This window comes from Albidovulum litorale (assembly GCF_025751495.1).
GTDB lineage: Bacteria > Pseudomonadota > Alphaproteobacteria > Rhodobacterales > Rhodobacteraceae > Albidovulum > Albidovulum litorale.
Genome location: NZ_JAOWKZ010000004.1, coordinates 338964 through 449170, shown reverse-complemented (window position 1 = coordinate 449170; position 110207 = coordinate 338964). Strand labels below are relative to the sequence as shown.

The 110207-nt window shown below is 64.0% G+C and carries 119 protein-coding genes and 1 tRNA gene (1 of these 120 only partly in view); 47 read left to right on the top strand and 73 right to left on the bottom strand.

Annotated elements, in window-relative coordinates; all coding sequences use genetic code 11:
- The first annotated feature begins 1 nt into the window (after nucleotide 1).
- Both greA and OEZ71_RS17480 read left to right on the top strand, forming a co-directional pair.
- The gene (greA, locus tag OEZ71_RS17485) at nucleotides 2-472 is read left to right on the top strand and encodes a transcription elongation factor GreA (protein ID WP_263741337.1); all 471 of its coding nucleotides are present in this window, start codon (nucleotides 2-4) and stop codon (nucleotides 470-472) included.
- 22 nt (nucleotides 473-494) lie between these two features.
- Nucleotides 495-1517, top strand: a complete 1023-nt coding sequence (locus OEZ71_RS17480) for a hypothetical protein (RefSeq protein WP_263741336.1) — start codon at nucleotides 495-497, stop codon at nucleotides 1515-1517.
- Between the two features lie 15 nt (nucleotides 1518-1532).
- On the opposite strand, the gene OEZ71_RS17475 is transcribed toward OEZ71_RS17480, so the two are convergent.
- From OEZ71_RS17475 to OEZ71_RS17465, 3 genes are all read right to left on the bottom strand, one after another.
- Nucleotides 1533-2144: a hypothetical protein gene (locus OEZ71_RS17475; RefSeq protein ID WP_263741442.1), complete on the bottom strand. Its 612-nt coding sequence runs from the start codon at nucleotides 2142-2144 to the stop codon at nucleotides 1533-1535.
- Between the two features lie 22 nt (nucleotides 2145-2166).
- A complete protein-coding gene (locus OEZ71_RS17470; protein WP_263741335.1) occupies nucleotides 2167-2301 on the bottom strand; it encodes an aa3-type cytochrome c oxidase subunit IV in 135 nt (44 codons plus the stop codon).
- 240 nt (nucleotides 2302-2541) lie between these two features.
- A complete protein-coding gene (locus tag OEZ71_RS17465; protein ID WP_263741334.1) occupies nucleotides 2542-3093 on the bottom strand; it encodes a Crp/Fnr family transcriptional regulator in 552 nt (183 codons plus the stop codon).
- Between the two features lie 99 nt (nucleotides 3094-3192).
- Here OEZ71_RS17465 and OEZ71_RS17460 point away from each other — a divergent pair, with 99 nt between their 5' ends.
- Nucleotides 3193-3741, top strand: coding sequence for a hypothetical protein (locus OEZ71_RS17460; RefSeq protein ID WP_263741333.1), 549 nt, complete (start codon nucleotides 3193-3195; stop codon nucleotides 3739-3741).
- 315 nt (nucleotides 3742-4056) lie between these two features.
- Here OEZ71_RS17460 and OEZ71_RS17455 read toward each other — a convergent pair whose 3' ends face one another.
- The 4 genes from OEZ71_RS17455 to OEZ71_RS17440 form a co-directional block, all read right to left on the bottom strand.
- Nucleotides 4057-4806, bottom strand: a complete 750-nt coding sequence (locus OEZ71_RS17455; protein WP_263741332.1) for an SDR family NAD(P)-dependent oxidoreductase — start codon at nucleotides 4804-4806, stop codon at nucleotides 4057-4059.
- Between the two features lie 115 nt (nucleotides 4807-4921).
- Nucleotides 4922-5374: a DUF6173 family protein gene (locus OEZ71_RS17450; RefSeq protein WP_263741441.1), complete on the bottom strand. Its 453-nt coding sequence runs from the start codon at nucleotides 5372-5374 to the stop codon at nucleotides 4922-4924.
- A 5-nt stretch (nucleotides 5375-5379) separates the two neighbouring features.
- Nucleotides 5380-6429: an MBL fold metallo-hydrolase gene (locus OEZ71_RS17445; RefSeq protein ID WP_263741331.1), complete on the bottom strand. Its 1050-nt coding sequence runs from the start codon at nucleotides 6427-6429 to the stop codon at nucleotides 5380-5382.
- Nucleotides 6429-8111, bottom strand: a complete 1683-nt coding sequence (locus OEZ71_RS17440; protein WP_263741330.1) for an acyl-CoA dehydrogenase — start codon at nucleotides 8109-8111, stop codon at nucleotides 6429-6431. Before OEZ71_RS17440 ends, OEZ71_RS17445 begins: the two co-directional genes overlap by 1 nt.
- Nucleotides 8112-8242: 131 nt before the next feature.
- Here OEZ71_RS17440 and OEZ71_RS17435 point away from each other — a divergent pair, with 131 nt between their 5' ends.
- From OEZ71_RS17435 to OEZ71_RS17425, 3 genes are all read left to right on the top strand, one after another.
- The gene (locus tag OEZ71_RS17435; protein ID WP_263741329.1) at nucleotides 8243-9187 is read left to right on the top strand and encodes an L-threonylcarbamoyladenylate synthase; all 945 of its coding nucleotides are present in this window, start codon (nucleotides 8243-8245) and stop codon (nucleotides 9185-9187) included.
- Between the two features lie 70 nt (nucleotides 9188-9257).
- Entirely contained in the window at nucleotides 9258-10535 is a 1278-nt protein-coding gene (locus tag OEZ71_RS17430; RefSeq protein ID WP_263741328.1) for an NAD(P)/FAD-dependent oxidoreductase, read from the top strand.
- Nucleotides 10536-10687: 152 nt separating this feature from the next.
- A complete protein-coding gene (locus OEZ71_RS17425) occupies nucleotides 10688-11110 on the top strand; it encodes an ester cyclase (protein WP_263741327.1) in 423 nt (140 codons plus the stop codon).
- Between the two features lie 37 nt (nucleotides 11111-11147).
- Here the strand turns inward: OEZ71_RS17425 and OEZ71_RS17420 are convergent, their stop codons facing one another.
- Nucleotides 11148-11702 (bottom strand): YqgE/AlgH family protein, encoded by a 555-nt coding sequence (locus OEZ71_RS17420; RefSeq protein ID WP_263741325.1) that lies wholly within the window; start codon nucleotides 11700-11702, stop codon nucleotides 11148-11150.
- A 126-nt stretch (nucleotides 11703-11828) separates the two neighbouring features.
- Between OEZ71_RS17420 and OEZ71_RS17415 the strand changes: the two genes are divergently transcribed.
- On the top strand, nucleotides 11829-12647 hold the full coding sequence (locus tag OEZ71_RS17415; RefSeq protein ID WP_263741324.1) for a protein-disulfide reductase DsbD domain-containing protein: 819 nt from the start codon (nucleotides 11829-11831) through the stop codon (nucleotides 12645-12647).
- Here OEZ71_RS17415 and OEZ71_RS17410 read toward each other — a convergent pair.
- The 5 genes from OEZ71_RS17410 to OEZ71_RS17390 all read right to left on the bottom strand — a co-directional run bounded on the left by OEZ71_RS17410 (nucleotide 12629) and on the right by OEZ71_RS17390 (nucleotide 19457).
- Complete coding sequence (locus OEZ71_RS17410) at nucleotides 12629-15982, bottom strand: efflux RND transporter permease subunit (protein WP_263741323.1); 3354 nt, start codon at nucleotides 15980-15982, stop codon at nucleotides 12629-12631. The two genes, OEZ71_RS17415 and OEZ71_RS17410, sit on opposite strands and share 19 nt — an antisense overlap.
- A gap of 3 nt (nucleotides 15983-15985) precedes the next feature.
- Nucleotides 15986-17452 (bottom strand): efflux RND transporter periplasmic adaptor subunit, encoded by a 1467-nt coding sequence (locus OEZ71_RS17405; protein ID WP_263741322.1) that lies wholly within the window; start codon nucleotides 17450-17452, stop codon nucleotides 15986-15988.
- Nucleotides 17453-17536: 84 nt separating this feature from the next.
- A complete protein-coding gene (gene moaB, locus OEZ71_RS17400) occupies nucleotides 17537-18079 on the bottom strand; it encodes a molybdenum cofactor biosynthesis protein B (RefSeq protein ID WP_263741321.1) in 543 nt (180 codons plus the stop codon).
- Nucleotides 18076-18699 carry a LysE family translocator gene (locus tag OEZ71_RS17395; protein ID WP_263741320.1) on the bottom strand — a complete coding sequence of 208 codons (624 nt, stop codon included), beginning with the start codon at nucleotides 18697-18699 and terminating at the stop codon, nucleotides 18076-18078. Before OEZ71_RS17395 ends, moaB begins: the two co-directional genes overlap by 4 nt.
- Nucleotides 18696-19457, bottom strand: coding sequence for a uracil-DNA glycosylase (locus OEZ71_RS17390; RefSeq protein ID WP_263741319.1), 762 nt, complete (start codon nucleotides 19455-19457; stop codon nucleotides 18696-18698). Before OEZ71_RS17390 ends, OEZ71_RS17395 begins: the two co-directional genes overlap by 4 nt.
- A 127-nt stretch (nucleotides 19458-19584) precedes the next feature.
- Here OEZ71_RS17390 and OEZ71_RS17385 point away from each other — a divergent pair, with 127 nt between their 5' ends.
- From OEZ71_RS17385 to OEZ71_RS17365, 5 genes are read left to right on the top strand one after another with little or no spacing between them, the layout of a single operon-like run.
- The gene (locus tag OEZ71_RS17385; RefSeq protein ID WP_263741318.1) at nucleotides 19585-20547 is read left to right on the top strand and encodes an aspartate carbamoyltransferase catalytic subunit; all 963 of its coding nucleotides are present in this window, start codon (nucleotides 19585-19587) and stop codon (nucleotides 20545-20547) included.
- Nucleotides 20544-21833 carry a dihydroorotase gene (gene pyrC, locus OEZ71_RS17380; RefSeq protein WP_263741317.1) on the top strand — a complete coding sequence of 430 codons (1290 nt, stop codon included), beginning with the start codon at nucleotides 20544-20546 and terminating at the stop codon, nucleotides 21831-21833. Before OEZ71_RS17385 ends, pyrC begins: the two co-directional genes overlap by 4 nt.
- A gap of 4 nt (nucleotides 21834-21837) precedes the next feature.
- On the top strand, nucleotides 21838-22446 hold the full coding sequence (gene plsY / locus OEZ71_RS17375; protein ID WP_263741316.1) for a glycerol-3-phosphate 1-O-acyltransferase PlsY: 609 nt from the start codon (nucleotides 21838-21840) through the stop codon (nucleotides 22444-22446).
- Entirely contained in the window at nucleotides 22443-22700 is a 258-nt protein-coding gene (locus OEZ71_RS17370) for a hypothetical protein (protein WP_263741315.1), read from the top strand. Before plsY ends, OEZ71_RS17370 begins: the two co-directional genes overlap by 4 nt.
- 59 nt (nucleotides 22701-22759) lie before the next feature.
- Complete coding sequence (locus OEZ71_RS17365) at nucleotides 22760-23188, top strand: DUF805 domain-containing protein (RefSeq protein ID WP_263741314.1); 429 nt, start codon at nucleotides 22760-22762, stop codon at nucleotides 23186-23188.
- Here OEZ71_RS17365 and OEZ71_RS17360 read toward each other — a convergent pair.
- The 4 genes from OEZ71_RS17360 to OEZ71_RS17345 all read right to left on the bottom strand — a co-directional run bounded on the left by OEZ71_RS17360 (nucleotide 23182) and on the right by OEZ71_RS17345 (nucleotide 26602).
- Nucleotides 23182-24552: a glutamate--cysteine ligase gene (locus OEZ71_RS17360; RefSeq protein WP_263741313.1), complete on the bottom strand. Its 1371-nt coding sequence runs from the start codon at nucleotides 24550-24552 to the stop codon at nucleotides 23182-23184. The genes OEZ71_RS17365 and OEZ71_RS17360 overlap by 7 nt on opposite strands.
- A 114-nt stretch (nucleotides 24553-24666) precedes the next feature.
- Nucleotides 24667-25182, bottom strand: coding sequence for a hypothetical protein (locus OEZ71_RS17355; RefSeq protein ID WP_263741312.1), 516 nt, complete (start codon nucleotides 25180-25182; stop codon nucleotides 24667-24669).
- Entirely contained in the window at nucleotides 25179-25886 is a 708-nt protein-coding gene (locus OEZ71_RS17350; RefSeq protein ID WP_263741311.1) for a hypothetical protein, read from the bottom strand. The genes OEZ71_RS17355 and OEZ71_RS17350 overlap by 4 nt, the downstream gene beginning before the upstream one ends.
- Entirely contained in the window at nucleotides 25883-26602 is a 720-nt protein-coding gene (locus tag OEZ71_RS17345) for a 16S rRNA (uracil(1498)-N(3))-methyltransferase (RefSeq protein ID WP_263741310.1), read from the bottom strand. The genes OEZ71_RS17350 and OEZ71_RS17345 overlap by 4 nt, the downstream gene beginning before the upstream one ends.
- 18 nt (nucleotides 26603-26620) lie before the next feature.
- Here OEZ71_RS17345 and ubiA point away from each other — a divergent pair, with 18 nt between their 5' ends.
- The 3 genes from ubiA (at nucleotide 26621) to OEZ71_RS17330 (ending at nucleotide 29991) form a co-directional block, all read left to right on the top strand.
- Complete coding sequence (ubiA, locus tag OEZ71_RS17340) at nucleotides 26621-27586, top strand: 4-hydroxybenzoate octaprenyltransferase (RefSeq protein ID WP_263741309.1); 966 nt, start codon at nucleotides 26621-26623, stop codon at nucleotides 27584-27586.
- Nucleotides 27587-27649: 63 nt separating this feature from the next.
- Nucleotides 27650-29617 carry an OmpA family protein gene (locus OEZ71_RS17335; RefSeq protein ID WP_263741308.1) on the top strand — a complete coding sequence of 656 codons (1968 nt, stop codon included), beginning with the start codon at nucleotides 27650-27652 and terminating at the stop codon, nucleotides 29615-29617.
- A gap of 47 nt (nucleotides 29618-29664) precedes the next feature.
- Entirely contained in the window at nucleotides 29665-29991 is a 327-nt protein-coding gene (locus OEZ71_RS17330; protein WP_263741307.1) for a hypothetical protein, read from the top strand.
- A 69-nt stretch (nucleotides 29992-30060) separates the two neighbouring features.
- On the opposite strand, the gene OEZ71_RS17325 is transcribed toward OEZ71_RS17330, so the two are convergent.
- The 5 genes from OEZ71_RS17325 to OEZ71_RS17305 all read right to left on the bottom strand — a co-directional run bounded on the left by OEZ71_RS17325 (nucleotide 30061) and on the right by OEZ71_RS17305 (nucleotide 35696).
- Nucleotides 30061-30681, bottom strand: coding sequence for a cyclic nucleotide-binding domain-containing protein (locus OEZ71_RS17325; RefSeq protein WP_263741306.1), 621 nt, complete (start codon nucleotides 30679-30681; stop codon nucleotides 30061-30063).
- A 475-nt stretch (nucleotides 30682-31156) separates the two neighbouring features.
- Nucleotides 31157-32353, bottom strand: coding sequence for a phenylacetate--CoA ligase family protein (locus OEZ71_RS17320; protein ID WP_263741305.1), 1197 nt, complete (start codon nucleotides 32351-32353; stop codon nucleotides 31157-31159).
- A 14-nt stretch (nucleotides 32354-32367) separates the two neighbouring features.
- Nucleotides 32368-33186, bottom strand: coding sequence for an ABC transporter ATP-binding protein (locus OEZ71_RS17315; protein ID WP_263741304.1), 819 nt, complete (start codon nucleotides 33184-33186; stop codon nucleotides 32368-32370).
- A 74-nt stretch (nucleotides 33187-33260) separates the two neighbouring features.
- A complete protein-coding gene (locus OEZ71_RS17310; protein ID WP_263741303.1) occupies nucleotides 33261-34547 on the bottom strand; it encodes an ABC transporter substrate-binding protein in 1287 nt (428 codons plus the stop codon).
- Between the two features lie 72 nt (nucleotides 34548-34619).
- Nucleotides 34620-35696: a branched-chain amino acid ABC transporter permease gene (locus OEZ71_RS17305; protein WP_263741302.1), complete on the bottom strand. Its 1077-nt coding sequence runs from the start codon at nucleotides 35694-35696 to the stop codon at nucleotides 34620-34622.
- 99 nt (nucleotides 35697-35795) lie between these two features.
- On the opposite strand from OEZ71_RS17305, the gene OEZ71_RS17300 reads away from it, so the two are divergent.
- Nucleotides 35796-36176, top strand: a complete 381-nt coding sequence (locus OEZ71_RS17300; protein WP_263741301.1) for a hypothetical protein — start codon at nucleotides 35796-35798, stop codon at nucleotides 36174-36176.
- Nucleotides 36177-36198: 22 nt separating this feature from the next.
- Here the strand turns inward: OEZ71_RS17300 and OEZ71_RS17295 are convergent, their stop codons facing one another.
- From OEZ71_RS17295 to OEZ71_RS17275, 5 genes are all read right to left on the bottom strand, one after another.
- On the bottom strand, nucleotides 36199-36573 hold the full coding sequence (locus OEZ71_RS17295; protein ID WP_263741300.1) for a VOC family protein: 375 nt from the start codon (nucleotides 36571-36573) through the stop codon (nucleotides 36199-36201).
- Nucleotides 36570-36815 carry a hypothetical protein gene (locus OEZ71_RS17290; RefSeq protein WP_263741299.1) on the bottom strand — a complete coding sequence of 82 codons (246 nt, stop codon included), beginning with the start codon at nucleotides 36813-36815 and terminating at the stop codon, nucleotides 36570-36572. Before OEZ71_RS17290 ends, OEZ71_RS17295 begins: the two co-directional genes overlap by 4 nt.
- A gap of 3 nt (nucleotides 36816-36818) precedes the next feature.
- Complete coding sequence (locus OEZ71_RS17285; RefSeq protein ID WP_263741298.1) at nucleotides 36819-37805, bottom strand: branched-chain amino acid ABC transporter permease; 987 nt, start codon at nucleotides 37803-37805, stop codon at nucleotides 36819-36821.
- A 68-nt stretch (nucleotides 37806-37873) separates the two neighbouring features.
- The gene (locus tag OEZ71_RS17280; protein WP_263741297.1) at nucleotides 37874-38695 is read right to left on the bottom strand and encodes an ABC transporter ATP-binding protein; all 822 of its coding nucleotides are present in this window, start codon (nucleotides 38693-38695) and stop codon (nucleotides 37874-37876) included.
- The gene (locus tag OEZ71_RS17275; protein WP_263741296.1) at nucleotides 38692-40668 is read right to left on the bottom strand and encodes an AMP-binding protein; all 1977 of its coding nucleotides are present in this window, start codon (nucleotides 40666-40668) and stop codon (nucleotides 38692-38694) included. Before OEZ71_RS17275 ends, OEZ71_RS17280 begins: the two co-directional genes overlap by 4 nt.
- 201 nt (nucleotides 40669-40869) lie before the next feature.
- Here OEZ71_RS17275 and OEZ71_RS17270 point away from each other — a divergent pair, with 201 nt between their 5' ends.
- Genes OEZ71_RS17270 through OEZ71_RS17255 form a run of 4 tightly spaced genes read left to right on the top strand, consistent with a single transcriptional unit; the run spans nucleotide 40870 to nucleotide 45313 of the window.
- On the top strand, nucleotides 40870-42798 hold the full coding sequence (locus tag OEZ71_RS17270; RefSeq protein ID WP_263741295.1) for a hybrid sensor histidine kinase/response regulator: 1929 nt from the start codon (nucleotides 40870-40872) through the stop codon (nucleotides 42796-42798).
- Nucleotides 42795-43505, top strand: a complete 711-nt coding sequence (locus OEZ71_RS17265) for a response regulator transcription factor (protein ID WP_263741294.1) — start codon at nucleotides 42795-42797, stop codon at nucleotides 43503-43505. Before OEZ71_RS17270 ends, OEZ71_RS17265 begins: the two co-directional genes overlap by 4 nt.
- Nucleotides 43506-43517: 12 nt before the next feature.
- Entirely contained in the window at nucleotides 43518-44171 is a 654-nt protein-coding gene (locus tag OEZ71_RS17260; protein ID WP_263741293.1) for a histidine phosphatase family protein, read from the top strand.
- Between the two features lie 11 nt (nucleotides 44172-44182).
- Entirely contained in the window at nucleotides 44183-45313 is a 1131-nt protein-coding gene (locus OEZ71_RS17255) for a saccharopine dehydrogenase family protein (protein WP_263741292.1), read from the top strand.
- An 18-nt stretch (nucleotides 45314-45331) separates the two neighbouring features.
- On the opposite strand, the gene rnc is transcribed toward OEZ71_RS17255, so the two are convergent.
- Nucleotides 45332-46015: a ribonuclease III gene (rnc, locus tag OEZ71_RS17250; RefSeq protein WP_263741291.1), complete on the bottom strand. Its 684-nt coding sequence runs from the start codon at nucleotides 46013-46015 to the stop codon at nucleotides 45332-45334.
- Nucleotides 46012-46791 (bottom strand): signal peptidase I, encoded by a 780-nt coding sequence (lepB, locus tag OEZ71_RS17245; RefSeq protein ID WP_263741290.1) that lies wholly within the window; start codon nucleotides 46789-46791, stop codon nucleotides 46012-46014. Before lepB ends, rnc begins: the two co-directional genes overlap by 4 nt.
- A gap of 219 nt (nucleotides 46792-47010) precedes the next feature.
- On the opposite strand from lepB, the gene OEZ71_RS17240 reads away from it, so the two are divergent.
- Nucleotides 47011-47499, top strand: a complete 489-nt coding sequence (locus tag OEZ71_RS17240) for a GFA family protein (protein WP_263741289.1) — start codon at nucleotides 47011-47013, stop codon at nucleotides 47497-47499.
- 48 nt (nucleotides 47500-47547) lie between these two features.
- On the opposite strand, the gene acpS is transcribed toward OEZ71_RS17240, so the two are convergent.
- From acpS to folK, 7 genes are all read right to left on the bottom strand, one after another.
- Complete coding sequence (acpS, locus tag OEZ71_RS17235; protein ID WP_263741288.1) at nucleotides 47548-47958, bottom strand: holo-ACP synthase; 411 nt, start codon at nucleotides 47956-47958, stop codon at nucleotides 47548-47550.
- Nucleotides 47955-48935: an NADPH:quinone reductase gene (locus tag OEZ71_RS17230; RefSeq protein WP_263741287.1), complete on the bottom strand. Its 981-nt coding sequence runs from the start codon at nucleotides 48933-48935 to the stop codon at nucleotides 47955-47957. Before OEZ71_RS17230 ends, acpS begins: the two co-directional genes overlap by 4 nt.
- Complete coding sequence (locus tag OEZ71_RS17225) at nucleotides 48932-49678, bottom strand: pyridoxine 5'-phosphate synthase (protein ID WP_263741286.1); 747 nt, start codon at nucleotides 49676-49678, stop codon at nucleotides 48932-48934. Before OEZ71_RS17225 ends, OEZ71_RS17230 begins: the two co-directional genes overlap by 4 nt.
- 92 nt (nucleotides 49679-49770) lie before the next feature.
- Nucleotides 49771-50394 (bottom strand): DUF2062 domain-containing protein, encoded by a 624-nt coding sequence (locus OEZ71_RS17220; protein ID WP_263741285.1) that lies wholly within the window; start codon nucleotides 50392-50394, stop codon nucleotides 49771-49773.
- 53 nt (nucleotides 50395-50447) lie between these two features.
- Complete coding sequence (locus OEZ71_RS17215) at nucleotides 50448-52571, bottom strand: RelA/SpoT family protein (protein ID WP_263741284.1); 2124 nt, start codon at nucleotides 52569-52571, stop codon at nucleotides 50448-50450.
- 30 nt (nucleotides 52572-52601) lie between these two features.
- The gene (gene rpoZ, locus OEZ71_RS17210; RefSeq protein WP_263741283.1) at nucleotides 52602-52955 is read right to left on the bottom strand and encodes a DNA-directed RNA polymerase subunit omega; all 354 of its coding nucleotides are present in this window, start codon (nucleotides 52953-52955) and stop codon (nucleotides 52602-52604) included.
- 81 nt (nucleotides 52956-53036) lie between these two features.
- Complete coding sequence (gene folK, locus OEZ71_RS17205; RefSeq protein ID WP_263741282.1) at nucleotides 53037-53597, bottom strand: 2-amino-4-hydroxy-6-hydroxymethyldihydropteridine diphosphokinase; 561 nt, start codon at nucleotides 53595-53597, stop codon at nucleotides 53037-53039.
- 135 nt (nucleotides 53598-53732) lie between these two features.
- Between folK and OEZ71_RS17200 the strand changes: the two genes are divergently transcribed.
- The 6 genes from OEZ71_RS17200 (at nucleotide 53733) to OEZ71_RS17175 (ending at nucleotide 57536) form a co-directional block, all read left to right on the top strand.
- Complete coding sequence (locus OEZ71_RS17200) at nucleotides 53733-54308, top strand: LabA-like NYN domain-containing protein (protein ID WP_263741281.1); 576 nt, start codon at nucleotides 53733-53735, stop codon at nucleotides 54306-54308.
- A 36-nt stretch (nucleotides 54309-54344) separates the two neighbouring features.
- Complete coding sequence (locus tag OEZ71_RS17195) at nucleotides 54345-54785, top strand: YqaA family protein (protein ID WP_263741280.1); 441 nt, start codon at nucleotides 54345-54347, stop codon at nucleotides 54783-54785.
- A 131-nt stretch (nucleotides 54786-54916) separates the two neighbouring features.
- Nucleotides 54917-55867, top strand: coding sequence for a 4-hydroxy-3-methylbut-2-enyl diphosphate reductase (gene ispH, locus OEZ71_RS17190; RefSeq protein ID WP_263741440.1), 951 nt, complete (start codon nucleotides 54917-54919; stop codon nucleotides 55865-55867).
- Entirely contained in the window at nucleotides 55864-56457 is a 594-nt protein-coding gene (locus tag OEZ71_RS17185; protein WP_263741279.1) for a class I SAM-dependent DNA methyltransferase, read from the top strand. The genes ispH and OEZ71_RS17185 overlap by 4 nt, the downstream gene beginning before the upstream one ends.
- Complete coding sequence (gene rnhA / locus OEZ71_RS17180; RefSeq protein ID WP_263741278.1) at nucleotides 56450-56929, top strand: ribonuclease HI; 480 nt, start codon at nucleotides 56450-56452, stop codon at nucleotides 56927-56929. Before OEZ71_RS17185 ends, rnhA begins: the two co-directional genes overlap by 8 nt.
- Nucleotides 56916-57536, top strand: a complete 621-nt coding sequence (locus tag OEZ71_RS17175) for a trimeric intracellular cation channel family protein (RefSeq protein ID WP_263741277.1) — start codon at nucleotides 56916-56918, stop codon at nucleotides 57534-57536. The genes rnhA and OEZ71_RS17175 overlap by 14 nt, the downstream gene beginning before the upstream one ends.
- On the opposite strand, the gene OEZ71_RS17170 is transcribed toward OEZ71_RS17175, so the two are convergent.
- The 5 genes from OEZ71_RS17170 to def (OEZ71_RS17150) form a co-directional block, all read right to left on the bottom strand.
- A complete protein-coding gene (locus tag OEZ71_RS17170; RefSeq protein WP_263741276.1) occupies nucleotides 57533-57775 on the bottom strand; it encodes a GlsB/YeaQ/YmgE family stress response membrane protein in 243 nt (80 codons plus the stop codon). The genes OEZ71_RS17175 and OEZ71_RS17170 overlap by 4 nt on opposite strands.
- A gap of 69 nt (nucleotides 57776-57844) precedes the next feature.
- Nucleotides 57845-58291, bottom strand: a complete 447-nt coding sequence (locus OEZ71_RS17165; RefSeq protein ID WP_263741275.1) for a YybH family protein — start codon at nucleotides 58289-58291, stop codon at nucleotides 57845-57847.
- A 96-nt stretch (nucleotides 58292-58387) separates the two neighbouring features.
- Nucleotides 58388-59284 carry a methionyl-tRNA formyltransferase gene (fmt, locus tag OEZ71_RS17160; protein ID WP_263741274.1) on the bottom strand — a complete coding sequence of 299 codons (897 nt, stop codon included), beginning with the start codon at nucleotides 59282-59284 and terminating at the stop codon, nucleotides 58388-58390.
- A 66-nt stretch (nucleotides 59285-59350) separates the two neighbouring features.
- Nucleotides 59351-59854: a peptide deformylase gene (gene def, locus OEZ71_RS17155; protein ID WP_263741273.1), complete on the bottom strand. Its 504-nt coding sequence runs from the start codon at nucleotides 59852-59854 to the stop codon at nucleotides 59351-59353.
- Entirely contained in the window at nucleotides 59851-60372 is a 522-nt protein-coding gene (def, locus tag OEZ71_RS17150) for a peptide deformylase (RefSeq protein WP_263741272.1), read from the bottom strand. The genes def (OEZ71_RS17155) and def (OEZ71_RS17150) overlap by 4 nt, the downstream gene beginning before the upstream one ends.
- A 98-nt stretch (nucleotides 60373-60470) precedes the next feature.
- Here def (OEZ71_RS17150) and OEZ71_RS17145 point away from each other — a divergent pair, with 98 nt between their 5' ends.
- Together OEZ71_RS17145 and OEZ71_RS17140 are read left to right on the top strand one after the other, a co-directional pair.
- Complete coding sequence (locus OEZ71_RS17145; RefSeq protein ID WP_263741271.1) at nucleotides 60471-61643, top strand: MalY/PatB family protein; 1173 nt, start codon at nucleotides 60471-60473, stop codon at nucleotides 61641-61643.
- A complete protein-coding gene (locus OEZ71_RS17140) occupies nucleotides 61640-62185 on the top strand; it encodes a L,D-transpeptidase family protein (RefSeq protein ID WP_263741270.1) in 546 nt (181 codons plus the stop codon). Before OEZ71_RS17145 ends, OEZ71_RS17140 begins: the two co-directional genes overlap by 4 nt.
- Before the next feature lie 57 nt (nucleotides 62186-62242).
- Here OEZ71_RS17140 and OEZ71_RS17135 read toward each other — a convergent pair whose 3' ends face one another.
- Nucleotides 62243-62593 carry a hypothetical protein gene (locus OEZ71_RS17135; protein WP_263741269.1) on the bottom strand — a complete coding sequence of 117 codons (351 nt, stop codon included), beginning with the start codon at nucleotides 62591-62593 and terminating at the stop codon, nucleotides 62243-62245.
- 223 nt (nucleotides 62594-62816) lie between these two features.
- Here OEZ71_RS17135 and OEZ71_RS17130 point away from each other — a divergent pair, with 223 nt between their 5' ends.
- Nucleotides 62817-63791 carry a glutathione S-transferase family protein gene (locus OEZ71_RS17130; protein WP_263741268.1) on the top strand — a complete coding sequence of 325 codons (975 nt, stop codon included), beginning with the start codon at nucleotides 62817-62819 and terminating at the stop codon, nucleotides 63789-63791.
- Nucleotides 63792-63794: 3 nt separating this feature from the next.
- Here OEZ71_RS17130 and OEZ71_RS17125 read toward each other — a convergent pair whose 3' ends face one another.
- Nucleotides 63795-64157, bottom strand: a complete 363-nt coding sequence (locus OEZ71_RS17125) for a response regulator (RefSeq protein WP_263741267.1) — start codon at nucleotides 64155-64157, stop codon at nucleotides 63795-63797.
- A 173-nt stretch (nucleotides 64158-64330) separates the two neighbouring features.
- On the opposite strand from OEZ71_RS17125, the gene OEZ71_RS17120 reads away from it, so the two are divergent.
- The 3 genes from OEZ71_RS17120 to OEZ71_RS17110 are packed head-to-tail and all read left to right on the top strand — an operon-like array spanning nucleotide 64331 to nucleotide 67302.
- The gene (locus OEZ71_RS17120; protein ID WP_263741266.1) at nucleotides 64331-65494 is read left to right on the top strand and encodes a lytic murein transglycosylase; all 1164 of its coding nucleotides are present in this window, start codon (nucleotides 64331-64333) and stop codon (nucleotides 65492-65494) included.
- A 27-nt stretch (nucleotides 65495-65521) separates the two neighbouring features.
- Nucleotides 65522-66280: a 5-oxoprolinase subunit B family protein gene (locus OEZ71_RS17115; protein WP_263741265.1), complete on the top strand. Its 759-nt coding sequence runs from the start codon at nucleotides 65522-65524 to the stop codon at nucleotides 66278-66280.
- On the top strand, nucleotides 66277-67302 hold the full coding sequence (locus OEZ71_RS17110; protein WP_263741439.1) for a 5-oxoprolinase subunit C family protein: 1026 nt from the start codon (nucleotides 66277-66279) through the stop codon (nucleotides 67300-67302). Before OEZ71_RS17115 ends, OEZ71_RS17110 begins: the two co-directional genes overlap by 4 nt.
- Nucleotides 67303-67403: 101 nt before the next feature.
- Here OEZ71_RS17110 and OEZ71_RS17105 read toward each other — a convergent pair whose 3' ends face one another.
- The 7 genes from OEZ71_RS17105 to paaA all read right to left on the bottom strand — a co-directional run bounded on the left by OEZ71_RS17105 (nucleotide 67404) and on the right by paaA (nucleotide 73063).
- Nucleotides 67404-68477, bottom strand: a complete 1074-nt coding sequence (locus OEZ71_RS17105; protein ID WP_263741264.1) for a Hint domain-containing protein — start codon at nucleotides 68475-68477, stop codon at nucleotides 67404-67406.
- A gap of 315 nt (nucleotides 68478-68792) precedes the next feature.
- On the bottom strand, nucleotides 68793-69464 hold the full coding sequence (locus OEZ71_RS17100) for a class I SAM-dependent DNA methyltransferase (protein WP_263741263.1): 672 nt from the start codon (nucleotides 69462-69464) through the stop codon (nucleotides 68793-68795).
- A complete protein-coding gene (locus OEZ71_RS17095) occupies nucleotides 69454-70503 on the bottom strand; it encodes a 2Fe-2S iron-sulfur cluster-binding protein (RefSeq protein WP_263741262.1) in 1050 nt (349 codons plus the stop codon). Before OEZ71_RS17095 ends, OEZ71_RS17100 begins: the two co-directional genes overlap by 11 nt.
- Nucleotides 70504-70512: 9 nt before the next feature.
- Nucleotides 70513-70986 (bottom strand): 1,2-phenylacetyl-CoA epoxidase subunit PaaD, encoded by a 474-nt coding sequence (gene paaD, locus OEZ71_RS17090; RefSeq protein WP_263741261.1) that lies wholly within the window; start codon nucleotides 70984-70986, stop codon nucleotides 70513-70515.
- The gene (gene paaC / locus OEZ71_RS17085; protein ID WP_263741260.1) at nucleotides 70983-71723 is read right to left on the bottom strand and encodes a 1,2-phenylacetyl-CoA epoxidase subunit PaaC; all 741 of its coding nucleotides are present in this window, start codon (nucleotides 71721-71723) and stop codon (nucleotides 70983-70985) included. The genes paaD and paaC overlap by 4 nt, the downstream gene beginning before the upstream one ends.
- A complete protein-coding gene (gene paaB, locus OEZ71_RS17080; RefSeq protein ID WP_263741438.1) occupies nucleotides 71723-72007 on the bottom strand; it encodes a 1,2-phenylacetyl-CoA epoxidase subunit PaaB in 285 nt (94 codons plus the stop codon). Before paaB ends, paaC begins: the two co-directional genes overlap by 1 nt.
- Before the next feature lie 60 nt (nucleotides 72008-72067).
- The gene (gene paaA, locus OEZ71_RS17075; RefSeq protein ID WP_263741259.1) at nucleotides 72068-73063 is read right to left on the bottom strand and encodes a 1,2-phenylacetyl-CoA epoxidase subunit PaaA; all 996 of its coding nucleotides are present in this window, start codon (nucleotides 73061-73063) and stop codon (nucleotides 72068-72070) included.
- Nucleotides 73064-73177: 114 nt separating this feature from the next.
- On the opposite strand from paaA, the gene OEZ71_RS17070 reads away from it, so the two are divergent.
- Nucleotides 73178-74035: an SDR family oxidoreductase gene (locus tag OEZ71_RS17070; protein WP_263741258.1), complete on the top strand. Its 858-nt coding sequence runs from the start codon at nucleotides 73178-73180 to the stop codon at nucleotides 74033-74035.
- A gap of 82 nt (nucleotides 74036-74117) precedes the next feature.
- Here the strand turns inward: OEZ71_RS17070 and OEZ71_RS17065 are convergent, their stop codons facing one another.
- Entirely contained in the window at nucleotides 74118-74987 is an 870-nt protein-coding gene (locus tag OEZ71_RS17065; RefSeq protein WP_263741257.1) for a branched-chain amino acid aminotransferase, read from the bottom strand.
- Between the two features lie 166 nt (nucleotides 74988-75153).
- On the opposite strand from OEZ71_RS17065, the gene OEZ71_RS17060 reads away from it, so the two are divergent.
- The 5 genes from OEZ71_RS17060 to OEZ71_RS17040 all read left to right on the top strand — a co-directional run bounded on the left by OEZ71_RS17060 (nucleotide 75154) and on the right by OEZ71_RS17040 (nucleotide 78467).
- Entirely contained in the window at nucleotides 75154-75663 is a 510-nt protein-coding gene (locus tag OEZ71_RS17060) for a MarR family winged helix-turn-helix transcriptional regulator (RefSeq protein WP_263741256.1), read from the top strand.
- On the top strand, nucleotides 75660-76376 hold the full coding sequence (locus tag OEZ71_RS17055) for a response regulator (protein ID WP_263741255.1): 717 nt from the start codon (nucleotides 75660-75662) through the stop codon (nucleotides 76374-76376). The genes OEZ71_RS17060 and OEZ71_RS17055 overlap by 4 nt, the downstream gene beginning before the upstream one ends.
- 61 nt (nucleotides 76377-76437) lie before the next feature.
- Entirely contained in the window at nucleotides 76438-77370 is a 933-nt protein-coding gene (locus tag OEZ71_RS17050; protein ID WP_263741254.1) for a histone deacetylase family protein, read from the top strand.
- Nucleotides 77367-77603: an exodeoxyribonuclease VII small subunit gene (locus OEZ71_RS17045; protein WP_263741253.1), complete on the top strand. Its 237-nt coding sequence runs from the start codon at nucleotides 77367-77369 to the stop codon at nucleotides 77601-77603. The genes OEZ71_RS17050 and OEZ71_RS17045 overlap by 4 nt, the downstream gene beginning before the upstream one ends.
- 3 nt (nucleotides 77604-77606) lie before the next feature.
- On the top strand, nucleotides 77607-78467 hold the full coding sequence (locus tag OEZ71_RS17040; protein WP_263741252.1) for a polyprenyl synthetase family protein: 861 nt from the start codon (nucleotides 77607-77609) through the stop codon (nucleotides 78465-78467).
- A gap of 119 nt (nucleotides 78468-78586) precedes the next feature.
- Here the strand turns inward: OEZ71_RS17040 and OEZ71_RS17035 are convergent, their stop codons facing one another.
- Complete coding sequence (locus OEZ71_RS17035) at nucleotides 78587-79276, bottom strand: hypothetical protein (RefSeq protein ID WP_263741251.1); 690 nt, start codon at nucleotides 79274-79276, stop codon at nucleotides 78587-78589.
- Between the two features lie 407 nt (nucleotides 79277-79683).
- Here OEZ71_RS17035 and dxs point away from each other — a divergent pair, with 407 nt between their 5' ends.
- Nucleotides 79684-81600, top strand: a complete 1917-nt coding sequence (dxs, locus tag OEZ71_RS17030) for a 1-deoxy-D-xylulose-5-phosphate synthase (protein ID WP_263741250.1) — start codon at nucleotides 79684-79686, stop codon at nucleotides 81598-81600.
- 6 nt (nucleotides 81601-81606) lie between these two features.
- Here dxs and OEZ71_RS17025 read toward each other — a convergent pair whose 3' ends face one another.
- Nucleotides 81607-82410 carry an ion transporter gene (locus OEZ71_RS17025; RefSeq protein WP_263741249.1) on the bottom strand — a complete coding sequence of 268 codons (804 nt, stop codon included), beginning with the start codon at nucleotides 82408-82410 and terminating at the stop codon, nucleotides 81607-81609.
- Nucleotides 82411-82441: 31 nt separating this feature from the next.
- Between OEZ71_RS17025 and OEZ71_RS17020 the strand changes: the two genes are divergently transcribed.
- A complete protein-coding gene (locus OEZ71_RS17020) occupies nucleotides 82442-83161 on the top strand; it encodes an ankyrin repeat domain-containing protein (protein ID WP_263741248.1) in 720 nt (239 codons plus the stop codon).
- A 3-nt stretch (nucleotides 83162-83164) separates the two neighbouring features.
- On the opposite strand, the gene OEZ71_RS17015 is transcribed toward OEZ71_RS17020, so the two are convergent.
- The 12 genes from OEZ71_RS17015 to OEZ71_RS16960 form a co-directional block, all read right to left on the bottom strand.
- On the bottom strand, nucleotides 83165-83359 hold the full coding sequence (locus tag OEZ71_RS17015) for a hypothetical protein (RefSeq protein WP_263741247.1): 195 nt from the start codon (nucleotides 83357-83359) through the stop codon (nucleotides 83165-83167).
- A 98-nt stretch (nucleotides 83360-83457) separates the two neighbouring features.
- Nucleotides 83458-84510 (bottom strand): tRNA epoxyqueuosine(34) reductase QueG, encoded by a 1053-nt coding sequence (queG, locus tag OEZ71_RS17010; protein ID WP_263741246.1) that lies wholly within the window; start codon nucleotides 84508-84510, stop codon nucleotides 83458-83460.
- A 72-nt stretch (nucleotides 84511-84582) separates the two neighbouring features.
- Nucleotides 84583-85248 (bottom strand): FtsZ-binding protein FzlA, encoded by a 666-nt coding sequence (fzlA, locus tag OEZ71_RS17005; RefSeq protein ID WP_263741245.1) that lies wholly within the window; start codon nucleotides 85246-85248, stop codon nucleotides 84583-84585.
- Between the two features lie 53 nt (nucleotides 85249-85301).
- Nucleotides 85302-86036: a monofunctional biosynthetic peptidoglycan transglycosylase gene (gene mtgA, locus OEZ71_RS17000; RefSeq protein WP_263741244.1), complete on the bottom strand. Its 735-nt coding sequence runs from the start codon at nucleotides 86034-86036 to the stop codon at nucleotides 85302-85304.
- A 40-nt stretch (nucleotides 86037-86076) separates the two neighbouring features.
- The gene (locus OEZ71_RS16995) at nucleotides 86077-86994 is read right to left on the bottom strand and encodes a Hint domain-containing protein (protein WP_263741243.1); all 918 of its coding nucleotides are present in this window, start codon (nucleotides 86992-86994) and stop codon (nucleotides 86077-86079) included.
- Between the two features lie 226 nt (nucleotides 86995-87220).
- Nucleotides 87221-88165: a Hint domain-containing protein gene (locus OEZ71_RS16990; protein WP_263741242.1), complete on the bottom strand. Its 945-nt coding sequence runs from the start codon at nucleotides 88163-88165 to the stop codon at nucleotides 87221-87223.
- 206 nt (nucleotides 88166-88371) lie between these two features.
- Entirely contained in the window at nucleotides 88372-92910 is a 4539-nt protein-coding gene (gltB, locus tag OEZ71_RS16985; protein WP_263741241.1) for a glutamate synthase large subunit, read from the bottom strand.
- Nucleotides 92907-93341, bottom strand: a complete 435-nt coding sequence (locus tag OEZ71_RS16980; protein WP_263741240.1) for a GFA family protein — start codon at nucleotides 93339-93341, stop codon at nucleotides 92907-92909. Before OEZ71_RS16980 ends, gltB begins: the two co-directional genes overlap by 4 nt.
- Nucleotides 93338-94054: a type 2 periplasmic-binding domain-containing protein gene (locus OEZ71_RS16975; protein ID WP_263741239.1), complete on the bottom strand. Its 717-nt coding sequence runs from the start codon at nucleotides 94052-94054 to the stop codon at nucleotides 93338-93340. Before OEZ71_RS16975 ends, OEZ71_RS16980 begins: the two co-directional genes overlap by 4 nt.
- 124 nt (nucleotides 94055-94178) lie before the next feature.
- Complete coding sequence (locus OEZ71_RS16970) at nucleotides 94179-95615, bottom strand: NAD(P)-dependent oxidoreductase (RefSeq protein WP_263741238.1); 1437 nt, start codon at nucleotides 95613-95615, stop codon at nucleotides 94179-94181.
- A gap of 162 nt (nucleotides 95616-95777) precedes the next feature.
- The gene (locus OEZ71_RS16965; RefSeq protein ID WP_263741237.1) at nucleotides 95778-96581 is read right to left on the bottom strand and encodes an undecaprenyl-diphosphate phosphatase; all 804 of its coding nucleotides are present in this window, start codon (nucleotides 96579-96581) and stop codon (nucleotides 95778-95780) included.
- A 51-nt stretch (nucleotides 96582-96632) separates the two neighbouring features.
- Nucleotides 96633-97619, bottom strand: coding sequence for a complex I NDUFA9 subunit family protein (locus OEZ71_RS16960; RefSeq protein WP_263741236.1), 987 nt, complete (start codon nucleotides 97617-97619; stop codon nucleotides 96633-96635).
- A gap of 147 nt (nucleotides 97620-97766) precedes the next feature.
- Here OEZ71_RS16960 and OEZ71_RS16955 point away from each other — a divergent pair.
- The 3 genes from OEZ71_RS16955 to OEZ71_RS16945 all read left to right on the top strand — a co-directional run bounded on the left by OEZ71_RS16955 (nucleotide 97767) and on the right by OEZ71_RS16945 (nucleotide 99963).
- Nucleotides 97767-97851 (top strand) — tRNA-Leu (locus OEZ71_RS16955).
- A 58-nt stretch (nucleotides 97852-97909) separates the two neighbouring features.
- Nucleotides 97910-98083: a DUF6538 domain-containing protein gene (locus tag OEZ71_RS20275; protein ID WP_412175646.1), complete on the top strand. Its 174-nt coding sequence runs from the start codon at nucleotides 97910-97912 to the stop codon at nucleotides 98081-98083.
- Nucleotides 98084-98613: 530 nt separating this feature from the next.
- The gene (locus OEZ71_RS16945; protein WP_263741235.1) at nucleotides 98614-99963 is read left to right on the top strand and encodes an arylsulfotransferase family protein; all 1350 of its coding nucleotides are present in this window, start codon (nucleotides 98614-98616) and stop codon (nucleotides 99961-99963) included.
- Between the two features lie 63 nt (nucleotides 99964-100026).
- Here OEZ71_RS16945 and OEZ71_RS16940 read toward each other — a convergent pair whose 3' ends face one another.
- The 7 genes from OEZ71_RS16940 to OEZ71_RS16910 all read right to left on the bottom strand — a co-directional run bounded on the left by OEZ71_RS16940 (nucleotide 100027) and on the right by OEZ71_RS16910 (nucleotide 108553).
- Nucleotides 100027-101337, bottom strand: coding sequence for a M16 family metallopeptidase (locus OEZ71_RS16940; protein ID WP_263741234.1), 1311 nt, complete (start codon nucleotides 101335-101337; stop codon nucleotides 100027-100029).
- On the bottom strand, nucleotides 101334-102674 hold the full coding sequence (locus tag OEZ71_RS16935; protein WP_263741233.1) for a M16 family metallopeptidase: 1341 nt from the start codon (nucleotides 102672-102674) through the stop codon (nucleotides 101334-101336). The genes OEZ71_RS16940 and OEZ71_RS16935 overlap by 4 nt, the downstream gene beginning before the upstream one ends.
- Nucleotides 102675-102749: 75 nt before the next feature.
- On the bottom strand, nucleotides 102750-103298 hold the full coding sequence (locus tag OEZ71_RS16930; protein ID WP_263741232.1) for a DUF3035 domain-containing protein: 549 nt from the start codon (nucleotides 103296-103298) through the stop codon (nucleotides 102750-102752).
- A 52-nt stretch (nucleotides 103299-103350) separates the two neighbouring features.
- On the bottom strand, nucleotides 103351-103821 hold the full coding sequence (gene lspA / locus OEZ71_RS16925) for a signal peptidase II (RefSeq protein WP_263741231.1): 471 nt from the start codon (nucleotides 103819-103821) through the stop codon (nucleotides 103351-103353).
- A gap of 8 nt (nucleotides 103822-103829) precedes the next feature.
- On the bottom strand, nucleotides 103830-105431 hold the full coding sequence (purH, locus tag OEZ71_RS16920) for a bifunctional phosphoribosylaminoimidazolecarboxamide formyltransferase/IMP cyclohydrolase (RefSeq protein WP_263741230.1): 1602 nt from the start codon (nucleotides 105429-105431) through the stop codon (nucleotides 103830-103832).
- 12 nt (nucleotides 105432-105443) lie between these two features.
- Entirely contained in the window at nucleotides 105444-107135 is a 1692-nt protein-coding gene (locus tag OEZ71_RS16915; protein WP_263741437.1) for a heparinase II/III family protein, read from the bottom strand.
- Between the two features lie 134 nt (nucleotides 107136-107269).
- Nucleotides 107270-108553 carry an RsmB/NOP family class I SAM-dependent RNA methyltransferase gene (locus tag OEZ71_RS16910; RefSeq protein ID WP_263741229.1) on the bottom strand — a complete coding sequence of 428 codons (1284 nt, stop codon included), beginning with the start codon at nucleotides 108551-108553 and terminating at the stop codon, nucleotides 107270-107272.
- A gap of 68 nt (nucleotides 108554-108621) precedes the next feature.
- Between OEZ71_RS16910 and OEZ71_RS16905 the strand changes: the two genes are divergently transcribed.
- The gene (locus OEZ71_RS16905; RefSeq protein WP_263741228.1) at nucleotides 108622-108801 is read left to right on the top strand and encodes a DUF1674 domain-containing protein; all 180 of its coding nucleotides are present in this window, start codon (nucleotides 108622-108624) and stop codon (nucleotides 108799-108801) included.
- 40 nt (nucleotides 108802-108841) lie between these two features.
- On the opposite strand, the gene dapB is transcribed toward OEZ71_RS16905, so the two are convergent.
- The gene (dapB, locus tag OEZ71_RS16900; RefSeq protein WP_263741227.1) at nucleotides 108842-109660 is read right to left on the bottom strand and encodes a 4-hydroxy-tetrahydrodipicolinate reductase; all 819 of its coding nucleotides are present in this window, start codon (nucleotides 109658-109660) and stop codon (nucleotides 108842-108844) included.
- Between the two features lie 98 nt (nucleotides 109661-109758).
- On the opposite strand from dapB, the gene rbfA reads away from it, so the two are divergent.
- The gene (rbfA, locus tag OEZ71_RS16895; RefSeq protein ID WP_263741226.1) at nucleotides 109759-110187 is read left to right on the top strand and encodes a 30S ribosome-binding factor RbfA; all 429 of its coding nucleotides are present in this window, start codon (nucleotides 109759-109761) and stop codon (nucleotides 110185-110187) included.
- Nucleotides 110168-110207 carry the 5' end (the start) of a phosphodiester glycosidase family protein gene (locus OEZ71_RS16890; RefSeq protein ID WP_412175645.1) on the top strand. 701 nt of this gene lie beyond the right edge of the window, so only the first 40 of its 741 coding nucleotides appear in the window; its start codon is at nucleotides 110168-110170; its stop codon lies beyond the right edge, outside the window. Before rbfA ends, OEZ71_RS16890 begins: the two co-directional genes overlap by 20 nt.

The window sequence follows — 110207 nt, the reverse complement described above, 5'->3', positions numbered from 1 at the left end:
AATGGAAAAGATACCGATGACCCGCGCGGGGCACACCGCGCTCGATCAGGAACTGAAGACCCTCAAAACGGTGGAACGCCCCGCCGTGATCAAGGCCATTGCTGAGGCGCGCGAACACGGCGATCTGTCGGAAAACGCCGAATACCACGCCGCCCGCGAAAAACAGAGTTTTGTCGAAGGCCGCATCAAGGAGATCGAGGCGATGCTGTCGCGGGCCGATGTGATCGACACCGCCAAGCTTTCCGGTGCGATCAAGTTCGGCGCGACCGTGACGCTTGTCGACGAGGATAGCGACGAAGAAAAGACCTATCAGATCGTCGGTGAGGCCGAGGCCGATATCGAACGCGGCCTTCTCAACATCAAGTCGCCGCTCGCCCGCGCGCTTATCGGCAAGGATGAGGGCGACAGCGTCGAGGTGCGAACCCCCGGCGGCGACAAGAGCTATGAAGTCCTGACCATCCGATACGTCTGAACCCGGCGCGGAGGACAGCAGCATGACGGAAGAAAAACAGCCCGTTACGGGCGGCGGCGCAATGGGCGTTGGCCTGTTCGTGCGCCCTGATGCCGAAGACGGGATAACGTCAGGCGACATCATCGCAGCACTTCTCAGCTTTCTGTGGCTCGTCATGGCGGGCGGGTTCTGGTTCTTCGTCGGGCGCGGCACCGGCGCCGGTGGGCCACTCGGCTCGATCATGGTTATGGTTGCCATCGCCCTGCCGGTCGCACTGATCTGGGTCGCGGCAATCACGCTCAGGACCGCGCGCCAGATGCGTTCGGAATCGCGACGGCTGCAGGCCGCAATCGACGCCATGCGTCACGCCTATATCAACCAGGCGCAGGCCAGCGTCGCGCGGCCCTCGATGGAAAAGCGGCTTGACGAGATTGCCATGGCGACCCGTCAGACCGAAACTGCGGTTGCGACCTTCACCTCAAGCCGCGATGGCGGGCAAAAACCGGCCAAGCTCGTTCCCGCTGTCGCGCAAACCGCCCCTGAGGAGGAACAGCCGACGCTCGCTTTCGGCCCCGAGGCCGGGTTGACCGCCTCGCCGGTCCCATCCGCCGATTTCATCAAGGCATTGAACTTTCCCGACAGCCCGACCGACAAGGACGGCTTTCGCGCCCTCCGCGCCGCGCTGGAAGACCATGCCATGGCCAAACTGATCCGCGCGGCACAGGACACGCTGACACTGCTCAGCCAGGACGGGATCTACATGGACGACCTGAAGCCTGACCGCGCCCGCCCCGAACTGTGGCGCCGTTTCGCGCAAGGCGAACGCGGCCGCCCCATCGCGGCGCTGGGTGGTGTGCGCGACCGGTCGAGCCTCGCCCTGACCGCCGGGCGGATGCGTCAGGACACGATCTTCCGCGACGCGGCGCATCACTTCCTGCGCCAGTTCGACAAAACCTTCGCCGGGTTCGAGAAAACCGCCACCGATCAGGAGATTGCAGCGCTTGCCGAAACCCGCACCGCGCGCGCCTTCATGCTGCTCGGCCGGGTCGCTGGCATTTTCGACTGAAACGGGGGCGTCCGGTCAGGTTTCGGGCAACTGGCCCTTCTGAACCAGAAGCACACCGGAATTGTTGTCCGGGTCACCGTCTTCATGCAGCTTCTCGGTCACGCCCGGAATTTCGGAAAACGCCCGGCGGATCCGGTTGGGGAAGAACGTGCGCGGCACGCCTTCGAAACCCGGCAGGCCACGCACGATATCGCTGACCGAATTGCCGCAGAACGCCTTGTTGACCGCACCATAGCTCTCGGCACGCCGCAGCGCCGCCTCGGCCACTTCCGGGCTGACATAGATCTTCTGCTCGATCACGTCATAGGTCTCGCGGGCATGGTAGTCGATGTAGAACTTCCGCATCTTCTCGGTCATGCCGTAATGCAGATCGTTCCGTTCCGGTGCCCAGGGATGGTGCCAGGTGCCAGCCGGGTCAAAGATCACCCGCTGGCTGGCATTGATCAGAAGGCCGGAATGCGCGCCCTCGCCGCCCTTCTTGCGAACGACGGTATAGAGCGTGATTGAGGTCGGCTCTTCCCAGACGAAACGGGCCCGCTGCACCGCCTCATCCGGCGCCCAGACAGGCTCGGCGCCGCAGGCTGCAAGCGTCAGCGGCAGGATGAGACAGAGTGCGAGCTTACGCAGAGACACGAGCCGGCCCGGCTGATCAGGCGTTTGCAAGCGCGAGGAAGATCAGGACGCCAATGGAAATGGCCGCGCCCCAGGTCGCGAAACGGACGAACCCCTCGAAGGTCTTTTCCTGAACCTTGATGTCCATGCTGCCATGCTTGTGTTCGGCCATCTTTGCGCTCCTGATCTGGCGTTTGGGTCCGAATAACCGATTCAGCGCCGCCTGTCACGACCCTGCGGCGCCTTCGGTCCGGGTTGAGGTATTTCACCACCGGCTCCTGCGGCGGGGCTGAGAAGATCGTCATCGTGCCGCCAAATCCATCAGACATCCAGGGCTCTGCAGCCAATCACCTCAGTTCGCTTTGAGCCCTCTTTGGCCGATGCTGCAAGACGCACGAATGGCCGATTCCTGTCAGTGTTTGTCGCCGGTGCGTAAACGGCTCATTGTGACAGGTGTGATCCCTAAAAAGGATGCAATCAACATATGGGGAAAGATGTCTTCATAGCCGGGGAATGCTTGGCGAAACCAAGTGAGCCGCTCAGCCCCCTTAAGAGCGGCGAGGCACCACTCTCGATCTACCTTCCGACTTAGCGCGTCCCGTAGAACACCATTGGCCCAATTTCGGACGGGTTCAGATGAAATCATCCGATTTGAAAGCAGATCGCTGTCGATCCTTGCAAGCAGGGCATCAGTCGTTGCCGCAATGGACACAAGCGACACACCGTTACGCGTTCGAGCGATATTTGGCGTGATAACGCAGGGACCCACATAAAACCCGACACTAACTTCTTTGCCGTCTTGGTCACAAATACTGCTCACCAAGCACCCTTCCAAAAGAACAAATTCATCTGTTTCGGGTTGTTCCTGCCGAGTAAGGTACCCCCCCTTGTTCAAACGCTTTCGTTTCCAATCAGATGCAAAATCGTCCGCGCAAGCCATATCTGACAGGTCGGGTGACTGCATCAGAAACGTCCGTAAATCCATCTTGGCGTGCCTTATCAAATGATAATGCGGGTGACTTCGCTTGAGTGCATGTGTGGCACAGAACAAGGAGTTTACAAAATGACGAACAAAATTCTGTCAAAGCATATTGGAGTAATTGCAGTTGGTTCAGGACTGATTGGTGCATCAATCTATTTGCTGATGATCAACGTCACGCTCGCCCATATCGAAGCGGTCTCAGGGCACGTCCCCTTCGACACGCGTCCATTCGGCTATGGCTCCACTGAGGCGGCGACGCTTCTTGAAGCGTTAGGAGTGGAAGGGCGGGCGTATTATCTCAGTCACCAGATCGCCGTGGATACACTTTATCCAGCCATGCTCATGTTGACTTTGATCGCCACGATCTGCTGGTTTGGGCAACGCATGACAAACAGAAAACTTGTCCGATTTGGCATTGCCCTTTCGGTGGGTAGCGCTCTGTTCGACTATGTCGAAAACCTCGGCATCGCGGCAATGATTTGGAGTTGGCCAGAGATTTCCGTTCCACTGGTTTATGCCACTAGCTCAGCAACAATTTTTAAGTCCGCTTTAACAACCCTCGCTGTGCTGCTGACGCTTCTGGTGGGGTTTAACTGGACACGTCTCTCTGAAGCGGACGTTCGTCCATAGGTGGACAACTGCCGCTCCGTCCCGCAAAGCGGACCAACACGCTCCCCGGTCTTCCACAACTCGTTCACTTCGGCCGCACCGGTCACTTCTTCTTCAGATCGGCGGCCAAACGGAAGACGATCCGGCGCGGCTCCTCCACCTCTGGTGCCATGGTCAGGTCGCGGCATCACCGACAACTAGGTCACATGCTGTATCGGCCGCCCATAGGCCCCTTGAACCGGTCTCATTGTCCGCGCCTCTGCCATGATTTCGCCCTTCAAAACGGTGCGATTTGAAGTCCACTTGTCAGTCGGCCATCGCGACGCGATCAAACGTTTAGCGCATGACCCTGCCGCCATCGAACGGGATCGTGTGCCCAGTAACGAAACCAGCGGTTTCTGACGCCAGCATCATCACAAACTCTGACGTCTCCTTGTAGGTCGTCAGTCGCTTTAATGGCACGCTGTCCTCGGCCTTGGCGATTTCGTCGGGCGAGAACAACTTACGCACCAATTCGCTGTCCACGAAACCCAGCGCGACTGCGTTGACATTGACATGCGGGCCAAGCTCCAGCGCCATCACTTGTGTAAGCATGTTCAGGCCTGCTTTGGAGGCCGCGTAGTTGGCATTTCCCGCCCGGGCAACGACAGCCGTTGTAGCCGAGATATTTACGATGCTGCCCTTTCCAGCGGAAACCATGTGCCGTCCAACCGCTTGGGACACCAGAAACGGACCTTTCAGGTTTATATCGACCACTCGATCCCAATCGTCTTCCGACATGTCGAGAAACGCGGCGTCGCGGCTCAAGCCGGCATTGTTAATAAGAATATCAATGCCGCCAAACTGTTCGATCACGCGTTCGACCATGCCCTCGACTTCCTCGGATTTTGAGATATCCGCCCGGCAGGTCATCGCGTCGCCTCCCCCAACTGCGATACGGGCGGCGGTTTCCTCGGCGTTATCCTTAGACGAGAAATAGTTGATAGCAACTTTCGCACCCTCTTGTGCGAAATCCAGAGCCAACTGCTGGCCAAGACCACCGGCTGCGCCTGTAATCAGAACGGATGCATTCGAGAAACGCGCCATTGAAAACCTCCCGTTGGTTGCTCCGAACGCCAACTGTGGCCGCTACAGATAAAAGTTCAGGTCTTCGTTGCTTGGTGACGGAATGGGGATCGGGCAATCACTCAGCCCGTACCGGTCACTTCTTCTCCAGATCGGCGGCCAGACGGAAGCCGATCCGGCGCGGCTCCTCGACCTCGGGCGCTTTGGGCAGGGCGCGCAGCATCACCGACAACTGGGTCACATGCTGGATCAGCTGGTTGCGTGACCCGTCCTCGTCGCTGCCATAGAAGGTCACGATATCAGGGTCGAAATAGCCGATCCCCTCGATCCTCAGCACCCCGGCATCGCCGCCGGTAAAGCCCATCGCCACCTCGTGTTCGTCGTCAAGCTGGCTTTCGAAGTTCTGGATATAAAGGATCAGCCGCTCATAGGCCCATTGCGCCGGGCTTTTCGACTCGATCGGCTCGGCGGCGACGCCTTCGGGCAGCGGCTCCATCTCTGCGGTGCGGGGGGCATTCGGCCCGGTATGAACCACCCGCGCGCAGGGCAGGGCCGACGCCTCATGCACCTCGGCCGAGGTCTGGATCATGTCGGTTACGTCTTCATTCGCCACAGCCAGGCTCCATCTTCGCGTTTCTCGCGCACCAGACGGCCCGCAATCAGAAGATGGTTCAAATGCGCAACGGCTTCAACCAGCGCGAGGCCATACTCGCCCTCGCCTATCGGTCTTTTGAAGAGCGGCGGGAAGCATTGGGCCGCCGTCCGGGGCTCGGCCAGATGCTCCTCCAGACGCGCGAGCGCGCCGGTATGGTTCTCGATCATCTGCCGCAGGCGCAAGGGCAGACCGGTAAAGGGCAGCTTGTGGCCGGGCAGAACCAGCTGCCCCGCCCGTGCATGGGGCCGGAAGGCCTTGCAGCTCGCCATCCAGTCGGCGACCGGATCGGCCATCGGTTCCGTCGCATAGACGCCGAGATTGGCCGAGATCGAGGGCAGAAGCTGATCGCCGCCAAGAATGAGGTCGCCGCCCTCTTCCCAAAGCGTCGCATGTTCGGGCGCATGGCCGTGCCCCACGCGCACCATCCAGTCGCGCCCGCCAAGACGCAGGCTTTGGCCGTGTCGGATGCGGGTATAGCCCAAGGGCAGCGGTGCCACGGTATCGGCAAAGTTAAAGGGCCGCTCAGCGGCGCGTTTGGCATAAAGCGCCGCATCCATTCCCGCCGCCCGCCAAAACGCCAGCGTTTCCTCCGCCGGGCGTTCCTGTTCGTCCAGCGTCAGCATCCGCGCGAATAGCCACGAGGTGCGCGTGGTCAGCAGCTCCGCTCCCTGCGCCTGAAACCAGCCCGCAAGGCCGATATGGTCGGGGTGGTAATGGGTCACGACCACGCGGGTGACGGGTTTTCCCTTCAGCGGCCCAGCCAAGGCCGCCTCCATCGCCGCGCGGGTACGGCGCGTGTTCAGCCCGGTATCAACCAGCGTCCAGCCGTCGCCCTCGTCCAGCGCATAGACATTCACATGGTCCAGCGCCATCGGCAGCGGCAGGCGCAGCCACAGGACCCCCTCGGCCACCTCCACCGACGCGCCGGGTTCGGGCGGCGTGGGATAGGGATAGCGTATTCCCTCGTCAGCAGTGGCCGGTCCGTCCATCAGAGGCCCAGGGCCTCGGGCGAAAGGGCAAAGACCGTGTCCGCCCCGTCCCGCGCCTCGGCCAGATCGGCGGCATGTTGCGGCAGAGTGCGGCGGATATAGAAGGCCGCAAGCGCCTGCCGACCCTCGTCGGCCGTGGCGGCCCGCAGGTGGAAATGCGCACCGAGCACGCGGGCGAAAGCGCGCAGATAGGCGGTCGCCCCGGCCTGCCGATCCGTCGGGGCTTGTCCGACCATCCATTCGGTCGCCTCGCGCAGGGTCTCGGCCGCCGCCCAGACCTCTTCGGCCAATTCAGGCAGCGCAGCCCGCGCCGCCTCGGCTCCGGCCTCGATCTCTTCCAGGATCCGGTAGGCCGCCTCACCGCCATCCGACAGCTTGCGGCCGACAAGGTCCATCGCCTGAATACCGTTCGTGCCCTCATAGATCGCCGTCACCCGCACATCGCGGTAGAACTGCGCGACGCCGGTCTCCTCGATAAAGCCCATGCCGCCATGGACCTGCATCGCGGTTTCGCTGACACGCATACCGGTCTCGGTGCCGAAAGCCTTGGCGATCGGCGTCAGGAAGGCCGCCCGCGCCACCCAATCGGCGTCTTCGGTGGCCGACCCCATATCGATCGCCTGCGCGCAGGAAAGCGCGATGGCGCGGGCGGCGAACACATCGGCCCGCATCCCCGCCAGCATCCGGCGCACATCGGCATGGCCGATGATCGCGCCGAATTGCTGGCGCTCGGCGGCATATTCGGTGGCGGCCTGGCAGGCAGCCTCGGCCACGCCGATCCCCTGCATGGCGACGCCTAGGCGCGCATTGTTCATCATCGTGAACATCGCGGCCATGCCGCGCCCCTCTTCGCCGACCATCCAGCCCGTCGCGCCCTTATAGGCCATCACGCAAGTGGGCGAGCCATGCAGACCCATCTTGTGCTCAAGGCTGACCACCTTGACCGCATTCGCCTCCCCGGGATTGCCATCCGCATCGGGAATGAACTTAGGCACCATGAACAGGCTGATCCCCTTCGTCCCCGCCGCCGCGCCCGGCAGGCGGGCCAGAACCAGATGACAAATATTGCTGGTCAGATCACTGTCACCCCAGGAGATAAAGATCTTCTGCCCGGTGATCGCATAGGTGCCGTCGCCCTTCGGCTCCGCCTTCGTCCTCAGCGCACCGACATCGCTCCCGGCCTGCGCTTCGGTCAGGTTCATCGTGCCCGCCCATTCACCGGAGATCAGTTTCGGCAGGTAAAGCGCCTTCAGCTCGTCCGCGGCATGATGGTCCAGAGCCTCAATCTGGCCCTGCGTCATCAGGGGCGACAGCTGCAAGGACAAGCAAGCCCCCGACATCATGTCATGGATCGCCATGTTCAGGCATTGCGGCAGGCCCATACCGCCATGCTCCGCAGGGGCGCAGACCGACACCCAGCCGCCCTCGCGAATCGCGTCGAACGCCTCGGGATAGCCGGGCGAGGTGCGGACCACCCCGTCTACCAATCGCGCCGGTGTCAGGTCGCCATTCCGCTGGACCGGCGCCAGAACCGTATCGCAGAGCTTGGCCGCTTGGGTCAGGATCGCCTCAGCCAAATCAGGCGTCGCCTCGGAAAAGCGCGCCGTCCCGGAAACGGGCGCCAGCGGGACGACATGATCGAGGATAAACTGGATATCGCCCGAAGGTGCGCGATAGGGCATGAAGGTCTCCTTCGTGCGCACCTTGGCAAGCAGCACCCCGGCGCGTATGTCAATTTCGTCAGATGCATAATTGCCGCTGCGTCAGATACCGCAACCCAAACGCTGCGTCACGCAGGAAGACCGGAGACAGAGTGACCGAAACCCTCGCCCCGACCGATGCCGGCCTCGCCCGCGCCGCGGCCCTTCTGGCCGAGGGAGAGCTTGTCGCCTTTCCGACCGAAACGGTCTACGGGCTCGGCGGCGATGCACGGTCCGATATGGCGGTCGCGCGGATCTTCGAGGCCAAGGGAAGGCCCCGTTTCAATCCGCTGATCGTGCATCTGCCCGATCTTGAGGCCGCGCGCAGCGTGGGTGTTTTCGATGATCTCGCCGAACGCGTCGCCTCCGCCTTCTGGCCGGGGCCGCTGACGCTGGTCGTGCCGCTCCGCCCCTCTGCCCGGCTTTCTCCTCTTGTCACCGCAGACCTTCCCTCGGTCGCAATCCGGGTGCCGGAACATCCCGTCGCGCAGCGGCTGCTCAGAGCCTTCGGCGGCCCCGTCGCCGCGCCCTCGGCGAACCCGTCGGGCAAGATCAGCCCGACCCGCGCCGATCACGTCCTGTCCGGACTTGACGGCAAGATCGCCGCCGTGGTCGATGGCGGCGCCTGCGCGGTGGGCCTCGAATCGACGATTCTCGGGCTGGTGGGCGAACCCGCAATCCTGCGTCCCGGCGGCATTCCGGCCGAGGCTCTGGAGGCCTGCCTCGGACGCCCCTTGCCCAGCGGCGGCGACAGCGCCAAGCCCACGGCTCCGGGCCAACTCCTCTCGCACTACGCCCCCGCCGCGCCCGTGCGGCTGAACGCCGACAAGCCCGAGCCGGGCGAGTTCTGGCTGGGTTTCGGGCCAGAGGCGGCCGGGGCCGATCTCAACCTCTCGGAAACCGGCGATCTGGTCGAGGCGGCAGCCAATCTCTTTCACTTCCTGCGCCAGGCCGATGCAAGTGCGACGGGCCCCATCGCCGTGTCGCCAATTTTGGAAAAGGGGCTCGGCCGCGCGATCAATGACCGCCTCAGACGCGCCGCCGCCCCGCGCGGCTGACAGCCCTTGCGCGGCCCTCGATCTTCGGACAGGGATAGGGCCACCGCAACCAGCGCAATCGGAACATTCCATGCCGACATCCGGCTCCTCCAATCTCTGGCGCACCACCTCGGCCGAGGCGTTTGACGCCCCGCCGCTATCATCCGATATCACCGTCGATCTCGTCATCGTCGGCGGCGGGTTCACCGGCGCATCGGCGGCACTTGAAGCTGCACGAAGCGGAGCCAGCGTCGCGCTTCTGGAGGCCGGAACCTTCGGCCATGGCGGGTCTGGCCGCAATGTCGGCCTGGTCAATGCCGGGCTCTGGCTGCCGCCGAAAGACGTACTCGGCATCCTCGGCGAAACCGACGGAAAACGCCTGATCAAGGCGCTGTCGAACGGCCCGGACATCGTCTTCGGCCTGATCGAGCGCGAGGGGATCGACTGCGAACCGGTCCGGCAGGGCACCATGCACCTGGCCCATTCCGCCGCCGGACTGACGAACCTCAGGGCGCGATTCGAACAGGGTGCGCTGGCCGGGCGCAGCTACGAACTTATCGACGCAGCGGAAACCGCAAACCGCACCGGAACGGACAGGTTCGCGGGCGCGCTTCTCGACCCCGGCGCGGGCACGATCCAGCCTCTGGCCTATTGCCGGGGACTGGCGCGCGCCGCGCAATCGGTCGGCGCGCATCTGCATGAAAACAGCCCGGTCACGGCGATTGCGCATGACGGCAAGGACTGGCGCATCACGTCGGGGGCGCACAGGGTGCGGGCAAGGGCGCTCCTGATCGCGACGAACGCCTATCAGGCCCATTTCGGCGCACCCTTCGCGCAGAAATTCATTCCCGTCCACTACAGCCAGTTCGCAACCGCGCCGATGCCCGACAGCTTGCGCGCAAAGGTGCTGCCGAATGGCGAAGGCTGCTGGGACACCGCGCTGATCATGTCCTCCTTCCGCACCGACCGCGCCGGGCGGCTCATTGTCGGCGGGATCGGCGATGCCGAGGGCATGGGCGCACTTATCCATGCCGGATGGGCAAGGCGCAAACTGCGCCAGATCTATCCCGACCTCGCCAAATTGCCGTTCGAACACCACTGGAGCGGCCGCATCGCCATGACCTCGGACCATGTGCCGAAAATCGTGGCACCCGGCCCTTCGGCGCTGGCCGTCTTCGGCTATTCCGGGCGCGGCATCTGCCCCGGCACGGTGTTCGGCAAGGCAGCCGCCCGGGCCCTGCTGGACGGCGATGACAGCGTTCTGCCGTTGCCGGTCCTGTCTGGCCATGACGAAAATCTCACCGGCGCAAAAGCCGCATGGTACGAGTTTGGTGCGACAGCGACCCACGCGCTGTTCCCACGCCCCTGATCTGAACGGCCATTTCGTCCTGAATCGACATCTACGGCCCAGCCTGCCGGGCCGACAAACCCCGGCCATGCGGCGAGGTCCGCTTCGGCGCGCATAGCGAAGGGGCGCGCCTTTTGCTAGCATGCAACGGTAGGAACGGGGGGAGCACAGCAATGCCGACACCGGAAGCACTTGTGCACAGGTTTTATCGCGAGGTCTGGGATCACGCCGACGAAGCCGTCGCACGCGAGATCTTGTCTCCGCAGTTACGGTTCCGTGGCTCCCTCGGCCCCGAGAAAGTGGGGCCGGACGGTTTCATCGACTACCTTCGGGCCGTCCACGGGGCGTTCTCCGGTTTTGAAAGCACTATCGAAAACTTGCTTGTGTCAGGCCAGAACGTCGCTGCGCGAATGACGTTTCGCGGAACGCACATTGCGGATGTGTTCGGGGTGCGCCCAACCAAGGCATTGATTGTATGGTCCGCCGCCGCCTTTTTTGAAACCGACGGAGATCAGATCACCGCAATCTGGGTCCTCGGCGATGTCGATCACGTCAAAAGCCAGTTGGGCAAAGCGGCTATCGAGGTTTTTGGCTGAGCATTGTCGGCTCCGTCGTCGCGCGCACCTGCGGCGATCACGCCCGTCCCGCCGTCGACGACAGGCTGATCGGATCGACCCCGAGTGTTTTCAGCGCGTCGCTCCACTTGCTGTCGTTCCGGTCGGAAAAGACCAGATCGGGCGCGGCGTCGCAGGTCAGCCAGCCATTGCGCAGGATCTCGTCTTCCAACTGCCCCGGCCCCCAACCCGCATAGCCAAGCGCGAGGATGGATGACGCGGGCCCATCGCCCGCAGCAATCGCCTGAAGGATGTCCAGCGTCGCGGTCATGCCGAAGCGCTCGTCGACCTTCAACGTGGCCCCCTCGCCGCCGTAATCGGCCGAATGCAGGACAAAGCCGCGGGAATGTTCCACCGGCCCGCCAAAATGCACGCGAATCTCCTGTGACCGGTCGGTCCGCGCGATGCCAAGTTGATCCTGCAATTCGTCGAACGAAAGGTCACTTGCGGGCTTGTTGACGATCAGCCCCATCGCGCCATCATCGGAATGGGCGCAGAGAAAGACCACTGAGTGCTCAAAGCGCGGATCGCCCATGCCCGGCATCGCGATCAAAAGTTTACCCGAGAGGTTCATGCCCGTTCCTCCTTCCCCCAAGATCGCGCCTTGGCCGCGCGGATACAAGGGCACAGAGTGGTAAAACTCTTCGTGAGTTGCGCTCTTGTGACTTCCATTCGGCGGCGACCCGCTTAGGTTCGTGCCATGAACATCAAATCGATCATAGGCGCCGCGTTTGCAGGTGGCATGGCCCTGTTGGCGGCTGGCCCCGCGATTTCGCAGGCAATGCCCGACAATCTCCTGAATGCCGAGTTGCGCAAGGGCTGGCGCATGTCCGATGGTGACCAGATGGCCGCCCTGCGGCTGACGCTGGCCCCGGGATGGAAGACCTATTGGCGCGCGCCGGGCGAAGGTGGCATCCCGCCCAGCTTCAACTGGACCGGCTCACGCAACGTGGCGGGCGTCAGCTTCCACTGGCCGAAACCTCAGGTCTACGATGTGAACGGGGTGCGCGTGATCGGCTATCGCGACGAATTGGTGCTGCCGATCGAATTCACCCCCGTTGACCCGACGCAGCCGGTATCGGTTTCAGCGGCGATCGACCTCGGGGTCTGCGATGAGATCTGCGTGCCGATGTCGATCACGGTGTCGGCCGAACTTGACAGCACCGCAAAGCCTGACCCGATGATCGAGGCAGCCTTGACCGCGCGTCCCGAAGACGCCGCCAAGGCCGGGCTGTCCGCCGCGCGCTGTTCCGCCGAACCGATCCGCGACGGATTGCGGATGACCGCGAACATGACGATCCCGCAAGTCGGCCCCGACGAATTCGCGGTTGTCGAACTTGCGGATACCAGCGTCTGGATCTCACCCGCCGACACGCGGCGCAGCGGCGGGGACCTGACGGCGACCGCCGATATGGTCCCGCCAAACGCCCAGCCCTTCGCGCTCGACCGGTCCTCGATCCGCATCACGATCTTCGGTGGATCCGGACGGGTCGTCGATCTTCAGGGCTGCACAGGCTGACCGCGCCGCCGGAGGATCACCGCCCCGGCGATCCCGCAGAGCAACGTGACCAGCGCGGCGCCCAGAACGAATTGCCCCAAAGCCGGGGCGAGCGGCCCGCCTGCGATCAGGGCGGGCAACAGTATCACCCCGAAGACAAGCGCAAGCATCACGGCATCGGCCAGCACCAGCATCCTCAGTGGCCTGCCGCGCACCGCACGGCGCAAGGATACGGTCAGCCGCCCGATATCGCGCTGCGCCGCAAGCAGGGCCGGGACGACCAGAAGCACCAGCACCATGCCGAACCCAAGCCCATAGCAGAGCGTCACCACGGTCGGACGCAGGAACTGCGCCTGCCGCGAGGTCTCGTATAAAAGCGGCGCCAACCCCAGAACCGTCGTCGCAGTGGTCAGCATCACCGGTCGCAGACGATCGGCCACCGCATCAATGATCGCCGGTTCGCGTGCGCGGGTTTCGGCATAATCGTCCACCGTAGTAATCAGCACGATCGCGTCGTTGATGATGATGCCCGACATGCCGATCAGCCCGACGACCGAGAACATCGACATCGGGATATCCCAGACCGCATGGCCATGGATCGCGCCGATCAGCCCGAAGGGGATGACCGACATGACCACCATCGGCCGGGTCCAGCTTGAGAATATCCACGCAAGGACCGCATAGATGCCGACCAGCGCGGCCGCGAGCCCGACCAGAGCATCGCTGAGGAACGTGTCCTCCTGTTCGGCAAGCCCCGCCAGATGGTAGCCGACGCCGAATTCCTCGGCGATGCGCGGCAGGATGTCGCCGTCCAGCGCCGCGACGATGGCGGCGGCCCGGTCTGGGTCGTCCTCGGCGATATCGCCCGTGACAGAAATCACCCGCTGCCCGTTCTCGCGCCCGATCGTCGAAAAACCGCCCTGGCGCTGCACGGTGACGATATCCGACAGCGCGACATAACTTCCCGCCGCAGTAGGCAGCAGCATCCGCTCCAGGAAATCGGCGGTCAGCTCGTCCTTCGGCAGTTCCACCATGATCTTCGTGGTGCGCATCCCGGTCGGGAAAGTGGCGGCCTCGATCCCCGTCAGCCGGTCGCGCAATTCCTGCCCCAGGGCCTCGATGGTGAAGCCCAGCGCCTGCCCCTGCGGCGTCAGTTCAAGGATCAGCTCGTCCTTGTCATAGGGCATCGTGTCGTCCAGTCCCGACACTTCGGGGAAGGGCGCCATCGCCCGCTTCAGCGCCTCGGCAGCGGCCTTCAGCGTCGCGGCCTCAGCACCGAAAAACTGCACATCCAGCGCCTCGCCCGCCGGGCCGTGCCGCCAGCCCCGGAACGAAAGCTCCTCAAGGAAGGGATGCGACGGCGCTGCCTCCTGCAGATCGGCGACGAAATCGAAAGCGGACCAGGGCCGGAGGTCGGGATCGACCAGTTCGATGGCGATGGAGCCCAAAAGATCGCGGTCCTTCGCCTCGGCGCTGGCCAGCGCCGGCCAGCCATTCGCGCCGATCTCCGAGATGACATATGACAGCGGTTCCACACCATATTCGGCGCGGTATTTCGCGGCCACTTCCTCGGTCGCCGCCTGAAGCTGGTGCATCACCTCGACGGTGTCGGCGCGCCGTGCGCCCGCCAGCATCGTGAAATTGCCGGTGACCGTCGCGCGTTCGGGCGAGTTGAAGAACCGCCACTGGACCTCGCCCTTCAGGAACAAGCCACTCTGATAGGCAAGAAGCGCCAGCGCGGCGGCCAACACCGGATAACGGGCCACGATCACCCAATGCGTCAGCGGCCGGACCAGCCGGTCGCGCACCCAGCCGAGCCCCCGGTTCATCACCCGGCTCGGCGCATCATACCAGCGCCCACGCCCGGCCTTGGAAAGCGCATGGCCCATATGGTTCGGCAGAATCAGGAAGCATTCCAGAAGCGAGGCCAGCAGGACGACGCTGACTGTAAGGGGAATGTCCTGAATGAGGTCGCCAAACCGCCCGGTGATCGTCATGAGACCTAGAAAGGCGATGATCGTGGTCACGGTCGAGGAAAAGACCGGCGCCGCCATGCGCCGGACCGCGTTCTCGGCGGCGATCACCGGCGGCTCGCCCAGTTGCCTGTACCGGAAATCGGCGTGTTCGCCCACCACGATGGCGTCATCGACAACGATCCCCAAGGTCAGGATTAGCGCGAAAAGAGAGATCATGTTGATCGTCAGCCCGGCGAAATGCATCAACGCGATGGCGCCCAGCATCGCCACCGGAATACCGGTGGCCACCCAAAAGGCCGTGCGTGCATTGAGAAAGAGAAACAGAAGCGTCACGACCAGACCAAGCCCCATCAGCCCGTTGTCCAGAAGGATATTCAGCCGCGCCAGGATGTCTTCGGACCGCGTGCGGATCAGGTCGATGGTCACGCCTTCGGGCAGGGTCGGGCGCATCTCGTCGGCCACAATCTCCACCTGTCGCTGAATCGCGATGGCATCGCCATCGGCCGACCGGTCGACGCGCAGCCTCATCGCCGGGTTCTGTCCGACGTAATAGGCATGTGCCTCCTGCCCGCCCACCGCGCGGAGGCGGGCCACCTCGCCCAAAGTCAGCGAGGACCCGTCGGCATTGGTCCTCAGAACGATCCCGGCCAGCGCGTCGGGATCACGCTTTTCGCGTCCCGTCCGCAACCGCGCCGATCCGTCACCCACCTCGCCTGCCGGGTCTGTCGCCGCCTCTGCGCTGATCCGCGCGGCGATCTCCGCCAACGTGACGCGGTGCCGCATGAGATCGATCATCGACACTTCAACGGTGATTTCCGGCTCGGCGATCCCGTCGATCCGCGCCCGGGTCACACCTGCGCGAAAAAGCCGGGCCAGCAGTTCGTCGGCAAGCCCCGCCAGTTGCGCGGGCGCCACGGGACCGGTGATAACCAGATCGGTGACACGGTCACCCCAGATCACCCGGCGGACTTCAGGGCGTTCCGAATCCGCAGGCAGGTTCTGGACCGCATCGACAGTGGCCTGCACCTCGTCCAGCGCCTGGCCCATATCCCAGTCCGGCTCGAATTCCAGCGTAAAGGCCGCCCTGCCGTCCCGGGAATTCGTGCGAGTGGCCTCCACCCCGTCGATCCCGATCAGGCTCGGCTCCATCAGTTCGACGATAGCGCGGTCGATATCCTCCGCCCCCGCGCCTTCCCATTGCACGACGACCGAGATTTCCGGGGTTACGACATCTGGAAAATACTGCGCCCGCATCTGGGGAATGGCGGAAAGCCCCGCAACGATGAACAGCGCAAGGACAAGATTGGCCGCCGTCGCATGCCGCGTGAAATAGGAGAGTATCCCTCCGGCGGCCGACATCCGGTCGCGTCTGACCGCCATCGGTCAGCCCCCCATCCGCGCTTCGATCCGCGCGACCATCTCGGCCGGGACCCGATCGTCCCTCAGCCGAGCGATGACGCTGGCCTTGGCGTCATCGCCCATCGCACCGCTTTCCTCGACAAAGGCGATCAGCGCCGCGCGGCGTTCCGGCGTCAGGTCCACAAGATCTTCCTCGCCCGAGCCGCCCCTGATCGCCGCCTGATCGCCACGTATTGGTCGGACGCGGATGCCAGCGCCAAGAAGCGTCGTGCGTTCGACCACAATCTCTCGCCCCGCCAGCGCGCCCACCCGGACAATGACATCATCGCCCTGACGGCGCAGGACCGCCACTGGCACAGCCTCCAGCCGCTCATCGGGGCCAAGTGCCAGAAGCGTACCATCGGCCCCCACCGCCTGCGCCGGCAGAAGCGCCACGCCATCAAGCGCAGGCTCGATGATCGTGAGCGTCACGAAATCCCCCGGCCGGAACCCGCGCGCCTGACCGAGGTTCGCAAAGATCAGCCGCCCGCTCAGCCCCTCGCCCACGGCTGCATCGACCCGCGCCAGATTGCCCTCGGCCACGAGCTCGTCGCCGAACACATCGAGCGCCGCCGTGACCGGCTGCGGCAAGAGCGCGCCATCGCCGTCAATCAGCCGCGCAAACTGCGCGTTCGACAGCCGGAAACTCACCTCCAGCGCTTCCGGGTCGATCAGATCGCCCAGCTTCTCGTTCATGGCGACAAGCCCGCCTGCCACGGCCGCGACGCCCGACAGGACGCCGGAAAACCCGGCCCTCAGCTCGGTCTCGGCCAGCCGGCGCTCGGCATCGGCAAGGTTGAGCGTCACGCGTTCGCGCGCCGTCGCCGCCCGGTTCACACGCGCCTCGGCCTCGGCCAGCGCTTGACGGCGCGAGAGCGTCGCCTGAACCGCATTTGACATCGCGAGTTCTGCGGCTTCCAGATCGGCAGCGACACCCAGCCCGCGCCCGGCAATCCCACGCTGCCGTTCCAGTGCCTGCGCGCGCAGCGCCTCCTGCGCCTCGGCCGCCGCCAGATCGTCTCGCGCGAGTTCAAGCGCACGGGCGGCATCGCGCGCCTCGGCCTCGGCCTCGCGCATGTCGGTCCGCGCCAGATCGAGCGCGGACTGCGCATCGGCCGGATCGATCCGGATCAGAAGCTGGCCCGCCTCAACCGCAGTTCCGTCGGCGAATTCAGGCGCAAGCTCGACGATCCGCCCCGCGGCGGCCGCCCGCAGTTCCAGCTGACGGCGGCTGCGAACCTCGCCAAAGGCCGTCATCTCGGGTGCGATCCGCACCGGCTGCAGCGTCATCACGCGGGCAGTGAACACACGTTCCTCAGCCGGACGGGATGCCCCGCCCTCCGCATTGCGGATATCGATCGCAGATTTCAGCGTGACCCAGGCCACCGCCAGAAGCGCGATCGTCACCGCCAATAGAAACAGCCCCAGAAGGCTGCGTGTCAGAAATCGCATGCGTTACCGTTGCATTGACCCGCCGCAAATCCTAGCCCTGCAAGGCAAAACCTCCAAGCGCAAAGGATAAAACGCACCAAGGCGTTACTTCCGGCGCAGATGCTCGTCGAGGCGCGGCATGATCTCCACGAAGTTGCAGGGCCGGTGGCGGTAGTCGAGCTGCCATTTCAGGATCTCGTCCCAGGCATCCGTGCAGGCGCCGGGACTGCCGGGCAGCGCGAACAGGTAAGTGCCCATCGCCACGCCCCCCGTCGCGCGGGACTGTACCGCGCTGGTGCCGATCTTCTGCATGGAGACGATGGTGAAAACCGTGGCGAAGGCCTCGATCTCCTTTTCATAAACATCGCGATGCGCCTCGACCGTGACATCGCGCCCCGTCAGCCCCGTTCCCCCCGTCGAAATCACCACGTCGATGCCGGGATCGGCGCACCACGCGCGCAGCTTCGCCGCGATCTCGGCCCGCTCGTCCCGCACGATATCGCGGGCGGCCAGTACATGGCCTACATCCGTGATCCGCGCGACCAGCGTGTCGCCCGACCGGTCCTCCGCCATCGACCTTGTGTCCGACACGGTCAGGACGGCGATGCGCACCGGGATGAAGTCCTTCGTTTCGTCGATACGGCTCATGCGCGATTGTCCCATGCAAGTTTCGCGGCCAGAAGGCCAAAGACCGTGGCCGAGGCCCAGCGCAAAGCCCGCTCGACCCCGGCATTGCGGGCCAGAACCCGGCCCATGCCCCCCGCACCCAATCCGACCGCCCCGTTGATGATCAGCCCGCCAAACCCGATCACCGTGCCGAAGATCAGGAACTGCGCAAGCACCGCACCCCGCGCAGGGTCCACGAATTGCGGAATGAAGGCGAGGATGAAGAGGATGACCTTCGGGTTTGAGACATTGACCAGAAAGCCGTCCCGGAAGGCGCGCGAGGGGCGCACCGAAGGGGTTTCCGCCCGCATCACGGGTGTCCTCAGGGTCCGCCATGCAAGGTAGAGCAGATAGGCCACGCCAATCCAGCGGATCGCATGAAAAAGCCCCGGCATGGAGGCCACAAGCGCCCCCAGCCCGATCCCCGCCAGCGTGACATTGAGCATCGAGCCCGCCGTGATCCCCGCACTCGCCGCCACCGCCGCACGAGGCCCCCCGCGCAGGCCTTGAGCAAAGCAGAACATCATGTCCGCCCCCGGCGTCAGGTTCAGCGCCAGAGCGGCCGGGATGAAGGCGGCAAGCGTCAGGGGATCGACGATCATGCCGTACCCTTCAGCCGCGCCTTGATCTCCAGAAGATCGGCCCAGGCCTCCCGCTTCGCCGCCGGATTGCGCAAGAGGTAAGCCGGATGGGTCATCGGCATGGCGGGCCGCCCGAAAGCCTCCGACCAATGGCCTCTCAGCCGCAGGATGCCGCGTTTTCCAAGCGCGGCGGCACAGGGCGTATTGCCCATCAGGACGATGATATCGGGGTTCACGAATTCCACATGCCGCGTCACGAAAGGCAGCATCATCGCGATTTCATCCGGCTCCGGGTCGCGGTTCTGCGGCGGACGCCAGGGCATGACATTGGTGATGTAAAGCGCCTCACCGGCATGATGGGCCGTCCGCGCCAGACCGATCGCCGCGAACATCCGGTCCAGAAGCTGCCCGGCCCGGCCGACAAAAGGCCGCCCCTCAAGGTCCTCATCCCGCCCCGGCGCTTCGCCAAGGATCATCACGCGCGCTTCCGGGTTGCCATCGGCAAAGACGAAATTCCGTGCACCCTTTCTGATCTCGCAATGCTCATAAGCCGACTGGATCGCAGCGAGGCTTTCGAGACCGCTTGCCGAGGCCGCCGCCTGCCGGGCGACTTCGACCGGGTCGACCTCTGCCACTTCCGCCACAGGTGCGGGCGCAGCGGAGGGTTTCGGCACCTCGGCCACCGCCTCATAGCGGTTCACGGGCAGATCGCCGATAGGCTCGTCCGCCCCCAGCTCCATCTGCCATTCCAACGCCGCCCGCGCGGCGTGGTAATCCATATCTCTGGCCACCGACTCCATGGCGGCCAAGCTAGGCCCCCATGGGTTCCGTCGCAAGCGCCCGCATTCCCCGTTGCCCCATCCGCGTCCTTTTGCCATAAGCAGCCGAAACGGGACCGGAGAGACCATGACATTCCGCGCGCGTCACCTTCTGGGGATCGAACACCTGGCCCCGGAGGAGATTCGCACCGTCCTCGACCTTGCCGAGAAATATGTCGAACTGAACCAGCGCACGGTGAAACATTCCGACGCGCTGGAAGGCATGACCCAGATCAACATGTTCTTTGAGGCCTCGACACGGACGCAGGCCAGCTTCGAACTGGCGGGAAAACGCCTCGGCGCCGATGTGATGAACATGGCGATGCAGCATTCGTCGGTGAAGAAGGGCGAGACGCTGATCGACACCGCGCTGACGCTGAACGCGATGCATCCCGATCTGCTGGTCGTCCGCCACCCGGCCTCGGGCGCGGTCGACCTCTTGGCCCAGAAGGTCAATTGCGCCGTCCTCAACGCGGGCGACGGGCGACACGAACACCCGACTCAGGCGCTTCTCGACGCGCTGACCATCCGCCGCGCCAAGGGCCGCATCCAGCGGCTGACCGTGGCAATCTGCGGCGACATCGCCCATAGCCGCGTGGCGCGGTCGAACCTGATCCTTCTCGGCAAGATGGAAAACCGCATCCGCCTCATTGGCCCGCCGACACTGATGCCCTCGGGCGTCGCCGACCTCGGCTGCGAGGTCTATCAGGACATGCGCGAGGGGCTGAAGGACGCCGACGTGGTGATGATGCTGCGCCTTCAGAAGGAACGCATGGACGGCGGCTTCATCCCGTCCGAACGGGAATATTACCACCGCTACGGGCTTGATGCCGAAAAGCTGGCTCATGCCAAAGAGGACGCCATTGTCATGCATCCCGGGCCGATGAACCGGGGGGTGGAGATCGACGGCGAACTTGCCGACGACATCAATCGCTCGGTCATTCAGGATCAGGTCGAAATGGGCGTCGCCGTCCGCATGGCCTGCATGGACCTGCTGGCCCGGAACCTGAGGGCCGAACGTGGGCGGCAGGCGGTTGGGGTGATGGTATGAGCACTCTCCTCACCAATGCCCGCCTGATCGACCCCGAGGCCGGAACCGAGACGCTCGGCGCGGTGCTGATCGAAGACGGCGTCATCGCGCGCATCTTCGACAGGCCCGACGGTTTGCCCGACAAAAGTCCGACACTTCGCCGACGCGATGCCGACGGCAAATGCCTCGCCCCCGGGATCGTCGATCTGGGCGTCAAGATCGGTGAACCGGGCGAGCGGCATAAGGAAAGCTTCCGCTCCGCTGGCCTCGCCGCCGCCGCAGGTGGCGTGACCACGATCATCGCCCGGCCCGACACCCATCCCGCCATCGACACCCCCGAAACACTCGAATTCGTCACCCGCCGCGCGGCCGAGGCCTGCCCCGTCCGCATCCGCCACATGGCTGCGCTCACGAAGGGCCGTGAGGGGCGGGAGATGACCGAAATCGGCTTCCTGCTCGACGCGGGTGCCATCGCGTTTACCGATTGCGATCATGTGGTTACGAATACCAAGGTCCTCAGCCGCGCCCTGACCTATGCGAAGTCCCTGAACGCGCTTGTCATGGGCCACCCGCAGGAACCGGGCCTCTCCGCCGGGGCCGCGACGACATCCGGCAAGTTCGCCTCGCTCCGCGGTCTGCCCGGCGTGTCGCCCATGGCCGAACGCATCGGGTTCGACCGCGACATGGGGATGGTCGAGATGACCGGGGTGAAATACCACTTCGACCAGATCACCACCGCCCGCGCCCTGCCCCCCCTGGAACGCGCCAAAAACAACGGCTTCGACGTGACCGCAGGCACCTCGATCCACCACCTGACCTTGAACGAATTCGACGTCGGCGACTACCGCACCTTCTTCAAGGTGAAACCCCCCTTGCGGTCGGAAGACGACCGGCTGGCGGTGGTGGAGGCCGTCGCCTCGGGCCTGATCGACATCATCTCCTCCATGCACACCCCGCAGGATGAGGAAAGCAAACGCCTGCCCTTCGAGGACGCGGCAAGCGGAGCGGTCGCGCTGGAAACCTTCCTGCCCGCCGCGATGCGGCTTTACCACGCGGACCAGCTGTCCCTGCCGCAGCTGTTCCGTGCCATGGCGCTCAACCCCGCCAGGCGGCTCGGCCTGCCGCAGGGGCGGCTGGCCGAGGGCGCGCCTGCCGATCTCGTGCTCTTCGACCCCGACGCGCCCTTCGTGCTCGACCGTTTCACCCTCAACTCCAAGTCCAAGAACACGCCATTTGACGGACAGCGGATGGAGGGTAAGGTGCTGGCGACCTGGGTCGCGGGCGTTCAGGTCTTCGGGGCGGAGTAGCGAAATGCCGGAACTGACAAGCGGGGCGATCGCCCTGATCGTGACGGGTGCTCTCGCCTATCTGCTGGGCTCGGTGCCCTTCGGTGTTCTGGTCACACGGCTGATGGGGCTCGGCGATCTGAGGAAGATCGGTTCGGGCAATATCGGTGCTACCAACGTCTTGCGCACCGGCAACAAGGCGGCCGCCTTCGCGACGCTCGTCCTCGACGGCGGCAAGGGGGCGGTGGCGGTGCTGATCGCGCGATCCATGGCAGGCGAGGATGCCGCGCAACTCGCGGGCCTCGCGGCGTTTGTCGGCCATATCTTTCCGGTCTGGCTGAAATTCAACGGCGGCAAAGGGGTCGCGACTTTTCTCGGTACGCTTCTGGCCCTTGCCTTCCCGGTCGGCCTTGCCGCCTGCGCGACATGGCTGGTCACCGCGCTCATCTTCCGGTACTCCTCGCTCTCCGCACTCGTCGCCGCCCTCCTGTCGATGCCCTGGGCATGGGCGTTTGGCCATGGCGATCTGGTCACCCTGATCTTCATTCTCGCCACATTGGTTTTCGTGCGTCACAAGCCGAATATCGAACGCCTGAAAGCCGGGACAGAACCGAAAATCGGCGCGAAAAAGTGAGCGACCCGTTCCGCGGGGCGCTGGAACGAATTCCGGAAGGCTACAGCGAAGGCCGATATGCCGGGCGGCGCTACCGCATCGAAAAGACCCTGCTGGCGGGCGGGCGCAGCGTGAAGCTGGTCGCATGGGAACTTGGCGGGCCGGACTATATCAGCCTTAACCTTTACCAGCTCGCCTCAGGCGACCTGTTGAAGCCCTGCGAGATGGAAGAGGCGAAGGTTCGCACCTTCGTCACCGGCCTTACACTGGACTAACATCTTTACAACCGCCGCTCCGGAGAGGAGTCTGTGGCAAGACGAACCGGAGACTTGCCATGCAGATCATGACCGCCGTCCGCACCTGCTTTTCGAAATACGCGACCTTCTCGGGCCGTGCCCGGCGTGCCGAATACTGGTGGTTCGTCGCCTTCAACATCATGGTCAATATTGGCCTCGGCATAATCGACGGGATTGCCTTCGGCCTTCAGCACGGGATGATGGGCGGCGCGCCCGGCAGCCCGCTCTCGTCGCTCTACTCGCTCGCGGTCTTCCTGCCGTCGCTCGCCGCAGGCGTCCGGCGGCTGCACGATACCGGAAAATCCGGATGGTGGGTGCTGATCTGGCTGATCCCGATCATCGGCTGGATCCTCCTGATCTGGTGGCTGGCCACGCCAGGCGACGAGGGACCGAACGAGTACGGCCCCGACCCCCTTGCCGGGGAAGGCTACGGCCCGTCGTCAATCCCCCGTGTGCCGCGTCAGTAGCTGTATTCGGCATAGATACGGGACAAATCGCCGCCCCATTCGCCGTGATACTTCTCCAGAAGCTCGTCGGCCGGCACCTTGCCGCTTTCGATGCTTTCCTGCAGCGCGTTGAGGAAATGCGTCTCATCGGGGATCAAGCCGTTTGCCCCCGGCCGCGCCCGCGACTTGAGGCCCTGTTCCGCGATGGCCACGACCTCACGGGCAAGGTCATGCATTTTAACCCCGCCCGCCTCGGCCTGAAGCCCATCAACGGATGCGGCCACCCGCAGGGCCTCGCGCGTCTCATGGTTCCAACCCTTGGCCAGATCCCAGGCGGCGTCGAGCGCGGACTGATCGTACATCAAACCGACCCACAGCGCAGGTAGCGCGCAGAGCCTGCGCCACGGGCCACCATCGGCACCGCGCATCTCGATGAATTTCTTCAGCCGCGCCTCGGGGAAGATCGTCGTCAGGTGATCGGCCCAGTCCGACAGCGTTGGCTTTGCACCCGGAAGTGCGGGCAGTTCGCCTTTCAGGAAGTCACGGAAGGACTGGCCCAAAGCGTTGATATACTTGCCGTCGCGATAGACGAAGTACATCGGCACATCGAGCGCGTAATCGACATAGCGCTGGAATCCCATGCCTTCTTCGAAAACGAAGGGCAGCATCCCGGTGCGGGCCGGGTCGAGGTCGCGCCAGATGCGGCTGCGCCAGCTTTTGTGGCCGTTGGGCTTGCCCTCGAAGAAAGGTGAATTGGCGAAAAGCGCGGTCGCGACGGGCTGCAGCGCCAGCGCCACCCGCAACTTCTGAACCATGTCGGCCTCGGAGCCGAAATCGAGGTTCACCTGCACGGTGCAGGTCCGGTACATCATCTGCGTGCCATGGGTGCCGACGCGACCCATATAGTCCGTCATCAGCCGGTAGCGCCCTTTCGGCATCATCGGCATCTGGTCATGTGTCCATTCCGGCGCGGCGCCAAGACCGATAAACCGCGCACCAATGTCGTCGGCAACGCTCTGGACATCGCGCAGATGCGCGTTCACCTCGTCGCAGGTCTGGTGGATCGTCTCCAAGGGCGCGCCCGAAAGTTCGAACTGCCCGCCCGGTTCAAGGCTGATATTCGCGCCGTCCTTCACCAGCCCGATGATCTTGCCCTGTTCCTCGATCGGGTCCCACCCGAAGCGGTCGCGGATACCTTCCAGCATCGCCCTGATGGAACGCGGCCCGTCATAGGGCAAGGGTTTCAGCGTGTCCTTGCAATAGCCGAACTTCTCATGCTCGGTGCCGATGCGCCAATCGTCCATCGGCTTGCAGCCGGCCTCAAGATATTCAGCAAGCTGTTCGAAGCGTTCGACCGGGCCTCCGCCGGATTGTGGAATGGACATGGGGGCCTCGATCTTGTGGCTGACAGGGACGCAATTACGTGAAGCGCCGCACTGCCCAAGTCAACCCCGCCCAGCGCGGATTGTCTGTGCGAAAACATGACATGTTGTGATCGTCTAGCGACGCGGCAGTGATGGGTCGGCGCGTTTCCACAGCGGAAGCGTGCCGACACTGCGGTCGAGCGCGGCAGTCAGCACGGCCATGTCGATGCCCGGAAGCGTCGCGAAAGCATCGTAAAGCCGCTCGGCCCCGGCGGCATCGACCGGGACCATCAGAACCTCCCCGCCATGGGTGCGCATCCGCCAGTGCCGGGTTCCGCCGACCTCGGCCAGCCGCAACTCGGCGATATCGGCCAGCGCGATGAATCCGCCGAAATTCGGGCCGAAATAGCCAACCTGCCCCTCATCGACCTCGACTACACCCGGCGCAGCGACACCGCGCAGGAATCGCAACCGCCGCCAGGCGATCACACCCCAACCGAGCGCGAGCGCCAAGAGGATCAGGCCGATCCCCTGCATCAGCCAGCCACCGAGCGAGGCTAACCAGAGCCCGGCAAGCCCCAGAGTCATCGCCGCGATCACCTCGCGCCAGCGCCGCAGACCCCGGACGATTTCGGGCCGGATGAGGCTCATCGCCGCTCTCCCTTAAGGGGATGCCAAGTCTCTACCGACCCCTCCGCCAGCGTCTCCCGCCAGTCATAGGGCGCGCGGATCGGTTCGAACGCCATGTCGGTGAAATCGCGGATCAGCTCCAGCTCCGCGCCTCGCCGCCGGTAAAGCCGGCCGCCGAGCGTGTCGTAGAGCGACAGGGCCGGATCGGGCGGCAGTTCGCGCAGGAAGGCGCGTTCGGCCTTGGCCTTGCCGATCTTCGCCGGACACCCGTCTACGGTGCGAAGCCCGGTCGGGCAGTCCTTGTCCGCTGTGCGCTGGTAGAGCCGCACGAGCCCCTCGTCGCGCCCGATCACGTCGGTACCCCCGACGGCGACATAATGCACATTGTCAAGAAACCGCCCGCCGCCGCCCCAGGTGCTTCCCTCCGGAAAAAGCGCCAGCGCGGTGAAGTAAGGCGGACGCGACAGCGCCGAATAGGCGCCCTCGCTCTGACCCGACCAGTCGCCGTTCAGCGCGAAATAGAGGAAATGCCGCCCGTCCGGCGACAGGTCGCAGCGTTCAGGATAGACCTTGTGCTTCAGCCACTGGCCGTCCTCGAACCTGTCGGTGTCGCGATGCCAGAGGATCAGCCGGAACTGCTTCGACGGCCCCTGCCGCAGGATCACCGCGCGGTCGTTGTCGCGCGCGAAATAGAGATGCAGGCGCACGACCGGTTCCTGTGTCACCGCCAGTCCCCCAGATGGGCCTGCCAGAGCGTGAGGGCTGCCAGCGCCGCCGTCTCGGCGCGCAGGATACGAGGGCCGAGGGCGACGGGGTGGACGAAGTCGAGCGTGCGAAGGCGGTCGCGCTCGGCGTCTGAGAAGCCGCCTTCGGGGCCGATGAGGATTGCGGCGGGACCCCTGGGAAAGCTCGCGAGTGTCGTGGCTGCGCCCGCCTCAGATTCGTCGGCCCAGAGAATGGCGCGGGCCGGGTTCCAGCCAGAGAGGAGGCGGGCAAGCGGCGTGGCCTCCTCCACCCTCGGCAGGCTCAGCGCACCGCATTGTTCGGCGGCCTCGCGCACATGCGCCTCGGCCTTGTCGCGGCGGAAGCGTTCGGAATTGGTGTACTCGGTCAGGACCGGCATCAGGCGCGACACACCCAGTTCCACCGCCTTCTCAACGATGAAATCGGTCCGCGCCTTCTTCACCGGTGCGAACAGCAGCCAAAGATCGGGCGGCGCGGCTTGGGGCCGGGTTTCTTCAAGACAGGCCAGAGCCCCCTTGCGCTTGCCCGCCTCCGTCACCTCGGCCAGCCATTCGCCGTTCCGCCCGTTGAAGACCAGAATCTGCGTCCCCACGCCCTCGCGCATCACTCCGAAAAGGTAATGCGCCTGCGCCTCGGTCAGTTGAACCGATTGCCCCGCCCCGATGGGCTGGTCTACACAGAGCCTGATCTTCGCCATTGCCATGAGGCCGACCTTATGAGTGCGCCCGACGAAACGCCAGAGCCCGCCGGAACCGTCGCCGATGCGGTGCGCGGCAACTGGGTCGATCGCTGGGCGCCCGAGCCCACGCGCCCCTATCTGCGGCTTTCGCGTGCCGACCGGCCGATCGGGACATGGCTACTGTTGATCCCCTGCCTCTGGGGCGTGGCGCTGGCCGCCGCGATGGACGGCTGGCGGCAATGGGATATCTGGATCATCCTCGGCTGCGCTTTGGGCGCCTGGCTGATGCGCGGGGCGGGCTGCACATGGAACGACATCACCGACCGCGATTTCGACGCGGCCGTGGCGCGCACCCGGTCGCGGCCAATCCCCTCCGGGCAGGTCTCGGTGAAACAGGCGCTGATATGGATGGTCGCCCAGATGGGCGCCGCCGCGCTGATCCTGTTCTCCTACAACTGGCTGACAGTGCTTCTGGGCATCTCTTCGCTCGGCCTCGTCGCGATCTACCCCTATGCCAAGCGCTTTACCTGGTGGCCGCAGGTCTTTCTTGGCCTCGCTTTCAACTGGGGCGCCATCCTCGCCTTCGCCGCCCATTCCGGCACCGTCGCCCTTCCTGCCGTGCTGCTCTACGCCGCTGGCATCGCGTGGACCCTCTTCTACGACACGATCTACGCCCATCAGGACAAGGAAGATGACGTGCTGATCGGCGTCAAATCCACCGCCCGCCTCTTCGGCGCGGCAACGGGCAAATGGCTCGGCCTCTTCCTGATCCTGACCGTCACGCTGATGAGCGCGGCGATTCTCACCGCGCTCCTTCCCACGGCTGGCCCCGTCAAACTCGGCCTTGCCCTGATCGCCCCATGGGCCATGGGCTGGCACCTTCTGTGGCAGATGCGGCAGCTCGACATCGACGATCCGGAGGGCTGCCTTAAGCTCTTCCGCCGAAACCGCGATACCGGCCTCATCGCTGCGCTGTTTCTTGCCATCGGCGGCCTCGTCTAGATTGATCCCCGCGCCGCGCGGGCTTAAGGAAGGGCGTCCTCGTACCGGGAACTTCCGCCGCCCATGCGCTTGCAACTGCCCAAGACCTTCTCCCTGCCTTCGCAGCTGCCCGTGCGCGCAATCGGCCCCGCAGCCTTTGCGCTGGCCGGGCTGCTCAGCATCGCCGCCGCATCCTGGACGGCAGGCATTGTCGAACGCCGCTCGGCTGAAGGCGTGGAACAGGCACTGGCGACCGCCGGGCACAACTGGACCGAAGTCGCAACCGACGGGCTTCAGGTCACCCTCTCGGGCATCGCGCCAACGGAAGCCGCGCGGTTCCGCGCACTTTCCGTCGCGGGCACGATCGTCGATGCCGACCGTCTCGTCGATGCGATGGAAGTGGCCGCCGCCGACGCCCTCAAGGCACCCGACTTCACCATCGAGATCCTGCGGAACGGTGATGGCATCTCGCTCATCGGTCTGGTGCCGCAGGGGCCGGGACATGAAGAGATTGTCGAGAGCCTCACCGAACTGGTCGGCGAAGGCGCTGTCACCGACATGCTCGAATCGGCCGACCACCCGATCCCGTCGGGATGGCAGGCCGCCGTCAGCTTCGGGATCGACGCGCTAGAGGACCTGCCCCGGTCGAAGATTTCGATTTCAGCGACCGAGGTCGCGGTCACAGCGATCAGCGACAGCGCCGCCGAAAAGGCACGGCTTGAAAGCGACCTCAGGCGCAAGGCGCCGCGCGGGCTGCGGCTCGCCCTCGATATCTCGGCCCCCCGGCCGGTGATCACGCCCTTCACGCTCCGCTTCCTGATCGACGGGGACGGCGCCCGCTTCGACGCCTGTTCCGCCGACAGCGACCGGGCCCGCGAACGTATCCTCGCCGCCGCAACGGATGCCGGGGCCACGGGCAAAATCGCCTGCACGATCGGGCTTGGCGTGCCGACACCGGCCTGGGCCGAGGCGGTGACGATGGGGCTTGCCGCGATGAAAGAGATCGGCGCCGGTTCGATCACCTATTCCGATGCCGACATCTCGCTCATCGCCGCCGAAACCGTCGATCCGGCGGTATTCGACAAGGTGGTGGGCGAACTGGAATCGAACCTGCCCGAGGTTTTCTCGCTTCACGCCGTTCTGACGCCAAAGGCGGAGACACCGGAAGGGACCGAAGGTCCGAAAGAATTCGTCGCAAAACTCGATGCCGAGGGTCGGCTGGAAATGCGCGGCCGGCTCGGCGACGATCTTTCACGCGAGGCGGTGGAAAGCTTCGCGCGGGCAAGGTTCGGCACCGCCTCGGTCCATGCCGCAACCCGGCTCGATCCAGAAATGCCCGTCGGCTGGCCGCTACGTGTTCTTACCGCGATCGAAGCCCTTGGCGAGCTGGAAAGCGGCGAGGTCACGGTGCAGCCCGGTATCATCCGTCTGAGCGGGGTTACCGGATCGACCACGGCCAGCGACGCCATCGCAAGGATTTTGTCCGACAAGCTCGGCGAGACCCAGCAATACGACCTCGACATCCGCTATGACGAGAAACTCGACCCCCTGTTGGGCCTTCCGACGGCAGAGGAATGCGTTGCCGACATCAACGGGTTCCTGGCCGCGCACAAGATCAATTTCGAACCGGGTTCCGCCCAGATCACGCGCGACGCGGCGGATACGCTCGACAAGATCGCCGAACGGATGAAGGACTGCGCCGATTTCGAGATGGAGATCGGCGGCCATACCGACAGCCAGGGCCGCGAAGAAATGAACCTCGACCTCAGCCAGAAACGGGCCGAGGCGGTGATCGCCGCGCTGATGTCGCGCCGGGTCCTGACCGGCAACCTGACGGCAGTCGGCTATGGTGAAACCCTGCCGATCGCCGACAACGACACCGAAGCGGGACGCGAGGCGAACCGACGGATCGAGGTACGCCTGCTTGGGTCGGAGGCGACGGGCGACCTCGCAACCGTCGAAGACGGCACCGCGGATGCAGAACCATCCGAAATCGCCGTACAGACCCCCGGGCCGGATACCGTGCGGCCAAAGCCGCGCCCGTCGGAATAGGTGTGGCTGGATATGACCGGACATAACTCAGAGGGAAATGGGCAGGTATGAACAGAACCGAATTCATCTTCGCCACCGCGATCATCCTCTTTGTCGCCTTCGCGCTCGGCTGGTTCGCCTGCTGGCTTTTGCACCGTCTGACCCGCGTGACGCAGGCCGAGATGGGCGATCTGGAAAAGATGGCGCGTGAGCTTCACGACGCCGAAGAAACCCGCGACAAGGCCATCGACTTTCTGGAGACGCGCGAGGCGGAGCTGTCGAACCAGCTGCACCAGAGCCAGGCCGAACTGCGCGCGGCAATGGACGGGTTGCGCGACGCCCGCCACGAGGCCGAGGAACTGCGCGCCTATATTGAACGGATGAATGCGGGTTGACGGGCGGGTGATGACCGGCTCGGCCACTGCTTTGCAAACCGCCCGCAGCTTAACCGACCGATCAGAATCTCAATTGACCAGACCACCCGCTTTTTGCAGCTGATGATTTGCCGCAATCAGCTTTGACAGCATGTTGGTGTGAAAACACGCCTGCACAGATTGACTGATCTCTTCGTTTGAAGCCACCAGTCTTCGCAATTCGTCATCGGCAATTGCCCAATAATGGGTCCGGCGCTTGGTGATCGCCGTTCCTGTTGCCGGCTCCCCCGACAGCACGGTCAGTTCGCCGATGAAATCACCATTTCCACATCGGCCGACGACGTTGCTGTTCACAATAATCTCCACCTCGCCATCGGCGATGTACACAAGGCGCCTGGCCGGCTCGCCGGCCCTTGTTAATTCGGCTCCTTCGTCCGCTTCCACCCAAGAACCTTGATTAAGTATCTTTCGCTTCAGAGAATTACTCAAACCCGGAAACGCCTTGTGAACAAAGGCGGATTCAATGCTGTTAAACTTCTCGAGCCTGTTCTGGGCATAAGTCACAGACAACTGGACGATATTCACCAACACCAAGAGACTTTCCCAAAACACACCAACCGGGTCTTTCAGCCACACGAGGTCGTAAGCAATGGCGACAAATGCTGACGCGATAACCAGCACGCGAAGGATCCACATGACCCGCATCAGCATGGATGTCACAAGCAAGAGGTACGACAGATGGCCAACCAGACCACCGGCGGAAAAGGCTGACTCTAACGTAAGCTCCAATTAAGACACCTTCATCCGTAGAACGACTGGCAGGATGCGTGCACTGCCCCCTGTCGCGGAAAACAAGAACGCGAAGGAAACGGAGGGTCAGAGCATAAAGTCACCACTCCAACAGACAGTAGCAGACGTCGGTGGTTCGCCAAGATCAAAGATTAACCGGCCAGTGGCGATCAGCTGATGGTTGTGTGCTCTGTCCGGCCCCAGCTCCGAAGAAGTTGGAACACAGGGCTGACACGACCAATGCCTCGCTTAAAGGCTCTCAAACGACGTCTCACTCGATCGACTGAGACGAACGGCATGCCGCGCCCGCGCGATTGCTGAACCAAAGATGCCGACATCGGGCTCAAGGCCGATCACTAAAGCTTTGGCGAAGACGGGTGAGCGCCTTACCGGGCGGTCACTCATAGACCCGCTGGTCGTCGATGACCTTGCCGTCATTGGGCAGGCTGCCCGGCGGCACGACCTCCACCCGCCCCTTCATCTTCAGGACCGAAGCGACAGAGCCTTCATAGCGCGCAGGCTCCCCGCCCGGCGCTTCGATGCGCACGGTCATCACGTCCATCTCGCCTTCTCGGGTGGCGATCACCCTTGCGCGGGCAACCTCGGCATGGCGGGCGACAAGGTCGGCGACCTGTTCGGGGCGTACGAACATGCCCTTGATCTTGGTCGTCTGGTCGGCGCGGCCCATCCAGCCCTTGATGCGCATGTTCGTGCGCCCGCAGGGGGACGGACCCGACATGACCGCCGAAAGGTCCCCGGTCGCGAAGCGGATCAGCGGGTAGTCGGGGTTCAGTGTCGTCACCACGACCTCACCCACCTCGCCTTCGGGAACCGGGTCGCCGGTGCCGGGGCGGACGATTTCGACGATGACGCCTTCATCGACGATCATCCCCTCCATCGCAGGGCTTTCATAGGCGATATTGCCAAGATCGGCGGTGGCGTAACATTGCAGGCAGGCAATTCCCCGGTCGGCATATTCTGCACGAAGCGACGGGAAGAGCGCCCCGCCCCCGACGGCGGCCTTGGTGATCTTCAGCGCCTCACCCATCTCTTCGGCCCGGTCGAGGATGACCTTCAGGTAGTCCGGCGTTCCGGCATAGGCCGTTGTGCCGATATCCGCAGCGGCACGGACCTGAAGGTCGGTCTGGCCGGTCCCGGCCGGCAGGACTTTCGCGCCAACGGCACGGGCGCCATTTTCAAAGATCATGCCGGCAGGCGTCAGATGATAGCCGAAGCAGTTCTGGACAATATCCTGCGACCCGATCCCGCAGGCATGCAGGAAGCGCCCCATCCGCCACCAGTCATGGCTGACGCCGCCCGGCTCATAGATCGGCCCGGGCGACTGGAAGATATGGGCGATGTTCGACGTCAGGATGCCGCCGAAGGGCGGGTTGTCCTTCTGCCATGCGACGAGGTCGGACTTGCGAAGCACCGGCAGCCCGGCGAGATCGGTGAGATCGGCCAACGCCTTACCGTCGATCCGGCAGGCGCCCGCCGCCGCCGCCACGCGCGCAAGCTGCCCGTTCAGCGCCTGAAGCTGCGCACCGGTGCGCTCATCGGCAGAGCGGGTTTCAAGGGCGTCGAAAAAATTCATCGTCTGATCCCTCATCACGCCAGCCACCGCTTGCGGCGGCGATAGGAGCGGACATCGCGGAACGACTTGCGGCCTTCGTCGGACATGCCGAGGTAGAATTCCTTCACGTCCGGGTTTTCCCGCAGTTCCTTCGCGGGGCCATCCATCACCACGCGGCCGCTTTCAAGGATGTAGCCGTAATGGGCGTAGCGAAGCGCCACGTTGGTGTTCTGCTCGGCCAGAAGGAAGGTCACGCCCTCCTTCTCGTTCACCGCCTTCACGATCTCGAAGATCTGCTCGACAAGCTGTGGCGCAAGACCCATCGAGGGCTCATCGAGAAGGATCGTCTCGGGCTTCGACATCAACGCGCGACCGATGGCGCACATCTGCTGCTCGCCGCCCGAGGTATAGCCTGCCTGTGACCGGCGGCGTTCCTTGAGGCGCGGAAAATAGGTGTAGACCATGTCGAGATCGACCGCGACCTGCCCCTTGTCGGTGCGCGTATAGGCACCGGTCAGAAGGTTCTCCTCCACCGTGAGGTGTTCGAAACAGTGCCGCCCCTCCATCACCTGGATGACGCCCTTCTTCACCAGCGCCGAGGGGTCGAGGCTTTGAACCTTCTCGCCGCGATAGAGGATGGAGCCCTTGGTCACTTCGCCGCGTTCGGAATGGAGAAGGTTGGAAATGGCCTTCAAAGTCGTGGTCTTGCCCGCGCCATTGCCACCCAGAAGCGCGGTGATGCCGCCCTTCGGGACATTGAGGCTCACGCCCTTCAGGACGAGGATCACGTGATTGTAGATCACCTCGATATTGTTGACCTCAAGCAGCGTCTCGGTCTTACCGGCGTCGAGCATCGGGTATCCCCCGGGCTAGAATTGATCCAAACGACCCCGGCCCTGAACGGGCCGGGGAAGACATGCATTGGCGCTTAGTTGCAGCGCTCGGCGATGTTGTTTTCCGCAGCGAAGGCGGCGGAGTCTTCCATCACCAGAGGCGTCAGCACCTCATCATCCGGCGCGATGAAACCGGTGATCAGGTTCCATTTCTTGGCCGTGGCATCCCATTGCTGGATCATCGCGGCACCCGGGCCGCCATGGTCCTCGCAAGAAACCGCGAAGGGCTGGCCGAAATTCGGCAGGCCAAGCTCGGCCATCCGTGCCTCGGTAACCTCCAGCGCCTCGAAGCCGTCACGCATCTGGGCGGCATTGATCGCCGAGGTGCCCGCCAGTTCCTGCGCCTTGCGCGCGGCCTCGGCAATCATCGCGGCAGCATACATGCCGCGCGAATAGAGCACCGAGCCCACCTGATCGCCCGCGCCTGACGACTTGCCGGCGTCGTAGACATACTGCTTCAGGTCGGCATAGACCGGATAGTCCATTCCCGTGCCGTGCATGGCGAGCGACTTATAGCCATTGGCGCCGTCACCGGCGGGCAACACGTCGTTTTCCGACCCCGACCACCAGACGCCGATGAAGTTCTCCATCGGGAAGCGGATATTGGCGGCCTCCTGGATCGCCACGGCGTTCATCACGCCCCAGCCCCACATCAGCACGTAATCCGGCTTGTCGCGGCGGATCTGCAACCATTGCGACTTCTGCTCTTGGCCGGGGCTGTCGACCGGGACCTCGATGAACTCATAGCCGTGCTTGGCCGCCAGTGCCGTCAGCGTCGGAATCGGCTCTTTTCCATAGGCGGAGTTGTGGTAGACCAGCGCGATCTTCTTGCCCGAAAGATCGCCGCCGTTCTCGTCCAGAAGGTACTTGATAACCACAGACGCGCCGTCCCAGTAGTTGGCCGGGAAGTTGAAGACGTTGGAGAAGATCTTGCCGTTCGCAGCAGAGGTGCGGCCATAGCCCGGCGTGTAAAGCGGGATGCCGTCAGCCGTGACCTTCGGGATCAGCTGATAGGTAATGCCGGTCGACAAGGGGTTGTAGACGAGCGAGCCGTTGCCCTTGGTCGCTTCGTAGCACTCGACGCCTTTTTCGGTGTTATAGGCGGTTTCGCATTCCGTCACGACGACCTTCTCGCCGCCGATTCCGCCGTCACGCTCATTCAGGAGTGTGAAATAGTCATTGAACCCGTCGGCATAGGGGATGCCGCCGGCAGCGAACGGCCCCGTCCGGTAGCTCAGGTTCGGAATCTGCAGCTCTGCCGAGGCCGGGGCCGCCGTGGCCGCGATCGCCAGCGCCACGAGGGTTGCGAAGGTCTTTTTCATCTGGGTCTCCTCCCAAGGTTTAAGCGTTGCAATAGTGCCGGTTCGCGCCGGTCTTATCGTTGGGCGGCCCCCCTAGTGCGGGAAGGGCCAAAGCCGGAGTTTCTCTTTTGCCAGCCGCCAGAGCTGGTTCAGGCCATGCGGCTCCACGATCAGGAAGCCCATGATCAGGCCGCCGACGATGATCAGCTCGACATGCGCGGCAAGGTCGGTGGCCCAGCCCAGCTGGCCGACGAGTATGTTCTTCAGAAGGACGGGCATGAGCACCATGAAGGCGGCGCCCGCAAAGGACCCGAAGATCGAGCCGAGGCCGCCGATGATGATCATGAAGAGGATCAGGAACGACTTCTGGATGCCGAACGCCTCTCCCACTTCCGCCGCGCCGAGATAGACCGAGAAGAACAAGGCCCCCGCGACGCCGATATAGAAGGACGAGATGGCAAAGGCCGAAAGCTTCGTCGTCAGCGGGTTCACCCCGATGATCTCCGCCGCGATATCCATGTCGCGGATCGCCATCCACTTGCGGCCCACGGTCCCCCGCGTCAGGTTCCGCGCCAGCCAGGCGAGCGCGAAGAGGATGACAAGGCAGAAGAGGTACTTGGCCGAGGCGGTTGTCGCCGCGCCGGTCACCGCATGTCCAAGCACGGTGCGTTCGGGCGCCGAGATCTGGCCCGAAGCCGAGTAGTTGTAGAACCACGGCACCTTGTTGAAGAGCCAGACAAGGAAGAACTGCGCGGCAAGCGTGGCGACGGCAAGGTAAAAACCCTTGATCCGCAAGGACGGCAGACCGAAGAGAACGCCCACCCCCGCCGTGATGCCGCCGGCGAGCAGCACATGGATCAGGATCGAGACCTCGGGGAAGGCCGTCATCAGCTTGTAGCAGGCATAGGCGCCCACGGCCATGAACCCCCCGGTCCCGAGCGAGACCTGCCCGCAATAGCCCGTCAGGATATTCAGCCCGATCGCCGCAATGGCATAGATCAGGAACGGCACAAAGACCGCATTGGCCCAGTAATCATTGATAAGGAACGGAATGACCCCGAAAGCCACCGCAAGGACAGCGTAATAGCGCCAGCGGTCGAACTTGATCGGAAAGGTCTGGCTGTCGTCCACATAGGACGTCTTGAAGTCGCCTGCCTCGCGGTAGAACATCAGCTTCTTCCTTTCAGGGCTACCGGGACCGTCGCGCAGCCCGCGTCAAACTCTCGCCGAATTCTTGGCTTAGGCAGTTCGCGGACTTCGGAGGACGCCATGACCAACCAAGATCCCGAACGCCGCCGCTGGTGGTTCCGTGAATTCCTCACCAGTTTGCTGGGTGAGCTTCTCGTCATCCTGCTTCCGTTCCTGATCGCCGGTGCCATCGTCGTGTTTTTCGTGGCCCAGCAATTCGGCATCTCATATCGCGATGCGCTGGGGCTCTCCGCCTGCCTGCTTCTGCTTGTCTTCGGGGTCGCCGGAGGGCTGTCCGAGGATTGCGGCTTCATCGGGCCGGGGCTTGGCATCTTCCTTACCGTGGCGGCCTTGGCCATCGCCGGCATGGTGCTGTTTCTCTCGGTCTCGATCGTCTTCGCACTGCCGATCATCCTGATCGCCCTGCCCATTATGTGGGTGATGTCCTTCTTCAACGGCTGATAGCCGCAGGCGTTCACAACCATCATCCGAACTCCTTGGCATCGCCCGGGAAGTCGTCGCCCTGCGGGCGCACCAGACAGAAGCGGTGCCCGGTCGGCGCCTCCATCACGATCCATGTCCTGATCCGCGCAACCTCTTTCGCGCCCAGCGCCTTCAGCCGTTCGCATTCCGCATCCACGTCATCGGTCTCGAAATCCAGATGCACGCGCGGCTCGTGATCAACCGCCTGCAACAGCACGCGTGGATAGCCCTTGTGCCCGTCGAACGCCGCGTACTTGCCGCGCTCGTCGATCTCGCCCTTCATGCCGAGCATGCCGGACCAGAATCCGACTGCCTCGGTCAGGTCATCAGTCTTGCAGTCGATGCAAAGAACGCCGATGCGGGATTTGTGGCTCATGCCGCCCCCCCGTTCTCGCGGTGATGCTCGCGCGGGACCTGATTGGCGCGCTTGGCATAGCCCGTGGCCTCGGAATGACGCACCAGCCAAAGCCAGGCGACGATACCCACGGCCGCGCCGATGGCGGCAAGGATCATTGCCACGACGGTACTCCCGCCCTCTCCGCTCGATAGCGCAAGGTAGCCGAAGGCCCAGAAACCAGCCCAGGCAATGACGTTCAGGATGGCGATCAGTTTGGCCATGTCTCAAACCCTCTCGATGATCTTTTCACCGAAGAGACCTTGCGGCCTGAAGACGAGGAAGAGCAGCGCCAGCACATAGGCGAACCAGTTTTCCGTGGCCCCGCCGATCAGCGGACCGATCCAGAATTCGAACAGCTTCTCGCCCATGCCGATAATCAGCCCGCCGACGATGGCACCGGGGATCGAGGTGAAGCCGCCGAGCATGAGAACCGGCAGCGCTTTCAGCGCGATCAGCGACAGCGAGAACTGCACGCCAGACTTGGCCCCCCACATAATGCCCGCGACCAGCGCCACGATCCCGGCGATGGACCAGACCATGACCCAGATGAAGCGGAGCGAGATCCCGACCGACAAAGCCGCCTGATGGTCATCCGCCACCGCCCGCAGCGCGCGGCCATATTTGGTGTATTGGGAAAAGAGCGTCAGCGAGAGGACCAGCAAAGCCGCCACCACCGTCGCCACGATATCAAGATTGTCGATGAAGAACCCGTAGCCGAAGGCGTTGAAGGTCACGTTGTCGATGGTCTCGTTAATTCCCTGCGGCAGGCCGACATCGAGTTTCTTGATGTCGGACCCCCACATCAGGTCGCCCATGCCTTCAAGGAAATAGGCCAGGCCGATCGTGGCCATGAACAGGATGATCGGTTCCTGATTGACGAGGTGTTTCAGCACATAGCGCTCGATGATCACGGCCAGCCCGATCATCACGAGGCCGGTGAGCAGGATCGCCACGATGGCGGGCAGATGCCAGCCGAAATGGTGAATGTTGGTGCCGAAGATCGCGTTGATGAGATGCGAGAACGGCACCTGACCGGTCTGGAACCCCACCAGCGTCAGGGCCGCGAAAAGTGCGAGCACACCCTGCGCATAGTTGAAGATGCCCGAGGCCTTGAAGATGAGGACGAAGCCCAGCGCGACGAGCGAATACATCACCCCCGCCATGAGGCCGTTCAGCGCCGCCTCGGTCGCGTAGAGAAGCTGGTCAGACATGGCGGGCCTCCGGATTGGTGTCGGCACGGGTGCCATACGTTTTGCAGACGCTTTGCAGACGCTTTGCCTCAGTCATGGCTGACCCCCAGATAAGCGTCGATGACGGCCTGATTGGAGCGCACCTCATCAGGCGTGCCGTCGCCGATCTTCTTGCCGTAATCCATCACCACGACCCGGTCAGAGAGGTCCATGACGACACCCATATCGTGCTCGATCAGCGCGATTGTGGTGCCGAATTCGTCGTTCACGTCGAGGATGAAGCGGGACATGTCCTCCTTCTCCTCGACGTTCATCCCGGCCATGGGTTCGTCCAAGAGCAGCAGCCGCGGCTCGGCAGCAAGCGCGCGGGCCAGTTCGACCCGCTTTTTGAGGCCATAGGGAAGGCGGCCGACCGGCGTCTTGCGGATGTCCTGAATTTCGAGGAAGTCGATGATTTTCTCGACTTTTTCGCGGTGTTCGGTCTCCTCACGCTGGGCCTTGCCCCACCATATCGCCTGAGACAGCAGGCCCGATTTCATCATTGTCAGCCGCCCGGTCATGATGTTGTCGAGCACCGACATCCCGTCGAACAGCGCGATGTTCTGGAAGGTGCGGGCGATGCCAAGACGGGCGACCTGATAGGGCTTCATCGGCCCGCGCTTGTAGCCCTTGAACCAGACCTCGCCCTCCTGCGGGACATAGAAACCCGAGATGACGTTGAGCATCGACGACTTGCCCGCCCCGTTCGGCCCGATGATCGCCCGGATCTCGCCCTCGCGGATATCAAACGAGATATCGGTGATCGCCGCCACCCCGCCGAAGCGGAGCGTGATGTTCTTCATCTCCATCAGCACGCCGCCGATCTTGCGGCCGTCGGCGGTGGTGTAACCTTCTGGATTCATTTGGTTCATTCCGCCGCCATCCTTTCCTGCCCGGCCACGATCTTGGCGTCGCGGATGGTCAGAGTGGCCTTGATCGCGCCCTTGCGGCCGTCCTCGTAGGTCACTTCGGTCTCGGTATAGATGCTGTCCTTGCCGCCATAGAGCGCGTCGATCAGGTCGGCGAATTTCTCCTCGATGACCTTGCGGCGCACCTTGCGGGTACGGGTCATCTCGCCGTCATCGGCATCCAGTTCCTTGTGCAGGATCAGGAAGCGGTGGATCTGGCAGCCCGCCAGCATCGGGTCGGCGGCGACGGACTTGTTCACCTCCTCGACATGGCCCGCGACGGTCTCCAGAACCTGCGGGTGCTGGCTTAGTTCCTGATAGCTGGCATAGGCGATGTTGTTGCGCTCGGCCCAGTTGCCGACCGCCGTCAGGTCGATATTGATGAAGGCGGTGCAGCGGTCGCGGCCCGCGCCGAAGACCACGGCCTCCAGGATATTCGGGTAGAATTTCAGTTTGTTCTCAACATATTTCGGCGCGAAGAGGCTGCCATCGGCCATCTTGCCGACATCCTTGGCACGGTCGATGATCCTCAGATGCCCGCTGCCTTCCTCGAAGAAGCCGGCATCGCCGGTGGCGACCCAACCCTCGGCGTCCTTGGTCGAGGCGGTGCTTTCGGGGTTGTTGTAATATTCCACGAAGGTGCCGGGCGAGCGGTAATAGACCTCGCCATTCTCGCCGATCTTCACCTCCACCCCGGGCGAGGGCACGCCGACCGTATCGGACCGGACCTCGCCATCGGGCTGCTGGGTGATGAACACGCTGGCCTCGGTCTGGCCGTAGAGCTGCTTCAGATTGATGCCGAGCGAGCGATAGAAATCGAAGATCTCCGGCCCGATTGCCTCCCCGGCAGTATAGGCCACGCGCAACCGGCCAAGCCCCAGCGAATCCTTCAACGGACCATAGACAAAGACCCCACCCAGCCAGTAGGCGAGCCGGTCACCGAATCCGACCTCCTTGCCGTCCAGCAACGCAGGGCCGACGCGGCGGGCAACGGCCATGTAATGGCGATAGAGCCATTGCTTGAAGCGGCCCGCATCCTCCATCCGGATCGTCACATCGGTCAGCAGACCTTCGAACACGCGGGGCGGCGCGAAGTAATAGCTCGGCCCGATCTCGCGCAGGCAGGTGCGGACAGTGCTGTCGCTTTCGGGACAGTTGACGGTGAAGCCGGTCCAGTAGGCCTGCCCGACCGAAAAGATGAAATCTCCGACCCAGGCCATCGGCAGATAGGCCAGCACATCGTCCGTATGGCGCAGGTGGTCGAATTCCGAGGAATTCTTTGCCGTCTCGATTATGTTGCGGTTGGACAGGACCACGCCCTTGGGCTTGCCCGTCGTGCCCGAGGTGTAGAGCATCACGCAGGTGCTGTCATAGGTCAGCTCGGCGATGCGTTTGTCGAGTTCGGCCCCAAGGCGCTGTTCCGCCGCGCGCCCCTCGGCCGCGATATCGGCCAGCGCGTTCATGTGGGAATGGTCGTATTTCCGCATGCCACGCTTATCGAGATAGGCGATGTGGTGCAGCCTCAAGTCCTTGCCCTCAAGGCCCTCCTGCACCTCCAGTACCTTGTCGACCTGCTCCTGATCGCCACAGACGACAAAGCGCGCGCCGCAATGATCCAGCACATAGGCCATCTCTTCGGCGACCGCGTCTTGATACAAGGGCACCGGCACCGCGCCGCACATTTCGGCGGCGACCATCGACCAGTAAAGCGCGGGACGGTTGCGGCCGATGATCGCGACATGGTCGCCACGCTCCAGCCCGAGCGCGAGGAAACCGAGCGCCATCGCCCTGATCTCGGCCTGCGCCTCGGCCCAGGTCCAGCTTTGCCAGATGCCGAATTCCTTTTCGCGGAAGGCGGGCAGCGCCCCCCATTTTACCGCGTTCCGGGCCAGCAGGGCCGGGATCGACTGCAATTCGGCCGGTCTGTCGTTCGCCACCTTGTCCTCCCCTGCGCCGGCGTTGCGGCATGTCATCGCCTTTAAGGCGAGTGTTCCTCACCATGGCGGTTCCGGCAAGAGGCTCGTCGGCAAAGGTTTCGGGACTTTTTCTTAATCCTTACGAATTGTAACAGCGCCCGTTTGCCCCTTTCCGGCCCCGCCCCAAGGGTGCTAGCGATAGGCGGAAAGGAGCCTTGGTCGATGGAAAGAACCGACAGCCGCGCCAAGATGACGCAGGCCGGGCTGAACCTCATTCAGCAAGCGCTGTCGATCTATGACCGGGACCTGCGGCTCGCCGTCTGCAACCGCCGCTTTCAGGAGATGTTCGACCTGCCCGAGGCGCTGGTGACGCCCGGCGCGCCCTTCGAGGCGACGATTCGCTTTCTGGTGGAGCGCGGCGAATATGGCGAGGTGGACGACCCGGAAGAGGCGGTGCAGGTCCGCGTCGAACAGGCCCGCGCCTTTCAGCCCCATTACATGGAGCGGACGCGGGCGAACGGGCGGACCATTTCCGTTGAGGGCTCGCCCTTGCAGCAGGGCGGTTGGGTCACGGTCTATACCGACATTACCGACATCAAGGCGCAGGAGGCCCTGCTGCGGGGCCGGTCCGAAGAGTTGTCGGAGGAGGTTCTGGCCCATGCCGAACGTCTGGCCCAGACCAACCGCCAGCTTGCCGCGACCAATGCCGCGCTGGAAGAGGCCAAGCGCGAACTGACCGAGATGGAGGCGCGCACAAGGCTCGTGACCGAGATGATGCCCGCCCATATCGCCCATGTGGGGCCGGACCTGATCTATACCTATTCCAACCGGCGCCTATCGTCGGTCATGCCTGGCAGCCTGTCGGACATCGTCGGCCGCCCGGTGGCGGAGGCCTTGGGGCCCGAGACCTTTGCCCGGATCGAACCGGGCTTGCTGAAGGCGTTGGCGGGTGAGGGAAGTGTTTTCGAGTTCACCCACGACACCTCGGGCCGCCGCATCCGGCTGGCCCTGACCCCGGATCGGGGCGGGGAAGGTGTGGCGCAGGGCGTCTATGTCCTGTCGATGGATGTGACCGAAGAGGCGCAGGCGCGGGCCGCGCTCAGCCAGAGCGCCAAGCGGGAACTGGCGGCGCAGCTGACCTCGGGTCTAGCGCATGATTTTGCCAATCTCCTGACCATCATCCTCGGCCTTCAGGGCCGGATGGGGCGGGTGGAGGACCTGCCGGACGAGGCAGCCGATCTGGCCCGTGCAACTCTGGCCGCTGCACGGCGGGGCGGAACGCTTCTCGACCGCATCGCCGCAATCTCCGGCCCCCGAGAAATCCGACCCGCGCCCACGGATATTCCCACGCTGCTGGAGGAGTTGCGGGTGATGGCGGGCCCGTCCCTGCACGAAGGCGTCGGGCTCGACCTGCTGACAGGCGATCTGAAACGACCGATCCTGCTCGATGCCGGATCGCTGCTGGACGCACTTCTGAATCTCATCCTCAACGCCCGCGACGCGCTGGCGCCGGGATCGGGACGGATCACCCTAACCGCCCGGCCGGTGCGCGACACCTGGCTGGAAATCAGCGTTGCCGACACCGGCCCCGGTTTTTCCGAAAAGGCGCTGGAGCACGGGCTCGACCCGTTCTTCACCACCAAGGGCGGCGAAGGCTCGGGCCTCGGCCTCTCCATGGTCTATGACCATATCAAACTGATGGGCGGCACGGTGAAACTCGCCAATCGCCCCGAAGGCGGGGCGAAGGTGACTTTGCGACTGCCGCTCCGCGCCGCCGATGCCGTGCCTGCCCAGCCGACGCTGGTGCTGCTGGTGGAGGACACCGAAGAGATCCGCACCGATGTACGCGAGATGCTGCGCGGCCTCGGCCATAATGTGATCGAAGCGGCGAGCGCCGAAGAGGCGGCGGAACTGGCCGATCTGCCGGGGCTTGGGCTGATCCTGTCGGATATCGGCCTGCCCGGCGAGCGCAGCGGCGTCGACTTTCTGCACGAACTCTCAGAGGCCGGGCACAAGGCACAACTGATGCTCATGACGTCGCTGCCACCGGGCGATCCGGAGCGGGCAAGGGCGGGCGCGATCCCGGTCCTGACCAAACCCTTCACCGGGGCCGAGCTTGCGGCCTTCCTTTCCGCGAAAGAAGCCGCATGACCGATCCCCGCCCCCATGTCGCCATCCTTGATGATGAACCGGAGATTCGCCGGATGCTGGCGGCCGCGTTGGAAGAGGCCGGGTTCCGAACGTCCTGCTACGCAAGGGCAACCGAGTTCGAGGCGGCGCTGAAGCGGCTCACCCCCGATGTCTGCCTCGTCGATCTCGGCCTTCCCGACCGCGACGGGCTTGCGCTGGTCCATCGGCTGGCGCTCGAATCCGGCGCGGCGATCATCATTATCTCGGGGAGGGCGCAGGTGCAGGACCGGGTGACGGGGCTGGAGCTTGGGGCCGACGACTACATCATTAAGCCCTTCGACCCCGCCGAGGTCGTTGCCCGCATCCGCGCCCGGCTGCGCAAGGGCCGCGCCGATCCGGAGCGCGCCGCCACCATCGCCCGTTTCGCCGACTGGACCGCCGATTTCGACCGCTATCTTCTGGTCAACAAAGGCGGTGAAGAGGTACCCTTTTCCCATGCCGAGGGCGAGGTTCTGCGGCTCTTCCTCGACAGCCCGAAACGGCTGATCTCGCGTGCGCAGATGCAGGAAAGCCTCGGCGGGGCGGCGGGTGAAAGTTTCGACCGGGCGATGGATGTCCGCATCTCGCGCCTCAGGACCAAGCTCGGCGAGGACCCGAAGAACCCGCGCCTGATCAAGACGATCTACGGGGCCGGGTATATTTTCCTTGGCGACGTTCGCTGGGGCTGACAAACAGACGCCATGACCGAACTGACCCTCATCCGCCACGGGCAAGCCAATTCCGGCGCCCGGACCGAAGCCGACTATGACCGGCTGTCGCCCCTTGGCCAGCAGCAGGCGGCGTGGCTTGGCGAACATCTGCGCCTGACCGGAGGCTTTGACCGCGTGATCTCGGGCACGCTCCGCCGTCAGCGCGAGACGGCAGAGGCGCTGAACCTCGACGCACGGCCCCATGCGCTAGACGACCGGCTGAACGAACTGGATTACTTCGCGCTGTCGCACGCGCTTCAGGACAGCCACGGCATTCCCTTCCCGACGGGCCCCGAGGACTTCGCCGCCCATGTGCCGCAGGTGCTGCACCTCTGGCGTTCGGGCGATGCCGGGCCGGATCATGAAAGCTACGAGGGGTTCATCGCCCGCGTTTCCGGCGCGGTTGAGGATGCCGCGCAGGGCGGGCCAGGTGCCGTTCTGGTGACTTCGACCGGCGTCATCGCGACACTGGTGGCGCTGGCCTTGGGGCTGGAAGCTGTGATGAAGGCGCGGATGTTCCTGAAGGTGATGAACACCTCCGTCCACCGCTTCGCCGTCCGTGACGGTGTGCTGCACCTCAACCAGTTCGGCGCAACACCGCATCTCGACTATCCGGATCGCCACGCGGCGCGAACGCATTATTAGGGAGAAGAACCATGCGCATTCACTGGTGCGGCACCGGCCTTTCCTCTCGCCCCGGCTTGCGTCGTCTGATCCTCGCAGGCCACCCGGTCACAGTCTGGAACCTGCCGGTGGAAGCGGCGGTGGAAGCCGTGGGCGATATCACCAAAGACATCCGCGCGATGGAACCCGGCGCGCTTGAAGCCGCGCTTCAGCCCGGCGACATCGTCGTTTCCATGCTGCCCGCGACGCTGCATCTGGACCTTGCCCGGACCTGCGTCGACAAGGGCGCGCATTTCGTATCCTCCAGCTACATAACGTCCGAGATGCAGGCGCTGGACGAACCGGCCCGCGAGGCAGGCGTGGCAATCGTCAACGAAGTCGGCCTCGATCCCGGCATCGACCACCTGATGGCGCATGATCTGGTCACCGCCTACCGCGCGTCTGCGCACTATGACCGCGACAACGTCCTCTCCTTCACCTCCTATTGCGGCGGCGTGCCAGCCGTGCCGAACGCCTTCCGCTACAAGTTCTCGTGGTCGCCCATCGGCGTTCTGCGCGCACTGATGACCCCGGCCCGCTCGATCCGTGACTTCACCGAACTCAGCGTCGTCCATCCATGGGATGCGGTGCGCACATACTCGGCGCCACTTCGCCATCCCGAGACCTTCGAAGTCTATCCCAACCGGGATTCGCTGCCCTATCTCGAGGCCTACCGCTTCGAGCGGGGAAGCAGGGTGAAGGAGTTTGTCCGCGGCACGCTTCGCCTGAATGGCTGGACCGAAGCCTGGGCGGATATCTTCGATGAACTGGACGCCGCGCCGTCGAACGACCGGCTCAAGGAATTGTCGGATGAGCTTTGGGAAAAATATCCGCTGGAAGAGGGCGAGGTCGACCGGGTTGTCCTCTGCGTTTCGCTGAAGGTCGAAAAGGCGGGAACGCCGGTCTGGCACAAGACCTGGGTTCTGGATGCGACAGGCGATATCCGCGGCTCGGCCATGGCGCGGCTCGTCTCGGGAACCGTCGCGCTGGCGGTCGAGGCGGTCATGGCGCGGGAAATGCCGGTCGGAGTCCACGGCGCGCCGCACGATCCGCGACTGGTGCAACGCTGGCTGGAGGAAACGCGAAGCGCCGCGCAGGAAATGCGCCGGGTCGATCACGTCTGAAGGATTGAAATCGGGCGGTCAGGTCCCGTCCATCCGCGCCAGCAAGGCTTTGGCGGCAGCCTGTTCGGCCTGACGCTTCGCGCCCGCCTTCGCGGCCTCGGTCTCGCCCGTCTCCAGCCGCACCTCGACGGTGAAGATCGGCTGATGGTCCGGCCCCTCGCGCTTCAGTTCCGTGTAGGCAGGCGGTGGCAGGCCCCGGGCCTGCGCCCATTCCTGAAGCGCGGTCTTGGCATCGCGGGCATCGGCCTCGACCGCGCCGATCCGGTCGCCCCAAAGACGCAGGATCACCGCCTTCGCCGCCTCAAACCCGCCGTCGAGATAGACGGCGGCGATGACCGCCTCCATCGCATCGCCAAGAAGCGCTTCCTTGCGCCGCCCACCCGACATCATCTCGGACCGGCCAAGTTTCAGGACATCGCCCAAACCCACCTCGCGCGCGACATTGGCGCAGGCTTCCTTGCGGACGAGCGTGTTGAAGCGAGGGGCAAGCTGGCCTTCGCTGGCAGCCCGGTCCGCCGCCAGCAAAGCCTCGGCCATCACAAGGCCAAGCACCCGGTCACCGAGAAATTCCAGCCGCTGATTGTCCGGCCGCGTCGCGGTCGAGATGGACGCATGGGTCAGCGCCCGGACCAGAAGTTCGGGCCGCCGGAACTCATGCCCGATCCGGGCCGCAAACGCGGCGAGATCGGCCGAGAGTTTCACTCCACCGCCTTGAAGAACCGGTCGGACCGCCAGGTCCAGAAGAAGAAGAGCGACTTGCCTGCCGACGAGAACATGATCCGGTCGGCGCGGCCGATCAGGTATTCGGCAGGCAGCATGCCCACACCGCCCACAGCGACGGGAACCCGGCTGTCCTGGCTGTTGTCACGGTTGTCGCCCATGAAGAAATACTGGCCTTCCGGCACGGTATAGATGGGCGTGTTATCGACCCCGCTGTCGCGGATGTTCAGGATGCTGTGGCTTACACCGTTCGGCAGCGTCTCGATCTTGCGTTCCTTGACGCAGACCGCGCCCTGCCCGACCGGATCATTGGCGCATTGCGGCATGTTGCGCTGCGATCCCTGTGGCGCCTTGACCTCTTCGAACGTACCGCCATCTTCCTGCGGCACCGGCTGGCCGTTCAGCCACAGAACACCGCCCTTCACCTGCACGGTATCGCCCGGCAGACCGATCAGGCGCTTGATGAAATCCGATCCGTTGGTCGGGTGGCGGAAGACGACAACATCGCCGCGATCGGGCTCGGCCGACCAGAGGCGGCCCGAGATCGGACAGGCCGAGAACGGGCAGGAATAGCGCGAATAACCGTAGGCCATCTTGTTGACGAAAAGAAAATCGCCGATCAGCAGCGTGTCTTTCATCGAGCCCGACGGGATCCAGAACGGCTGATAAAACAGCGTGCGGAAGACGCCCGCAATCAAAAGTGCATAGACCACCGTCTTGATCGTCTCGACGATCCCGTCCTTTGCCGTACCACTCATATCCGGTCCTGCCCGTTCCTGCTCCGGCGCTTCATGATCGCGCGGCGGCGGGGAGTCAAGTTTTTGCAGGGTCCGAGACTATTCTCGGCCTGAATTTCAGGTGTGAGTCCATAGTGCAAGCTTTGACAGCTTTGTCTTTGGCCCGTGCTGGATGTGTGCGACGCTGCCGATTAGTGCAATCGCTCACGACTTCATAAAAAGCACAAGGGGAAGCATAAAATGACAAGGCAAGAGGGAGGCTGTCTTTGCGGAGGCATTCGCTACGCAACACTGGCACAACCTAGCCGGATTACCGTCTGCCACTGTCGCTTCTGCCAAAAGGCCACGGGATCAGCCTATATGGTCGAGCCGATTTTCAAAGCGGACCACTTCACTATCCTTTCGGGTACTCCCAAGGTCTTCGATCAAACCTCTGCAGGTTCTGGCAAAGTCGTTCACGTTCATTTTTGCGCGTATTGCGGAACCAAGCTCTGGCTAAGCTTCGAGCGGTTTCCCGACGCGGTTGGCGTCTATGCTGGGACTTTTGATAATCCGTGCTGGTTTCCGATCGACCCAGCAAACTCCAAGCACATTTTTCTTGGAGTTGCTCGCTCGGACACCGTAATTCCAGCTGGCCTGCCGACGTATGTGGAGCACGCCACAACGAACGACGGTACGCCGCAGCAAGCTACCGTTTTCGACACTTGTCGCCAAATTGGTGGCGACTAGTCCAAAAGGACTGCTTCGTCCCGCAAACGTGCAATTCGAGCAGCACCGCTACCCGGACACGGTCAGCGGACGCGCCTCGATCACCACGAATGCCTGTGCCCATGGGTGGTCGTCTGTCAGGGTGACATGGACGATGGCCTCATACCCCTCGGGCGTCATCTTGGCCAGCCGCTCGGCCGCCCAGCCGGTCAGGTGCATGACCGGCTGACCGCTCCTGAGGTTCGAAACCGCCATGTCCTTCCAGGAAATACCCATGCGCAGCCCGGTGCCCAGCGCCTTGGAACAGGCCTCTTTCGCGGCCCAGCGTTTGGCATAGGTGCCCGCTGTGTCCCGCCGCCGTTCGGCCTTGCGCTGCTCCACCTCGGTGAAGACGCGGTTGCGGAAGCGGTCGCCGAACCGGTCAAGCGTCGCCTGAATGCGCTCGATATTGGCCAGATCGGTGCCGATGCCGAGGATCATGCGACCTCCAGCACGACCGTGCCGAGCTTGTTGCCCGCCTCGACCATAAGATGCGCCGCCGCGCAGTCGGCAAGCCCCCCACCCGGCACGACGGCATGGCTAAGCGCACCGGCCTCAAGCCACTCCGTCAGTTGTGCCTCGCCCTGCCGCCGCGTTTCGGGGTCGAGCAGATAAACGAGGATCATCCGAAGCGTGATGTTGCGGAACATCAGCGGGTAGAAGTCCAGCCGGGGCTGCATCTCTGAGGCCGAGGCATAGGTGGCGATCACACCGCCGGGCTTCAGAAGTGCAATGGCAGCGGCCTGACCGGCAGCGAAATCCACCTCGACGATGCGGTCGACGCCTTCGCCACGGGTCATGTCCTTCACAGCCTGAACGACATCCGTGTCACGATAGTTGATCCATTCCGCGGCGGTCGAGTGGGCGGCCTTCTCCGCCGAGGACACGGTGGTGATCACCCGCGCGCCACCAAGCCTGGCCATCTGGCAGGCATAGCGCCCGACAGTGCCCGCACCGCCGGTGATCAGAACCGTCTTGCCCGCGACCGGTCCGTCAGCAAAGACCGCGCGCCATGCGGTCATCGCCGGAATACCAAGACAGGCGCCTTCGGCATATCCGGTGCCATCCGGCAGGCGTACCGCCTGTTCGGCGGGCAGCGCGATCCGTTCCGCCGCCGTGCCGAATTGCCGCTGCCAGCCGCCGTTCCAGATCCAGACCCGCTCGCCGACCCGCGCCGCATCAACACCCGCGCCCACGGCCTCGATCACGCCCGCGCCATCGGAATGCGGCACGATCCGGGGCCAGCCCATGACCGCCCCAGCCCTCGCACCGGCCCTAAGCTTGACATCCGACGGGTTCACGCCCGAGGCGTGAAGCCGCACCAGAACCTCTCCCGCCGCGGGGACGGGGTCGGGCAGGTCACCGACCGTCAGGACCTCATCCGCCGGACCGAACCGTTCGAACCAGACAGCCTTCATCGCCCGGCCCGTGCTTCGTCCATGATCCGGCGCATCTCGGCAATGGCCGGTTTGAGGCCGACAAAGATCGCCTCGCCGATCAGGAAATGGCCGATATTCAGCTCGCGCACTTCGGGGAAGGCGGCAATGGGCGCGACGGTGTCGAAGGTCAGGCCATGGCCCGCATGCACTTCAAGACCGAGCGAATGCGCGAAGGCTGACATCTCACGCAGCCGCTCAAGTTCGGCATCGCGTTCGGCAAAGCGCCCCTCGGCATGAAAGTCGCAATAGGCGCCGGTGTGCAGTTCCACCACCGCCGCGCCGATCCGGTGCGCCGCCTCGATCTGGGCGGCATCCGCGGCGATGAAGATCGACACGCGGCACCCTGCCTCGGCCAGCGGCGCGATGAAATGCGCCAGCCGGTTTTCCTCGCGCGCGACCTCCAGCCCACCTTCGGTCGTCCGCTCCTCGCGCTTTTCCGGCACGATGCAGACGGCATGCGGCTTATGGCGAAGCGCGATCTTCTGCATCTCGTCCGTCGCGGCCATCTCGAAATTCAGCGGCACCGACAGTGCCTCCATCAGCCGGTCGATATCGCCGTCGGTGATGTGGCGCCGGTCTTCGCGCAGATGGGCGGTGATGCCGTCGGCGCCCGCGTCTTCGGCAAGTTTGGCGGCACGAACAGGATCGGGATAGGCCGAGCCGCGCGCATTGCGCACGGTCGCCACATGGTCGATGTTCACGCCAAGCCGCAGTTCATTCACGTCATGTACTCCGATTTGTCAGGCCCGGTGGCAGGTTAGACCGGCGTTGCCGCCACTGTGAATGTCTGAATCGTCATGGATACAATTCGGGACTAGCTGTTGCCCTGCTGTTCCCCGGCCCGCGCATGCAGTTTCGCCTTCAACTTCTCGAACCGCGCCTTCAGCCGTTTGCGGCGGTGCTTCTGATAGGCAGCGATCACCGGTTCCGACAGGTAGTAGGACAGGACACCGGCCACAATGCCGGGCAGCAGACCGCCCGCGAGATAGGGCAGGAAGACCTCGTTCCAGAAATTATAGAGGTTGTCCCAGCGTGCCGTCGCCTCGGTGAAGATGGCGAAGAAGTTGTGTTTCAGATCCTGACCCGCGCCCACGAACTTGCCGAAGAGCGTCGCATGCTGGCTTTCATCGAACTGGGTTCCAAGGATCAGATGGCCGAGTTTCATCGACGAAAAGGCGATGAATGGGAAAGTGATCGGATTGCCGAAGAACGTGCCGAGAAGCGAGGCGAGGATGTTGCCCCTTGCGGCCTTCGCGACAAGCGCGGCGGCGACAAAATGCAGGCCGAAGAGCGGCGTGAAGCTGACAAAGACCCCTGCGCCAACACCGCGCGCGATCCGGTCGGGGCGGTCGGGCAGACGACGGACCCGATGCTTTACGTAGTGAAAGGCGCGCGTCCAGCCGCCGCGGGGCCAGAAGGCCTCGGCGATCAGCTGCATGTAGGACCGCGGTGTCCGCCTTTTGAAAACCACTTAATCTTCCCCTTCGCCCATCAGGGCTTGCGACCCAGATCGCGATACCGTTCCACCTGAGCCACGTCACTTTCCGCTTCGAGCGCCTTCAACACCATGTGCAAATGCTCGGCATCCCTCAAATCAACTTCCACGATAAGACGGTAAAAGTCAGGCTTACGGTCGACAAAAGTAAGGTCCGAGATATTCGCCTTCTGCTCGCCGATTAAAGTGCAGATGCGGCCCAGCACACCGGCATCGTTGGCGATCGTCATGTTGAGGCTGATCGTATAGACCGGCGCGTGACGGCCCGAATGCCAGCGCAAATCGACCCAGCGGGCGGGTTGCTCCTCAAACTCGGCCAGTGCGGGGCAGTCGATCGTGTGGATCACCACGCCCTGACCGCGATAGGTGATACCGACGATACGTTCTCCCGGCACAGGCTGGCAGCAATTGGCGCGGCGGAAGTTCTGGTCGGCGGTCAGTCCGACGACCGGACGGCGGGCATCGACCTCTTCATCGGGGTGGGCCGAAGCCAGTTCGGGATAGATCGCCTCGATCACTTCGCGCGCGGTCAGTTCGGCACTGCCGAGACGGGCGAGCACTTCGGTCTCATCGGGCAGGCCAAGCGTCTTGGCGGCCGTCCTCAGCGCTTTTTCGGTCGCCTTGCGGCCGTGATGCTCAAACGCCACCCGCGCCAGTTCCTGGCCAAGCTTGACGAACCGCTCACGGTCTTCTTCGCGCAAGGACCGGCGGATCGCGGACTTCGCGCGCCCCGTCACCACGATGTCGATCCATGTCGCCTGTGGCCGCTGGCCGGTGGCGGTGATGACCTCGACCGACTGGCCGTTCTTCAACCGGGACCAGAGCGGCACCCGGATGCCGTCGATCTTGGCGCCGACGGTCGAGTTGCCGATCCGCGTGTGGATCGAATAGGCGAAATCCAAGGGCGTCGCCCCTTTCGGCAACTGCACCACATCGCCCTTGGGCGTGAAGCAGAAGACCTGATCGGAATACATCTCGAGCTTCACGTTTTCGAGAAACTCATCGTGGTCGTCGCCGTTGTCGAACCGCTCGGTCAGGGACGCAATCCATTTCGCCGGATCGACGGCAAAGGGGTTCTTCGCGCGTTCACCATCGCGGTAGGACCAATGCGCAGCCACACCGCTTTCGGCAACCTCGTGCATCTGGCGGGTGCGGATCTGCACCTCGACCCGCTTGCCGTCGCGTCCCGAAACCGTGGTGTGGATGGAGCGGTAGCCGTTCGATTTCGGCTGGCTGATATAGTCCTTGAACCGCCCCGGAACCGCCCGCCAGCGGCGATGGATCGCACCAAGAATACGATAGCAGTCGCTTTCGTTCTGGCAGATCACCCGGAAGCCGTAGATGTCCGAGAGCCGCGAGAAGGCAAGCTGCTTTTCCTGCATCTTGCGCCAAATCGAATAGGGCTTCTTTGCGCGGCCGAAGACATCGGCCTCAATGCCTTCCTTCTCCAGTTCGGTGCGGATATCGGCGGTGATCTTGTGGATCACGTCGCCGGTTTCCTTCTGCAGCGTGATGAAGCGGCGGATGATCGACGACCGCGCCTCGTGGTTCACCACGCGGAACGACAGGTCTTCCAGTTCCTCGCGCATCCACTGCATACCCATGCGTCCCGCGAGGGGGGCAAAGATATCCATCGTTTCGCGCGCCTTCCGGACCTGCTTTTCATGCGGCAGCGACTTGATCGTCCGCATGTTGTGCAGCCGGTCGGCCAGCTTGACAAGGATGACCCGCAAATCCTTCGACATCGCCATGAAGAGCTTGCGGAAGTTCTCCGACTGCTTTGAAGCGGTGGAAGACAGCTGCAGATTGGTCAGCTTGGTGACGCCATCCACGAGTTCAGCAATCTCCTCGCCGAACTTCTCGGAAATCTCGGAATAAGTGGATTTGGTATCTTCGATCGTGTCGTGCAGAAGCGCGGTGATGATCGTGGCATCATCCAGCCGTTGCTCGGTCAGGATAGCAGCCACTGCAGCCGGATGGGTAAAATAGGGTTCCCCCGAATGGCGGAACTGGCCCTCATGCATCCGGCGGCCATAATCATAAGCCGTCCGAATCAAATCGGCATTGGTATGGGGATTGTAGTTGCGGACCAGCGCGATCAGGTCTTCGACGTCGATCATTCCGGTCCGCGCGCCTCGGTGTTCTTGGGCTTAGCCCTGGCCCTGAGCTTCCATGAGCGCCCGGAGCAGTTTCTCTTCCGACATGTCGTCGTCAGCCGGACGGTCAACTTCGGCACCCATGAGAAGCGCCATCGCATCCTCTTCGGCCTCGTCCACCTCGATCTGGGTCTGGTGGCTTTCGATCATCCGCTCGCGCAAGTCGCCGGCGGTCTGGGTCTCGTCGGCGATCTCGCGCAGACTGACGACGGGGTTCTTGTCGTTGTCGCGGTCGATGGTCAGCGGTGCGCCGGATGCGATTTCGCGCGCACGATGTGCGGCGAGCATTACCAGCTCGAACCGGTTCGGAACCTTGTCAACGCAATCTTCGACCGTCACGCGGGCCATGAGACACTCCAATCGGACTTGGGAGATATGGAGCCCGCTATTTAGGCGCTCCTCTCCCCCTTGACAAGCGATGATTCCCTTTCAAAGCGGGCAAATCGTCGCCTTTTCCGCCTTTGACAGTGCGTTGACCATCTCTGCGACGGTCAGTCCGGTCACTGGATGGACCATCGCTGGCGCGATTTCGGCCAAGGGAATCAATACAAATCCCCGGTCCTGAATCCGCGGATGCGGCAGGATCAGCCGGTCCGGCGCGTCCTGCTTCTGCTTCTCAAGCGGCAGCGCCATCCACGCTTTCTGGGTCTCGCGGTCAGGCAGAACCGTATCGCCGAGGATGAGAAGGTCGAGGTCAAGCGTCCGCGCGCCCCAGCGGATTTCCCGTGTCCGGCCTGCTGCCGCTTCGATACGGTGTAAAGCCGCCAGAACCTCCTCGGCCGACATTGACGAAGCGACGAGCGCGGCGGCATTGACGAATTCGGGACCAGAGCCAGGTGGATAGGCCGGAGTGCGGAAAAATCGCGATACGGCGACAATTTGGCCGATATCGCGCTGAATTTCCACAAGTGCGGAAATCACGGTCGCAAGCGAATCCCCTTTGCCGGAAGGGGAGTTACTGCCGATAGCGATCGCGGCCAACTTATCCATTTGTACAGATATCAATTTATATGCCAATCTGACTATACGTGTTCACTCACGGGGACTAAAGCTACCGAATTCCAGTTTGCCCACCCAAACGATTGTCGGAATCTCGGCGGCTAATTTTTTTGGAAGGAACAATTGATGTTCTACAAGGACGAACGGCTTGCGCTGTTCATTGACGGGTCGAATCTGTACGCAGCCGCAAAGGCGCTCGGGTTCGACATAGACTACAAACTCCTGCGTCAGGAGTTTGAACGTCGCGGCAAGCTCCTCCGCGCGTTCTACTACACTGCGCTTCTGGAAAACGACGACTACTCGCCGATCCGGCCGCTGGTGGACTGGCTCCACTACAACGGCTTCTCGATGGTGACGAAGCCCGCGAAGGAATACACCGACAGCCAGGGGCGGCGGAAGGTAAAGGGCAACATGGATATCGAATTGACGGTCGATGCCATGGAGCTTGCGCCGCGGGTCGACCACATCGTGCTCTTCTCCGGCGACGGGGATTTCCGGCCTCTGGTCGAAAGTCTTCAGCGTCAGGGTGTGCGGGTCTCGGTCGTCTCGACGATCCGCTCGCAGCCGCCGATGATCGCCGACGAACTGCGCCGTCAGGCCGACAACTTCATCGAGCTTGACGCCCTGCGCGACGTGATCGGCCGCCCGCCGCGCGAGCCGCGCTTTGACCGCGAAGATTCGGCGGTTACGGCTGACGAGTGATCGGAGCCGGGGCATGAGCGCCCCGGCAGGCCTGTCATGACCGAGCTTCTGTCCCTCCTGGGACTTTTCGTGGTGGCGTTCGGCGCCGCCACTTTGCTGCCGTTGCAGTCCGAGGTCGTCTTTGTCGCGATGCAGGCCGATGCAAGGGTCGCCCTGCCACTGATCGTTGTCGTGGCATCGGTCGGCAATACGCTTGGCGCGATGGTGAATTACATCATGGGCCGCTGGGTCGAACACTTCCGCGACCGGCGCTGGTTTCCGGTGAGCCCGGCAAAACTGGCCCGCGCGCAGGCATGGTATGCGCGCTACGGCGTCTGGACTCTGCTCTTCAGCTGGGCGCCACTTGGTGACGGATTCACTGTTGTCGCAGGGATGATGCGCACGCCACTCTGGCTGTTTGTCGGGCTCGTTGCGCTGGCCAAGACCGGCCGTTATGTGGCGCTGGCCTTGATCACGGCGGGGATCCTCGGGGGCTAGACGCCCCGGGCCCAAGGGCTTACAGAATTTCGGGCCGATACAGGTCCGGAGCCCATTCACTGGATTTCCGGCACCAGTGGTTTCGAAAATGACCCGGGCCAGCCCGCATGCTGGACCGGCAGGAGTATGCGATGAACCGGCCCGGCCTGACCCTCTACCTCGCCGCCCCGCGCGGCTTCTGCGCCGGCGTCGACCGCGCGATCAAGATCGTCGAAATGGCGCTGGAGAAATGGGGGGCCCCGGTCTTTGTCCGGCATGAGATCGTGCACAACAAGTTCGTGGTCGACGGTTTGCGCGCCAAGGGCGCAGTCTTTGTCGAGGAGCTGAACGAGTGCCCCGGCGACCGACCCGTGATCTTCTCGGCCCATGGCGTTCCCAAGGCCGTCCCGGCCGAGGCCGCGCGACGCGCGATGACGTTTGTCGATGCGACCTGCCCCCTTGTCAGCAAGGTCCATATCGAGGCCGAGCGTCACCACCAGAACGGGCTTCAGATGGTGATGATCGGCCATGCGGGGCATCCCGAGACACTCGGCACAATGGGGCAACTGCCCGAAGGCGAGGTGTTGCTGGTCGAGACCGTGGCGGACGTCGCCACGATCACTCCGCGCGACCCCGAAAAGCTGGCCTTCATCACACAGACGACCTTGTCGGTCGATGATACAGCCGACATCGTGGCCGCGCTCAAGGCCCGCTTCCCTTCCATCGTCGGGCCCCACAAGGAAGATATCTGCTACGCCACCACCAACCGGCAGGAAGCGGTCAAAGCCGTCGCACCAAAGATCGACGCGCTCTTGGTCATTGGCGCGCCGAACTCCTCCAATTCCAAACGCCTCGTGGAGGTCGGCCGCGCGGCCGGCTGCACCTATGCGCAACTCGTTCAGCGCGCAGCCGATATCGACTGGCGCGCCTTGGACGGCATCCGGGCCGTGGGCGTCACTGCCGGGGCATCTGCGCCGGAAGTGCTGGTGAATGAGGTGATCGACGCCTTCCGCGCCCGTTTCGACGTGACGGTCGAGTTGGTCGAGACGGCAAAGGAGAACGTCGAATTCAAGGTGCCGCGCGTCCTGCGGGAACCGGCATGAGCGCCGATCCCCGCACCATCGCCGTTTATGACGCGAAGGCGGGCGATTATGCCGACCGCTTTACCAGCGCCAAGCCCGACCGGCATCTGAGCGCCTTCATCGCCGCGTTGCCCGCGGGCGCCCGCGTACTCGACCTTGGATGCGGCCCCGGCACGGCCTCGGCTTTTCTCCGCGCAGCCGGGCATGACCCTGACCCGGTCGATGCGTCGCCCACGATGGTCAAAATGGCCAACGAGCGTCATCACATCAATGCGCGACTGGCCACATTCGACGATATCGACGTCGTGGCCGCATATGACGGGGTCTGGGCCAATTTCTCGCTTCTCCACGCGCCCCGCGCCGAATTCCCCCGCCACCTCGCGGCCCTACATTGTGCGCTGAAATCCGGCGGACTGTTCCATCTGGGCATGAAGACCGGCACGGGCGAGGCGCGCGACGGGCTCGACCGGCTTTACAGCTACTATTCGGTCGCAGAACTGCACGGGATGCTGGCGGATGCCGGTTTCACCGTGACCTCCACCTCCGAAGGCCACGAACGAGGCCTTGCGGGAACCGACGACCCCTTTGTCATCATCGAGGCCCATGCCTGATCTTTTCGCCTATACCGACGGGGCTTGCTCCGGCAATCCCGGCCCTGGCGGCTGGGGCGTTCTCATGCTCGCCAAGGATGGTGAGACGGTCCTGCGGTCCCGCGAACTCAATGGCGGCGAGGCGGAGACCACGAACAACCGAATGGAGCTTCTGGCGGCGATTTCGGCGCTGGAGGTGTTGAAACGGGCCTCGGCGATCACCGTGGTCACCGACAGCGCCTATGTGAAGAACGGCGTCAGCCAATGGATCCATGGCTGGAAGCGCAATGGCTGGCGCACCTCGGACAAGAAGCCGGTTAAGAATGTCGACCTCTGGCAAAGGCTCGATGAGGCGCAGGCGCGGCATAAGGTGACGTGGGAATGGATCAAGGGCCATGCCGGGCACCCGGAGAACGAGCGCGCCGACGAACTGGCGCGGGCGGGTATGAAACCCTTCAAGCCGAAAAAGGCCAAGGCCGATGACGCTTCTTGATTTTCTCGACTATGCCTCGGTCTTCATCTTCGCGCTGACCGGCGCGCTGGTCGCCAGCCGGGCGCAGCTCGATATCGTCGGCTTCGCCTTTCTGGCGAGCCTAACAGCGGTCGGCGGCGGCACCGTCCGGGATGTGGTGCTGGACCGCAACCCGGTCTTCTGGATCGCCGAGCCGACCTATATCGGCGTCGCCGTCGTGGCGGCGGTGCTGGTTTTCTTCACCGCCCATATCTTCGAAAGCCGGCTTAAGGTTTTGACCTGGCTCGACGCCTGCGCGCTGTCGGTCGCGGTGCCCGCAGGCACGGGCGTGGCGCTCCTTTTCAATCACCATCCGGCTGTCGCGTTGTTGATGGGCGTGGCCACTGGCTGCCTCGGCGGCCTGATGCGCGACGTCGTCTGCAACGAGGTGCCGCTCGTCCTGAAACAGGGCGAACTTTACGTCACCGCCGCCTTCGCCGGGTCAGGCGCGGCGCTTGTGGCGTTTCAGTTCCTTCCGGCGGGCATGGCGCTACTTATCTGCGCGGCTGTGACGTTCACGCTGAGGGCCGGAAGCCTGATCTTCGGCTGGAGCCTTCCGGTCTACCGGTCCCGCCCGCCGCGCCGTTAGCGGCCCCTCGGCCCATAGGTCTTCCACAACCAGATCAACGCCATCGCGCCCAGCACGGCACCGACGAACCCGCCGAGCCAGCCCGAGACCACGGCGAGGAACCGCAGGGTAAGCCCGCCGATCACGGCACCCAGAACGCCGATCGCAATGGTGCTGACCAGATCCGTTTCCATCCCCATCAGCCGGGTTGCGATGAACCCGGCCGCCGCACCGATGATGATAAGCCACACGACGATCATGACGCCCTCCAAACTGCAGGGCGAACTATGCCGGAACGACGCCGGGATGTGAATGCGGTCGCGCGCGGCCTACCCTGCGGGATCGTTGTTCCAGATGTCCCAGTTCAGGTTCCAGACGCCCGCATCGTCCTGCGTCCAGATGATCACGTATTTGCCCATGGCGGTCATCGTCCCGCCATTGCCGTCCGGCACGTTGATCGCAAATGTTCCCATCTCGTGCGCATGGTCGCCGCTCACCTCGAGCATGACCGTGGTCAGGTCGAGGTCGGTGGCACCGGCATCGATAAACCCGGTCCAAAGCGCTTCGGCGCCTTCACGTCCGTGAATTGTCGCAATATCAGGCGGCATGATGACCGCATCGGCGGAATAGTGCGCTGCCACTCCGGCCGCATCGCCCGCATTGAAGGCCGCCTCAAAGCTCGCCACGCGTTCGGCGATGGCCGCTTCGTCGGCCAGACCGAGTGCCGGAACCAGGCAGAATCCGCCACACGAGAGAAGTCCGAAAAGCGTTTTCATTGGTGTCCCCCAGGTTGCTACCACATTCGAGACTCAAAACCGGATCACGGGTACAAGGTCAGCATATCACAGCGGGGGTGTCTGGCCGAATCCGGCTCAGGACAGGTGGTCCGGCAGGTCCCATCCAAGAAGCAGATCCCGGGCAGGCATCGGTCGCTTTCCTTCGCGCTGCGCCTCCACGATCTCGACGGCACCGGACCCGCAGGCGACGATGAAGCCGGAAAGAACCTGCCCCGGCTGACCCGCGCCGCCCGCCAACCGGGACCGCAACAGCTTCACCCGCTCGCCGCCAATCTCGCACCACGCGCCAGGAAAGGACGACAATCCCCGGATCAACCGGTCGACCTCCGCCGCGGGCCGGGTCCAGTCCACCCGCGCTTCGGCCTTGTCGATTTTCTGCGCATAGGTCACGCCCTGATCCGGCTGCGGCACCGGAACCAGCGCATCGAGCCGCCCCAGCGCCTCAACGATGGCACGCGCGCCCATCTCCGAAAGCCGGTCATGCAACTCGGCCGTTGTCTCGTCGGCACCGATCGCCGTCCGCTCGCATAACAGGACCGGCCCGGTATCGAGCCCCGCCTCCATCTGCATGATGCAGATGCCGGTTTCCGCATCGCCCGCCATGATCGCCCGATGGATCGGCGCCGCCCCGCGCCAGCGCGGCAGAAGCGAGGCGTGGATATTCAGACAACCATGTTTCGGCGCATCCAGCACCGCCTGCGGCAGGATCAGCCCATACGCCACGACCACCGCGACATCAGCCTGAAGCGCCGCGAACTCCGCCTGCGCCTCATCCCCTTTCAGGCTGACCGGATGCCGCACCGGCAGGCCCAGAACCTCGGCCCGCGCCTGAACCGGGCTTGGCCGGTCCTTCTTGCCCCGGCCCGCCGGGCGCGGCGGCTGGCAATAGACGCACACAACCTCGTGCGCGGCATGCAGCGCGTCCAGAACCGGGACCGAGAAATCCGGTGTTCCCATGAACACGACGCGCATGCCTCACCCCTTCTTCTTGGTCCAAATACTCCGCGGGGGGTGCGGGGGGCGCGAAGCCCCCCGCCGCTATCCGCGCTTCCTCAGCTTTTCGGCCTTCGCGACCAGCATCTTCTTCCGCACGGGCGACAGATGGTCGATGAACATCTTGCCGTTCAGATGGTCGATCTGATGCTGAACGCTCGTCGCCCAGAGCCCGACGAAATCGCGCTCTTCGACCTCACCCACCTCGTTCAGGAACCTGACGGTTACCGCGCGGGGCCGTTCAATGCCTGCGAAAACGCCCGGCAGGTTTGGACTTGCCTCATCGTGCCTGCGCATCTGGACCGAGGCGTGCAGCACCTCGGGGTTAGCCAATTTCACCGCCTGCCCGCGCTTGTCGGAACAATCGACGACCGCCAGCCGCAGCATGATGCCGATTTGCGGCGCGGCAAGGCCATAACCCGGCATCGCATCCATCGTCTCGACCATGTCGTCCCAGATCATCCGCACGGTCTCATTGATCTCGGCGACAGGTTCGGCAGCCGTGCGCAGCCTCTTGTCGGGATAGGGAACGAAGGGCCGGACCGTCACAGACGCGCCTTTTCGCGCTTCAGCTTCTGCATCTTGCGGGTGATCAGCTGGCGCTTCAACGGCGTCAGGTAGTCGATGAACAGCTTGCCGTCCAAATGGTCGATCTCGTGCTGGACGCAAGTGGCCCAAAGCCCGCCGAACTGCTCTTCATGCGCCTCGCCATCCAACCCCAGCCAGCGCACCTTGACCTCTTTCGGGCGGGTGACATCGGCATATTGTTCGGGGATCGACAGGCAGCCCTCCTCATAGGTGTTGGTTTCCTCCGAGGCCCAGGTGACTTCCGGGTTCATCAGCACCATCGGGCGCGGCTTGGCCTCGGGGTCCTTCACGCAATCCATGACCAGAATGCGGGACATCAGCCCGACCTGCGGCCCGGCAAGGCCGACGCCGGGCGCGTCATACATGGTTTCCAGCATGTCCTCGGCAGCCGCGCGCAGGTCGTCCGTGATTTCAGTCACGGGATCGCAGCGCTTTTTCAGGCGCGGGTCGGGATGGATCAGGATCGGGCGTATCGTCATGCGGGTGATTTAGGGCAAGCTATGCGCACGTGCAATGCCCGGCCCCTTGCACCCGACGCAAGGATGGCTAGGGTCATGCCGATCTGCAAGAGGCGGCCATGACCTTCAACGACATCATCGACCGGCGCGGCTCCCACTGTTCACAATGGGACCTTATGGAAAAACTTCTTGGCGTCTCGCCGGAGGACGGGCTGGCGATGTGGACCGCCGATTCGGACTATCCAACCGCGCCTTGTGTCCGTGATATCGTCCGCAAGGAGGCAGAGTTCGGCATCTTCGGCTATTTCGCCGATTATTCCGACTATCATGAGGCGATCCGCTGGTGGATGGCGACCCGTCACAAATGGCAGATCGATCCCGACTGGATTCTGACCGCACAGGGTCTCGGCAACGCGATCGCGCTCTCCATCGACGTCTGGACCGAGCCGGGCGATGCCGTGGTGGTTTTTTCGCCCGTCTATCACGAGTTCGCGCACAAGATCAGAAACGCAGGCCGGGTCTTGACGGAATGCCCGCTCGCTCGCGTTGGCGACCGGTATGAGCTTGATCTGGACGACGCCCAAAGCCGGATGACCGGGCGGGAAACACTCCTGATCTGGTGCTCGCCGCAAAACCCCTCGGGCCGGATCTGGACAGCCGAAGAATTACGCGCGGTGGCGGAATTCGCGGTACGGAACGGGCTTAGGATCATTTCGGATGAGGTGCACCACGATCTCGTCTATCCCGGCGAAACCTTTGTGCCGATGGATGTCGCAGCGCCAGAGGCGCACGACCGTTTGATCTCAATGACCGCCGCATCTAAGACCTTCAACATCGCCGGTCAGCGAACGGGCAATATGATCATCTCCGATCCGACGCTCCGGGCACAGATGGTGAAACGCCTCCGCGAGCTCGACTCACAGCCGAACGGACTCGGGGTAAAGATGGTGACCGCCGCCTATTCGCCGGAAGGCGCCGAATGGGTCGACGCGCAGGTCGCACATCTGGACCGGATGCGAAAAATCTTCGATGCGGGCATCAACGCGATCCCAGGGGTGCGGTCCCTGCCCCTGCAATCGACCTTCCTGGCCTGGGTCGATTTTTCTGGTACCGGCATGACATTCGACGAATTCAACGCGCGGACCCGCGACGTTGCCCGCATCGCGGCGAGCCCCGGCCCCGGCTTCGGCGCTGGCGGCGAAAGCTTCCTGCGCTTCAACATTGCCCGGCCGCAGGCCCGGATCGAGGATGCCGTCGAACGGATGCAGAGGGCCTTCGGCGACCTGCAATGAGGTTTCTGCGCCGGCTTTTCCAGCTGACCATCCTGACCATCGCGCTCGGGCTGGGGATGCTGGCGCTTTACCAATACCGTTTCCCTGCACCGCTTCCGCCCGCGCCTCTGCCGCCGCTGACGGTGCAGATCGACCGCATCCTGATCGAAAAGGCGGCACGGCAACTGACCGTCTTTCGCGACGGCGTTGCCCTGCGGACCTATCCAGTCGCGCTGGGGTTCGCGCCTGAAGGCGACAAGGTGCGGCAGGGCGACGGGCGCACGCCTGAGGGCACATTCCGCATCGACCGCCGCAATGCCGAAAGCAAGTTCCACCTGTCGCTCGGCATCAACTATCCGCAGGCAGACGACCTGATCCGCGCCTCGGCAGGCGGCTATTCCCCCGGCGGTGACATCTTCATCCATGGCCAGCCGAACGCCTTTTACGGCAAGGCGACGCTCCGCCACGACTGGACCGAAGGCTGCATCGCCGTCTCAGACACGGAAATCGAGGAGCTTTGGCGCATCACGCGCATCGGAACCGAGGTCGAAATCCGACCCTGACATCCGGGTTCTTCTTGCCGGAAATACTCCCGCCGAAACCCACGGCGCCGATACGGCTCAGTTGCGCGGCAGGTACCCCACCGGTGCATCCGACTCGCGCACGTAATCGAGCGGCACGGAATCATGGGCGATGGTCGAGCGCTTCATCGTGCAGATCAGGTCGCCCTCTTCCACATCCGACGCGATGATCAGCGACGTATAGAGATGGCGCGTGCCGTCATAGATATCGACCAGCCCGCGCAGATGCTGCACCTGATCGGCGTCGAGCGCGAAACCCGTCTCCCAGAATTTCAGGATTGGATAGATTTCGTCCCCGACCATCACCCTCAGACGCGACCGGCGTTTCAGATCACGCTTGCGCGCCTCTTCCAGCCCGGCACGCACTTCCTTTGGCAACATATCCGTCATTACACGCACTCCCCCCACCCCTCCAGCATGATCCAGCGGTCCTCAAAATCAAGTTAACCTTTTGGTCAAGAAGGATTTGTGCCCAATAGGTGACAGTTTTGTGATTTTGTTTCACCCCCGCGAACAAACCTGTGCGCATGTGCAGAGCATCTCCGCGCCCATGCCCGTAGCCTGCGCCCATCGCTAGCTCTACCTGAAGGAGGGAACGACAAAGGAATATACGATGGGCAGACTGATCGACGGGAAATGGTCGACCGAATGGTACGACACTTCAAACACCGGCGGCGCGTTCAAGCGGGCCGATGCCGGGTTCCGGAACTGGATCACCACTGACGGCGCGCCCGGCCCCTCGGGTGATGGCGGGTTTCCGGCCGAGGCCGGACGCTATCACCTTTATGTCTCCTATGCCTGTCCCTGGGCGCACCGGACCCTGATTTTTCGCGCGCTGAAGGGCCTCGGCGGCCTGATCGGCGTCTCGGTCGTGCATCCCGACATGTTGCAGGACGGCTGGACCTTCGCCACGGATTTCCCCGGCGCGACCGGCGATCATCTCCACGGTCTGCCCTTCCTGCGCGACATCTATACCAAGGCCGACCCCCATTATACCGGCCGCGTCACCGTTCCGGTTCTGTGGGACCGGAAGCGCGCGACAATCGTTTCCAACGAAAGCTCCGAAATCATCCGGATGTTCAATTCGGCCTTCGACGGTCTGACGGGAAATGACCGCGACTTCTGGCCCCGCGATCTACGGGGCGACATCGAGACGATGAATGCGCGCATTTACAGCACGGTCAACAACGGCGTCTACAAGGCCGGTTTCGCCACGCGGCAGGAACCCTATGACGCCGCCGTCACCGCGCTCTTTGACACGCTCGACTGGCTGGAGGACCGCCTGTCACGTCAGCGCTGGCTGATGGGTAACAGGCTGACCGAGGCTGACTGGCGTCTCTTCACCACGCTCGTGCGCTTTGATCCGGTCTATCACCTGCATTTCAAGTGCAACCGGCGACGGCTGATCGATTATCCCAATCTCTGGGCCTATACCCGCGATCTTTACCAACAGCCCGGCGTCGCCGCGACCGTCCGGTTCGACCATATCGTGCGGCACTACCATTACAGCCACGACACGATCAATCCGAACCGGATCATCCCGATCAACCCGGTTCTCGACTTCGCTGCCCCGCATGGGCGCGGGTGAGCGTCAGGCGCTGGTGCCGTAATGCTCCACCACGGCGGCGATATCCTCTGGCGGGGTCGCCGAGGGCAGGAAGGCGCAGGCATTGGAGATGTGCTGAAAGATCGATCCATCCGAGAAGAAGCTGGTATTGGTCACGAACACCACCTTGGCCTTTGGGCGGCGATAGGCGGCATAATCCGCCACCGCGATGGCGCTGCCCCGGTTGAGGACGAGGTCCATCACGATGATCTCCACATCCTCATGTTCCAGATGGTTCACCGCGGCGTCCTGATCCGCCGCAAGCGTTACCGTCATGGCGAAGCGTTCCAGATGCCGCTTCCAAAGCCATCCGAGGTTCGGGTCGCTCTCAACAATGAGCACGCGCATGAAGCCTCCTGAGGACCACCGGATCGTGTAATTCCACCCGGTCGTTTGCGATTTGTTAAGAATCATAAACAATCGTTAACCAAGTCTTAACGACCTCCGCCGATGGCGGGTTTCCGCCGGTTGTAAGTGGCGCCGGGCTTGGTAGTCTCGGCCCGGACAGACGAGAGGTAGCCATGCGCATCATCCTTGCCGCCCTTGCCCTTGCCGCCCTGCCCCAAACGACGCTCGCCTGCGGCGGTGGATTCGGTGATTTCGTCGCCGGTCTGAAGGCCGAAGCCCGCGCGGCGGGCCACCCTGCCGACCGGGTGGACGCGTTCTTTGCCGGTGTCCGGCAGGACGGCGCGGTTCTGAAGGCCGACCGTTCGCAGGGCGTCTTCCGCAAGGACTTCATCGAGTTTTCCCGCGCCGTGATCAGCAAGAACCGCATGGTGAACGGGCAACGGAACGGCCAGAAATACGCCAGCACCTTCCAGCGCATCCAGCGCGACTACGGGATCGCAACCGGCGTGCTGTTGGCGTTCTGGGCGCTCGAAACCGATTACGGCGCGGTTCAGGGCGATTTCACCACGCTGAACGCACTCGTGACCCTTTCCCATGACTGCCGCAGGCCGCATCTCTTCCGGCCGCAGATCTTCGCCGCGCTGGAACTCTATGCCCGCGGCGATTTCGACCCGGCCCGCACCAAGGGCGCCTGGGCCGGCGAGGTCGGCATGGTGCAGATGCTGCCCGAGGATATTCTCAGGAACGGCGTCGATGGCGACGGTGACGGCCATGTCTCGCTCAAGACCTCGCCACCCGATGCGCTGATGTCGGGGGCCAAGATGCTCAGCGGGCTCGGCTGGCGACGCAATGAACCATGGCTGCAGGAAATCACCGTGCCCGAGGGGCTCGACTGGTCGAAAACCGGCCTGAACCACACGCTCAGCACCGCCGAATGGGAACGGATGGGGGTGCGCGGCCGCTCGGGAGGGCTGGCGAAGGGGCTGAAAGGCTCGGTCCTCCTGCCGATGGGTCGCAAGGGGCCTGCCTTCATGGCCTACCCGAATTTCCACGTCTATTTCGAATGGAACAAGAGCTTCGTCTACGTCACCACGGCGGCCTATTTCGCCACGCGGCTTGAAGGCGCGCCGGTCTACGATCCGGGCCAGCCCGAACCGGGGCTTTCCGCTGGCCAGATGAAAGCGCTGCAGCAGAAGCTTGAGGCGCGCGGCCATGATGTCGGCGGGATCGACGGCATCCTCGGTGAAAAGACCCGCGAGGCGGTGCAGAAAGAGCAGATGCGCCTCGGTCTGCCAGCCGACGCCTGGCCGACACCCGCCCTTCTCGGCAAGCTGTGACCGGGTGAGAGCGCCGGGGTGACGGGCATGGCGAACGCAGAAGCGATGAACCGGACAACCGGATGGCCCCGCATCCTGACGGTAGGGGTCGACGGCTTCCTTGTCAGCTTCGCGGACCGGCTGGACGAACCCGCGAACCGCGCGGCACTCGCCTTTCGCGATGCAATCGACCGGGCGGGTTGGGACGGGGTGGAGGAAACTGCGACCTCGCTCACCTCCACCTATCTGCGGTTCGATCCTCTGCACTTCGATCACGCGACCATGCGCGCGCGGCTCGAACACCTGCTCGCCGACCGCGACTGGTACGGCGCGCCGATGCCCGGCGGACGGCGGCTCTGGCGCATACCCACGGTCTACGGCACCGATCTCGCCCCCCAGCTCGACGAAGCTGCAGCCGCCGCAGGCGTCACGGCGGATCGGGCCATTGACACGTTGTCCAATACCCGGGTCCGGGTCCAGACCATCGGCTTCGCACCTGGCCAGCCCTATCTCGGGGTATTGCCGCCGGAATGGAACATTCCCCGCCAGACCGCCCTAACGGAAAGCGTGCCTGTCGGTGCGCTCGTGGTGGCGATCCGCCAACTCGTGCTCTTTTCCGTCACCACCCCGACCGGATGGCGCCATGTCGGCCAGACCGCGATCCGGCTCTTCCGGCCCGAGGCGGAAACCCCCTTCGTCCTGCGCCCGGGCGACGAGGCGATGTTTCCCGCCGTCACGCCGGAGGCATTCGCACAGATCCGTACGTCCGGACCAGATGGCGGCGCGACATGCGAGGCGATCCGGTGACGCGCGCGCTGATCATCCACCGCGCGGGTCCCGGGGTCACGGTGCAGGATCTGGGACGGACCGGCTATCTGGCCATGGGGCTTTCGCGCGGCGGCGCGGCCGACCGGCTGGCGCTGCATGAAGGCGCGGCGCTGCTTGGCCAGCCTGTCACCCATGCCACACTCGAAATGGCCGGGATGGGCGGCGTGTTCGAGGCGAGCGCCGACCTGCGCATCGCGCTGACCGGCGCGCCTATGCGGGCCGATATCGACGGCGCGGCGCTTGTCTGGAATGCAAGCCACCTTTTGCCCGCCGGCGCGCGACTGACCATCGGCGCGGCGGAACGGGGCGTCTACGGTTACCTTCATCTTGGCGGTGGCGTGGCCACGCCCGAACACCTCGGCGCCCGTTCGGCGCATCTTGCAGCCGGGGTCGGCGCACCCCTCGCCGCCAATGACCGGCTGCCGGTCGGGCCCGATACCGGGACAGAGACCGGCCTCCTCATCGATGCCGAAAGCCGCTTCGACGGCGGGACGATCCGGCTGGTGCCGAGCCTGCAGACCAGTTTCTTCGACGCCGCGACACTCGCCCGGTTCGAGGCGACAGAGTTCCACCGCGATACACGCGGCAACCGGATGGGCGTGCGCGCCGTGCCCGGGGGCGAGGGGTTCAAAACCGAGGCCGGGCTCAATATCCTCTCCGAAATTATCGTGCCCGGCGACATCCAGGTCACAGGCGACGGCACACCCTTCGTCCTTTTGTCCGAATGCCAGACGACCGGCGGCTATCCCCGCATCGGCTCGGTCCTACCCGCCGATCTGCCACGCGTAGCGCAGGCCCCGGCGGGCACGCGGCTGAGGTTCCGCTTCGTCACGCTGGAGGAGGCAGTGGCCATCGAGCGGCAGGAGAACACCAGACGCAACGGCCTCAGGCGCAGCCTGTGCCCACTGATCCGCGACCCGCGCGACATGAGCGATCTGCTCGCCTATCAACTTGTCGGGGGGGTAACCGCGGGAGACGACCTCGACGTTCCGCAGACGTAAGGTGGATTTAAACCCACCTTACCCGGTGGCTGCCGCGACGCCTGCGGAAACGACAAAGGGCCGGCAATGCCGGCCCTTGTTCATTCCTTGCGGAAGGTTCCTCAGGCGACGGCCTTGACCTCACCCGCGCCCAGCGGCGGCACCTTTTTCATAAGCGCCTCGGCCTCGCGCGCCGACAGCGTGCGTCGCGCGGTGGGCCCGTAGAGCGTCCAGTCGGCGGCGTATTCGGGGAACACAAGCGCCATCTCGGCCCGCGCATCCTCGGTCAGACTAGCGATGGCGGTATCGCCGGGGAAGAGACTCTCAGTCTCAATCCCGTTCGACAGCACGATGTCATGGCGGTCGAGCATCAGATGGAAATACTCCACCGCCTCGGGGCGCGCCGGACGGCGCAGCGTCGGCGCGAATTTCAGATGCTTTGCAGCGACCAGTACCTCGTCCTCGCCGAACAGCATTTCCGTCGCCCAGCCGCGCAGCAGCACCCGGTGCTGCGGCGAAACCCAGAGATCGGCGCGCGGCAGGCCCTCGCCCATCGCACCTTGCGGGATGCAGACCGGACGCATGTCGGGGTTGAGCAGCAGCTCCATCAGGGTCAATTCACGCGCGGCGGCGAAGCGCACGGTGGCGGTGGCACCCGAGGCGGTCAGCACCTCGTCACCGGCCTTCAGCACCTCGACCGGAACCTCGCCCTTGGGCGTCGCGATCAGCGTGCCCCGCAGGAAGCAGACCGGGTTGGGGTTTGTGGTGACGAGCTCCAGCGGAATGGCGCCGTTGCCGATCTGGTTCATCAGCGTCTGCGTCCCCGAACCATCGGTCACGAAGAACAGTTCAGTTGAAAGGCCGCTCGAGGGATAGTTCAGCACGGTGACCACGCTGACCTCCTTGCCCGCAAGCGCGGCCGGAACCTGAGAGTTGCCGGGCAGCGTACCGGTCAGCTGGTACTGGAAATTGTACTCCGTGCCACCGATCCAGATCGTGGTGTCGGGATCGAAACCGCCAGCTCCAGTCTCAAGCGTCAGATCGCCGGTCGTGTTGGAACCGAGCGTGCCGCTTTCGAAATAAATCTGCGTCGCCGGAAATGCGCCGGAACCGCCTGACGCCTTGATCGGGTTCAGGGTCGAGTTGTTGGCCGTGAGACTGTCGGCCCGCGCCCAAAAAGTCGGTGAAACTGCCATGCCTGTTCGCCTCCACAAAATAACCAGCGGAGCATCCCGCCCCGCGCCACGAGACCGCCAGTTGTTGCCCTACTACACCGTCAATTCGGACGAATTTGTGGCCTGAAGGGTTCTTTTCGGCTGATCGCACCTCTTATGCCCGCAAAAACGCGGGAACGTAGTCAAATTCAATCCCGTTCCGGAAGAAACATCAAGGTTGTTCCGATTTGGATACAGGTTCGCAGCCGAACGGGCTAACGGCCCGGCCACGACCTCCTCGTTCCCCGAAACGTAAGGTGGGTTTAAACACGCTTTACCGGGGGTCTGCCCCCGCCCTCACGCTTTCCGAAAGCTCACGATCCAGCCGGTATCATCACCGTGATCGCCTGCCGCCCCGTCGCCATAGATCCGGAACGGTTCGGTCCGAAAATCCGCGATCTTCCCGCCGAGCCTTTGAAAGAGCGCGGCAAATCCCGCCGCCTCGTAAAAGGCGCTGTGCACCGTCACCGCAAAACATCCGCCAGGCCGGGTGATGCGCATGAGTTCCGCAAAGGCGTCAGGTCCGACATGGCCGGTGGTGAAGGTCCCCGCGCTGATGCACCCCGCATAGGCGTCGTCCGGCAGCGGCAGCGGCTGCGTCAGGTCCGCCTTGACCGTATCCCGATAGGCGCCTTTTTGCGCGGCGACCGCCAGCATCTCGGCCGAGATGTCGATCCCGTCAATCGGTCCGATACCGACCCGTGCAAGCGCTTCGCCCACCAGCCCGGTGCCTGCACCGACATCGAGAACCGGCCCCGTGCCACCCATCGCGGCATAGGCCGCAGCGATCACGGAAGGGCTGCGATATTCCATGGCCTCGGCAAAATCCGCGTCGTATTTCGTCGCCCAGTCGCGGTAGTAACGCTCCGAATCCCCGGGCGTTTTCAGCGCATAGGCGCCGTCCAGATCGTGCTTGTCCTCTGTCATGCCGTCATCGGGCCATGACAGGCCGCGCCCGTCAAGCGGCATCGAAATCCAGCACAAGCTTTTCGGTCAGCGGACGCGACTGGCAGGCGAGCGTGAAGCCCGCCTCCAGCTCCCACGGCTCCAGCGAATAGTTCACGGCCATCTCGGCCCTGCCCTCGACCACCTTGCAACGGCAGGTGCAGCACATGCCGCCATGGCAGGACCATGGCAGGTCCACGCCCTGACGGGCGGCGGCATCGATGATGCCGGTATCGCTTTTCTCATAGCGGAACTGCCGCCGCCGCCCGTCGAGCAGAACCTCGACCGAAACGCCGTCGGCCGCCGCCTTCTCGGCCGCGCGGGACGGGGCGCGCGGCGCCTCGCCCGATTGGGAGAAATGCTCCTGATGGATACGCTCCGGCGCGACGCCCATCGCCGCCAGCGCCGCTGTCACTTCCTCGATCATACCGCCCGGCCCGCACAGGAACACACCCTCGGCCCCGAAGGGGTCAATCACCCCCGCCGATGCAAGTGCCGCGATCTTCGCCGCGTCGATCCGCCCGTTCAGCAGGTCCACATCCTGCACCTCGCGGCTGAGAACATGGATCAGCGTGAAGCGGCCCAGATAGCGGTCCTTCAGCGCGTCGAGCGCGCCGCGGAACATGATCGTCTCGACCGAGCGGTTGCCGTAGACCAGCGTCACCTGACCACCATCCGTCAGTACCGCGGCGGCGATGGCCATCATCGGCGTGATCCCGGACCCCGCCGCGATCAGGAGGACATTCCGTTCGCCCCGCAGCATGAACCGCCCCTCGGGCGGCATCACCTGCACCGGGTCGCCGGGCCGAAGACCCTGGGCGAAACCGGAAAACGCGCCGCCCTCCACCCGCTTGACGCCGACGCAAAGCTCGCCCCCCGGTGCCGTGGCGATGGAGTAGGAGCGGCGGATGTCCGTGCCGTTCACCTCGGCCCTGAGCGTCAGATGCTGGCCCGGGGTGAAGGCAAAGGTCTCGCGCAGGTTGTCCGGCACATTGAAGACCAGCCGCACCGCCTTCTCCGTCTCGGGGCAGACCTCCCGGATAACCAGTTCATGAAACGCCATGCCCGCCCCTCAGATGCATTTGAAATAGTCGAACGGCTCGCCGCAGCCTTTGCAACGGTAATGCGCCTTGCAGGGGGTGGAGCCGAACTCGCTGACCCGTTCGGTCGCCTCAGACCCGCAGCGCGGACAGTTGACCTCGGGTGCCGCGAAAAGCGTCGCCTTGCCGCCCGCCACCGGCGGTGCGATGCCAAAGGCCCAAAGCTTGTCGCGCCCCTCCTCGGTGATCCAGTCGGTCGTCCAGGCGGGTTCCATCACCCGCTCGATCCGGGCCGGTATGCCCGCATCGCGCAATGCCGCCTCCACCGCCAGTTCGATAGCCAATACGGCGGGGCAGCCGGAATAGGTGGGCGACAGTTTCACCACGGCGACATCGCCCTCAGCCACGACCCCGCGCAGGATGCCGAGATCGGCGATGGTCACAGCCGGAATCTCGGGGTCAGGCACATGGCCCGCGACCTCTGCCGCACGGGTCAGATCAATCACCAGACCGCCCCCGGATGGGCGCGGGCGACCGACTGCATCTCGGCCAGCATATGGCCCAGATCCTCGCCATGCAGCCCCGCGCGGCCACCTGTCTGCATGAACACGCCTTCAGGGACGGTCAGACCCGCCTCGACAAAGACCATGCCGATGACCCGGTCCCACTCGGCCCGCATCTCACTACGCCGGGGCAGCACTCCCGCCGCCTCAGCGGCTCGCGCGGCACGTGAGCTTTCAAAGAGCTCGCCGCTATAGCGGTGATGCGCTTCCACCGCATGCGCCATCCGCGCCGCGCTCTCCTCGGTCCCGTCGCCCAGCCGGATCACCCATTCGCCTGCATGGCGGATGTGATAGGCGACCTCCTTCGCCGCCTTCCCGGCAATGCCCCTGACCACATCATCCGTCGAAGCGGCAGCCGCCCGCCAGAAGGGTTCCATGAAGGCCCCGAAATACAATTGGCGCAACATTGTCGCCGCGAAATCCCCGTTCGGGCGCTCGACCAGCAGGCAATTCCGGAACTCCCGCTCGCCCCGGAAATACGCCAGATCGTCCTCGCCACGCCCCTTGCCCTCGATCTCCCCGGCCCGCGCATACAGCCCCCGCGCCACGCCGATCAGGTCGAGCGCCATGTTCGGCAGCGCCAGATCCTCCTCCAGCATCGGCGCATGACCGCACCATTCCGACAGACGGTGGCCCAGCACGAGGCAATCGTCGGCAATTTCCAGAAGCGCCTCATGCATCACATGTGCCCCACCTCGTCGGGGATGTCGTAGAAGGTCGGGTGGCGATAGATCTTGTCGCCGGTCGGCTCGAACATCTCACCCGCATGATCAGGGTCGGATGCCGTGATCGCCGAAGACGGCACCACCCAGACCGAATTGCCCTCGCCGCGCCGCGTATAGACGTCGCGCGCCGCCTGCAACGCCATGACTGCGTCCGCCGCATGTAGCGAACCGACATGCTTGTGCGCCAGCCCGTTCCGGGGCCGGATGAACACTTCCCAAAGCGGTGTCTCTGCCATGATCCCTTCTTCTGTTTTGAAATTCTCCGGGGGTCCGGGGGCAGCGCCCCCGGCGCTTTCCACTTACTCCGCCGCGACCTTCCGCGCCGCCCGCTTCGCCGCATGGGCCAGCGCCGCCTCGCGCACCCAGGCGCCATCCTCCCAGGCCTTCTTCCGCGCCGCGATCCGGTCGCGGTTCATAACGCCCTCACCTTTCACCACGCGCCAGAACTCGTCCCAGTCGATGGCGCCGTGGCGATAACCGCCCTTGCCGCCGTTCAGCGCCTCGTCCCAGCGCATCGCGGGGTCCGGCACCTTCAACCCCAGATAGTCCGCCTGCGGCACGGTCGCGTCGATGAACTTCTGGCGCAATTCGTCATTCGAGAAGCGCTTGATCTTCCACGCCATCGATTGCTCGGTATGCGAACTCTCCGCATCGTGCGGCCCGAACATCATCAGGCTCGGCCACCACCAGCGGTCCAGCGCATCCTGCGCCATCGCCTTCTGTGCCTCCGTCCCCCGGCAGAGGGTCAGCATGATCTCGTAACCCTGCCGCTGGTGGAAACTCTCCTCCTTGCAGATGCGGATCATCGCCCGGGCGTAAGGACCGAAGGAGCAGCGGCAGAGCGGGATCTGGTTCATGATCGCCGCGCCATCGACCAGCCAGCCGATCGTGCCGATATCGGCCCATGTCAGCGTCGGATAGTTGAAGATCGACGAGTACTTCGCCTTCCCGGCCAGCAGTTCCTCGGTCATCTCATCCCGCGTCACGCCCAGCGTCTCGGCAGCGGAATAGAGGTAGAGCCCGTGGCCACCCTCATCCTGCACCTTGGCCAAGAGCGCCGCCTTGCGCTTCAGCGACGGCGCGCGGGTGATCCAGTTGCCTTCCGGCAGCATGCCGACGATCTCGGAATGCGCATGCTGGCCGATCTGGCGGACAAGCGTCCGGCGATAGCCCTCGGGCATCGCATCCTTCGGCTCGATCTTTTCCTCGGCATCAATGCGCGCCTGAAACGCGGCAAGAAACGCCTCCGTCTCACCGGTCCGCCCGTCAGCGCCGATCAGCCCTTGGGAATACATGCAAGCCTCCTCCGTTCGCGGCATGATAGTACGTTACGAACCGAAGTTCTCATAATTGTTTTTGTAACACTTTGTCACCTTGCACCCGCCCGCCCAAGCCGAAATAGTCCGGCCATGACCAGAACGCTTCTCTCTCTCGGCCACGGCTATTCCGCCGCCGCCCTCGCCCGCCGCCTGACGGGCTGGACCATCATCGGCACGACCCGCCGGGCGGAAAAGGCCGACCGCCTGCGGGGGCAGGGCATTGAGGCCGTGCTCTGGCCGGGCGAGGATCTGAGCCCCGCGATCGCGCGCGCCACCCATATCCTCTGCTCCATCGCGCCGGGGGATGACGGCGACCCGGTTCTGGCTGAATACGGGGATGCGATTGCGACGGCCGCGCCACATCTGCAATGGGTGGGCTATCTTTCGACCACCGGCGTCTACGGCGATCATCAGGGTGGATGGGTCGATGAGACGACACCCCTGGCGCCGGGGACGAAGCGTGGCCGGATACGGGTTCTCGCGGAGAGCCAGTGGCAGACCTTGGCCGAGAGCGCGGGCCTGCCCCTGCACATCTTCCGGCTTGCCGGCATCTATGGGCCGGGACGGGGCCCATTCGAGAAGGTGAAAAACGGCACCGCGCGCCGCATCATCCGGGAAAACCAGTATTTCAGCCGCATCCATGTCGAGGATATCGCGAGCGTTCTCGCCGCTTCCATCGCCCGGCCCGACCCCGGCGCCATTTACAACGTCGCCGATGACGACCCCTCGCCGCCCGAGGATGTGCTGGCTGAAGCTGCCCGCCTTCTGGGCCTGCCGCTGCCACCCGAAGTTCCCTTTGACGAGGCCGAAATGAGCCCGATGGCCCGCAGTTTCTACGCAGAGTCGAAGCGTGTGGCGAATGACCGGATCAAGCGGGACCTCGGGGTGACGCTGGCCTATCCGGACTATCGGGCGGGCCTAAGGGCGTTGCTGAACGACCTCGGCTAATTGGCCCGGTTCCGATTTCTTGAAAAGAAATCGGGCCGGAAACTTCGAAAGTTTCCGGCCCGCCATGTCCGCGTTGCTCGGCTTACGCTCGCACCAACCGCTCGTATTCCGCCACGACCCGCTTTGCCAGATCGCCCACCTCGAAGGTGTAGTCGCCGATGGAGCCGACCGGCGTGACCTCGGCGGCGGTGCCGGTCAGCCAGCACTGTTCGAAGCTTTCCAGTTCGTCCGGCATGATATGCCGCTCATGCACCTTGATCTGCATGTCCTTCAGCATCTGGATGACGGTCTGGCGGGTCAGGCCGTTGAGGAAGCAGTCGGCCAGGGGCGTATGGACCTCGCCATCCTTGACGAAGAATATATTGGCCCCGGTCGCCTCGGCCACATAGCCGCGATAGTCGAGCATCATCGCATCCGAACAGCCCTTGGCCTCAGCCGCGTGCTTGGACATGGTGCAGATCATGTAAAGGCCCGCCGCCTTCGCCTCGGACGGGATCGTCGCCGGATCGGGGCGGCGCCACTTGGCGATGTCGAGCTTGGCGCCCTTCATCTTGGCGTCGCCGTAGTAATTGCCCCATTCCCAGGCAGCGACGGCCAGCCGAACCGGGTTCCGCTTCGACGCGACCCCCATATCCTCGCCCGCACCGCGCCAGGCGAGCGCCCGGATATAGGCATTGTCCCAGCCATTGGCCTTCAGGACCGCTTCCTTGGCCGCGTCGATTTCCTCCGCCGAGTAGGGGATCGGCATGTCCAGCAGTTCACCCGAGCGCAGGAGGCGCTTGGAATGCTCATGCCCCTTGAAGATCTTGCCGTTATAGCAGCGTTCGCCCTCGAAGACCGAAGAGGCGTAATGCAGCGCATGGGTCAGGATATGGACCTTGGCGTCGCGCCATTCCACGAGCTTGCCGTCCATCCAGATCTTGCCGTCGCGATCGTCGTAAGCCGCTGCCATCTCATCCTCCTCGGGCGCGCCCGTTTTGCAAATATTGCGCCATTTAGGTCCGTATCGGACATAATATTGCGCCAAATCCGGGATTCGCTATCAGTTGACTCTTGGAAAGTCAACATAGCTGACATAAAATCGGCGCATACAGGCTGGACAAGCGGGGATCAGAACCGTGACAACGGGCAGTCCGGGGACGCAGGGCGGCGAGAGCCTGCTGTTCCTGACAGATGAACAGCTCAGGAAGGGCATTGAGGCGATGTTCTTTGCCTATCGTGCCTTCACCGCCGATCCTGACCGCATTCTCGAAAACTACGAATATGGCCGCGCCCATCACCGGGCGATCCATTTCATCAACCGCCAGCCGGGGCTGACGGTCAACACGCTTCTGACCATGCTCGGCGTGACCAAGCAGTCGCTGAACCGGGTCCTGCGGACGCTGGTAGAGGACGGTCTGGTCGAGGCCCGCGTCGGTCGCAAGGACAAGCGGGAAAGGAACCTCTTCCTGACCCAGAAGGGCGCGGAACTGGAACGCGAACTCAGCGACGCCCAGCGCGCAAGGATGCGCTCGGCCTACCGCGCCGCGGGGCCTGCCGCGGTGGCGGGGTTCCGGCAGGTGCTCGAGGCGATGATGGACCCCGAGATCCGCCGGCATTACCAGTCAATCAGGGATACAAGTTCATGAATGCGCAGGCCGATATCCATCTGTTGATCGTCGACGATGACGAACGCATCCGGGGGCTATTGCAGAAATTCCTGATCCGCAGCGGATTTTTCGTTACCGCCGCCCGCGACGCGGCCCATGCGCGGCGGCTGCTCGGCGGGCTCGATTTCGACCTCATCGTCATGGATGTGATGATGCCGGGCGAGGACGGGGTCAGCCTGACGCGATCCCTGCGCGAGACGATGAAAACGCCGATCCTGCTTCTGACCGCCAAGGGCGAAACCGCCGACCGCATCGCGGGGCTGGAGGCGGGGGCCGACGACTATCTGGCCAAACCCTTCGAGCCGAAAGAGTTGCTGCTCCGCATCAACGCGATCCTTCGCCGCACGCCGGTCGTCGTCGAACCCAAGACACCGAAAGTCCTGAACCTCGGCCCCGTCCGCTACGATGTCGATCGGGGCGAGATGTGGCGCGGCGACAGTCTCGTCCGGCTGACCGCCACGGAAGCCGCGCTGATGCGTATCTTTGCGGCGAAACCGGGCGAGCCGGTCAGCCGCACGCAACTGGTGGAGGATCTGGGCCGCGCGACGGGCCGGGGCGGAAACGGGCAGGCACAGGAACGTGCGGTCGATGTCCAGATCACGCGGCTTCGCCGCAAGTTCGAGATCGACCCGAAGCAGCCCCGCTATCTTCAGACCGTGCGCGGCGCGGGTTACATGCTGGCCCCCGAATGACCCGTCGGGGCCGGTCATACCTTCGGCGAAAGTGTTTTTTGCAAGACAAAAGGCGGACACGGTGAGCACGATTTTCCTGACGCATGAATCCGGGCTTGCCCATGTCACGCCGCCCGGCCATCCCGAACAGGTGGCACGGCTTGAGGCGATCTATGCCGCCCTGCGGGGTGAGGAGTTTGGGGCACTTGATCGAAGGACTGCGCCGACGGCCGATGCGGAGGAGGTTCTGCGCTGCCATTCGGCTGCCTATCTCGATCTGGTTCGCAGCGCCCGGCCAGAAAAGGGCTGGTCCCAGCTCGACGGCGATACCTTCATGGCGCCGGGATCCTGGGAGGCCGCCCTGCGCGCCATCGGGGCGGCGGAGGCAGCGGTGGAGGCGGTGATCGCGGGCGAGGCTGCGAATGCCTTCATCGCAATGCGACCACCGGGGCATCATGCGGAACGCGAACGCGCGATGGGGTTCTGCCTGTTCGGCACCGTCGCCATCGCCGCGAAATACGCGCTCGATGCGCGTGGCCTTGGACGCGTCGCGGTGCTCGATTTCGACGTCCACCACGGCAATGGGACACAGGACCTGCTCTGGGACGAGCGCCGTGCGATGTTTGTCTCCTCCCACCAGATGCCGCTTTACCCGGGCACTGGCCGGGCGGATGAGACCGGCGCCCATGGCCAGATCGTCAATCTGCCGCTGACCTCCGGCTCCGGCGGGCATGAGATGCGCCTGGCATGGGAAGGGGCGTTGGAACAGGTGCGGGATTTCGCGCCCGACCTCATCCTTGTGAGCGCGGGCTTCGACGCCCATCGCGACGACCCGCTGGCGGGCCTGAACTGGACCGAGGCGGATTTCGCGTGGATCACCCATGCGATCTGCGATCTGGCCGAGGATTGCTGCGAAGGCCGGGTGGTATCCTCGCTGGAGGGTGGCTATGATCTCGCGGCGCTGGGCCGCTCGGTCGCGGCGCATGTTCGGGTGCTGATGGAGCGGGGCGGATGAGCGACATTGCCAAGATGAGCTTTGAAGAGGCGATGAATGCGCTGGAAGGCGTCGTGCGCGACCTCGAATCGGGCAATGTGGAGCTGGAGAAATCCATCGCGCTTTACGAACAGGGCGCCCGTCTGAAGGCCCATTGCGAGAAGAAGCTGAAAGAGGCCGAAGAGAAGGTCGCCAAGATCACGCTTGGTCCCGACGGTCAGCCGACAGGAACGACACCGGTCGAAGGCCTCTGACCCATGTTTCCAGAGCGCCTGAAACGGGTGCAGGGCAAGGTGCAGGAGGCGCTCGACCACGCGCTCGCCTTTCACCCCGACCTGCCCGTGATCCATGCGATGCGCTATGCGCTTCAGGGCGGCAAGCGCCTGCGCGCCTTCCTCGTTCTTGAGAGCGCGCGCCTGCACGGCATTCATGAGGGCGAGGCGATGGCCGCCGCCGCCGCGGTCGAGGCTTTGCATGCCTATTCGCTGGTGCATGACGACCTGCCTTGCATGGATGACGACGACCTGCGCCGCGGCCAGCCCACGGTCCATGTGAAATGGGATCAGGCGACGGCCGTGCTGGCGGGTGACGCCTTGCAGACGCTGGCCTTTGAGCTTTGCTGCGACCCGTCGCTTGGAGCCCGCCGCATCGACCTTGTGACGGCGCTCGCGAAAGCCTCGGGGGCCGAGGGAATGGTGCTGGGTCAGGCGCTCGACATCGCGGCCGAGACGGCCACCGACCCTCTGACGCTGGATGAAATCACCCGGTTGCAGGCAGGCAAGACCGGCGCGCTCTTCACTTTCGCCGCGACCGCGGGGGCGATCCTCGCCGGGGCCGATACCCGGCCGCTTGAGGATTACGCCCGCGCCCTCGGCCTCGCCTTCCAGATCGCCGACGACATCCTTGATGTGGAGGGCGATCCGAAGAAGGCGGGCAAGAAGCTCGGGAAGGATGCGGCGGCGGGCAAGGCCACCTTCGTCTCGCTCCTCGGCCTGAAGGGCGCTAAAACCCGTGCCCGCGAACTGGTGGCAGAGGCCGAGGCGGCGCTTGCGCCCTACGGAATGAAGGCCGACCTGCTGAAAGAGGCCGCGCGTTTCGTAATCGCCCGTGACGCCTGAGGCCGCAGGCGCTTCGGCTGCCGGAGACAGCGGCTTTGTCGTCACCATATAAAAAGGCGACACAGGCGCAGACGCTCCCGCAACCTGTGTCGTTTATGATTGCGCGTTCCGAACCGGACTCAGATTGCGGTCGCGGCTTGTTCCAGCGCCGATACCAGGCCCTGGACGATCGCCGGATCAAACGCGACCGGCGCCTTGGCATTGGGATCTGGTAGCGACAGAACGACATCGTCGAATGCCAGCGCCACACCCTGAGCCGCCTTTTTCGAGGCCGGATCGCCCGTCATGATCAGCTCGTCCAGCTGATTGCGGGCAACCATCAAAAGGCCCCAGCATTCCTGGAACGACACCACGTCGGTCGTGCCGGACGGATCGAGCATCTCACCCGCTTCGGCGGCGGTGTTTTTCACGGCAGCGAGGAAATCCTGCGCCGTGGGCTGCAACATCACCTTCGCCTGCTGAACGGCAGACAGCACATCGATATAGGCCGCATTGACCGCCTCGCGGCCGCTTGCCCCTTCCAGCGCGATCAGCAACGGCTCGAGATCAGCCACACCGGCATTCGCCAGACCGTCCTTGATCAACGGGAAATTGTCACGCCGCGGATGGGTGAAATGCGACCCTTCCGTGCTTGTAAGCCCGTCCTGAAGGAAAAGTTGTCCCAGCATCATGTCGCGCTCAATCCCGATCAGACCGGTGAGCAGATCGACGGTCTGATCGCTGACCGCGAAGGGCTGGGCAATCCCGGCTCCGCCTGCGTCAGTGTTGGACGGCACAACCACACTGCCGGCAAATGTGCCGCTCGACATCGAAAGGCTCGTGGCAAGGCTAAACAACAGTACTGGCAAGCAACGCTGCCCCGGGCAGCGAACACGGGAGACAGGAGTATAATTCGTCATCTTTCAATCCCGTTCTGGGAAGCGGCATCTGCCACGCCGCAGGCAACCGATGATCCCGCGCCTCATACGGGAAAACCCCTGCGCCTATTTACCGACCATCGGATTGAGGTCGGATCGCAAATGATTGTGTCCTGAATTCGATTGGCTATGGGCAAGATTTGGATGCCTCATAGGGGAACGCGCTGCACTCCGCACAATCTTGACGACGCATCACCGCAATCCGACCCAGCCGCTTCCCGGCCCCGATATGTCCGCGCCCGATTGTCCCCGGCCGTGTTTGCGACTAAACCAACCAAAATATGCCTCAGGACCCGTCCGTGACTGACAGACCGATTACACCGCTACTGGACCGCGTGAAGGTTCCGGCCGATCTCAAGGGCCTGTCGGATCGCGAGTTGCGTCAGGTTGCCGATGAGCTTAGGGCCGAGACGATCAGCGCTGTCTCGGTGACCGGCGGGCATCTCGGCGCGGGGCTCGGCGTGGTGGAACTCACCGTAGCACTTCACGCCATCTTCGATACGCCGCGCGACAAAATCATCTGGGACGTGGGGCATCAGTGCTATCCGCACAAGATCCTGACCGGGCGGCGCGACCGCATTCGCACCTTGCGGATGAAGGACGGGCTGTCGGGCTTCACCAAACGCTCGGAAAGCCCGTACGACCCGTTCGGCGCGGCCCACAGTTCCACCTCGATTTCCGCCGCGCTTGGCTTCGCCGCCGCCCGCGACCTCGGCGGTGAGCCGGGCGATGCGGTCGCCGTCATCGGCGATGGCGCGATGAGCGCGGGCATGGCCTATGAGGCGCTGAACAATGCGGGCCATCTGAAAAAGCGGCTCTTCGTCATCCTCAACGATAACGAGATGTCGATCGCCCCGCCCGTGGGCGCGATGTCGGCCTATCTCTCGCGGCTTTATGCAGGCGCGCCCTATCAGGAATTTAAGGCCGCCGCGAAAGGCGCGATCAGCCTTCTGCCCGAGCCCTTCCAGGAAGGCGCGCGGCGAGCGAAAGAGATGCTGAAAGGCATGACCGTCGGCGGCACGATGTTCGAAGAGCTTGGCTTTTCCTATGTCGGTCCGATCGACGGCCATGACATGGAGCAGCTTCTGACCGTCCTGCGCACGGTCCATGACCGCGCCACCGGACCGATGCTGATCCATGTGCTGACCAAGAAGGGCAAGGGCTATGCGCCCGCCGAACGCGCCGCCGACAAGGGCCACGCAACGGCCAAGTTCGACGTGGTGACGGGCGAGCAGAAAAAGGCGCCCTCGAACGCGCCCTCCTATACCAAGGTCTTCGCCCAGTCGCTGATCCGGGAGGCCGAGAAGGACGACAAGATCGTCGCCATCACCGCCGCGATGCCCGACGGCACCGGGCTGAACCTTTTTGCCGAGCGTTTCCCGAAGCGCTGCTTTGATGTCGGCATCGCCGAACAGCATGCCGTGACCTTCTCGGCCGGGCTCGCGGCGGCGGGGCTGAAACCCTTCTGCGCGCTCTATTCGACCTTCCTGCAACGCGGCTACGATCAGATTGTCCACGACGTGGCGATCCAGCGCCTGCCGGTGCGTTTCGCCATCGACCGCGCGGGTCTCGTCGGCGCCGACGGTGCCACCCATGCCGGGGCCTTCGACATCGCCTTCCTATCGAACCTGCCCGACATGGTCGTCATGGCCGCCGCCGATGAGGCAGAGCTGGTCCATATGGTCGCCACCGCCGCCGCCATTAACGACCGCCCCTCAGCCTTCCGCTTTCCGCGCGGCGAAGGCGTGGGCGTGGACATGCCCGAACGGGGCGCGCCCCTGGAGATCGGCAAGGGCCGCATCATCGCCGAGGGTGGCCGCGTTGCGATCCTCTCCTTCGGCACAAGGCTGGCCGAGGTGCTGAAAGCCCGTGAAGCCCTCGCCCAGCGCGGGCTCGCCCCCACTGTCGCCGATGCCCGCTTCGCCAAACCGCTGGACCGCGATCTGATCCTGCGGTTGGCTGCGGAACACGAGGCGTTGATCACCATCGAAGAAGGCGCCATCGGTGGCTTCGGCTCCCATGTCGCACAGCTTCTGGCCGAGGAAGGCGTCTTTGACCGCGGCCTGAAATACCGCTCCATGGTCCTGCCCGACACCTTCATCGACCAGGCATCACCCGAGGACATGTACGCCACAGCCGGTATGGATTCCGCCCATATCGAGGCCAAGGTGCTCGACGTGCTTGGCGTCGCATCGGTTGCAAGCAAACGCGCCTGAGCGCGGTCAGCCGACCCTGTCCATCCGCTCCCTGCTATCCTGCGCCTGATCGAGTTTCGCCTCGATCTGCGCCAACCGTACCAGAACCTCATCCCGATAGCTGTCGGTCCGGGCGATTTCCTCTTCGTCATGCGCTTCCTGCATCGAATTGACGATAAGGCCGACGACAAGGTTCATAACCGCGAAGGTCGTGACGAGGATGAAGGGCACGAAGAAGGTCCAGGCCAGCGGATAGACATCCATGACCGGTCGAACGATGCCCATCGACCAGCTTTCCAGGGTCATGATCTGAAAGAGCGAATAGCCCGACCGGCCGAGCGTGCCGAACCAGTCGGGAAAACTTGCCCCAAAGAGCTTCGTCGCCATGACGGAAGCCGCGTAGAAAACGATCCCCATCAGCAGGAAGACGGACCCCATGCCCGGCAGGGCAGAGATGAACCCCTCCACCACCCGCCGCAGCCGTGGCGTGACGGAAATGACTCTCAGCACCCGCAGGATGCGCAGCACCCGCAAGACCGCGAATCCCTGACCCGCCGGAACCAGCGCCACCGCCACGATCGCAAAGTCAAAAATGTTCCAGCCGTCACGGAAGAAGGACAGACGGCGGGCATAGAGCTTCGCTGCCAACTCCACCACGAAGACCGCAAGGCAGAGACTGTCCAGAACGACAAGAAGCGGCCCAGCCGCCGCCATCGCCGTCGCCGAAGTCTCAAGCCCGAGGATGGCCGCGTTGAACAGGATCACACCGATGATCCCATACCTCACCTCGGGGCGTTCGAGAAAAACGGAAACTCTTTCGCGTAATGACATTCTGGCGCCCTTCGTCCTTTTCCGCTTTCATATGGAAACAGGGGCCGCCCCCGGCAAGGCCATTCAGATCAAGGAGAACACCGTGCTGCACCTCATTCTCTCGCTCTGCCTGATCGCCGCGCCCGCTCTTGCCCAAACCGTACCGGATGCGGCCGAAATCGCCGCCTTTCCGCCCCTGCACCGCGCCGCTCATAACGGCGATACCGAGACGATCCGCCGCCTCATTGCCGAAGGTGCCGACGTGAACGCCCGCGATCGCCGCCGCCGCACCCCCGCGCATATCGCCGCCTTCGCCTCGCAGGAAGCAGCACTCACCGTCCTTTCCGAGGCGGGGGCCGACTTGAACGCGCTCGATGGCGAGGCTTATGACCTCGTCACCATCGCCGCGGTCGCTGACGATCCCGAGTTCATGTCGCATGCCATCGACCTTGGCAACGATCCCGGCCTCACGACCAGCCGCTGGGACGGCACCGCGCTCATCGCCGCCGCCCATCTCGGCCATGCCGAGGTCGTGCGCCGCCTGATCGCCGCCGGCGCGCCGCTCGATCACATCAACAATCTGGGCTGGACCGCCCTGATCGAGGCGGTCGTACTCGGCGACGGTGGAAAGAACCATCAGGAGGTCGTCCGCGCACTCGTCGCGGCGGGCGCCGATGCGTCGATCGCCGACCGCGACGGCGCTACGCCACTCATGCTCGCCGAGGCGAGGGGATACGGGGAAATCGCCCGGCTGATCCGCGCCGGTCGCTGACCGTCAGGCGGTGTGCCCGCGCTCAATGCGGAAATACTCGCGCAGTTTTGCCGAGTTGTTCCGTTCCACGGGGCGCTCATGCAAGGCCTTCGCGGCCGGGTGAGAGCCTTCCTCGCCATGGGTCTTCTCGACCTCGACGAAGTTCTTCAGGCGGCCACCTTCGGGCGATTTACGACGGTCGACAATATGCCGGCTCATGACATCCTCCTTCCGGTCTCCCGCGCCACAGGGGCGAGAGTACATTCAAGATGGGGCCGAATCGGCGCAATTTCCACCCCTTATTGCTGCTGATTTAATCAACCTGGGCGGGATTCCATCAATCGGGACAATGCCCAAGCAGCGGCATCGGCCACCGCCGGATCGGCGTCGGCGACCAGACGCGCTGCAACCGGCCCGAGCTGCGGCAGGCCGGAATTTCCGATTGCATAAAGCACGTTACGCACGAACCGGTCGCGCCCGATCCGCTTGATCGGACTGCCGGAAAACCGCGCCCTGAAACCCGCATCGTCCAGCCCCGCCAGTTCCGCCAGATCAGGCGCGCCAACCCGCGCCGCATAACCCGCCTCGTGGGCCTCAACCGCGAACTTGTTCCACGGACAGACCGCCAGACAATCGTCGCAGCCATAGATGCGGTTGCCCATCAGCCCCCGCAATTCCTCCTCCACCGGCCCCTTATGCTCGATCGTCAGATAGGAAATGCAGCGCCGCGCATCCAGCTGATAAGGCGCGGGGAAGGCCTTTGTCGGGCAGACATCCAGACAGGCCCGGCACGATCCGCAATGATCGACCTCGGCCGCGTCCTTCGGCAGATCGAGCGTGGTGAAGATCGCCCCGAGAAAGAACCAGCTTCCCAGCTCGCGCCCCACCAGATTGGTATGCTTGCCCTGCCAACCCAGCCCCGCCGCCTGACCGAGCGGCTTTTCCATCACCGGCGCGGTATCGACGAACACCTTGATCTCCGCTGCCACGCCCTCCCGCGCCGCCGCCTCGATCAGCCAGCGGCCAACCCGCTTCAGCCGCTTCTTGACCAGATCGTGGTAATCGCGGCCCTGCGCGTAGCACGACACGGCGGCCACACCGGGCTCCTCCAGCACCGCCAGCGGATCACCCTCCGGCGTATAGGCCTCGGCCAGCATGATCACCGTGCGCGCCTCGGGCCAGAGCGCGGCCGGATCGCCGCGCCAGCCCATCCGCTCCGCCATCCAGCTCATCTGCCCGTGCCGCCCCGCCGCGACGAAATCCGCCAACCGGCCCGCCGCCTCCGGGATCGCATCCGGCGCACAGAGACCCACGGCTGAAAACCCCTCCGCCAGCGCCCGCTCGACCAAACGCGCTTTCAGATCGGACATGAAAACAGACCTTCCCACTTTCTGTCCGGAAATACTCCGGGGGTCCGGGGGCAGCGCCCCCGGCTTTGGCGGTCAGAAATCCAGATCGGCATAATGCGCGGGCGGCGGGAAGCCCGGCACCTGATCGGCGAGGATCGACCGGAACGAGGGCCGCGACTTGATCTTGGCGTACCAGTCCTTGACGTTCTGGCTGCGGTTCCAGTCCACGTCCGAGATGTAATCAAGGCTCGACAGATGCGCGGCGGCGGCGAAATCGGCCAGCGTCATCTCGTTTCCGGCCAGCCAGCGGCGCTGATCCAGAAGCCAGTGCATGTAATCGAGGTGATACTTGATCCGCGTCGCGCCGGACTTCACGTTCTTCGAATCCGGATAGCCCTGCTTCATCACCTTCTTGTTCACGCGCTCGTAGACCAGTTTCGACGTCACCTCGTCATGAAACTTGTCATCGAACCAGGAACACAGGCGGCGCACCTCATACCGGCCCTCGGCGTCCTTGGGCATCAGCCGCGGCTCGGGGATCGTGTCCTCCAGATATTCGCAGATCGCCTGGCTTTCCGACATGGTCTTGCCATTGAGCCGGATCACCGGGATTTTCGCCGCCGGATTGCGGCGCAGGAACTCCGGGTCCTGCTCCCAGTAACGTTCCTCGACCAGCTCCACCTCGACCTTCTTCTCGGCCAGCGTCAGGCGGACCTTGCGGCAGAAGGGCGACAGGGGAACGTGATAAAGACGGGTCATGGGTAAGGCTCGCGCGGGACTGATATCCGTGATAGCGATGGCGGCCCCCCGGTTCAATCCTCGAAGCAGTCGGCGCGTCCATCGGCGCGGATCGTCGCCGCCCCGTCGGCAATGGACCGGGCGCGTTTCCTGAGGAAACCCGAAGGCCGCGCCGGGTTGCGGCCCTTCGGATCGGGCAGGGCAGCGGCGATCAGCGCGGCCTGTGTCGCGCTCAGATCCTTCGCAGATATGCCGAAATAGCGCTGCGCGGCGGCCTCGGCCCCAAAGGCGCCCTTCCCGGTCTCGGCCACGTTCAGATAGACCTCGACGATGCGCCGTTTGGACCAGACAAGCTCAACGACCGGCGTCATCACCGCCTCCATCGCCTTCCGCGGCCAGCTTCGCCCCTGCCAGAGGAACACGTTCTTGACCACCTGCTGGCTGATGGTGGAGGCCCCGCGCCCCGCGCCTTCGTCCAGCGCCGCGCGGATCGCCTTCATGTCGAACCCCCAGTGCAGGCAGAAATTCGCGTCCTCCGCCGCCACGACCGACCGCGCCAGATGCGGCGACATATCCTCTAGCGCCACCCAGTCGCGGTCGATCCCGCCCTGCCGCCAGCTTTCGGCGATCATGTAGGGCGTCAGGACCGGCGGGAGGACGGTGAAGAGGACAACAAGCACAAGAAAGGCCGCGACCACGCCCAGGACCGCCCGCCGCGCCAGCCGCAGGGCATCCCTCAGCGTCCAGCCGGAGCGTTTCGCGGCAGGCTTCTTTTTCGATTTCGACGCTGTTTTTCTGCTCGTGGCCATTGGCCGAGATGAACCACGCCCCGCCCCTCCGGGTCAAGCCTCAGGCTGCGATCAGAAACGCCTCACGTCGGCTGACCACGCGCCGCGCCGCCGGAACCGGCGGGCCATCGAGCCTGTCCATGAGATCCGGGAACACCGCTTCGATCTCGGCCCGTAGGGCGCGATCCCCGGCGATCATCCAGCTTGAGGGGTAAAGGCTCTCGCTCGGCGCGCCCTCGGCGAAAACGATCTCGTGCCGGTCGAAGAGCAGGTGCAGATACTTGACCCGGGTCATGGGACGATAGGTAATACCCTCCAGCCCGACCAGATGCTTGGCCGCCACCAGAACTTCTTCCTCGGCGAAATGCAGTTCCGCCTCCCAGCCCGTGATCAGCATCCGGTGCTCGGACGAGACCAGAAGATCGTGCTCATTGCCGAGCGCCCCTGCCGCGATGGCCACCGGGGCCAGTTCGCCGGACCCGTCCACTTCCGTCTGCCCGATCCAGCGCAAGGTCTGCGGCCCGTGATCCAAAGTCTCGACCTTGTCTCCAACCTTCAGGGTTTCGACAGGCACGGCACCATCCGGCACCCGGATCAGCGTTCCGGGTGTGAAACAGGGCGGGCCGAGATCGCCGACCAGCAGCGGTCCCTGAACGGTGACCCAGGTGGACGAGACAAAGGTCCCGTCCTGCAGGACCTGTCCGTCGGTCGGCGTGAATATCCTGCTTCCATCCTGCATGTAGAAGGTGGTGCCGGTATAGGTGACGTTACCCACACCCGGTACGTTGATCGTAACCGTATCGCCCGGATAGGAACGCAGGATATCCACGCCATCGACGCTGTCCCCGTTGAAACGGTCCAGGTCGCCGTCATCGTTCGAATCCGTCAGCGTCATTTGGCTGAATGACACTGCAGTCCCTACGGGTGGCGGGTTGGCGGGGTCGAACGAATAGAACTGGTCGGTGTAGTTGGTAGGCATTGTCGTTGGTCGGCATGGCCGCTCTCGGCCGGTTTGGAGACGTGCATAGTGAACGAATCCGGTATGGTTTGTTAATGCGCCGTTAATGTGGCCGGGATCGGACAGTTTGTGGACCGTCGAAACACATCCGGACGGGCAGACCGCCCGGCCCGCGCGTTTGAGACTTTGACACTCGGCCGGACCCATGGACATGGGCCAGCCCTCAGGTCAGGACAGTTCCGTCAGCTCAGGCCACCAGAAGCCGCGCCTCGCGCGCCTTCACCACCGGACGCGCCGTGCGCAAACGGCGCCGCGCTGCAGTGGTCGCGAGCTCGGGGAAGATCGCCAGGATCTCCTCCCTGAGCGCCCGGTCGCTCTCCAGGATCACGTCGCCGGGATGGAAACTTTCGCTGGGCGCGCCCTCTGCGAAAACGATCTCGTGCCTGTCGAACATCAGGTGCAGATAGTCGACCTCTGCCATCGGCAGACGGTCGATGCCCGGCATGTCAACGAGATGCACGGCCGCCGCCAGCACCTCGCCCTCGCCGGTGACAAGCTCGGCCAGCCAGCCACTGACCAGCATCCGGTGCTGCGGCGAGACAAGCAGCGCGCGGCGGTTGCCAAGCACCCCTTCCGCGATCCGCACCGGCGCGAAGCGGTCCATGCCGCTTACCCGCCGCCGCCCGGCCCACCGCACCGGCTGGGCCCCGTGATCCATGGTCGTGACAAGATCGCCGACACCGATCTCCTCTATCTTCCGGGGGCCGTCGGGCGTCGCGATCAGCGTGCCCGGCGTGAAGCAGGGCGGCACCGGCCAGGGTGCCGGCGGGCTCACCACAAGATCGCTGACCTTCAGCGTGGTATTGCCATTCTGAAGGTTCGGCGTGTCGTCCCCATCGGCATTCATGTCGATGGCATAGGTCAGATAGGTGCCGTCACCGAGATCGACGCGGATGAAACCCGCCAATTGCGTGGGATCGCCTCGGACGTTTCCGAACCCTAGGAACTCGTAGGTCAGCTGCGTCGTGCCACCGTCAAGCGAGACAAACTCGCCCGGCTGCGGCGTGCCGAGCAAACCATCAACATCGGTAAAGGTCAGCGAGGTCCAGGCATTGGTGACGATATTGACGTTTCCGCCCGACTGGAGCGGATCGCCATTCACATCCTGCGCCGTCAAAGTGAATGTGGCCACCCTTCCCACCGTTCAGAACATGACCGTCGCTACGATGAGGATAAGCGTACAGGGCGCTCAACGGAATATCCGGAAGGAAAGACATGAAAGTGTTGCCAAAGCCCCACTTTCGGGCAGGAGCGTTGTTGTCCGCGTCCGGGGTCGGTCCTGCTGAAAGGCACGGGGCCGGGCCCGATGCCCGGTCCCGATTATCATGACGCTCGGCCCTATTCCGCCGGAACCGCCTCGGCATCGGTGCTCAGCGGATACGCGATATGTGGCAGCATTTCCTTCGGGCACACTTGAATGAAATTCGCCCGTTCACTGGCCCAATGCTGCAGGATGCCCGCCGCCTTGCGGCTGGCGGTCTCTGCCGCGTGCCGTTCGATCAGCCCCTTTAGCTCGGCCTCCCAGTGCGGATGGGTGACCGCACAGGTGACAAGGGTTTCGAGGTTCATCATCTCCTCGGCCGTGCCATCGGGGTCATAGACATAGGCCATGCCGCCGGTCATGCCCGCGCCGAAGTTCGCACCGATCCGGCCGAGGATGACGGCGACGCCGCCCGTCATGTATTCGCAGCCGTTCGAGCCGCAGCCCTCGATCACCACCTTCGCGCCCGAGTTCCTGACGGCAAAGCGTTCGCCCGCGCGGCCTGCGGCAAAGAGATAGCCGTCGGTCGCGCCGTAAAGCACGGTATTGCCGATGATCGTATTCTCCGACGCCTCCAGCGGCGACACCATCGGCGGGCGCACGACGATCAGACCGCCGGAAAGGCCCTTGCCGACATAGTCGTTGGCGTCGCCCGACACTTCCAGCTTGATCCCCGGTGCCGCGAAAGCGCCCAGCGACTGACCGGCACTTCCTGTCAGCTTGACCGTCAGGTGATCGGGTTGCAGCGCGTTGCGCATCCCGAAATTCTTCACGATCAGCGAAGAGGCCCGCGTGCCGATGGTGCGGTGCGTATTCCGTACCGCATAGGAAAGCTGCATCTTCTCGCCTTCCTCGAAGAACCGCGCGCCATCGCGGATGATCTCTGCATCCAGCGTATCGGGCACCACGTTGCGCGGCTTCGACCGGTCATAGACGATCTTGTCCGCACCATCGACGGTGATCAGCAGGGGATTGAGGTCGAGGTCATCGAGATGCGCCGACCCCCGGCTGACTTGGCTGAGCAGATCAGCCCGCCCGATCACCTCATCGAGCGACCGCGCACCGATCTGGGCAAGGATTTCCCGCACTTCCTGCGCGTAGAAGGTGATGAGGTTCACCACCTTGTCGGCCGATCCGGTGAACTTCTTGCGAAGCTCCTCGTTCTGGGTGCAGACGCCGACCGGGCAGGTGTTCGACTGGCACTGACGCACCATGATGCAGCCCATCGCGATCAGGGCGGCAGTGCCGATGCCATATTCCTCGGCCCCCATCATCGCCGCGATGACGATGTCCCGGCCGGTCCGCAAACCGCCATCGGTCCTCAGCGTGATCCGCTCGCGCAGCTTGTTCATCGCCAGAACCTGATGCGCCTCGGTCAGGCCCATCTCCCACGGCAGGCCGGCATATTTGATGCTGGTCGCCGGGGACGCCCCCGTGCCGCCATTATGGCCCGAAATCAGGATCACATCGGCCTTGGCCTTGGCCACGCCCGCCGCAATCGTGCCGACGCCCGAGGACGCCACCAGTTTCACCGTCACCTTGGCGCGCGGGTTGATCTGTTTGAGATCGTAGATCAGCTGCGCCAGATCCTCGATCGAATAGATATCGTGATGCGGCGGCGGCGAAATCAGCGTCACGCCGGGCGTCGAATGCCTGAGCCGCGCGATCAGCTTAGTCACCTTCATGCCGGGCAACTGCCCGCCCTCGCCGGGCTTGGCGCCCTGCGCGACCTTGATCTCCAGCTCCTCGCAGGCGTTGAGGTACTCCGCCGTCACGCCGAAGCGACCCGAGGCCACCTGCTTGATCTTGGCCGACGGGTTGTCGCCGTTCGGTTCCGGCAGGAAATGCGCCGGGTCCTCGCCGCCCTCGCCGCTGTCGGATTTCGCGCCGATCCGGTTCATCGCCACGTTCAGCGTCTTGTGCGCCTCGGGGCTGAGTGCCCCCAATGACATGCCCGGCGTCACGAAGCGCTTGCGGATCGAGGTGATGCTTTCCACCTCTTCAATCGGCACCGGACGGCCCAAAGGCTTGATGTCCAGAAGGTCGCGCAGATGGATCGGCGGGTTCGCCCGCATCGTCGCCGAATACTGCTTCCAGAGGTCATAGGACGCGCGGTCGCAGGCCGATTGCAGAAGATGCATCGTCTGCGCTTCCCAGGCGTGCTTTTCGCCCGTGCGCCGCGCCTTGTAGAAACCGCCGATGGGCAGAACGTCGGTGCCGCCCTTCCAGCCCTTGGCATGGACCTCCGCCATCTTGTGCTGGATGCCCGAGGTACCGATGCCCGAAATGCGGCTGTGCATGCCCGGGAAGTACTCGGCGACCATCGCGCGCGAGAGCCCCACGGCCTCAAAGTTCAGACCGCCGCGATAGGAGGAGATCACCGAAATCCCCATTTTCGACATGATCTTCAGCAGGCCCGCGTCGATGGCATCGCGGTAGCGACGCATCGCGTCGATCAGCGACCCCTCGATCAGCCCGCGCCGGATGCGGTCGGCGATGGTGTCCTGCGCGAGGTAGGCGTTGACCGTGGTCGCCCCACAACCGATCAGCACCGCGAAATAATGCGGGTCGATGCATTCCGCCGCCCGCACATTGAGCGAGCAGAAGGTGCGCAACCCCTTGCGCGTCAACCAGCTATGCACGGCGCTCGTCGCAAGGATCATCGGCATTGCCACCTTGCCTTCGCCCTGATGCTGGTCGGTCAGCACGATATGGCCCGCCCCCGAGCGCACCGCATCCTCGGCTTCGGCCCGGATCCGCTCCAGCCCCTGCCGCAACACGTCCTGTTCATGACCGGCCGGGAAGGTGCAGTCGATCACCGCGACGTTGTCACCGAACTGGCGCACCATCTCGTCGAACTCGGCATTGGCGATGAACGGGCTTTCCAGCACGAGGATTTCGGTCTGGCTTGAATCCTCGTCCAGCACGTTCTTGAGGTTCCCGAACCGGGTCTTGAGGCTCATCACCCGCGCCTCGCGAAGCGAGTCGATGGGCGGGTTCGTGACCTGGCTGAAGTTCTGGCGGAAGAAGTGCGACAGCGGCCGGTACTGCTTCGACAGAACCGCGGCAGGCGTATCGTCCCCCATGGAGGCGACCATTTCCTTGCCATCCTCGGCCATCGGCGCCAGAACCTGCTCGATCTCTTCCAGCGAATAACCCGCCGCGATCTGGCGCTTGCGCAGATCGGCGCCCTCGAAGACATGCTTTTCCGGCACATCGCGCATCAGCGCATTGAGGTCCACGACCTTGTTGATCCAGTCGCCGAAGGGCTGCGAGCCCGCCAGCCGGTCCTTGATCGCCCGGTCATGGTAGAGCTTGCCCTCTTCCATATCGACCGCGATCATCTGGCCGGGGCCGAGCGCGCCCTTCTCGCGCACCATCATCTCATCGACCGGCACCATACCCGCCTCGGACCCCGCGATCAGCAGCCCGTCGCCCGTCAGCACGTAGCGCATCGGGCGCAGCCCGTTCCGGTCCAGCCCGCCGCAGACCCAGCGGCCATCGGTCATGGCAAGCGCAGCGGGCCCGTCCCAGGGCTCCATCACCGCGTTGCAATAGGAATACATGTCGACCCAGGGCTTCGGCAGTTCGATGGTGGATTTCGACCACGCCTCGGGCACCAGCATCGTCTTGGCCATCGGCGCGGAACGGCCCGCGCGCACCAGAACCTCAAAGACCGCGTCCAGCGCCCCGGAATCCGAGCTGCCGCCCGGAATGATCGGCTTGATATCCTCGGCCGCCTCGCCGAAGGCGGAAGAGGCCATGCGGATCTCATGGCTCTTCATCCAGTTGACGTTGCCCTTCAGCGTGTTGATCTCGCCGTTATGGGCCAACATGCGGAAGGGCTGCGCCAGCGCCCATTGCGGGAAGGTGTTCGTGGAATAGCGCTGGTGATAGATGGCAAAGGCGCTCTCGAACCGTTCGTCCATCAGGTCGGGATAGAAATCGGCCACCTGCTCGGCCAGCATCATGCCCTTGTAGATGATCGACCGACAGGAAAGCGAGCAAAGGTAAAGCCCACCGATCTGCGCGGCCAGGGCCGCCTTCTCGATCCGGCGGCGGATGATGTAAAGCTCACGCTCGAACTGCTCGCGGCTGATGTCTTTTTCACAGCGGATCAGGATCTGCTCGATCTCGGGCCGCGTCGCATTGGCCTTCTCGCCCAGAACCTCGGTGTTCACCGGCACATGGCGCCAGCCATAGATGTAATGGCCCATGCGCAGCACTTCCGTCTCCACGATGGTCCGGCACCGCTCCTGCGCCCCGAAATCGGTGCGCGGCAGGAAGATCTGGCCCACCGCGATCAGCTTGCCGAAATCCGGCTCGTGACCCGTGCGGCGGACCTGATCGTAGAAGAACTTGACCGGGATTTGCACATGAATGCCCGCGCCGTCTCCGGTTTTGCCATCGGCATCGACGGCGCCCCGGTGCCAGACGGCTTTCAGCGCATCAATGCCGTTTTCCACAACCTTGCGGCTGGCCTTGCCGTTGATCGACACGACCAGACCCACGCCGCAGGACGAATGCTCATCCGTCTCGCGGTAAAGCGAGTTCTCATCCATCCACTGACGCTTGGCTTCCTCAGCCGCCACCCAGTCCGACCCAAACCGCGTCATTGGTTGTCTCCTTCTGCATTCACCCCGATCGAGGCGAGAAATTCCTGTTCCGTCATCCGCAGATGATCGCCCGCATAGGCAAAGCCCGAAGGCTTGCGGTCGATGTAGATTTCCTTGGTGAGCGCAAAGCCCGTATCCTCAAAGAGCCCCGCCGACACCGCATGGAAATCCACCTTCGGATCGGTCAGCCGGTACCAGAGCGGCGATCCACACGTGCCGCAGCTTGCCCGCTCCGCCCAGTCCGACGACTTGAAAGACCCCACCGGCCCGTCGGCCTTCAGCGTGCCGGGCGCAGCGTCGATCTCAAGAAAGGCGCTGCCGGTCCAGCGGCGGCACATCGAACAATGGCAGGCATGGATCTCGGGCTTGGCGGGCACCATCGTGACCGTCACCGCGCCGCACATGCACTGGCCATTCAATGCCCCGGTCATGGCCTGATCCCTTCACCGGGCAGGACCGCTTCAGTCATCGTCATGTTGCAGTCATATTGCGGATCGGCGGACAGAAAGCCCTTCTCACCCGGCAATGCGAAAACCACCGGCGTGCTGACCGACTCGCTGCTTTCGCCGGCGGTATTCTCGAACGTCTCCCGGTCGGCGAAGAAGATGCGCCAGTCGCGGTGGATCAACTGCTGGCCCTTGCGGGTCCACAGCACCTCGCCCGCCGCGTTCCGCGCGGTCAGGTCGAACTTGGTGCGTTCCAGCGTGACCCCGTCGATCACCACCTTTTCGCCCGTCAGCCGGTCATGGCCAGAATAGCGCACCACGTTGCCGGAATTGCTTTCGGTGGTGAAATCGTAATCGTCACGGCCCGTCGTGATCAGCGTGGTGAAGGAGGCCGGATCGACCTCGGACATGAGCCGGTCGGTCTCGCCACTATAAAGATCATAGCTCTCCAGCCAGCGCGTCTCGGCATCGATGCGGCTGGAATAATAGGGCCCCTCGCCATCAAGATAGGTCGCCCACTGATCGCCGGGCGCGTCATGTGCGCAGCGGTAGTGCTGCGAGACCTGACATTCGCGCATCTGCACCGTCGCATAGACTTCGCAGCCTGCCGGTGCAGCGAACTTGCCGCCGGCATGCGCGGGCAGTGTGAAGATGAGCGCCAGAGCGCCAAGGCCGAGGATTCCGCCGGGATGTGCCACGTTCAGACTTCCTTCATTCTCCGGGTCAGGTCCCCTGACCCATTCATAGTGCTTGCCACGCCGTTACCGCACCGGTTGCCATACGTTTTGCCGACAGGTTGCCGACGTCCCGCCGACAGGCCGCTTACTCCGCCGCCACGGCCTGTACCTCGTTCAGATATCCCAGCACGCTCTCCGCCGCCTCGCGCCCGTCGCGGATCGCCCAGACGACAAGGCTCGCGCCCCGCACGATATCGCCCACCGCATAGACGCCCGGCAGGCTGGTCGCATGGGTGCCGAAATTGGCCTTGATCGTACCCCAGCGGGTCACTTCCAGTCCCTCGGTGCCCCAAAGCTGCGGCAGGTCCTCGGGTTCAAAGCCCAACGCCTTGATCACCAGATCGGCCTCTTCGATATAATCCGCGCCCTCGATCACCTCCGGCGCCTGACGGCCCGTCGCATCGGGCGCGCCAAGGCGCATGCGCTCGACCAGCACCCCCTCGACCGCGTCGCCTGCGGTAAAGCCCTTGGGCGCGGTCAGCCAGACGAATTCGACGCCCTCTTCCTCGGCATTCGCGACCTCGCGCTGCGATCCCGGCATGTTGGCCCGGTCGCGGCGATAAAGGCATTTCACGGATTGCGCGCCCTGCCGGATCGCGGTGCGCACACAGTCCATCGCGGTATCGCCGCCGCCGATGACAACGACGCGCTTGCCCTTGGCATCCAGCTCACCAGAGTCAAACTCCGGCACCTCGTCGCCGAAGGACTTGCGGTTCGAGGCGGTCAGGTAGTCGATGGCGCGCACGATGCCCTCGGCCTCGGCATTCGGCCCGCCCAGATCGCGGCTTTTATAGACGCCGGTGGCGATGATCACCGCATCATGCTTGCCGCGGATGGCGTCAAAGGCGATGTCCTCGCCCACATTGCAGTTCAGCTGGAACTGCACGCCGCCCTGCTCCAGCTGGGCGATCCGGTTCATCACCACGTCCTTTTCCAGCTTGAAGCCGGGGATGCCGTAGGTCAGCAGGCCGCCCGCGCGGTCGTAACGGTCATAGACCGTGACCTGCACGCCCTGACGGCGCAGCGCGTCGGCGGCGGCAAGGCCGCCCGGCCCGGCGCCGATGATCGCGACGCTTTCGGCCCGCTCCTCGCGCGGTTTCACCGGCTTGACCCAGCCCATGTCCCAGGCGGTGTCGGTGATGTACTTCTCGATCGCGCCGATAGTGACGGTGCCGTGGCCCGACTGCTCGATCACGCAATTGCCTTCGCACAGCCGGTCCTGCGGGCAGATGCGGCCGCAGATCTCGGGGAAGGTATTGGTGGCCTGGCTCAGCTCATAAGCCTCCTGCAAGCGGCCCTCGGCGGTCAGGCGCAGCCAGTCGGGGATGTTGTTGTGAAGCGGGCAATGGGTCTGGCAGTAGGGCACGCCGCACTGGCTGCACCGGCCCGCCTGTTCGGCGGCCTTGGCGTCGGCGAACTCGCGGTAAATCTCGTGGAAATCCTGCGCCCGCACATTGGCGTCACGCTTGTCCGGCATCGCCTTCGGGACGGTCACGAATTGCAGCATACGATTCTGTGCCATGACGGGTCCTTTCCGGCGGAAATCAGCAGGGTGCGCATTGCTACTCCCGCCCCGTCCGGAATAAAAGTCAGATATACTGACCTAATTCAAGGATTTTTCGACCGCAGGACAGTTATAGCAGCATTTTTGACCGAAATTAGGTCAGTATGAGATACCTATATGTCAATACCCCATGCTCAGGGCCGCCAGAACCACCGATCCGACGATGATTCGCCACCAGCCAAAGAGCGCGTAGCCATGGCGGCTGACATAGCCGAGCAGCCAGCGGACAACGAGGATGGCCGCGACGAAAGCAGCGGCAAAACCTATGGCAATTTCGCCCATGGCACTCATGTCGAGAACATCGCGGTTCTTGTAGAGGTCATAGGCAAATGCCCCCGCCATGGTCGGCATCGACAGGAAGAACGAGAACTCGGCAGCCGATCTCTTGTCAGCCCCGAAGGCCAGCGCACCGACAATTGTGGCACCCGACCGCGACACGCCGGGGATCATCGCCAGACACTGGATCACCCCAATCCCGAGCGCCATCCGCAGCGGGAACCGTTCCGAATCGTGATGGCGCGGCACCAGCGGCAGCCGGTCGACAACCAGAAGAACAATACCGCCGAGGATCAGCATGGTAGCGATCAGGCGCGGGCTTTCAAAAAGCACTTCCTTGATCACGTCATGGGCCAGAACGCCGACCACGACGGCAGGCAGGAAGGCCAGCAGAATGGACCCCGCAAAGCGCCGCGCATGGGGGTCGGTGGGCAAACCCGCCACCGTCCGGCCGATCTTCGCCGCATAGACCCCCAGCACCGCCAGAACCGCGCCAAGCTGGATGACAACCTCGAAGGTTTTTCCGGCACTTTCAAAGCCGATGAAATGGCCCGCCAGCAGGATATGCCCGGTGGAGGAAACCGGGATGAACTCAGTCAGCCCCTCCAGAATCCCGAGGATCAGGGCGCTCAGCGTAGGGTCACTCATGGCGGGGCTTTCTTATGCTGCGAAGGCCATCAAAGCCCCTCAGGGGCGCGATCAGTCGCTGTGCCGCAGGTTCCGGGCCGAAGCCTTGATCGCGTCGTACTGACCCGAGGGACGGAACCGCCAGAGATAATCGGGCACGACCGCGTCGGTCGGCGTGGCCTCGATCCCCAGATCGGCAAGTCCCTTGGCGCCCTTGGCCACGACATTGTCGACGCGCAGCGACTTAACCTGATCGCGGGTCAGGATCTTGTTGGTGATCAGTCCGCCGGTAATCAGAGACCCGAAATCCAGCACCGCCGCCATGATGCGGGCCATCCAGAACGGCATGTTCACGATCAGCCGGCGGCGATGGATCACCGTCAGCATCTCCTCCATCAGCTCGCGGAAGCTCGCGACATCCGGTCCGCCAAGCTCGTAGGTGCCCGAGGCTTGACCTAGGATGCCCTTCACCGCTGCCGCAGCCACATCGTCGACATAGACCGGCTGGAACTTCGTCGCAGCACCCACAACCGGCAGGACCGGACCGAAACGGCTCATCCCGGCGAAGCGGTTGAAGAACCCGTCCTCGGGTCCGAAAATCACCGAAGGCCGCAGGATCAGCGCGCCGGGGAAGGCAGCCTTGACCGCCGCCTCGCCCTCGGCCTTGGTGCGGGAATAATCGCAGTCGCTCAGCGCATCGGCACCGATGGCCGAGATATGAACCATGGTCGCGACGCCGGTCTTGGCGGCGATCCGGGCAATCCGGCCCGCGCCTTCGACCTGCACGGCGTCGAAATTATTGCGCCCGCTCTTGTCGAAGGTGCCAACGCAGTTCACCACAGCATCGGCCCCCGCCATCGCGGCGGCAACGGACGCGTCGTCACGGATATTGCAGAAGACCGGCTCGACCTGACCAACGGCGCCATAGGGCTTGACGAACAGGGCCTCGTTCGGACGGCGGCAGGCCACGCGGACGCGCCAGCCCTCTTTCGCCATGCGCCGGGCGATGTAGCGCCCGACGAATCCCGAACCGCCGTAAATCGTGACCAGCTTGGACATTTCAGGGCCTCCGGCAATCTCTCGCTTTGGCCCCTGATTAGCGCCTGAGCCCCCGGCAAACAAGGCGCGAATGATCGCAGCGCGGATTTGACGAAGACCCCGTTGACAGTCCCCCGCGCCCTCTGTACATCGCGCCCCACGACACCTGCCCAGGTGGCGGAATTGGTAGACGCGCACGGTTCAGGTCCGTGTGCCGCAAGGCGTGGAGGTTCGAGTCCTCTCCTGGGCACCAGTCATCTAATGAAATCGAAGGGTTAGCGGACCGCAGTAACAGCGGAAAGTGCCCTTAGATGGCTTCAAAATCGTTACAAAAAGCGACTCGCTTAGCCCCCGTCAGCCTCCCTAGATTCATCTTCAAGCGCGGCTCAAGTTACGCCGTGAGATACTCCGTGCCGACCGAATTGCAGAAGGCGGCAGGTGAGAAGGAAGTGGTCCGCGGCTTTGGGACGAAGTGCCTCAAGTAAGCCCTAAGACGGCGCGACGATGCACGTGAGGAAATCTGAAAGAACCTCCTAGAGCCACGCTTAATCCGACCAGCAAGCCGGGGAGATACCCTGAAAGAGGCGCCCCCCTAACCGGAACCTCGATCAAAGCAACGACCCATCGCTGGCTTGATCAGTCGGACGGGATCAAGAACTTGACCAAGGCCAGACACCGTCAGCACCTGGGGGCGTTCGGAAAGCTCGCCGGAGATACAACACCGACCTTGAGACCGAAGTTGCGAAGAAGACCACGAATGTCGTTTTTGATCGCGATCGCTTTCTCTTGGAGGAATCTGCGGGCCCGCAGCAAAGCACGACGCTTCGCCAAGCGTCTGGAAAACGACGGCTCGCCGGATAGGGGGCGGCGTAGCGCTTACGATCATCGGCACCCCGAAGCGGGAGGAAGGCCTCCTTTCCCGCTGGACCTGCTCCAAAGGACTTTCTATCACAATGGTTTCACTTTATCTCCATAAGGACGGAAAAGCGGAGCAACGAGATTTCGGGATGTAATAATGGAACGGTTTTTGTCCAGGAAGATCGAACTCCGCTGGCTGATTGCCGTCATCATCCTGATGCTTCTGCTCTCCTGGGCCTTTGGCTGGATGGTATTTCACAGGGCCTCAGGCGGACAGCGCTTTGGCCCTGTCGCGGCGGCGGCCGTGACCATTGCCAAGGTCCCCACAACGGTGAAGCAGATACTTTCGGGCGAATTGTTGCTGGATCAGCACGAGGTGAAAGCCGAATTCGACGAACCCTTCGGGTTCACCTTCGCGCGCACGCCCGCCAACCCGCAGTACGTGCTCGTGAGCCGGTACAATGGCGACATCGGCTGGAGCGTTGTGGAACTCTACCGGGAAGGAGAGGGCGCGCCGCTGCACCGCTGGACCTTCGACGACCCGCAGACCTTCGCCTTCGAGGGCGGCAACGGCTTCTCCAAGCCCCCGTTGGAGGGGGATTCCAGTTCGCTCAGGACTCAGCACCCGGTGCTGATGGCAGATGGCTCGATCATTCTCAACAACCACTACGGCGCGCTCTACCGCGTCAATGCCTGCGGCACCCCTTACTGGGTCAACGCTGAATTTGCCTTCCACCACAGCACCGAGATGTCGCCAGACGGCACGATCTGGACACCAGGGACCGCCCCTACACCCGTCAAGGGCTACGGCTGGGGGCCCAATACCTTCGATGACCACATCGTCCAGCTGAATCCCGACGGAGAGATCCTCTACGCCAAATCTGTGCTCGAGATGCTGGTCGACGCCGGCCTGGAGAATCGGGCCTACGACTATGACAACGCGGTGCTGGACCCTCTCCACCTAAACGACATAGAGCCCGTGACCTTCGACGGGGAGATAGCGAAGCGTGGCGATGTCCTGCTTAGCATCGGGCATCTGAATATGGCGCTGCTGTTCAGACCGTCGACCGATAAGGTGATCTGGCATTCGCAGGACCGCATTATGCACCAACATGACGTGGACATGCTCGCGCCGGACGTAATCTCCATGTATGACAATCGCCGCAAGACGGCGGAACGGGGCGCGCCGATCGTCCTGGGAACGAATGAACTTGTGCGCTTCGAACTGCCCGGCCGGGAGGCAGAGAGCTTCTTTCGCGAACAGATGCAGTCCATGGATATCCGCTCCTTCAATCAGAGCCTGACGGATCTGATCCCGGGGGCGGGGCGCATGATCGAGGAAACATCGCGCGCGCGCCTTATCAAGTTCGGCGAAGACGGTTCGCTGGACTGGGTCTTCGTGAACCGCTCCGACAATGGCAAGTTGTGGATCATGAACTGGTCGCGCTATATCCCGAAGGCGCAAGGCGACGCCGCACTGAAAGCCCTGCAAGCCGCCGGGTGCTGAACGGGGCGCCCCCGGGGCTTTCCCCGGCGGCCGCTATCTCTTACAGGCCCTCGATGTTTCGGATCAGTTCGACGCTTCCAGCCCGACAGGCCGCCCCACGACCACGAACCGCAGGTCCTCGGGCTTCAAAAGACGGACCGCCACACGGCGGATATCGTCCAGCGTCACCGCCTCGATATAGGCGTTGCGGTCGTTGACATAGCTCGTTGGCAATTCCTCGATCTGCATGCCGACAAGAATATCGGCAATCGGGCCATTGCCGTCGAAGCGAAGGGGATATGAGCCGGTCAGATAGGTCTTCGCGGCCTCCAGTTCAGCCTCGGTGACGCCATCTGCCACCATCCGCGCCCATTCGGCACGCACCACCTCAATCGCCTCGGCGACCTTTTCATTGGCCGAGGAAAAGCCGCCCTGCCAGGTCTCGGCCAGGTCCATCGGCGCAAGATAGGTGTAGATGCCATAGGTCAGCCCGCGCTTCTCGCGCACCTCGTCCATCAGGCGCGAACCGAAGCCACCGGCGCCGAGGATCTGGTTAAGGACATAGGCGGTGAAAAAGTCCGGGTCGTCACGCTTGATCCCGCCATGACCGAAAGTCACAACCGATTGCGGAGAGGCAAAGTCGATCACCGTGACGCCACCCGTCAGGCCCAGTTCCGCCCGCGCCGGCATCGGCGCTCCGGTTTCCGGCAATCCGCCCAGAAGATCATCCAGAAGCGCGCCGAGTTCCGCCTCGGTGATGTCCCCGACGGCCGAGACATAGACCCGGTCGCGCGCCAGAACCCCGGCGTGAGCAGCAATCAGGTCGTCACGGGTCAGCGCCGCCATGCTGTCAATCGTGCCGTTGCGCGACGTGCCATAGGGGTGATCGCCAAAGGCCAGCCCATCAAAACTGCGCGCGGCAATGGTATTGGGGTCCTTCTCATCCGACTGGATGATGGACACAACCTGCGCCTTGACCCGCGCGACCGCGTCATCGTCGAAACGCGGTTCCGTCAGCGCCGTTTTCAGCAATGCCACCGCCTCGCCCCGGTTCTCGCTCAGCATCCGGGCCGAGATCGAAACCGCGTCATCATGCGCGTCGAAACTGAACTGCGCCGCCAGCGCGTCGCGCGCCTCGGCGAATCCCTGGCTGTCGAGGTCGCCCGCGCCCTCTTCCAACAGGCCCATCATCAGGACCGTGGCCCCGCGCTTGCCGGGCTGATCGAGGCTGGTGCCACCCTTGAAGCGAAGCTCCAGCGCGGTGAAGGGAATCGAATGCTCCTCCACCAACCAGGCCTTGATCCCACCGGGCGAGGTCACCTCGCGTATCTCGACGGCACTTGCGGGCAGTGCTGTGACAAGGGCCAGACAGGCGGCGAACAGAACCCGGATCATTGCATCACCTCTTCCTCGCCGGCCCGCATGGTCCAGCCGGTCACCGCGCGGCGGCGGTCAAAAACCTCGGTCGCGGCGGCAATAACATCCGCCTCGGTCACCGAATCCAGCACCTCGGGCCAGGCCTGCACATCGGCGACCGTCAGCCCGGTCGTCAGCGCCTCGCCATAGCGGCGCGCAAGACCGCCGACATCGTCCTGGGCATAGATCATCGCGGCATGGATGCGGGTCTTGACCCGCGCAAAGGCGGCCGGGTCTACGCCGGTTTCAATAAACTCCGCCAGAACCTCGTCCATCGCGTTTTCGGCCTCATCAAGGCTGACGCCCTCGGCAGGCACAACGACAAGGTTGAAGGTCGTATCGTCATAGGACGTGCCGTCATAATGCGCCGAGGTATAGATGGCGAGCTTGCGGTCGAATTGCAGTTTCCGCGCAAGGACCGAGGTCTGGCCATCGCCGCCCAGAAGATCGGCGAGGATCGTCAGGGCCGCGGCCTTGGTCTGGTCGCCCGGATCGCGTTCAGGGGCAAGGTAGCTGCGCGTCACATAGGGCTGCGACACGCGCGGATCGGAATAGGTCAGGCGTCGTTCAGCCAGTTGCGGCGGTTCCTGCGGGCGCTTGCGCACCGCGATCCCCTCGCTTGGCTCCAGCGGCCCGTAATAGGTTTCTGCCAGTTGCCGCACCTGTTCCGGGGTCACATCGCCCGCCACGACCAGAATCGCGTTATTTGGCGCATAGTAGCGCTGATACCAGTCGAGCGCGTCCTGCCGGGTCAGTTGCTCCATCTCTTGCCGCCAGCCGATGATGGGCGTTCCGTAGGGATGGTTGAGATACTGCGCCGCGCGGCGCTGTTCGCCAAAGATCGCGCCGGGATCGCTATCTATGCGCTGGTTGCGTTCCTCGATGACAACCTCCCGCTCGGTCTGCCAGTCATCCTCGGTCAGTTTAAGGTTGCGCATGCGGTCGGCTTCCATCCGCATCACCAGTTCCAGCCGGTCTGCGGCGATGCGCTGGAAATAGCCCGTGTAATCCCACGAGGTGAAGGCGTTGTCCGACCCGCCATTGTCCTCGACGGTTCTTGAAAACTCACCCGGCGCGAGCGTGTCGGTGCCCTTGAACATCAGGTGTTCAAGGTAATGCGCAATGCCCGAGACACCCGGTTTTTCATCCGCCGCCCCGGCGCGGTACCAGACCATCTGCACAACGACCGGCGCGCGATGATCCTCAATTACAACCACCTCCAGGTTATTGGGCAGGGTGAAGGTCGTCACCTCCTCGGCCATGGCGGGAAGGGCGGTAAGCACGGCGAGTATCGCCGGGCGCAGGATGTGGAACATGTCTAACTCCCTCGGTCCAACAAGAGAGGTAACCGAGCAAGCGTCGGCGTCAAGGCCGGTGACAGAGAGGTGATGTCAGTTGTCTTCCAGCGTCTCTTCCGGCGGCGCACCGACTGTGCGGACGCCAATCCGCCGCCAGCGTTCCAGTTCGGCATACTGGTCAAGCGACATCGGCGCATAGGCGCGGAAGTAGACATTGACGTTGAAGGCGCGTTCCAGAAGCCGTCCGTCGTTCTTGCGGCGGTATTCAAGGTCTTCGGCGGCCAGAACCTGACGGATATCCGAAGACGCGCCGAAACGGGAGGCGTAGGACACAAGCCCGCCATTGCCCGCCGAGATGCCGGTCTGGGCAAGTGCCGCCGGATTGCCGCCAAGGGCCGCGACCGCATCGGCCTCGGGCGTCGGGTCGGTGATGTTGGTGCCGCCGGGCGTGGGCTCGGGCAGGCTCGCCAGATCCTCGGGCAGTTGCAGCGGCTTAGTGGGCAGGACAGTGAATTCGTCCGGCGCCCGGCTGGCCGAGCGGATATTCAGCAGCTTGGGGTCTTTCTCCTTGCCGCCACAGGCGGACAGCACCAGAACCGCGCCCATGATCGCGATGCTGCGCATGCCAAGTCTTGCCGCCATGGGTTTCTCCCTCACCTGCCTTGCCTTCGTTTAGCGCATGTCATCGCGCACGTCACGGGGTCTTCTCCCGCCCGGTGAACAGCACGAGACCGATCGCACCGGCAAAGATCGCGATATCGGCCACGTTGAACGAATACGGGTTGTAAAGCCCCGGCACCGACATGTTCAGGAAATCGGCCACCGCGCCATAGGCGATCCGGTCGACGACATTGCCCAGCGCGCCGCCGATCAGAAGGCCGGCCGCGACCTTGATCACAGGCCGATGCGGTTCGCGACGGACCCAGAGCCAGACCCAGGCCGATATGGCGATGGCCATCAGGATGAGGCCCCAGCGCGTGATCTCGTTCGAATTCGACAGAAGGCCGAAATTGATCCCCTGATTCCAGGCCATCCGCAGGGTGAACCAGCCGGGCAGAACGGCAATCTCGTTGCGCGACCAGAGGTCAAGCATATGGACGACAAAGAATTTCGACGCCTGATCGAGGACCAGTGTCGCCGCCATCACATAGATCACGAGCCGCATCTGCGTCCTCAGTGCCGGAAATGCCGTTGGCCGGTGAAGACCATGGCAAGACCTGCTTCATCCGCCGCCGCGATAACCTCGTCATCGCGCATGGAGCCGCCGGGCTGGATCACCGCTGTTGCACCGGCCTCGGCTGCGGTCAAGAGGCCATCGGGGAAGGGGAAGAAGGCATCTGAGGCGACGACGGAACCCTTCACGGTCGGTTCGGCCAGCCCAAGCGCCTCGGCCATGTCGGCCGATTTGCGCGCCGCGATGCGGGTTGAATCCACCCGGCTCATCTGCCCGGCGCCGATGCCCATGGTCGCACCGTCCTTCACATAGACAATGGCATTCGACTTGACATGCTTGGCGACTTTCCAGGCGAAGAGAAGGTCGGCAAGCTCCGCAGCGCTTGGGGCGCGCTTGGTCACCACCTTCAGGTCGGCGGGCACAACGAAGCCGTTGTCACGGTCCTGCACGAGGAAGCCGCCAGAAACCTGCCGGAAGGCGAGGCCCGGGGCTTTCGGGTCGGGCACGCCGACCGTCGTCAGAAGCCGCAGGTTCTTCTTCTTGGCAAAAATACTCATGGCCGCATCGTCGGCACCCGGCGCGATCACGACTTCAGTGAAAATCCGGCAGATTTCTTCCGCCGTCGCCGCATCCAGAACCCGGTTCAGCGCCACGATACCGCCAAAGGCCGAGGTGCGGTCGCAGTCATAGGCGGCCTTGTAAGCCTCCAGAAGCGTCGCGCCGCGCGCCACGCCGCAGGGATTGGCGTGCTTGATAATCGCGCAAGCCGGGCCCTCGGCCGGGTCGAATTCAGCCACCAGTTCAAAGGCCGCGTCGGTATCGTTGATATTGTTGTAGCTCAGTTCCTTGCCCTGATGCTGGACCGCTGTCGAAACGCCCGGGCGAACCGAGCCGTCGGTGTAGAACGCGGCCGACTGATGCGGGTTCTCGCCATAGCGCAGGGTCTGGGCCAAAGTCCCGGCAAAGGCGCGGCGGCGCGGTGCCGCATCGCCGATGGCACCGGCCAGCCAGTTCGACACGGCCGCGTCATAGGCCGCAGTGCGCGCATAGGCCCGTTGTGCGAGCTTGCGGCGAAACTTCGGGCACGTCTTGCCGCCATGCTGGTCCATGTCACCCAGGACCTTGCCATAGTCCTCGGGGTCCACGACCACGGCCACATGGGCGTGGTTCTTGGCCGCAGCCCGGATCATCGCCGGGCCGCCGATGTCGATGTTTTCGACGCAGGTGTCGTAGTCCGCACCCTTCGCCACCGTCGCCTCAAACGGGTAGAGATTGACGACCAGAAGATCGATCGGCTCGATCCCGTGCTCCTGCATCGCCGCGACGTGACCCGCATTGTCGCGCAGCGCCAGCAAGCCGCCATGGACCTTGGGGTGCAGCGTCTTCACGCGACCATCCATCATCTCGGGAAAACCCGTCACATCGGCAACATCGCGGACCGTCAGCCCTGCCTCACGCAGCATCGCCGAGGTCCCGCCGGTGGACAGAAGCTCCACCCCCCTCTCGGCCAGCCCCTTAGCGAAATCCAGAAGCCCGGTCTTGTCGGAAACAGAGATCAGGGCACGGGCGATCGGGGCCAGTTGGGCGGCGTTTTCGGTCAAGGGCAGCGTCCTTTATTCGGCGGTCACATCTTCATCGCGCTCGGTGTCGCGGATGGCCTGTGGGGTATCCTGTGCCTTGGCCAAGGTCCAGCCCAGTTGCAGCGCATAATCGAGGACATGGGCCGAAAGCACGATCTGTTTCGTCGCGCGCGGCTTCAGCCGCCCGGTTTCGAGATAGACCGAAGGTTCCAGCGTGAGTTCCGCCGTGCCGTCATGGCGGAAAATCCAGATCTCGCCGGATTTCAGCGCCATCGACACCGCCGTCCCGCCGAGGTCGAGCGCGGCATCGACATCGGGATGCAGGTGAAACCGCAGATCGAACGGCACGCCCTGATGCTTGGTGCGCTCCATGATCGTCTCGTAGCGGCGCCGGTCGGCCACGGTCATCGCGCCCAGCGCATCCTCGCCGGTCAGCGTCCGGCCATCGGTCGACAGGAACAACTGGCGGATGTGGCTCAGCCCATGGGTCGGCACATAGCCATTGTGCCCGGCCGTAAGACGACGGCCGAAGGCATCGGATTCGGGCCGCGCCCAGACCTGTTCCGGCACATCGGAAAACTCGCTCCGCGCGCCTTCGGCGGCAAGGCGGGAGGACGAAAAACCCTGAATGGCGAGCGTCGAATGCGACGGCGTGGCACGCCCGGCCCGGCGCCATTCGGGTCCGAAACTCAGACCAGAACCGCAGTTGACGACAACCGGGCGGCGGCCCGAGGTCAGCTCCATCGCAAGGGTGGAGGCATGCGCATTGACCGAGGCCCGGCCCTTCGGCGGAGGGGCGGCATCGACGATCACCGTGGTCCGGCCAGAGGCGAGGCGGGCATAGCCCATGGCCAGCCCATGCGCGGTCAGCGCCCGGCCACCGGCATTGGCCAGGGCCTGATCAAGGCGGCCCTCCAGCCCACGCCCGCCGCCCTGAAACCGCGCCAGACCGCCATCGGCATGGCGCAAGGCCCTGAGCGTCGGCGCGATCCGTTCGATCGCCGCCAGATGCGGCTTCGCAGGCGTGCGGCCCGCCTCTGCCAAAGCCGTCGCGGCCCAGGTCAGAAGCGTGAAGACCTCCAGCAGTTCCTCGGGGTTCCGGGTCGGGATGCCGCCTTCGGCATCAATCTCACGCTCGCATTCCCGGCCAAGGGCGGCCGAGGCCGAGGTGACATGGCGCTCCATCCCGGTCAGCGAAAGACCGGCATAGACGAGCCCGGTCAGCGCCTCGAACCGGGGCAGGCCAGGTGCTGCGGCCTTCCAGCGGCGCGACAGGAAAATGGTCTGGCGGCCAAGGCAGCGGAAATAGGCATCCGATGCCGCCCGGTCCTGACCGTTCAGAACAAGCAGCGCATGGTTGATCCAGCGGATGATCCGCCGCCCGGTCAGATCGGGAGTCCAGCCCGGCCCCTTGCCCCGTCCATAGCGCTCGATCCACTCGAAGATCCATGTCCGCGCATTCGCACTTGCCAAAGCATCGGCGACGGCCGCCAGATCATCGAGCCATGCGCAGCCGTGAATCTCGTCCTCAAAGCGCCGATCGGGCACCGGCACATCCCAGATCGACCGGCTTTTTGCCTCGACCAGGAAGCCCGCAAAAAGGAAATTTCCGGCGCTGAGCTGGCGCCCCCGGGCGAAGGACCCGATGCTCTTGGGGTCCGGCTGGCTGACGAAACCGGTCGCGGGCCGGGCAAGCCCGCTCAGACGCGCATGCAGCCGGTGCATCGCACCGGCAAAGCCGCCGACCCCGCTTCCGGACCGTGTCACGCCTGCTTCCCTCGTTTTGCCTTCGGGGGGAACCCCACCCCGGGAATCTGCCCGTCGCCGAATTTACCGGCGTGCCCTGCCGCTGTCACCGGCTAATGGCCGGGCCGGAGGCAGGCGATGAAGAAACCGTCCATGCCGCCCCGTTCCGGCCAGTAATCGGGACGCAGCCTGAGCCCGTTTTCCTCGGTGATCCAATGCGGTGCCAGACCGGGAAGGTCAAGGGCCGCACGGTCGCTGGCAAGTCCGGGGTGGCGCGAAAGGGCGGCCGATACCTGCCGTTCACCCTCATCCGGCAAAAGCGAACAGGTCGCGAAGACCAGCCGCCCGCCGGGTTTCAGCAACACCAGCGCCCTGTCGATCAGGGCCGCTTGCAGCAGGGTGATGTCCTTCAGCCCCGACGCATCACGGATATGCGGCAGGTCGGGATGGCGACGGATCGTGCCGGTGGCCGAACAGGGTGCGTCGAGCAGGATCGCGTCGTAGCGCTCCGGGGTCTCCCATGTCAGCGCGTCGGCGACAACGGTATCGGCGGCCAGCCGGCAACGGGCGAGGTTCTCGCCCAGCCGTTCCATCCTCTGCGCCGAGAGGTCGAGCGCGGTGACCTGTGCGCCAGCGGCGGCAAGTTGCAGCGTCTTGCCGCCGGGTGCTGCGCAAAGGTCGAGGATGCGCTCACCTGCCCGGGGGGCGAGAATCTTCGCGGCCAGCGCAGCAGCGGCATCCTGCACCCACCAGTCACCTTCAGCATAACCCGGCAGGTCAGAGACCTGCGGCGAGCCGGTCAGCCGGACGGACCCGGTGGGCAGCACTTCGCCACCAAGCCGGGCGGCAAGCCCCGCCGCATCGCCGTTCTTCGTCGTCAGATCAATCGGTGCGCCCTGACCATGCGCCACCTCCATCGCCATCACGGCCTTCTTGCCCCAGGCCGACATCAGCCGCCCCCTGAGCCATCCGGGCAATTCCTGCGGCGGCAGCGCCGCCCAGGCGGCAGGATCGGTTTCGGCCACGCGGCGCAGAACGGCATTGACCATGGCGGCAAAGCCCTCCGCCTTCCGGCCCGAGGACCGGGTCAACCCGACCGCCTCGCTGACCACCCCGTGGGCGGCGGCGCCTTCGGCCATGATCTCGGTCACGGCAAGACGCAGGATGGCACGAACGGTAGGCGGTGGGGATTTGCGGAGGAATGGTTTCAAAAGCCGGTCAGCCCGGGCAAGATTGCGCAGGGTGACTAGCGCCAGCCGCTGCGCCCGGGCCCGGTCGGGCGGGGCAAGGCCCGCGAGCGCACCCGCCGCGACCTGATCGCCAAGCGCCACCCGTTCCTCCAGCACCCCGAGCACGAGCCGCACCGCCCCGCTCCGCGCTGTCTGATCCGCCGCCATGCTCTCTCCGGTTGCCGCCCCTGTGCGGCGGGCCTATATCACGAAGGCAACCGTGACAAGGAAGGCCCATGGCGACAGATAGCGAGAACGACCTTCCCGCAGCAGCGAGACGCGCGCTGGCCGAGGCCGAGGAGCGTCGTCGCAAGGCCGACGCTCCCGACCTGCCACCCGAACTCGGTGGTCGCGACGGGCCGGAACCGGTCCGCTATGGAGATTGGGAAAAGAAGGGGATCGCGGTCGATTTCTGACGGTGTTCCCGCCAGCGCGATCCTTAACCGGTAACGAACGTCACAGCCCCAGAACGTCCAGCATATCGTATTCGCCCGGCTTCTTGTCCTGCCCCCAGAGCGCGGCCTTGAGCGCACCGCGCGCGAAGATCGACCGATCGGTGGCAAGGTGGCGCAGCACGATGCGTTCACCGTCAGCCGCGAAGATCACGTCATGCTCGCCGACGACATCACCGCCCCTTATCGCCGAAAAGCCGATATGGCCACGCTGGCGCGCACCGGTGATGCCCTCGCGGGCGGCGTCGCGGATATCGGGAAAATTCAGCCTCCGGCCCTCTGCCGCCGCCTCGCCGAGCATCAGCGCGGTGCCGGACGGCGCATCGACCTTGTGACGGTGATGTGCCTCGACGATCTCGATATCCCAATCGGCGTCAAGCGCGGCGGCCACCTTTTTCGTCAGCTGGGTCAGCAAGTTGACCCCGAGGCTCATATTGCCCGCGCGCACAATGACCGCGTGGCGGGCGGCAGCTTTGACCTTAGCCAGATGCGTCTCTTCCATGCCGGTCGTCCCAATCACATGGACCGCCCTGGCCTGCGCGGCCAGCGCCGCGAACTCGACCGTGGCCGCAGGGGCGGTAAAGTCGATCACCGCCTGCGCCTTCGCAAAGGCCTCCAGCGGGTCGTCGGTGACGATGACGCCCGTCGCGGCCCCGCCCATCGCCTGACCCAGATCGCGGCCGATCCAGTCATGGCCCGTCCGTTCCACCGCACCGACGAGCCGCGCCCGTTCAGAGTCGCGGATCGTCTTCACCAGCATCTGCCCCATCCGGCCGGACACGCCGGTCACGACGATACCGGGTAGGTCTTGGTTGTCGGTCATGCGCGCCTCCCTGCCTTGGTCCGATCTCCTTTAGCCTTTGCAGAACACCTTGGCAAAGGCCCGTTGCAGCCGTCTCACGGCTGGATTAAACCGGCGTCATGGCAGCGAACCGCTTCTCATCCGGCTCAGGCCCCTCCCAGCGTCAGCTTCGCGTCGGCGAACTGATCCGCCGGACTCTTTCGGAGATCCTGCAGCGGGGCGAGGTGCATAACCATACGTTGCGCGCCATGTCGATCACCGTGGGCGAAGTACGTGTGTCCGCCGATCTCAGGGTGGCCACGGTCTATGTCCTGCCCTTGGGCGGCAAGGATGCCGATGAGGCGATGGTTGCGCTCAACCGCTCCAAGGGCGAGCTGCGCCACCATGTCGGCAAGGCGATGAAACTCAAATTCGCGCCGGAACTGCGGTTCATGCTGGACGAAACCTTCGACCGGATGGACGAAACCCGTCGGCTTCTGTCGGATGAGCGGGTGCAGCGCGATATCGCAAAGCGCGACGATGAGGACGATGATCAGGATCTGGGCTAAGGCCGGGCTTGCGCTTCTGG

Coding starts and splice junctions, on each gene's coding strand:
- OEZ71_RS17220 (WP_263741285.1), bottom strand. CDS start 50,394: ATGCAGCTGATCGCCGAGGCCTTCTGGCCCCGCGGCGGCTGGACGCGC.
- OEZ71_RS17355 (WP_263741312.1), bottom strand. CDS start 25,182: ATGAGCCTCATCCGGCCCGAAATCGTCCGGGGTCTGCGGCGCTGGCGC.
- OEZ71_RS17140 (WP_263741270.1), top strand. CDS start 61,640: ATGAGGTTTCTGCGCCGGCTTTTCCAGCTGACCATCCTGACCATCGCG.
- OEZ71_RS17195 (WP_263741280.1), top strand. CDS start 54,345: ATGACCGAGCTTCTGTCCCTCCTGGGACTTTTCGTGGTGGCGTTCGGC.
- greA (WP_263741337.1), top strand. CDS start 2: ATGGAAAAGATACCGATGACCCGCGCGGGGCACACCGCGCTCGATCAG.
- OEZ71_RS17200 (WP_263741281.1), top strand. CDS start 53,733: ATGTTCTACAAGGACGAACGGCTTGCGCTGTTCATTGACGGGTCGAAT.
- OEZ71_RS17310 (WP_263741303.1), bottom strand. CDS start 34,547: ATGAAAAAGACCTTCGCAACCCTCGTGGCGCTGGCGATCGCGGCCACG.
- OEZ71_RS17070 (WP_263741258.1), top strand. CDS start 73,178: ATGACCAGAACGCTTCTCTCTCTCGGCCACGGCTATTCCGCCGCCGCC.
- OEZ71_RS17105 (WP_263741264.1), bottom strand. CDS start 68,477: ATGGCAGTTTCACCGACTTTTTGGGCGCGGGCCGACAGTCTCACGGCC.
- rpoZ (WP_263741283.1), bottom strand. CDS start 52,955: ATGGCCCGCGTGACGGTCGAAGATTGCGTTGACAAGGTTCCGAACCGG.
- paaC (WP_263741260.1), bottom strand. CDS start 71,723: ATGCATGAGGCGCTTCTGGAAATTGCCGACGATTGCCTCGTGCTGGGC.
- OEZ71_RS17330 (WP_263741307.1), top strand. CDS start 29,665: ATGAACAGAACCGAATTCATCTTCGCCACCGCGATCATCCTCTTTGTC.
- moaB (WP_263741321.1), bottom strand. CDS start 18,079: ATGAGCCGTATCGACGAAACGAAGGACTTCATCCCGGTGCGCATCGCC.
- OEZ71_RS17120 (WP_263741266.1), top strand. CDS start 64,331: ATGCGCATCATCCTTGCCGCCCTTGCCCTTGCCGCCCTGCCCCAAACG.
- OEZ71_RS16960 (WP_263741236.1), bottom strand. CDS start 97,619: ATGTCCAAGCTGGTCACGATTTACGGCGGTTCGGGATTCGTCGGGCGC.
- OEZ71_RS17440 (WP_263741330.1), bottom strand. CDS start 8,111: ATGCCCTATCGCGCACCTTCGGGCGATATCCAGTTTATCCTCGATCAT.
- lspA (WP_263741231.1), bottom strand. CDS start 103,821: ATGCGGCTCGTGATCTATGTGATGGCGGCGACACTGGTCCTCGATCAG.
- OEZ71_RS17430 (WP_263741328.1), top strand. CDS start 9,258: ATGCCGACATCCGGCTCCTCCAATCTCTGGCGCACCACCTCGGCCGAG.
- OEZ71_RS17015 (WP_263741247.1), bottom strand. CDS start 83,359: ATGAGCCGGCATATTGTCGACCGTCGTAAATCGCCCGAAGGTGGCCGC.
- paaA (WP_263741259.1), bottom strand. CDS start 73,063: ATGTATTCCCAAGGGCTGATCGGCGCTGACGGGCGGACCGGTGAGACG.
- OEZ71_RS17170 (WP_263741276.1), bottom strand. CDS start 57,775: ATGATCGTCGTGTGGCTTATCATCATCGGTGCGGCGGCCGGGTTCATC.
- OEZ71_RS17345 (WP_263741310.1), bottom strand. CDS start 26,602: ATGGCGAAGATCAGGCTCTGTGTAGACCAGCCCATCGGGGCGGGGCAA.
- OEZ71_RS16915 (WP_263741437.1), bottom strand. CDS start 107,135: ATGCACCGGCTGCATGCGCGTCTGAGCGGGCTTGCCCGGCCCGCGACC.
- OEZ71_RS17395 (WP_263741320.1), bottom strand. CDS start 18,699: ATGATCGTCGATCCCCTGACGCTTGCCGCCTTCATCCCGGCCGCTCTG.
- OEZ71_RS17320 (WP_263741305.1), bottom strand. CDS start 32,353: ATGAATTTTTTCGACGCCCTTGAAACCCGCTCTGCCGATGAGCGCACC.
- OEZ71_RS17335 (WP_263741308.1), top strand. CDS start 27,650: ATGCGCTTGCAACTGCCCAAGACCTTCTCCCTGCCTTCGCAGCTGCCC.
- OEZ71_RS17055 (WP_263741255.1), top strand. CDS start 75,660: ATGAATGCGCAGGCCGATATCCATCTGTTGATCGTCGACGATGACGAA.
- OEZ71_RS17445 (WP_263741331.1), bottom strand. CDS start 6,429: ATGGACGGACCGGCCACTGCTGACGAGGGAATACGCTATCCCTATCCC.
- OEZ71_RS17020 (WP_263741248.1), top strand. CDS start 82,442: ATGGAAACAGGGGCCGCCCCCGGCAAGGCCATTCAGATCAAGGAGAAC.
- OEZ71_RS17255 (WP_263741292.1), top strand. CDS start 44,183: ATGCGCATTCACTGGTGCGGCACCGGCCTTTCCTCTCGCCCCGGCTTG.
- OEZ71_RS17385 (WP_263741318.1), top strand. CDS start 19,585: ATGACATTCCGCGCGCGTCACCTTCTGGGGATCGAACACCTGGCCCCG.
- OEZ71_RS17065 (WP_263741257.1), bottom strand. CDS start 74,987: ATGGCAGCGGCTTACGACGATCGCGACGGCAAGATCTGGATGGACGGC.
- queG (WP_263741246.1), bottom strand. CDS start 84,510: ATGTCCGATCTGAAAGCGCGTTTGGTCGAGCGGGCGCTGGCGGAGGGG.
- OEZ71_RS17450 (WP_263741441.1), bottom strand. CDS start 5,374: ATGATCCAGACCTCGGCCGAGGTGCATGAGGCGTCGGCCCTGCCCTGC.
- OEZ71_RS17290 (WP_263741299.1), bottom strand. CDS start 36,815: ATGGCCAAACTGATCGCCATCCTGAACGTCATTGCCTGGGCTGGTTTC.
- dapB (WP_263741227.1), bottom strand. CDS start 109,660: ATGACCGACAACCAAGACCTACCCGGTATCGTCGTGACCGGCGTGTCC.
- gltB (WP_263741241.1), bottom strand. CDS start 92,910: ATGACGCGGTTTGGGTCGGACTGGGTGGCGGCTGAGGAAGCCAAGCGT.
- OEZ71_RS17295 (WP_263741300.1), bottom strand. CDS start 36,573: ATGAGCCACAAATCCCGCATCGGCGTTCTTTGCATCGACTGCAAGACT.
- OEZ71_RS17315 (WP_263741304.1), bottom strand. CDS start 33,186: ATGCTCGACGCCGGTAAGACCGAGACGCTGCTTGAGGTCAACAATATC.
- OEZ71_RS16930 (WP_263741232.1), bottom strand. CDS start 103,298: ATGGCGGCAAGACTTGGCATGCGCAGCATCGCGATCATGGGCGCGGTT.
- OEZ71_RS17265 (WP_263741294.1), top strand. CDS start 42,795: ATGACCGATCCCCGCCCCCATGTCGCCATCCTTGATGATGAACCGGAG.
- OEZ71_RS16940 (WP_263741234.1), bottom strand. CDS start 101,337: ATGATCCGGGTTCTGTTCGCCGCCTGTCTGGCCCTTGTCACAGCACTG.
- OEZ71_RS17410 (WP_263741323.1), bottom strand. CDS start 15,982: ATGGCGGTCAGACGCGACCGGATGTCGGCCGCCGGAGGGATACTCTCC.
- OEZ71_RS16995 (WP_263741243.1), bottom strand. CDS start 86,994: ATGCCTACCAACTACACCGACCAGTTCTATTCGTTCGACCCCGCCAAC.
- lepB (WP_263741290.1), bottom strand. CDS start 46,791: ATGAGTGGTACGGCAAAGGACGGGATCGTCGAGACGATCAAGACGGTG.
- folK (WP_263741282.1), bottom strand. CDS start 53,597: ATGGATAAGTTGGCCGCGATCGCTATCGGCAGTAACTCCCCTTCCGGC.
- OEZ71_RS17455 (WP_263741332.1), bottom strand. CDS start 4,806: ATGGCGCGTTTCTCGAATGCATCCGTTCTGATTACAGGCGCAGCCGGT.
- OEZ71_RS16935 (WP_263741233.1), bottom strand. CDS start 102,674: ATGTTCCACATCCTGCGCCCGGCGATACTCGCCGTGCTTACCGCCCTT.
- OEZ71_RS17360 (WP_263741313.1), bottom strand. CDS start 24,552: ATGTCCATTCCACAATCCGGCGGAGGCCCGGTCGAACGCTTCGAACAG.
- plsY (WP_263741316.1), top strand. CDS start 21,838: ATGCCGGAACTGACAAGCGGGGCGATCGCCCTGATCGTGACGGGTGCT.
- OEZ71_RS16905 (WP_263741228.1), top strand. CDS start 108,622: ATGGCGACAGATAGCGAGAACGACCTTCCCGCAGCAGCGAGACGCGCG.
- OEZ71_RS17175 (WP_263741277.1), top strand. CDS start 56,916: ATGACGCTTCTTGATTTTCTCGACTATGCCTCGGTCTTCATCTTCGCG.
- rbfA (WP_263741226.1), top strand. CDS start 109,759: ATGGCAGCGAACCGCTTCTCATCCGGCTCAGGCCCCTCCCAGCGTCAG.
- fzlA (WP_263741245.1), bottom strand. CDS start 85,248: ATGACCCGTCTTTATCACGTTCCCCTGTCGCCCTTCTGCCGCAAGGTC.
- OEZ71_RS17040 (WP_263741252.1), top strand. CDS start 77,607: ATGTTTCCAGAGCGCCTGAAACGGGTGCAGGGCAAGGTGCAGGAGGCG.
- OEZ71_RS17390 (WP_263741319.1), bottom strand. CDS start 19,457: ATGGATTACCACGCCGCGCGGGCGGCGTTGGAATGGCAGATGGAGCTG.
- OEZ71_RS16970 (WP_263741238.1), bottom strand. CDS start 95,615: ATGGCACAGAATCGTATGCTGCAATTCGTGACCGTCCCGAAGGCGATG.
- OEZ71_RS17135 (WP_263741269.1), bottom strand. CDS start 62,593: ATGACGGATATGTTGCCAAAGGAAGTGCGTGCCGGGCTGGAAGAGGCG.
- OEZ71_RS16945 (WP_263741235.1), top strand. CDS start 98,614: ATGGAACGGTTTTTGTCCAGGAAGATCGAACTCCGCTGGCTGATTGCC.
- OEZ71_RS17425 (WP_263741327.1), top strand. CDS start 10,688: ATGCCGACACCGGAAGCACTTGTGCACAGGTTTTATCGCGAGGTCTGG.
- OEZ71_RS17285 (WP_263741298.1), bottom strand. CDS start 37,805: ATGTCTGACCAGCTTCTCTACGCGACCGAGGCGGCGCTGAACGGCCTC.
- OEZ71_RS16965 (WP_263741237.1), bottom strand. CDS start 96,581: ATGAGTGACCCTACGCTGAGCGCCCTGATCCTCGGGATTCTGGAGGGG.
- OEZ71_RS17230 (WP_263741287.1), bottom strand. CDS start 48,935: ATGAAGGCTGTCTGGTTCGAACGGTTCGGTCCGGCGGATGAGGTCCTG.
- OEZ71_RS17300 (WP_263741301.1), top strand. CDS start 35,796: ATGACCAACCAAGATCCCGAACGCCGCCGCTGGTGGTTCCGTGAATTC.
- OEZ71_RS17280 (WP_263741297.1), bottom strand. CDS start 38,695: ATGAACCAAATGAATCCAGAAGGTTACACCACCGCCGACGGCCGCAAG.
- mtgA (WP_263741244.1), bottom strand. CDS start 86,036: ATGGCCACGAGCAGAAAAACAGCGTCGAAATCGAAAAAGAAGCCTGCC.
- OEZ71_RS17480 (WP_263741336.1), top strand. CDS start 495: ATGACGGAAGAAAAACAGCCCGTTACGGGCGGCGGCGCAATGGGCGTT.
- def (WP_263741272.1), bottom strand. CDS start 60,372: ATGACGATACGCCCGATCCTGATCCATCCCGACCCGCGCCTGAAAAAG.
- OEZ71_RS17115 (WP_263741265.1), top strand. CDS start 65,522: ATGGCGAACGCAGAAGCGATGAACCGGACAACCGGATGGCCCCGCATC.
- acpS (WP_263741288.1), bottom strand. CDS start 47,958: ATGATCCTCGGCATCGGCACCGATCTGGCCAATATCGAGCGCATTCAG.
- OEZ71_RS17470 (WP_263741335.1), bottom strand. CDS start 2,301: ATGGCCGAACACAAGCATGGCAGCATGGACATCAAGGTTCAGGAAAAG.
- OEZ71_RS17095 (WP_263741262.1), bottom strand. CDS start 70,503: ATGGCGTTTCATGAACTGGTTATCCGGGAGGTCTGCCCCGAGACGGAG.
- OEZ71_RS17145 (WP_263741271.1), top strand. CDS start 60,471: ATGACCTTCAACGACATCATCGACCGGCGCGGCTCCCACTGTTCACAA.
- fmt (WP_263741274.1), bottom strand. CDS start 59,284: ATGCGCGTCGTGTTCATGGGAACACCGGATTTCTCGGTCCCGGTTCTG.
- OEZ71_RS17025 (WP_263741249.1), bottom strand. CDS start 82,410: ATGTCATTACGCGAAAGAGTTTCCGTTTTTCTCGAACGCCCCGAGGTG.
- OEZ71_RS17260 (WP_263741293.1), top strand. CDS start 43,518: ATGACCGAACTGACCCTCATCCGCCACGGGCAAGCCAATTCCGGCGCC.
- OEZ71_RS17420 (WP_263741325.1), bottom strand. CDS start 11,702: ATGAACCTCTCGGGTAAACTTTTGATCGCGATGCCGGGCATGGGCGAT.
- OEZ71_RS17365 (WP_263741314.1), top strand. CDS start 22,760: ATGCAGATCATGACCGCCGTCCGCACCTGCTTTTCGAAATACGCGACC.
- OEZ71_RS17125 (WP_263741267.1), bottom strand. CDS start 64,157: ATGCGCGTGCTCATTGTTGAGAGCGACCCGAACCTCGGATGGCTTTGG.
- pyrC (WP_263741317.1), top strand. CDS start 20,544: ATGAGCACTCTCCTCACCAATGCCCGCCTGATCGACCCCGAGGCCGGA.
- ispH (WP_263741440.1), top strand. CDS start 54,917: ATGAACCGGCCCGGCCTGACCCTCTACCTCGCCGCCCCGCGCGGCTTC.
- OEZ71_RS17100 (WP_263741263.1), bottom strand. CDS start 69,464: ATGCCGCTTGACGGGCGCGGCCTGTCATGGCCCGATGACGGCATGACA.
- OEZ71_RS17130 (WP_263741268.1), top strand. CDS start 62,817: ATGGGCAGACTGATCGACGGGAAATGGTCGACCGAATGGTACGACACT.
- rnhA (WP_263741278.1), top strand. CDS start 56,450: ATGCCTGATCTTTTCGCCTATACCGACGGGGCTTGCTCCGGCAATCCC.
- OEZ71_RS17165 (WP_263741275.1), bottom strand. CDS start 58,291: ATGAAAACGCTTTTCGGACTTCTCTCGTGTGGCGGATTCTGCCTGGTT.
- OEZ71_RS17045 (WP_263741253.1), top strand. CDS start 77,367: ATGAGCGACATTGCCAAGATGAGCTTTGAAGAGGCGATGAATGCGCTG.
- OEZ71_RS17415 (WP_263741324.1), top strand. CDS start 11,829: ATGAACATCAAATCGATCATAGGCGCCGCGTTTGCAGGTGGCATGGCC.
- OEZ71_RS17240 (WP_263741289.1), top strand. CDS start 47,011: ATGACAAGGCAAGAGGGAGGCTGTCTTTGCGGAGGCATTCGCTACGCA.
- OEZ71_RS17325 (WP_263741306.1), bottom strand. CDS start 30,681: ATGCTGATGCGGGTCATGTGGATCCTTCGCGTGCTGGTTATCGCGTCA.
- OEZ71_RS17270 (WP_263741295.1), top strand. CDS start 40,870: ATGGAAAGAACCGACAGCCGCGCCAAGATGACGCAGGCCGGGCTGAAC.
- OEZ71_RS17405 (WP_263741322.1), bottom strand. CDS start 17,452: ATGCGATTTCTGACACGCAGCCTTCTGGGGCTGTTTCTATTGGCGGTG.
- OEZ71_RS17305 (WP_263741302.1), bottom strand. CDS start 35,696: ATGTTCTACCGCGAGGCAGGCGACTTCAAGACGTCCTATGTGGACGAC.
- OEZ71_RS17185 (WP_263741279.1), top strand. CDS start 55,864: ATGAGCGCCGATCCCCGCACCATCGCCGTTTATGACGCGAAGGCGGGC.
- OEZ71_RS17215 (WP_263741284.1), bottom strand. CDS start 52,571: ATGATCGACGTCGAAGACCTGATCGCGCTGGTCCGCAACTACAATCCC.
- OEZ71_RS17460 (WP_263741333.1), top strand. CDS start 3,193: ATGACGAACAAAATTCTGTCAAAGCATATTGGAGTAATTGCAGTTGGT.
- OEZ71_RS20275 (WP_412175646.1), top strand. CDS start 97,910: ATGGCTTCAAAATCGTTACAAAAAGCGACTCGCTTAGCCCCCGTCAGC.
- OEZ71_RS16980 (WP_263741240.1), bottom strand. CDS start 93,341: ATGACCGGGGCATTGAATGGCCAGTGCATGTGCGGCGCGGTGACGGTC.
- OEZ71_RS17035 (WP_263741251.1), bottom strand. CDS start 79,276: ATGTCGAGCGGCACATTTGCCGGCAGTGTGGTTGTGCCGTCCAACACT.
- OEZ71_RS16910 (WP_263741229.1), bottom strand. CDS start 108,553: ATGGCGGCGGATCAGACAGCGCGGAGCGGGGCGGTGCGGCTCGTGCTC.
- OEZ71_RS17465 (WP_263741334.1), bottom strand. CDS start 3,093: ATGCAGTCACCCGACCTGTCAGATATGGCTTGCGCGGACGATTTTGCA.
- ubiA (WP_263741309.1), top strand. CDS start 26,621: ATGAGTGCGCCCGACGAAACGCCAGAGCCCGCCGGAACCGTCGCCGAT.